This is a genomic window from Neoaquamicrobium sediminum (genome assembly GCF_013240295.1).
GTDB classification, from domain to species: domain Bacteria; phylum Pseudomonadota; class Alphaproteobacteria; order Rhizobiales; family Rhizobiaceae; genus Aerobium; species Aerobium sediminum.
The window spans coordinates 1,360,277-1,474,122 of record NZ_JABETK010000002.1; the positions used below are offsets into that span (position 1 = coordinate 1,360,277).

At 64.0% G+C, this 113,846-nt stretch carries 97 protein-coding genes, 1 other RNA gene and 17 pseudogenes (2 of these 115 running past the window's edge); 34 read left to right on the forward strand and 81 right to left on the reverse strand.

The window, feature by feature from the left end:
* The 4 genes from HK436_RS18580 to HK436_RS18595 form a co-directional block, all read left to right on the forward strand.
* Positions 1-353: the 3' portion of a TetR/AcrR family transcriptional regulator gene (locus HK436_RS18580; RefSeq protein ID WP_173192130.1), read on the forward strand. The gene continues 295 nt to the left of window position 1, outside the view; only the last 353 of its 648 coding nucleotides appear in the window; its start codon lies beyond the left edge, outside the window; the stop codon is at positions 351-353.
* 111 nt (positions 354-464) lie between these two features.
* On the forward strand, positions 465-1,022 hold the full coding sequence (locus HK436_RS18585; RefSeq protein WP_173192132.1) for an SspB family protein: 558 nt from the start codon (positions 465-467) through the stop codon (positions 1,020-1,022).
* 6 nt (positions 1,023-1,028) lie between these two features.
* Positions 1,029-1,226, forward strand: a complete 198-nt coding sequence (locus tag HK436_RS18590; RefSeq protein ID WP_173192133.1) for a DUF4169 family protein — start codon at positions 1,029-1,031, stop codon at positions 1,224-1,226.
* Positions 1,223-1,441, forward strand: a complete 219-nt coding sequence (locus HK436_RS18595; RefSeq protein WP_173192135.1) for a ribbon-helix-helix domain-containing protein — start codon at positions 1,223-1,225, stop codon at positions 1,439-1,441. Before HK436_RS18590 ends, HK436_RS18595 begins: the two co-directional genes overlap by 4 nt.
* 26 nt (positions 1,442-1,467) lie before the next feature.
* On the opposite strand, the gene HK436_RS18600 is transcribed toward HK436_RS18595, so the two are convergent.
* The 3 genes and pseudogenes from HK436_RS18600 to HK436_RS18610 all read right to left on the reverse strand — a co-directional run bounded on the left by HK436_RS18600 (position 1,468) and on the right by HK436_RS18610 (position 6,934).
* A complete protein-coding gene (locus HK436_RS18600) occupies positions 1,468-2,130 on the reverse strand; it encodes a hypothetical protein (RefSeq protein ID WP_173192137.1) in 663 nt (220 codons plus the stop codon).
* A gap of 14 nt (positions 2,131-2,144) precedes the next feature.
* Positions 2,145-5,408: an AsmA family protein gene (locus tag HK436_RS18605; RefSeq protein ID WP_173192139.1), complete on the reverse strand. Its 3,264-nt coding sequence runs from the start codon at positions 5,406-5,408 to the stop codon at positions 2,145-2,147.
* A gap of 111 nt (positions 5,409-5,519) precedes the next feature.
* A pseudogene (locus HK436_RS18610) lies at positions 5,520-6,934 on the reverse strand (FAD-binding oxidoreductase).
* Positions 6,935-7,072: 138 nt separating this feature from the next.
* Between HK436_RS18610 and HK436_RS18615 the strand changes: the two are divergent.
* Both HK436_RS18615 and HK436_RS18620 read left to right on the forward strand, forming a co-directional pair.
* Positions 7,073-7,558, forward strand: coding sequence for a thioesterase family protein (locus HK436_RS18615; RefSeq protein WP_173192141.1), 486 nt, complete (start codon positions 7,073-7,075; stop codon positions 7,556-7,558).
* Positions 7,559-7,728: 170 nt separating this feature from the next.
* Positions 7,729-7,959, forward strand: coding sequence for a hypothetical protein (locus tag HK436_RS18620; RefSeq protein ID WP_244649042.1), 231 nt, complete (start codon positions 7,729-7,731; stop codon positions 7,957-7,959).
* A gap of 41 nt (positions 7,960-8,000) precedes the next feature.
* On the opposite strand, the pseudogene HK436_RS18625 reads toward HK436_RS18620, so the two are convergent.
* Positions 8,001-8,551: pseudogene (locus tag HK436_RS18625) on the reverse strand (glyoxalase superfamily protein).
* 256 nt (positions 8,552-8,807) lie between these two features.
* On the opposite strand from HK436_RS18625, the pseudogene HK436_RS34025 reads away from it, so the two are divergent.
* Both HK436_RS34025 and HK436_RS18640 read left to right on the forward strand, forming a co-directional pair.
* A pseudogene (locus HK436_RS34025) lies at positions 8,808-11,461 on the forward strand (ATP-dependent helicase).
* A 193-nt stretch (positions 11,462-11,654) separates the two neighbouring features.
* Positions 11,655-12,830, forward strand: a complete 1,176-nt coding sequence (locus HK436_RS18640) for a hypothetical protein (protein WP_173192143.1) — start codon at positions 11,655-11,657, stop codon at positions 12,828-12,830.
* Positions 12,831-12,891: 61 nt separating this feature from the next.
* Here the strand turns inward: HK436_RS18640 and HK436_RS18645 are convergent, their stop codons facing one another.
* Together HK436_RS18645 and HK436_RS18650 are read right to left on the reverse strand one after the other, a co-directional pair.
* A complete protein-coding gene (locus HK436_RS18645; protein ID WP_173192144.1) occupies positions 12,892-13,188 on the reverse strand; it encodes a hypothetical protein in 297 nt (98 codons plus the stop codon).
* Between the two features lie 198 nt (positions 13,189-13,386).
* Positions 13,387-14,010 carry a DapH/DapD/GlmU-related protein gene (locus HK436_RS18650; protein WP_173192146.1) on the reverse strand — a complete coding sequence of 208 codons (624 nt, stop codon included), beginning with the start codon at positions 14,008-14,010 and terminating at the stop codon, positions 13,387-13,389.
* Between the two features lie 341 nt (positions 14,011-14,351).
* On the opposite strand from HK436_RS18650, the gene HK436_RS18655 reads away from it, so the two are divergent.
* Both HK436_RS18655 and HK436_RS18660 read left to right on the forward strand, forming a co-directional pair.
* On the forward strand, positions 14,352-14,927 hold the full coding sequence (locus tag HK436_RS18655; protein ID WP_173192148.1) for an SCO family protein: 576 nt from the start codon (positions 14,352-14,354) through the stop codon (positions 14,925-14,927).
* Positions 14,928-14,938: 11 nt separating this feature from the next.
* Positions 14,939-15,814, forward strand: coding sequence for a 50S ribosomal protein L11 methyltransferase (locus tag HK436_RS18660; RefSeq protein ID WP_173192150.1), 876 nt, complete (start codon positions 14,939-14,941; stop codon positions 15,812-15,814).
* 71 nt (positions 15,815-15,885) lie between these two features.
* Here HK436_RS18660 and HK436_RS18665 read toward each other — a convergent pair whose 3' ends face one another.
* On the reverse strand, positions 15,886-16,023 hold the full coding sequence (locus HK436_RS18665; RefSeq protein ID WP_173192152.1) for a hypothetical protein: 138 nt from the start codon (positions 16,021-16,023) through the stop codon (positions 15,886-15,888).
* A gap of 275 nt (positions 16,024-16,298) precedes the next feature.
* Between HK436_RS18665 and HK436_RS18670 the strand changes: the two genes are divergently transcribed.
* Positions 16,299-18,125 (forward strand): aminopeptidase P family protein, encoded by a 1,827-nt coding sequence (locus tag HK436_RS18670; protein ID WP_173192154.1) that lies wholly within the window; start codon positions 16,299-16,301, stop codon positions 18,123-18,125.
* On the opposite strand, the gene HK436_RS18675 is transcribed toward HK436_RS18670, so the two are convergent.
* The 22 genes and pseudogenes from HK436_RS18675 to mraZ form a co-directional block, all read right to left on the reverse strand.
* Positions 18,120-18,413 (reverse strand): branched-chain amino acid transport AzlD family protein, encoded by a 294-nt coding sequence (locus HK436_RS18675; RefSeq protein ID WP_173192156.1) that lies wholly within the window; start codon positions 18,411-18,413, stop codon positions 18,120-18,122. The two genes, HK436_RS18670 and HK436_RS18675, sit on opposite strands and share 6 nt — an antisense overlap.
* Positions 18,410-19,057, reverse strand: coding sequence for an AzlC family ABC transporter permease (locus HK436_RS18680; RefSeq protein WP_376769175.1), 648 nt, complete (start codon positions 19,055-19,057; stop codon positions 18,410-18,412). Before HK436_RS18680 ends, HK436_RS18675 begins: the two co-directional genes overlap by 4 nt.
* Positions 19,058-19,384: 327 nt before the next feature.
* Positions 19,385-21,538 carry an NAD-dependent DNA ligase LigA gene (gene ligA, locus HK436_RS18685; protein WP_173192158.1) on the reverse strand — a complete coding sequence of 718 codons (2,154 nt, stop codon included), beginning with the start codon at positions 21,536-21,538 and terminating at the stop codon, positions 19,385-19,387.
* Positions 21,539-21,606: 68 nt separating this feature from the next.
* Positions 21,607-23,280: a DNA repair protein RecN gene (recN, locus tag HK436_RS18690; RefSeq protein WP_173192160.1), complete on the reverse strand. Its 1,674-nt coding sequence runs from the start codon at positions 23,278-23,280 to the stop codon at positions 21,607-21,609.
* Positions 23,281-23,302: 22 nt separating this feature from the next.
* Positions 23,303-24,136: an outer membrane protein assembly factor BamD gene (locus HK436_RS18695; RefSeq protein ID WP_173192162.1), complete on the reverse strand. Its 834-nt coding sequence runs from the start codon at positions 24,134-24,136 to the stop codon at positions 23,303-23,305.
* Positions 24,137-24,395: 259 nt separating this feature from the next.
* Positions 24,396-25,346: a UDP-3-O-acyl-N-acetylglucosamine deacetylase gene (gene lpxC / locus HK436_RS18700; protein WP_173192164.1), complete on the reverse strand. Its 951-nt coding sequence runs from the start codon at positions 25,344-25,346 to the stop codon at positions 24,396-24,398.
* 316 nt (positions 25,347-25,662) lie between these two features.
* A complete protein-coding gene (ftsZ, locus tag HK436_RS18705; RefSeq protein ID WP_173192166.1) occupies positions 25,663-27,330 on the reverse strand; it encodes a cell division protein FtsZ in 1,668 nt (555 codons plus the stop codon).
* Positions 27,331-27,395: 65 nt separating this feature from the next.
* A pseudogene (gene ftsA, locus HK436_RS18710) lies at positions 27,396-28,708 on the reverse strand (cell division protein FtsA).
* Positions 28,705-29,639 (reverse strand): annotated as a pseudogene (locus tag HK436_RS18715) (cell division protein FtsQ/DivIB). The pseudogenes ftsA and HK436_RS18715 overlap by 4 nt, the downstream one beginning before the upstream one ends.
* Positions 29,627-30,552 (reverse strand): annotated as a pseudogene (locus tag HK436_RS18720) (D-alanine--D-alanine ligase). The pseudogenes HK436_RS18715 and HK436_RS18720 overlap by 13 nt, the downstream one beginning before the upstream one ends.
* A 224-nt stretch (positions 30,553-30,776) precedes the next feature.
* A complete protein-coding gene (gene murB, locus HK436_RS18725) occupies positions 30,777-31,742 on the reverse strand; it encodes a UDP-N-acetylmuramate dehydrogenase (RefSeq protein WP_173192168.1) in 966 nt (321 codons plus the stop codon).
* Entirely contained in the window at positions 31,739-33,142 is a 1,404-nt protein-coding gene (gene murC, locus HK436_RS18730) for a UDP-N-acetylmuramate--L-alanine ligase (RefSeq protein WP_173192170.1), read from the reverse strand. The genes murB and murC overlap by 4 nt, the downstream gene beginning before the upstream one ends.
* A complete protein-coding gene (gene murG / locus HK436_RS18735) occupies positions 33,139-34,263 on the reverse strand; it encodes an undecaprenyldiphospho-muramoylpentapeptide beta-N-acetylglucosaminyltransferase (protein WP_173192172.1) in 1,125 nt (374 codons plus the stop codon). Before murG ends, murC begins: the two co-directional genes overlap by 4 nt.
* Positions 34,264-35,418: a putative lipid II flippase FtsW gene (ftsW, locus tag HK436_RS18740; protein WP_173192174.1), complete on the reverse strand. Its 1,155-nt coding sequence runs from the start codon at positions 35,416-35,418 to the stop codon at positions 34,264-34,266. It lies immediately after the preceding gene.
* Positions 35,418-36,817: pseudogene (gene murD / locus HK436_RS18745) on the reverse strand (UDP-N-acetylmuramoyl-L-alanine--D-glutamate ligase). The gene ftsW and the pseudogene murD overlap by 1 nt, the downstream one beginning before the upstream one ends.
* A gap of 3 nt (positions 36,818-36,820) precedes the next feature.
* Positions 36,821-37,903, reverse strand: coding sequence for a phospho-N-acetylmuramoyl-pentapeptide-transferase (gene mraY, locus HK436_RS18750; protein ID WP_173192176.1), 1,083 nt, complete (start codon positions 37,901-37,903; stop codon positions 36,821-36,823).
* A gap of 22 nt (positions 37,904-37,925) precedes the next feature.
* Positions 37,926-39,370 (reverse strand): annotated as a pseudogene (locus tag HK436_RS18755) (UDP-N-acetylmuramoylalanyl-D-glutamyl-2,6-diaminopimelate--D-alanyl-D-alanine ligase).
* A complete protein-coding gene (locus HK436_RS18760; protein ID WP_173192178.1) occupies positions 39,367-40,818 on the reverse strand; it encodes a UDP-N-acetylmuramoyl-L-alanyl-D-glutamate--2,6-diaminopimelate ligase in 1,452 nt (483 codons plus the stop codon). The pseudogene HK436_RS18755 and the gene HK436_RS18760 overlap by 4 nt, the downstream one beginning before the upstream one ends.
* Positions 40,819-40,866: 48 nt before the next feature.
* Entirely contained in the window at positions 40,867-42,585 is a 1,719-nt protein-coding gene (locus tag HK436_RS18765) for a peptidoglycan D,D-transpeptidase FtsI family protein (RefSeq protein ID WP_173192179.1), read from the reverse strand.
* Entirely contained in the window at positions 42,582-42,956 is a 375-nt protein-coding gene (ftsL, locus tag HK436_RS18770; protein ID WP_173192181.1) for a cell division protein FtsL, read from the reverse strand. Before ftsL ends, HK436_RS18765 begins: the two co-directional genes overlap by 4 nt.
* Before the next feature lie 5 nt (positions 42,957-42,961).
* Entirely contained in the window at positions 42,962-43,975 is a 1,014-nt protein-coding gene (gene rsmH / locus HK436_RS18775) for a 16S rRNA (cytosine(1402)-N(4))-methyltransferase RsmH (RefSeq protein WP_194248547.1), read from the reverse strand.
* A pseudogene (gene mraZ, locus HK436_RS18780) lies at positions 43,975-44,447 on the reverse strand (division/cell wall cluster transcriptional repressor MraZ). Before mraZ ends, rsmH begins: the two are co-directional and overlap by 1 nt.
* A 399-nt stretch (positions 44,448-44,846) precedes the next feature.
* Between mraZ and HK436_RS18785 the strand changes: the two are divergent.
* Positions 44,847-45,953 (forward strand): cystathionine gamma-lyase, encoded by a 1,107-nt coding sequence (locus HK436_RS18785; protein WP_173192185.1) that lies wholly within the window; start codon positions 44,847-44,849, stop codon positions 45,951-45,953.
* A gap of 54 nt (positions 45,954-46,007) precedes the next feature.
* Here the strand turns inward: HK436_RS18785 and rnpB are convergent.
* The 11 genes and pseudogenes from rnpB to HK436_RS18835 form a co-directional block, all read right to left on the reverse strand.
* An RNA gene (rnpB, locus tag HK436_RS18790) (RNase P RNA component class A) lies at positions 46,008-46,403 on the reverse strand.
* 58 nt (positions 46,404-46,461) lie between these two features.
* A complete protein-coding gene (locus HK436_RS18795) occupies positions 46,462-47,040 on the reverse strand; it encodes a lytic transglycosylase domain-containing protein (protein WP_173192187.1) in 579 nt (192 codons plus the stop codon).
* 183 nt (positions 47,041-47,223) lie between these two features.
* Positions 47,224-47,364 (reverse strand): peptidoglycan-binding domain-containing protein, encoded by a 141-nt coding sequence (locus HK436_RS34110; protein WP_512770956.1) that lies wholly within the window; start codon positions 47,362-47,364, stop codon positions 47,224-47,226.
* Positions 47,298-47,987 (reverse strand): N-acetylmuramoyl-L-alanine amidase, encoded by a 690-nt coding sequence (locus HK436_RS18800; protein WP_512770957.1) that lies wholly within the window; start codon positions 47,985-47,987, stop codon positions 47,298-47,300. The genes HK436_RS34110 and HK436_RS18800 overlap by 67 nt, the downstream gene beginning before the upstream one ends.
* Positions 47,984-48,694, reverse strand: coding sequence for a J domain-containing protein (locus tag HK436_RS18805; RefSeq protein WP_173192189.1), 711 nt, complete (start codon positions 48,692-48,694; stop codon positions 47,984-47,986). The genes HK436_RS18800 and HK436_RS18805 overlap by 4 nt, the downstream gene beginning before the upstream one ends.
* Positions 48,695-48,814: 120 nt before the next feature.
* Positions 48,815-48,985 (reverse strand): hypothetical protein, encoded by a 171-nt coding sequence (locus HK436_RS18810; protein ID WP_173192191.1) that lies wholly within the window; start codon positions 48,983-48,985, stop codon positions 48,815-48,817.
* A gap of 114 nt (positions 48,986-49,099) precedes the next feature.
* Positions 49,100-50,023 carry a hypothetical protein gene (locus tag HK436_RS18815; RefSeq protein WP_173192193.1) on the reverse strand — a complete coding sequence of 308 codons (924 nt, stop codon included), beginning with the start codon at positions 50,021-50,023 and terminating at the stop codon, positions 49,100-49,102.
* Positions 50,024-50,036: 13 nt separating this feature from the next.
* Entirely contained in the window at positions 50,037-50,555 is a 519-nt protein-coding gene (locus HK436_RS18820; protein ID WP_173192195.1) for a winged helix DNA-binding protein, read from the reverse strand.
* Positions 50,556-50,577: 22 nt separating this feature from the next.
* Positions 50,578-51,883: pseudogene (locus tag HK436_RS18825) on the reverse strand (TRAP transporter large permease).
* Positions 51,884-51,886: 3 nt separating this feature from the next.
* Entirely contained in the window at positions 51,887-52,420 is a 534-nt protein-coding gene (locus HK436_RS18830; RefSeq protein WP_173192197.1) for a TRAP transporter small permease, read from the reverse strand.
* Positions 52,421-52,495: 75 nt separating this feature from the next.
* A complete protein-coding gene (locus tag HK436_RS18835) occupies positions 52,496-53,476 on the reverse strand; it encodes a TRAP transporter substrate-binding protein (protein ID WP_173192199.1) in 981 nt (326 codons plus the stop codon).
* 158 nt (positions 53,477-53,634) lie between these two features.
* Between HK436_RS18835 and HK436_RS18840 the strand changes: the two genes are divergently transcribed.
* On the forward strand, positions 53,635-57,330 hold the full coding sequence (locus HK436_RS18840; protein ID WP_173192201.1) for a hydantoinase B/oxoprolinase family protein: 3,696 nt from the start codon (positions 53,635-53,637) through the stop codon (positions 57,328-57,330).
* Positions 57,302-57,694, forward strand: coding sequence for a DUF6979 family protein (locus tag HK436_RS33620; protein ID WP_376769176.1), 393 nt, complete (start codon positions 57,302-57,304; stop codon positions 57,692-57,694). The genes HK436_RS18840 and HK436_RS33620 overlap by 29 nt, the downstream gene beginning before the upstream one ends.
* A gap of 71 nt (positions 57,695-57,765) precedes the next feature.
* On the opposite strand, the gene HK436_RS18845 is transcribed toward HK436_RS33620, so the two are convergent.
* The 4 genes from HK436_RS18845 to HK436_RS18860 all read right to left on the reverse strand — a co-directional run bounded on the left by HK436_RS18845 (position 57,766) and on the right by HK436_RS18860 (position 60,534).
* Complete coding sequence (locus HK436_RS18845) at positions 57,766-58,155, reverse strand: cupin domain-containing protein (RefSeq protein ID WP_173192203.1); 390 nt, start codon at positions 58,153-58,155, stop codon at positions 57,766-57,768.
* A 62-nt stretch (positions 58,156-58,217) separates the two neighbouring features.
* A complete protein-coding gene (locus HK436_RS18850) occupies positions 58,218-58,703 on the reverse strand; it encodes an SRPBCC domain-containing protein (RefSeq protein ID WP_173192205.1) in 486 nt (161 codons plus the stop codon).
* Positions 58,700-59,038 carry an ArsR/SmtB family transcription factor gene (locus HK436_RS18855; RefSeq protein ID WP_173192207.1) on the reverse strand — a complete coding sequence of 113 codons (339 nt, stop codon included), beginning with the start codon at positions 59,036-59,038 and terminating at the stop codon, positions 58,700-58,702. Before HK436_RS18855 ends, HK436_RS18850 begins: the two co-directional genes overlap by 4 nt.
* Before the next feature lie 122 nt (positions 59,039-59,160).
* A complete protein-coding gene (locus HK436_RS18860; RefSeq protein WP_173192209.1) occupies positions 59,161-60,534 on the reverse strand; it encodes a serine hydrolase domain-containing protein in 1,374 nt (457 codons plus the stop codon).
* A gap of 186 nt (positions 60,535-60,720) precedes the next feature.
* On the opposite strand from HK436_RS18860, the gene HK436_RS18865 reads away from it, so the two are divergent.
* Both HK436_RS18865 and HK436_RS18870 read left to right on the forward strand, forming a co-directional pair.
* The gene (locus HK436_RS18865) at positions 60,721-61,572 is read left to right on the forward strand and encodes a glycoside hydrolase family 25 protein (RefSeq protein WP_173193627.1); all 852 of its coding nucleotides are present in this window, start codon (positions 60,721-60,723) and stop codon (positions 61,570-61,572) included.
* Positions 61,573-61,643: 71 nt separating this feature from the next.
* A complete protein-coding gene (locus HK436_RS18870; RefSeq protein ID WP_173192211.1) occupies positions 61,644-62,816 on the forward strand; it encodes a lytic murein transglycosylase in 1,173 nt (390 codons plus the stop codon).
* Positions 62,817-62,853: 37 nt separating this feature from the next.
* Here HK436_RS18870 and HK436_RS18875 read toward each other — a convergent pair whose 3' ends face one another.
* The gene (locus tag HK436_RS18875) at positions 62,854-64,074 is read right to left on the reverse strand and encodes an alanine racemase (protein WP_173192213.1); all 1,221 of its coding nucleotides are present in this window, start codon (positions 64,072-64,074) and stop codon (positions 62,854-62,856) included.
* 172 nt (positions 64,075-64,246) lie between these two features.
* On the opposite strand from HK436_RS18875, the gene HK436_RS18880 reads away from it, so the two are divergent.
* Positions 64,247-65,167, forward strand: coding sequence for a DMT family transporter (locus tag HK436_RS18880; protein WP_173192215.1), 921 nt, complete (start codon positions 64,247-64,249; stop codon positions 65,165-65,167).
* 364 nt (positions 65,168-65,531) lie between these two features.
* Here the strand turns inward: HK436_RS18880 and metF are convergent, their stop codons facing one another.
* Positions 65,532-66,443: a methylenetetrahydrofolate reductase [NAD(P)H] gene (gene metF, locus HK436_RS18885; RefSeq protein WP_173192217.1), complete on the reverse strand. Its 912-nt coding sequence runs from the start codon at positions 66,441-66,443 to the stop codon at positions 65,532-65,534.
* Positions 66,443-67,462 (reverse strand): ArsR/SmtB family transcription factor, encoded by a 1,020-nt coding sequence (locus HK436_RS18890; protein WP_173192219.1) that lies wholly within the window; start codon positions 67,460-67,462, stop codon positions 66,443-66,445. Before HK436_RS18890 ends, metF begins: the two co-directional genes overlap by 1 nt.
* A 105-nt stretch (positions 67,463-67,567) precedes the next feature.
* Here HK436_RS18890 and tsaA point away from each other — a divergent pair, with 105 nt between their 5' ends.
* Positions 67,568-68,071: a tRNA (N6-threonylcarbamoyladenosine(37)-N6)-methyltransferase TrmO gene (gene tsaA / locus HK436_RS18895; RefSeq protein WP_244649044.1), complete on the forward strand. Its 504-nt coding sequence runs from the start codon at positions 67,568-67,570 to the stop codon at positions 68,069-68,071.
* Complete coding sequence (locus HK436_RS18900; protein ID WP_173192221.1) at positions 68,068-68,385, forward strand: DUF2293 domain-containing protein; 318 nt, start codon at positions 68,068-68,070, stop codon at positions 68,383-68,385. The genes tsaA and HK436_RS18900 overlap by 4 nt, the downstream gene beginning before the upstream one ends.
* A gap of 9 nt (positions 68,386-68,394) precedes the next feature.
* On the opposite strand, the gene HK436_RS18905 is transcribed toward HK436_RS18900, so the two are convergent.
* The 4 genes and pseudogenes from HK436_RS18905 to ettA form a co-directional block, all read right to left on the reverse strand.
* Positions 68,395-68,772, reverse strand: a complete 378-nt coding sequence (locus HK436_RS18905) for a nuclear transport factor 2 family protein (protein ID WP_173192223.1) — start codon at positions 68,770-68,772, stop codon at positions 68,395-68,397.
* Between the two features lie 31 nt (positions 68,773-68,803).
* A complete protein-coding gene (locus tag HK436_RS18910; protein ID WP_173192225.1) occupies positions 68,804-69,421 on the reverse strand; it encodes an MOSC domain-containing protein in 618 nt (205 codons plus the stop codon).
* A 93-nt stretch (positions 69,422-69,514) separates the two neighbouring features.
* Positions 69,515-70,636 carry a beta-ketoacyl-ACP synthase III gene (locus HK436_RS18915; protein ID WP_173192227.1) on the reverse strand — a complete coding sequence of 374 codons (1,122 nt, stop codon included), beginning with the start codon at positions 70,634-70,636 and terminating at the stop codon, positions 69,515-69,517.
* Between the two features lie 184 nt (positions 70,637-70,820).
* Positions 70,821-72,470: pseudogene (gene ettA / locus HK436_RS18920) on the reverse strand (energy-dependent translational throttle protein EttA).
* Between the two features lie 224 nt (positions 72,471-72,694).
* On the opposite strand from ettA, the gene HK436_RS18925 reads away from it, so the two are divergent.
* The 4 genes from HK436_RS18925 to zigA all read left to right on the forward strand — a co-directional run bounded on the left by HK436_RS18925 (position 72,695) and on the right by zigA (position 75,573).
* Positions 72,695-73,129: a curlin gene (locus tag HK436_RS18925; RefSeq protein WP_173192229.1), complete on the forward strand. Its 435-nt coding sequence runs from the start codon at positions 72,695-72,697 to the stop codon at positions 73,127-73,129.
* A 79-nt stretch (positions 73,130-73,208) separates the two neighbouring features.
* Positions 73,209-73,589 carry a curli-like amyloid fiber formation chaperone CsgH gene (gene csgH / locus HK436_RS18930; RefSeq protein WP_173192231.1) on the forward strand — a complete coding sequence of 127 codons (381 nt, stop codon included), beginning with the start codon at positions 73,209-73,211 and terminating at the stop codon, positions 73,587-73,589.
* A gap of 184 nt (positions 73,590-73,773) precedes the next feature.
* Positions 73,774-74,193 (forward strand): curlin, encoded by a 420-nt coding sequence (locus HK436_RS18935; protein ID WP_173192233.1) that lies wholly within the window; start codon positions 73,774-73,776, stop codon positions 74,191-74,193.
* A gap of 156 nt (positions 74,194-74,349) precedes the next feature.
* A complete protein-coding gene (zigA, locus tag HK436_RS18940; protein ID WP_173192235.1) occupies positions 74,350-75,573 on the forward strand; it encodes a zinc metallochaperone GTPase ZigA in 1,224 nt (407 codons plus the stop codon).
* A 24-nt stretch (positions 75,574-75,597) separates the two neighbouring features.
* Here zigA and HK436_RS18945 read toward each other — a convergent pair whose 3' ends face one another.
* From HK436_RS18945 to HK436_RS18955, 3 genes are all read right to left on the reverse strand, one after another.
* On the reverse strand, positions 75,598-76,380 hold the full coding sequence (locus HK436_RS18945) for an ABC transporter permease (RefSeq protein ID WP_173192236.1): 783 nt from the start codon (positions 76,378-76,380) through the stop codon (positions 75,598-75,600).
* Complete coding sequence (locus HK436_RS18950; RefSeq protein ID WP_173192238.1) at positions 76,377-77,168, reverse strand: ABC transporter ATP-binding protein; 792 nt, start codon at positions 77,166-77,168, stop codon at positions 76,377-76,379. The genes HK436_RS18945 and HK436_RS18950 overlap by 4 nt, the downstream gene beginning before the upstream one ends.
* A gap of 67 nt (positions 77,169-77,235) precedes the next feature.
* On the reverse strand, positions 77,236-78,270 hold the full coding sequence (locus HK436_RS18955) for an ABC transporter substrate-binding protein (RefSeq protein ID WP_173192240.1): 1,035 nt from the start codon (positions 78,268-78,270) through the stop codon (positions 77,236-77,238).
* A gap of 240 nt (positions 78,271-78,510) precedes the next feature.
* On the opposite strand from HK436_RS18955, the gene HK436_RS18960 reads away from it, so the two are divergent.
* The 3 genes from HK436_RS18960 (at position 78,511) to HK436_RS18970 (ending at position 82,412) form a co-directional block, all read left to right on the forward strand.
* On the forward strand, positions 78,511-79,455 hold the full coding sequence (locus HK436_RS18960) for an alpha/beta fold hydrolase (protein ID WP_173192242.1): 945 nt from the start codon (positions 78,511-78,513) through the stop codon (positions 79,453-79,455).
* A gap of 135 nt (positions 79,456-79,590) precedes the next feature.
* Complete coding sequence (locus tag HK436_RS18965) at positions 79,591-80,766, forward strand: CaiB/BaiF CoA transferase family protein (RefSeq protein ID WP_173192244.1); 1,176 nt, start codon at positions 79,591-79,593, stop codon at positions 80,764-80,766.
* A complete protein-coding gene (locus HK436_RS18970; protein ID WP_173192246.1) occupies positions 80,763-82,412 on the forward strand; it encodes a thiamine pyrophosphate-binding protein in 1,650 nt (549 codons plus the stop codon). The genes HK436_RS18965 and HK436_RS18970 overlap by 4 nt, the downstream gene beginning before the upstream one ends.
* Positions 82,413-82,640: 228 nt before the next feature.
* Here HK436_RS18970 and HK436_RS31545 read toward each other — a convergent pair whose 3' ends face one another.
* From HK436_RS31545 to paaA, 6 genes and pseudogenes are all read right to left on the reverse strand, one after another.
* Positions 82,641-83,060: a 2Fe-2S iron-sulfur cluster-binding protein gene (locus HK436_RS31545; RefSeq protein ID WP_244649045.1), complete on the reverse strand. Its 420-nt coding sequence runs from the start codon at positions 83,058-83,060 to the stop codon at positions 82,641-82,643.
* Entirely contained in the window at positions 83,057-83,719 is a 663-nt protein-coding gene (locus HK436_RS31550) for an FAD-binding oxidoreductase (protein ID WP_244649046.1), read from the reverse strand. Before HK436_RS31550 ends, HK436_RS31545 begins: the two co-directional genes overlap by 4 nt.
* An 8-nt stretch (positions 83,720-83,727) precedes the next feature.
* Positions 83,728-84,195: pseudogene (paaD, locus tag HK436_RS18980) on the reverse strand (1,2-phenylacetyl-CoA epoxidase subunit PaaD); the annotation flags it as partial.
* A 233-nt stretch (positions 84,196-84,428) separates the two neighbouring features.
* Positions 84,429-85,190 carry a 1,2-phenylacetyl-CoA epoxidase subunit PaaC gene (gene paaC, locus HK436_RS18985; RefSeq protein WP_173192251.1) on the reverse strand — a complete coding sequence of 254 codons (762 nt, stop codon included), beginning with the start codon at positions 85,188-85,190 and terminating at the stop codon, positions 84,429-84,431.
* Positions 85,190-85,477: a 1,2-phenylacetyl-CoA epoxidase subunit PaaB gene (gene paaB / locus HK436_RS18990; protein WP_173192253.1), complete on the reverse strand. Its 288-nt coding sequence runs from the start codon at positions 85,475-85,477 to the stop codon at positions 85,190-85,192. The genes paaC and paaB overlap by 1 nt, the downstream gene beginning before the upstream one ends.
* 5 nt (positions 85,478-85,482) lie before the next feature.
* The gene (paaA, locus tag HK436_RS18995) at positions 85,483-86,478 is read right to left on the reverse strand and encodes a 1,2-phenylacetyl-CoA epoxidase subunit PaaA (protein WP_173192256.1); all 996 of its coding nucleotides are present in this window, start codon (positions 86,476-86,478) and stop codon (positions 85,483-85,485) included.
* Between the two features lie 102 nt (positions 86,479-86,580).
* On the opposite strand from paaA, the gene HK436_RS19000 reads away from it, so the two are divergent.
* The gene (locus HK436_RS19000; protein ID WP_173192258.1) at positions 86,581-87,000 is read left to right on the forward strand and encodes a PaaI family thioesterase; all 420 of its coding nucleotides are present in this window, start codon (positions 86,581-86,583) and stop codon (positions 86,998-87,000) included.
* On the opposite strand, the gene HK436_RS19005 is transcribed toward HK436_RS19000, so the two are convergent.
* From HK436_RS19005 to paaI, 4 genes and pseudogenes are all read right to left on the reverse strand, one after another.
* Positions 86,985-87,878, reverse strand: a complete 894-nt coding sequence (locus HK436_RS19005) for a PaaX family transcriptional regulator (protein WP_173192260.1) — start codon at positions 87,876-87,878, stop codon at positions 86,985-86,987. The two genes, HK436_RS19000 and HK436_RS19005, sit on opposite strands and share 16 nt — an antisense overlap.
* Positions 87,879-87,917: 39 nt before the next feature.
* Positions 87,918-88,517 carry a TetR/AcrR family transcriptional regulator gene (locus HK436_RS19010; protein WP_173192262.1) on the reverse strand — a complete coding sequence of 200 codons (600 nt, stop codon included), beginning with the start codon at positions 88,515-88,517 and terminating at the stop codon, positions 87,918-87,920.
* Positions 88,517-89,825 (reverse strand): annotated as a pseudogene (gene paaK, locus HK436_RS19015) (phenylacetate--CoA ligase PaaK). The gene HK436_RS19010 and the pseudogene paaK overlap by 1 nt, the downstream one beginning before the upstream one ends.
* Positions 89,826-89,853: 28 nt before the next feature.
* Positions 89,854-90,285 carry a hydroxyphenylacetyl-CoA thioesterase PaaI gene (gene paaI, locus HK436_RS19020; RefSeq protein ID WP_173192264.1) on the reverse strand — a complete coding sequence of 144 codons (432 nt, stop codon included), beginning with the start codon at positions 90,283-90,285 and terminating at the stop codon, positions 89,854-89,856.
* A gap of 97 nt (positions 90,286-90,382) precedes the next feature.
* Between paaI and HK436_RS19025 the strand changes: the two genes are divergently transcribed.
* Positions 90,383-91,606, forward strand: coding sequence for a cytochrome P450 (locus HK436_RS19025; RefSeq protein WP_173192266.1), 1,224 nt, complete (start codon positions 90,383-90,385; stop codon positions 91,604-91,606).
* A 243-nt stretch (positions 91,607-91,849) separates the two neighbouring features.
* Positions 91,850-93,878 (forward strand): annotated as a pseudogene (gene paaZ / locus HK436_RS19030) (phenylacetic acid degradation bifunctional protein PaaZ).
* 77 nt (positions 93,879-93,955) lie between these two features.
* Here paaZ and HK436_RS19035 read toward each other — a convergent pair.
* From HK436_RS19035 to HK436_RS31555, 7 genes and pseudogenes are all read right to left on the reverse strand, one after another.
* A complete protein-coding gene (locus tag HK436_RS19035; protein WP_173192268.1) occupies positions 93,956-95,923 on the reverse strand; it encodes a methyl-accepting chemotaxis protein in 1,968 nt (655 codons plus the stop codon).
* Positions 95,924-96,159: 236 nt separating this feature from the next.
* Complete coding sequence (locus HK436_RS19040) at positions 96,160-97,230, reverse strand: 3-carboxy-cis,cis-muconate cycloisomerase (RefSeq protein WP_173192270.1); 1,071 nt, start codon at positions 97,228-97,230, stop codon at positions 96,160-96,162.
* A 212-nt stretch (positions 97,231-97,442) separates the two neighbouring features.
* Positions 97,443-98,057, reverse strand: coding sequence for a protocatechuate 3,4-dioxygenase subunit alpha (gene pcaG / locus HK436_RS19045; RefSeq protein WP_173192272.1), 615 nt, complete (start codon positions 98,055-98,057; stop codon positions 97,443-97,445).
* A gap of 2 nt (positions 98,058-98,059) precedes the next feature.
* Positions 98,060-98,802 (reverse strand): annotated as a pseudogene (gene pcaH / locus HK436_RS19050) (protocatechuate 3,4-dioxygenase subunit beta).
* 8 nt (positions 98,803-98,810) lie between these two features.
* Positions 98,811-99,206, reverse strand: a complete 396-nt coding sequence (gene pcaC / locus HK436_RS19055) for a 4-carboxymuconolactone decarboxylase (protein WP_173192274.1) — start codon at positions 99,204-99,206, stop codon at positions 98,811-98,813.
* Between the two features lie 10 nt (positions 99,207-99,216).
* Positions 99,217-100,386: a 4-hydroxybenzoate 3-monooxygenase gene (gene pobA / locus HK436_RS19060; protein ID WP_173192276.1), complete on the reverse strand. Its 1,170-nt coding sequence runs from the start codon at positions 100,384-100,386 to the stop codon at positions 99,217-99,219.
* Between the two features lie 165 nt (positions 100,387-100,551).
* Positions 100,552-100,713 carry a hypothetical protein gene (locus tag HK436_RS31555; protein WP_244649048.1) on the reverse strand — a complete coding sequence of 54 codons (162 nt, stop codon included), beginning with the start codon at positions 100,711-100,713 and terminating at the stop codon, positions 100,552-100,554.
* Between the two features lie 38 nt (positions 100,714-100,751).
* On the opposite strand from HK436_RS31555, the gene HK436_RS33080 reads away from it, so the two are divergent.
* Together HK436_RS33080 and HK436_RS19070 are read left to right on the forward strand one after the other, a co-directional pair.
* Positions 100,752-101,399, forward strand: coding sequence for a helix-turn-helix domain-containing protein (locus HK436_RS33080; protein ID WP_312860637.1), 648 nt, complete (start codon positions 100,752-100,754; stop codon positions 101,397-101,399).
* A 103-nt stretch (positions 101,400-101,502) separates the two neighbouring features.
* Positions 101,503-102,156: a glutathione S-transferase family protein gene (locus HK436_RS19070; protein ID WP_173192278.1), complete on the forward strand. Its 654-nt coding sequence runs from the start codon at positions 101,503-101,505 to the stop codon at positions 102,154-102,156.
* Between the two features lie 36 nt (positions 102,157-102,192).
* On the opposite strand, the gene HK436_RS19075 is transcribed toward HK436_RS19070, so the two are convergent.
* The 9 genes and pseudogenes from HK436_RS19075 to aptA form a co-directional block, all read right to left on the reverse strand.
* Entirely contained in the window at positions 102,193-103,215 is a 1,023-nt protein-coding gene (locus tag HK436_RS19075) for an LLM class flavin-dependent oxidoreductase (RefSeq protein WP_173192280.1), read from the reverse strand.
* Positions 103,216-103,464: 249 nt separating this feature from the next.
* On the reverse strand, positions 103,465-104,430 hold the full coding sequence (locus tag HK436_RS19080) for an ABC transporter substrate-binding protein (protein WP_173192282.1): 966 nt from the start codon (positions 104,428-104,430) through the stop codon (positions 103,465-103,467).
* A gap of 22 nt (positions 104,431-104,452) precedes the next feature.
* Positions 104,453-105,607 carry an ABC transporter permease gene (locus HK436_RS19085; protein ID WP_244649050.1) on the reverse strand — a complete coding sequence of 385 codons (1,155 nt, stop codon included), beginning with the start codon at positions 105,605-105,607 and terminating at the stop codon, positions 104,453-104,455.
* Entirely contained in the window at positions 105,604-106,482 is an 879-nt protein-coding gene (locus HK436_RS19090) for an ABC transporter permease (RefSeq protein ID WP_173192283.1), read from the reverse strand. The genes HK436_RS19085 and HK436_RS19090 overlap by 4 nt, the downstream gene beginning before the upstream one ends.
* Positions 106,483-106,657: 175 nt before the next feature.
* Positions 106,658-107,482: an ABC transporter ATP-binding protein gene (locus HK436_RS19095; protein ID WP_173192285.1), complete on the reverse strand. Its 825-nt coding sequence runs from the start codon at positions 107,480-107,482 to the stop codon at positions 106,658-106,660.
* Positions 107,483-107,496: 14 nt separating this feature from the next.
* A complete protein-coding gene (gene hydA, locus HK436_RS19100; protein WP_173192287.1) occupies positions 107,497-108,948 on the reverse strand; it encodes a dihydropyrimidinase in 1,452 nt (483 codons plus the stop codon).
* 48 nt (positions 108,949-108,996) lie between these two features.
* Complete coding sequence (locus HK436_RS19105; protein ID WP_312860687.1) at positions 108,997-109,371, reverse strand: contact-dependent growth inhibition system immunity protein; 375 nt, start codon at positions 109,369-109,371, stop codon at positions 108,997-108,999.
* Positions 109,372-109,412: 41 nt separating this feature from the next.
* Positions 109,413-110,662 (reverse strand): annotated as a pseudogene (locus HK436_RS19110) (Zn-dependent hydrolase).
* A gap of 78 nt (positions 110,663-110,740) precedes the next feature.
* Positions 110,741-112,068: pseudogene (gene aptA / locus HK436_RS19115) on the reverse strand (omega-aminotransferase AptA).
* Between the two features lie 241 nt (positions 112,069-112,309).
* On the opposite strand from aptA, the gene HK436_RS19120 reads away from it, so the two are divergent.
* The 3 genes from HK436_RS19120 to HK436_RS19130 all read left to right on the forward strand — a co-directional run bounded on the left by HK436_RS19120 (position 112,310) and on the right by HK436_RS19130 (position 113,616).
* Positions 112,310-112,942: a TetR family transcriptional regulator C-terminal domain-containing protein gene (locus tag HK436_RS19120; protein WP_173192291.1), complete on the forward strand. Its 633-nt coding sequence runs from the start codon at positions 112,310-112,312 to the stop codon at positions 112,940-112,942.
* An 84-nt stretch (positions 112,943-113,026) separates the two neighbouring features.
* A complete protein-coding gene (locus tag HK436_RS19125; RefSeq protein WP_173192293.1) occupies positions 113,027-113,239 on the forward strand; it encodes an AbrB/MazE/SpoVT family DNA-binding domain-containing protein in 213 nt (70 codons plus the stop codon).
* Positions 113,239-113,616 carry a type II toxin-antitoxin system VapC family toxin gene (locus HK436_RS19130; protein ID WP_173192295.1) on the forward strand — a complete coding sequence of 126 codons (378 nt, stop codon included), beginning with the start codon at positions 113,239-113,241 and terminating at the stop codon, positions 113,614-113,616. The genes HK436_RS19125 and HK436_RS19130 overlap by 1 nt, the downstream gene beginning before the upstream one ends.
* A gap of 24 nt (positions 113,617-113,640) precedes the next feature.
* Here the strand turns inward: HK436_RS19130 and HK436_RS19135 are convergent, their stop codons facing one another.
* A protein-coding gene (locus tag HK436_RS19135; protein WP_173192296.1) for a hypothetical protein crosses the window boundary here: on the reverse strand, positions 113,641-113,846 show its 3' portion. The gene runs 31 nt beyond the window's last position; only the last 206 of its 237 coding nucleotides appear in the window; its start codon lies off the right edge, out of view; it ends in the stop codon at positions 113,641-113,643.

The window sequence follows — 113,846 nt, forward strand, 5'->3', positions numbered from 1 at the left end:
CCGCATTCGCCGTTCGCCTCAACCGCAACTGTCTTTGCGACCGCGACGGCCGCTTCCTGCGGCGGCTCCTGCAGAACGAGGGCGAGCGCTATCCGGAGCTTTTCTCCGACTGGCGCGAGAATGGCCCTGCCCGCGTGTGGGACGCGCTCGCCGCCCGTTTCGCGCGCCTCGCCCATGCCGGCTGGCTGGAGATCGACGATCCGGACGCCGCCGCCCGGCAGTTTCTGGCACTGACCAGCTCTGACCTGCAACTGCCCCTGATCTTCGGAGACAGGCTTTCGGAGGACGATCTGGAACAGGCTTCGGCCCGCGCGGTACGCATGTTCCTGAGGGCCTACGCCCGCCGAAACTGAACCCTTTCCGAGTTTCCCACTCGCCCGGACGCTGCGTTACGCTATATGCGGTTTACGCGCGCCCCAAGCTTGATTACACCTTTGCCGTTCGATTCAGGGAAACCCGGCCCCATGGCTGACGACCACATCCGTTATGACATCCTCACCCAGGAGGCGCTGCGCGGCGTTATGCGTAAGGTGCTGGGCGAGGTGGCGCGGACTGGCCTGCCGGGCAACCACCATTTCTTCATAACCTTCCTGACTGGTGCGCCGGGTGTCCGGGTTTCCAGCCGGTTGCGTGAACGGTATCCCGAACAGATGACAATCGTGCTTCAGTTCCAGTACTGGGACCTGAAAGTCACCGATTCCGGTTTCGAGGTCGGCCTGTCGTTCTCCGACGTGCCCGAAAAGCTCGAAATCCCCTATTCCGCCGTGCGCGGCTTCTACGATCCTTCGGTCAATTTCGAGCTCGAATTCTACGTCGAGCAGCCGGCCGAAGACGAAGCCGGTGCAGAGGAAGCGCCGGCCTCCGAGGCAGCCGAACCGCCTGTCGCGGTGATCGGCGGCAAGAAGGCGGAGAAAAAGCGCAAGGAGCCCGAGCCTGTAGCGGGCGACGAAGGCGCGGAGGAAGACAAGGAACCGGCGAAATCGGCCGATGTCGTTTCTCTGGACGCATTCCGCAAGAAATAAATCCCGATGGCCGAGATCGTCAGCCTCCGCATGGCCCGCAAACAAAAGGCGCGCCGCGAGAAGGAACGAGCAGCCGAGGAAAACCGCATCCGTCACGGCAGAACGAAGGCGGAGCGTCAAGCGAACGAGGCGATCGGCCAGCGGGAAGAGGCCGCACACGAAGCGCATCGTCGTGAACCGCCCAGGCCGGACGGCGAGCGGTGACTTCGGTCGTCAAACGCTCGGTGTCGATCAGAGGTCATCGCACCAGCTTCTCGATCGAACAGCCGTTTTACGACGAACTGCACAGCATCGCCGACAAGCGCGGCTTGCCGCTTGCGCGCCTCGTCGGCGAGATAGACGAAGCGAGACCGCGCAGCACCAACCTCTCATCTGCATTGCGGCTGTTCGTGCTCGAAGCCGTCAGGGCGCGAGCCTGAACCGCAATTGAATCGGGTTGTCAGCGCTACTCGTCGAACAGCCGCATCAGCCCGTCGACCGAGAGATTTCCTTCCGAAAACACGCCCGGCGTTGCGCTTGGTTGCTCGGGCTGTGCGCGCGGCGCCGGTCGGGGCGTGACATCGACAACCGGCGGCGGCTGAAGCGGCTGCCGTTCGATGCTATCGGGATCGGCCGGCGCGGGCGCCGTCTCGCGCGCGTCCAGCAAGGCCTCGACCTCGCTGCGCAACCGCTCGTCTTCCGCACGCCGGCGTTCTTCCGCCTCGCTTCGCGATTGCTCTTCCAGGCGCCGACGTTCGGCTTCCTCTTCCTGCCGCCTTGCTTCCTCGTCAGCGCGACGCTGCGCTTCGGCTTCTTCTGCGGCACGACGTTGTTCCTCGGCGGCCCGCTCCAGCTCTTGCGCCCGCAGCGCTTCTTCTTCCGCTGCCCGCTTGTCAGCTTCCTCGTCGAGTAGCCGCAGCTCGCGGGCTCGCCGCTCGGCTTCCTCGGCATCGCGCCGGGCTTCTTCGGCGGCGCGGTCGCGCTCTTGCGAAAGCGCCGCGTAGTAACGCACCTCGCGGCGGTGGCGCTGCTTTTCGAGCAACGCCGCCTGCATCGCCTCAACCCGCTGCTGCTCCCGCTCCAGCGCGCGCTGGGTCAGAAATTGCGCCAGCGGCTCGGTGTCGACCATAACGCCTATATCGCCTAGCGGTCCGGCGGCAACGAAACGCACCGCGGGTCAGATCCGACCAGCGCCTCGACGCCCGGCTTGAAGGTGAGCGTCGCCTCCGCGCCAACCGTTTGTGCGCCGATGTCGGCGCGGACTTCTCCTGCAAGCGTGGCTTCGTCCGTCTCCAGCCTGAGCGGCGGGGCGCGCACCGCGCCGCTGGCGACGGTGAAGGCGAGCTCGGCGCGGGGCGCACGGAACGTTCCCTGCCGCACCATATCCGTCGCGAAACCGGCAACCGCAGCCGCATCGATCTCCGGTCCGATCCTGTCGGCCTGCTCCAGCAGCGCTGCGAACACCTGCGGCGCGACCCCTTCGATGGCGACATCGTTCACGGTCACCGTCCCTGAACCTGCCAGAGCGGAAATGACCGCATCCACCGACTTGCCGCTGGCTGTCAGCGTTGCCGTCAGGTCCGCGGTGCCCTCGAGCCCGGTATCGCCGAGAATGTTGGCGATCTCGGCACCTTCCAGCTTCAACTGACCGGAAAGAAGACCTGTTCCGCCATCATTCTTGAAATCGAGCAGTCCGGAAAATGGTGGTCCCATAAAAACACGCGCCCGCGCATCCGACAGCGCAACGCCGTCCGTGCCGATCCGGAGTGTCATTCGCGCATCGTCCGCCTGTGCGAGCCAGCCGGCATGCAGGCGCTCGACCGCGAGTTCGAGTTCGGCCGTCAGCGGGGTCGCCACACGCTGTGCGAACGGCGCGGACGGCCAGCTTTCGCCATCACCCTCAAGTGCTGCAGCCCCCGTTGCCAGTTCCGCGACGGAGGCAAGATCGAACGACTGCAGCGCTAGCGAGCCCGTCAGGTGGGGCAGCCCGTCACGCTTCTGCGCGTTGACGTCGCCGCTCACCTTGGAGCCGGCAATATCGCCCCCGATACCCGAAAGGACGAAGACCCCGCCATCAACATCCAACTTAGACGACATGTCCACCGGCAGGCCCATCGCGCCACCGGGCAGAACGATGCCGCCCGTGACAAGCCAGGGCTCCGCATCCTCCGCAGTCACCGTCAGGTCGCCGGATGCCGAAAGTCCCTTTTCGCCAGCGCCCGACTGTCCCTCGAAGACCAGCTCCAACCCGTCGCCGGTAAAGGCAAGGCGGGTGGGACCGCCCTCCTCCGGAACGCCGTTGAAACGCAACGATACCTCACCGGCACCGACCAGGCCCAAAGGCAGCACCGGCAGTCCGACATGAGCGTAGAGCGCCTGCGCGTCGTCGTTGCGCGCAGTCAGTTCGAGCGCCATCGGCATGCGCTCCAGCGCTTGCCGCAGGTCGCGCGCCGATGCCGTCAGCGAAAACTCCGTCCCGCCCGCTTCCCCTGTGGCGCTCAATGCCAGGCCGTTGGTGCCATCGCCGCTTGCGGCCGAACTTGTGACGATGCGGATCGACGCGTCCTCCAGCAGGCCGGGGAACGACGCCGCGCGCCGAGCCATCTCCGAGGCAATTCGGCTTTCCGGAAAGCGCTCGGCCAGCGCCGCAGCCAGCGGCTCAAGGTCTGCGGCAATCACCGTCGCATCGAGATTGCCGGCCGGATCTGTCTCAAAATCCTTGATCGAGCCGGTCGCGCTGATATTGGCGCCCGCAAGTCCGCCGACCGACAGCCGGTCAATCTCCAGTCGGCCGTCCCTGAGCCGCAACGCGGTATCCAGCGTTTCGGCCGTCATGCCCGCGGCCGTCACAGGCCCGGCCTCGATCTCGAAGGTTAGATCGCGGTCGGCAAGGCGCGTGCGACCGCCATCGCTGACGAAGAGCGAGGCGAACGCGGTCATGCCTTCCACATCCAGCCTGTCGCCATCGAGCCGCAGCGTCATTGACGGCTTCTGCCCGACGGGCGTCAGGCTATCGATCTCGCCGCGGAACTTGGCGTCGCCAAGCACCAGTTCGAGGTCGCGAAAGAGCTGCCGTTCGCGGTTGAGCTTCACCTGTGCGCTGAAGCCGGCAGCCGGCAGCCGGCGGATGGCTTCGTCGACGTCCCGTGCGAGCCAGGCCGCGAAACCGGAGGGCTGGCCGACAGCAAGGAGCAGCGAGCCCTCGAAATCCAGCTCGTCACCGACGACGAGGTCGCCGCTGGCCTCCAGAGTCGCACGGCCCGGCAAAGTCGCGCCCAGTGAACCGACCGCCCAGCCGGCCTCCGAAGGCTCGGCGGAAAGATGCACGTCGCGGATCGTCGTGTCGCCCGCAACGATTGCCGGCAGCTTGACGGCGATCCGGCCGGGGATCTGAGGCCGGGGCATATCGAGCAGGAACTCGTGCAGCGCTGTCAGCCGTTGCTCGAGGTCGATGCCGGCCGCGCTTTCCGCGCCCGCTGCATCCTCGAACCTGATCTGAGCACCATCGGCGGTGATGTCGAAGCGCGGTTCGGCGCCGAGCGCGAACCGGGCAGAACCCTCCGCCGTGTAAGGGTCCTCCAACGGTCCGGTCGCGAACCGGAACGTCTCGATGTCGAGCGCTTCGTGATCGAAGTCGAAGTCGCCGGTGACGCGATAGGCCGGTGGCGGCGGCGCGCCTGCGTCGCTTTGCTCGGCAATCTGCCCGGCGGCGTTGAGCTTGAACTCGCCCGCGTAGTGCAAACCGCTGTCGGCGATGCGCACGCTGCCATCGGCCTCGAGAGAAAGCGGGTAGCGCTCCGGATTGGCGACGAGCCTCATCCGCATGCGACCGTCTGCATCGACTGAGCCTGTCGAGGCTGAAAGCGCCGTGCGCATCCCGTCTAGCCGCATGGAGCCTTCCATGCGCCAGGGGCCCGTCAGCGCGCGCGCCGACACGTCGGCGTTGATCTCGGTCAGGCTGTGCGTGCGGCCGCTTGCGGCGTGGCGCACATCCACCCTGCCCTCCGTGATCGTCAGCTTTTCAAGGGAGATGTTGCTCGCATCGACAGGCGACGACGGGCGCACCGACCAGTCGACCGTTCCGTCCTCGGCGACCGCGATCGTCGCCGAGGGCCTCACCAGCCTCATGTCGAAGATGTGAAGCTCGCCGCGCATGAACGGCGCCAGTTCGGCATCCATCGAGAAAGTCTCGACCGTCATTGCCTCTTCGCCGGGTTCGACACCTGCGACGACGACATCGGCGAAGGTGACGGACGGGAACGGCAGCAGCCGCGCGCTGACGCTTCCCTCCACCTTGACCTCGCGCCCGAGGATACGGCTTGCTTCACGTTCGAAATCGGCGCGGTAACTGGTCCAGTCGACGAAATAGGGCAACACCAGCGCCGCAGTCAGCACCAGTACGATCAACCCTCCTATGGCGACGAATAATCGGGCCAGTCTCTTTCTCCCGCCGGATTCCCTAAGCCGCAGTGCAGTTTAGCTGCATTACGGTGTCGATAAAGTGGCGACCTGCCGATGCTAGGCGCGCAACGGCAGCACCTTGCCCGGATTCATGATGTTGTCCGGGTCGAGCGCCTGCTTGATCGAACGCATGAAATCGACGCCCGCACCTAGTTCGTGCGGCAGGAAGGCGATCTTGCCCTGTCCCACCCCGTGCTCGCCGGTGCAGGTGCCGTCCATCGCGATCGCGCGCATGTTGAGACGTGCCACGAAGGCTTCCGTCGCTTCGATCTGCTTCGGGTCGTCGCGGTCCATCAGCACCATTACGTGGAAGTTGCCGTCTCCGACATGCCCTACGATGGGTGCAATCAGTCCAGAACGCGCTATGTCTTCCTCGGTCTCGTTGATGCATTCGGCAAGTCGCGAGATCGGCACGCAAACATCCGTAGACAGGAGGTCGCGCCGGGCTTCAGCGAAAGGCCGGCCCAGTAAGCGTCGTGCCGCGCCTTCCAGAGTTTCGTCCGCTCCTCGGCTACGTTGGTCCACTGGAACGAACCGCCGCCGAACTCCGCCGCGATCTCGCCGAACGTCTCCGCCTGCTCGCGGACACCTGCGTCCGTGCCATGGAATTCCAGGAAGAGGCAGGGCGTCTCGGGATAATCGAGCTTGGCGTAGCCGTTCAGCGCCCGCATGCACAGCGCGTTGACAAGCTCGATGCGCGCCACCGGCACGCCCATCTGGATTGTGGTGATGACGGCGTTGCAGGCCGCATCGACGGACGGGAACGGGCAGACCCCGCCCGAGATCGCCTGCGGGATACCGTAGAGCTTCAGCGTCAGCCCGGTGATGACGCCGAGCGTGCCTTCGGAGCCGACGAGAAGCCGGGTGAGGTCGTAGCCGGCCGACGACTTGCGCGCCCGCTTAGCCGTCGTGATCGCCCGCCCGTCGGCCATCACGGCGGTCAGCGAAAGCACGTTCTCCCGCATCGTGCCATAGCGCACCGCGTTGGTGCCCGATGCGCGCGTGGAGGCCATACCGCCGAGGCTGGCATTGGCGCCGGGGTCGATCGGGAAAAACAGGCCGGTGTCACGCAGATAGGTGTTGAGCTCCTCGCGCGTGACGCCGGGCTCGATGGTACAGTCGAGATCTTCGGCATGCACGGCCAGCACCTTGTTCATCTGCATCATGTCGATGCAGATGCCGCCGCCGGGCGCGTTGACGTGGCCTTCGAGCGACGTACCGGTCCCGAACGGGATGACCGGCACGCGATGCTCACCGCAGACCCGCACGATCTCCTGCACTTCCTCGGTCGAATGCGGAAACACCACGCCGTCGGGAAGCTGAGAGGGAATGTAGGTGGTGGAGTGCGCATGCTGGCCGCGAATCGCCTGGCCGGTCTGGAAACGCTCGCCGAAGCGCTGCTTGAGGATGCCGACAACGGCTGCGCTGCCGGCATCGTTGCGCGCAACGGGTTGCAGATCGGCAAGAGCCATGAACTTTCCTCCGTGGATGGGCGACCGTCGACCTTGTCTCCGTACGCCCTTTGGTCTTCTCTGTCGGCAGCATGCAAATGGCGTGGCCTTTGTCCAGCGATCCGGACGCGGCCCCGCCCCAAAAGACAGGAATCAGCAATGGCCAATCCCGCCCCTTTCGTCTCGCGCGTTCTCGAGGTCGAGAAGGACTGGATCGATTATAACGGCCACATGAACATGGCCTACTACAACGTCCTGTTCGACCGTTGCGCCGACGAGGCCTTCGAGCTGCTGGGCATGGGGCCGAAATATGCAGGCGAGCGGCGGCTGACAACCTACACCGCAGAGATCCACGTCTGCTACGTCCGCGAGTTGCATCTCAGCGACAAGGTCACCTCCACCTTCCAGATGCTCGACCACGACGAGAAGCGCTTTCACGTCTTCCAGGAACTGCATCACGCCGACGGTTGGCTCGCCGCGACATCGGAAGTGCTTACGCTGCATATCGACATGAGCGGCCCCAAGGTCTGCCCCTTCCCGCCAGATGTTCTTGCCAACATCGAGGCGATGCGAGCCGCACATGCTAACCTGCCGGTCCCGGAGCGCGCGGGCCGCTCGATCGGCATCCGCCGCAAGGCCGGCTGACGCCACCGGAACACGCCGAGACGCCGTTAGGCAACGATTAACCCTGACGGCCTTTGCACAGCTTCATCCCCTCACCCGCCTTGATCGTGCGCCGGACACTTCCACAATCGCAGGCAGGGGCGACTCACCACGGCGCGAGTCCGACGGGGAATGGTCGGAGAAGAGAAATCATGCACGACGGTATCACCGGCGACGTCGCCCACTTTGCTTGCGCGGTGGCGCTGGATGAAGCCTACACCGATCACGATCTGCGGCGTGCCCAGAGATTGGTCGAGCAAGAACTCCAGGACATCCGGCGACTGCGCCAGCCGATCCCTATAGACGTCATCTATGCCCGTCGCATTCTGATGGCGGCCAGGCATCTGCGCGCCATACGCGACGAGCCCGACACCGCATACTGACGAGCGCCGGGCAGCCGGCACCCGTCAATGTCGATTTCCGGTCAGCCTGACTGACGTTCAATGAACCGCATGCGGTTGTTGAAGGGGTCGATGACCGTCACCTCGAGGCCCCACTCCTGCTTCTCGAGCCCCGGCCGCATGTAGCGGTAGTCCTTGGCGAGGAGTTCGGCATGGAAGGCGCGGATACCTTCCATGTAGATGACCATGTTGCCGCCCGGTGTCGCGTCACCGGCATGTTCCGAAGATGCAGTTTCAGATCGCCGCGCGATACCTGCGTGTAGAGCGGAAAATTCTCCCCGAACCGGTGTTCCCAGTCCACCGAGAAGCCGAGGAAGTCGAGATAGAACTCGTGCGCCTTGGTCACGTCGAAGATACGCACGATCGGAATTGCCTGTTCGTAGGCGATCGCATCCGGCTTTGTCGCCGTCCCTTCGCCTTCGGCAATTTTGGCAGATAGAATATTCCACGTATCGAGCCCGAACTGACGGGCCACGATTTCCAGTGCCTCGCTGTGCCGTATATCCAGCTTCCGCTCGGCAAGCGCCTCGCGCATGGCTTTCGCCATGGCCTTGGCATCGCGGTAGGTGCGCATGATTTCCGGTCCTTTTCAGCCGGCGATTGGCTTCATCAGTGTCCGCATTGCCGATGCCTTCGCCGGATGGAAAACCGGATTGGAAGGTTTTTAGAGATGTTCGCCAGACCCTTGCGGGCGCGGACTGCGGGCCATCTCCAGCCCGCGACAACGATAGCGCGACCCGGCATTCCCGCCAAGGGTTCGAAAGCCTCATCTTGCATGAACGTTACGGGAACGCTGGTCTTTCACCCCCGAATCACTACATTCGGGTGAGATGTCCGGATTTCCCGACGATATTCCTTTCTTCGACGAGGACGATACGCCGCGCTCGAAGGGTCAGCCTGCCGCGCAACCTGCCGGCGGCGGCATCGCTGCGCGTGCCATGGCCGCGCGCTCGGCCCATCGCGCGCCCGACTATCTGACCGGGCTGAACCCAGAGCAGCGTCTTGCGGTCGAGACCACGGAAGGCCCGGTCCTCGTGCTGGCAGGTGCCGGCACCGGCAAGACCCGCGTGCTCACCACCCGCATCGCGCATATCCTCGCCACCGGCCGCGCCTGGCCGAGCCAGATCCTCGCCGTCACCTTTACCAACAAGGCCGCGCGCGAGATGAAGCAGCGCATCGGCGTGCTGGTCGGTGAAGCGGTGGAAGGCATGCCGTGGCTGGGTACGTTCCACTCCATCGGCGTCAAGCTCCTGCGCCGTCATGCCGAACTGGCGGGGCTGCGCTCGGACTTCACGATCCTCGACACCGACGACGTAATCCGCCTGATCAAGCAGTTGATCCAGGCCGAGGGGCTGGACGACAAGCGCTGGCCGGCGCGCCAGTTCGCGCAGATGATCGATGGCTGGAAGAACAAGGGCCTCGGGCCCGAGGAAATTGCCGAAGGCGACGCCCGAGCCTTCGCAAATGGCAAGGGCCGCGAACTCTATCGCGCCTATCAGGACCGGCTCCACACGCTGAACGCCTGCGATTTCGGCGACCTGCTTTGCCACCCGATCCGCATTTTCCGCCAGCATCCCGACGTGCTGCGCGAATATCACGCCAAGTTCAAATACATCCTCGTCGACGAGTATCAGGACACCAACACCGCCCAGTATATGTGGCTGCGGCTGCTCGCCCAGCGGCCTGAGACAAAACGCGGTGCAGCGGTACCGGCCGAAGGCCGAAGGAAGACCGTCCGTCCGAGCCGATGCAAGGCCCCCGCGGAGGGCCAGCGCCGTCAGGCGCGGAACGGCCCGTGAGCGAGAACAGACCGACACAGCAGATCAATATCTGTTGTGTCGGCGACGACGATCAGTCGATCTACGGCTGGCGCGGCGCCGAGGTCGACAACATCCTGCGCTTCGAAAAGGACTTTCCGGGCGCGGCCGTCATCCGGCTTGAACGCAACTACCGCTCCACAGCGCATATCCTCGGCGCGGCGTCCCACCTGATCGCCCACAATGAGGGACGGCTGGGCAAGACGCTGTTCACCGAAAAGGCAGATGCCGACGACGCCAAGGTGATGGTTCACGCGGCGTGGGATTCGGAAGAAGAAGCCCGCGCGGTCGGCGAGGAAATCGAAGCGCTACAGAGTCGGCAGCATAATCTCAACGACATGGCGATCCTGGTCCGCGCATCCTTCCAGATGCGCGAATTTGAGGACCGCTTCGTCACGCTCGGCCTGAACTACCGCGTCATCGGCGGTCCGCGCTTCTACGAACGGGCCGAAATCCGCGACGCGATGGCCTATTTCCGCGTCGTGGCACAAGGTGCCGACGACCTCGCCTTCGAGCGCATCGTCAACGTGCCCAAGCGCGGGCTGGGCGAAGCCGCCATCCGCCAGGTTCACGACACTTCCCGGGCCTTGCGCGTGCCGATGCTGGAGGCCGCCGCCAAGCTCGCCGAAAGCGACGAGATGAAGCCCAAGCCTCGCGCGGCGCTCCGCGAGGTCGCGGCCAACTTCGCGCGCTGGCAGGGACTGCTCGACAACACACCGCATACCGAACTCGCCGAAACCATCCTCGAAGAGTCCGGCTACACGGAAATGTGGAAGAACGACCGCTCGGCAGAAGCGCCGGGTCGACTGGAAAACCTCAAGGAGCTGATCCGCTCCATGGAGGAATATGAATCGTTGCGCGGGTTCCTGGAGCATGTCGCTCTGGTCATGGATGCCGAGCAGAACGAGGAGATGGATGCCGTCAACATCATGACGCTGCATTCGGCCAAGGGGCTCGAATTCGACACCGTCTTTCTGCCGGGCTGGGAGGAAGGCCTGTTTCCGCACCAGCGCGCGCTGGATGAAGGCGGGCGCTCGGGGTTGGAGGAAGAGCGGCGCCTCGCCTATGTCGGCCTCACCCGCGCCAAGAAGAACCTGCACCTCTGGTTCACCTCCAACAGGCGTATTCACGGCCTTTGGCAGTCGACCATCCCTTCGCGGTTCCTCGACGAACTGCCGGAAGCCCATGTCGAGGTGGCTGAGACCGGCTCGTCTTATGGCGGCTACGCCACAGGCAGCTTCGGCGAGCGGCAGGCGGGGCGACAGAACCCCTATGGCGCATCGCGCTTCGACAATGTCGGCCAGAGCGGCTCCTTCTCCAATACCTATGCAACGCCGGGCTGGCAGCGCGCGCAGCAGAACCGCACCGAGGCGACCGACCGCAACTGGGGTTCGCGCTCGGGCCACTCGGTCGAGCGGATCGGCTATGGCGAGGTGGATTCCGGCTACGGAGCCGGCCGCACCAGCGTGAAGGGCCGCACCATCGAAGGCGAACTCTTCGCCAAGTCGGTCTCGGACTCCCCTTCCGCGTTCAAAGTGGGCGACCGCGTGTTCCACCAGAAGTTCGGAAACGGCAACATCGCAGCTATCGAAGGCAACAAGCTGACCATCGACTTCGACAAGGCCGGCCAGAAGCGTGTGCTGGACGGCTTCGTAACCGCGGCCTGACCTGGGTTACGAGCACAACCACATACACTCAAAAAGTGCAGAAGATTTTTCTTAAACTTTTGCGAGCATCGACGTAATCTCCGTCTTGCAGGCAATGGTGCCTGTACCTTCCGCTTCCGGGCGGTTTACCTCCGGGCCCCTTCCGTCACACCCACCCCCGCGGCGGAAGGGGCGCCTTCGCGCTCGGGAGGTTATGGTGCGTCTCATCCGGTCGATCACGATTGCGTCTGCCGCATTGGGGCTCATGACGGTGGACGCCAGCGCGGGCGAGAACGCGGCTTCCCCGAAGCTCACGTTCACGCTCGCGCGCCACCACACGACGAATGCACTCGATGGGCCGCTGGCGGTCGCCGACTGGTACACGGAGCTGCGCGGCGCGCTGGAACACACGGTCGACCACGATCTTGGATCCACCAAACTCACGGCCGATATGGAGCTCCGTCGCTTCGATACTTACGATTTCGAAGACGACGCGACCTTCGGCATCGGCGCCGAGACAACCGCAAGGGTATCCGACACGCTCGAACTTCGAGGCAGCCTGTCGGTAAGAATGTTTTCTGACGGCGACGATTTCGCGGTCGAGGATTTCATCCTTGGCACGCGCACGCGAAAGACTGTGCTGGCCGGCGCAGTTCAGGCTGGTCAGCTCGTCGCTCCCGCTACCGTGCTTGTGCTTGAAGCCGCCGCTGCACGGGAATTCGCGGGCAGAACGCATTTTCAGGATGACCTGTTGCTTCCGGCGGCGCTCGACCCGGACCGCGACCGGCTGCGTCTCGGCGCGACGCTGACCCGGACAGCGGGTTCAATCAGCTACGGCGGGTCGGTGACGACGGGGCTTCGCCGGACCCATGCGCTGGAGCCGCTTTCCGAATTGCTTTTGCTGGAGCATGGCGTGAAGCTTCACGCCACACATACGTTCGAAAACAAGGCCAGCATGTCGGCAGCCCTGGGTTTCGAAATGCTGCAACTGCCTGATAATGGTTTCAGCGAGATCCGACCTGCGCTCGAAGTCACCGGTGCGACCCCTCTGCCGGCCGGTTTTTCGCTGCGCGGCAAGCTGCGTGCCGGCTATGACACGACGTCGACTGACGATCCCGTTGCGGTATGGGTGCGTCGCGCAGAGGTGGAGCTGGGCTATCAGACCACGCCGACGCTACTGCTCTCGTCAGGCATATTCGACGAGCGCCGCGACAATCTCGCCATCGGCAACCGCGAGATGCTGCGCGGGATCTACGGTGAAGCCGCCTGGCAGGCCAACGAAAACCTGAATCTGGTGCTCCGCGTCGATCTTAAGCGCCACCGGATAACGCTCTACGACATTGAGAAGCGCACGGTCGACGTGCAGCTCGCCGCAACCAGGAAGCTATAGCGGCCTTCATATCGCAAAAGAGGAGGCAGGAGACGATCCCCTGCCCCCAAAAAGGCGCGGCCTAGCGCCGATGTCCGCGGCGATTGCGCTCGGGCGCCGTAATTACATTGTTGAGCAGGCCGGTGCCGTTGCCGAGGATGCCCAGTCCGAGATTGTTGCCGGACAGGATCGGCGAGTTGTTGAGGATGCCGATGCCCCTCAGCACGTTGAGGTCACCGGTGCGAACCGTCGGCGAAACGTTGATGAGCCCGCTCGACTGATTGTTGCCCCGGCTCCCGCCCCAACCGCCGGCCTCAGCCGAGACGGAGGCGAACGAGCAAACGAGTGCAACGGTGGCAAATGCGGTGAACTTCTTCATGACACTTCTCCCTTGTCTTGAAGTCCCTCCGCTTCCTTCGGCCTATCTCCGAAAACAAGAAAGCCACTTATGCGCGAGAAATACAACCAGTAAGTGCATCAATTCTTTAACGACGCCTACAAATGATCTGTTATCGATAACCGGTATGGTTACTACGTAAAATACAAATCAAATTTTATCTTGATGGGCGAAAGAATATCAGCCGCCCCACCGAGCAAGGAAAGCTTCGGCATCCATTGCCTGCATATCCGGCACAGCCTCGGCCAGCTTCTCGGCGGGCCAGTCCCACCACGCCAGAGCCTGTAGCCGCTTGGCGATCTCCGGTTCGAAACGCATCCTGATCCGCTTCGCCGGCACCCCGGCAACGATCTCGTACGCGGACACGTCCCGGGTAACCACCGCGTTGGCGCCAATGACGGCCCCGTCGCCGATGGTGACGCCCGGCATGACGACCGCGCCGTGGCCGATCCAGACGTCATTGCCGATCGTCACCGGCCGCGCACGCCTGCGCTCGCGAAAATCCTGATCGACGCCGAGATAGTTGAAATACTCGTTGGGTCGGTACGTGACCTTGTGCGTTGTGATCCGTTCCAGCGGATGTTCGAGCGCGTTGAGGCGCACATTGGCCGCAATCGAGCAGAACTTGCCGATCGTCGTGTAGATCGCCTCACCGTGGCGCTCGAAATAGGAATAGTCGCCCACGGAGACCTCCCGCAGGATCACGCGTTCGGCGACTGCAACATAACGGCCAAGCCGACACCCTTTCAGCTCTGCCGTGGTGTGAATGCGCGGGTCGGAATCCTTGGGAAGACTTAGAGGCATGACAAAGCCATTAGCGCGCGCCCTCGCGCGGCTCAATCCTTCACACGCAGCCTTACCGCTTCAGATCATAGTTCCGTGAGCCATCCGTTCGCGGCAAGTTGACATCTTTCGCGCACCGGGCGGAGGGAGTATCACACGCACATGTCTGGTTTCAGTCATCCCTTCGTGCGCCCGCGGCGCTCGCGCTGGCTGCTGTCGCACTCGCGGCGGCGATGGGCCTTGCTTTCGCAGGCTGGCTGGAGCACGCCCCGGCAATCTTCATGGCATTGGTCGAATCGGGCCTTGCCTGGTGTTTCTGACCCGGCGCACGGCCAGACCAACTCTCAGGGACTTCAATCATCATGATGCGATCGATCCTCGTCGGCATACTCCTGATCATGGTGGCCGGCGTCGGCTGGCTGACCTTCGACTGGTATCGCGGCCAGAATGCCGGTGAGGCCTACGGCGCCCCCTTCACCCTCGTCGACCAGGACGGCGCAGAGATCACCGAAGCAGCGTTCCGCGGCACGCCGAGTGCCGTCTTCTTCGGCTTCACCCACTGCCCGGAAGTCTGCCCGACGACGCTTTTTGAGCTCGACGGCTGGCTGAAGCAGCTCGGCGACGAAGGGAAGGACATCAACGCCTTCTTCGTGACGGTCGACCCGGAGCGCGACACGCCTGAAGTGATCGGTTCCTACGTCACGAACGTCTCGGACCGCATCACCGGCATCTCCGGAGAGCCCGAGAAGGTGCTGGCGATGGTGAAGTCATTCGGCATCTACTGGAAGAAGGTCGACTTGGAGAACGGTGACTACACGATGGATCACACGGCGTCCGTGATGCTGCTCGATCGCGCCGGCGACTTTGCCGGAACCATTGCCTATGGCGAGAACCCTGAGAACGCGGTCGCGAAACTCAAGCGCCTGGCTGCGGGCTGAGATCTATCGCCGTGCCACAGACACGCCTGCATTTCATCGCCACTCGACCGGAGTCGACCACGCTTTTCAGCTTGCTGGAACGCGAATTCGAGGATGACGGCCTCGCCCTCGCAGTCTTCGAGATCGACGAAGCGGAGGGGACGGAGGAAATCTCCGTTTATACGGACGCCGCCAACGCGAGCGACATCGAAAAGCGCATCCGCAGCGCCGCCGGCGCGCCGGGTGCATCGCTCGAGATCGTCCACGAAGAACTGCCCGACATCGACTGGGTCACCAAGTCGCTGGAAGGCCTGAAGCCGGTGCGTGCCGGCCGGTTCCTCATCCACGGCGCCCATGATCGCGAAAAACGCCGCATCGGCGATCTGGGCATCGAAATCGAGGCTGGTCTCGCCTTCGGTACCGGCCACCACGGCACCACCGCCGGCTGCCTTGAAATGCTTCATCGCGTGGCGCGTCGTGAAGCGCCGCGCAATGCACTGGACCTTGGAACGGGCAGCGCCGTGCTGGCGATCGCACTGGCGAAGCTGTCTCGTATTCCCGTGCTCGCGACCGACATAGACGCGGTCGCCACCAAAGTGGCCGCGCAGAACGTACGGCTGAACGGCGTTTCAACCTATGTCGAAACCGTAACTGCCGCCGGCTTTCAGGACCCCATCTTCGCCGCGCGCGGTCCTTTCGATCTAATCGTGGCAAACATTCTGGCGCGACCGCTGATGCGGCTTGCACCGCAGATGGCGACCTTTGTCACGCCCGGCGGCTCGCTGGTCCTGTCCGGCATTCTGGACCGCCAGCGCGACGCGGTGGTCGCAGTCTATGCCGGCCAGCGCTTCCGCCATGTGCGCACCACGCACCGCGAAGGTTGGGTGACGATCCATCTCAAGCGATAATCCGCTCAAAGAAAAAGGCGGCCCGTTGGGACCGCCTTTTTCATGTTCCGTGCGGCGTCGCCCCACGCTGCTCAGAACAGATAAGAAACTCCGCCGGTACGCTTGAGTTCGGCGCGGCTGTAGCCGCTTGCCTTCAGCGTGTCGTCGTCCATGGCCAGCAGTGCATTGGCAACATAGCGCTTGGCCTGCTGCTCACGGGCAGCCACCATTGCGTCGAGTGCACTACGGAAAAACCACGCTTTGCAGGGTTGTGTCCCATTTTCACGTCTCCTGTCAGTTACGTTGTTCCTCCACGCTTTGAAAGGTAAGGATTGCTGACCTAAACCACCAGAGACGTTTCCGCATGGGAACCATGCGTTTTTGCAAGTGCGAAGAGATTTGCTGCATCGCACACATGCCAGGCGCCGTCAGCCTCCCTAACGCGTTGCAACCGCTCTGCCACGCGGATAGACCTTTGCAGCGGCACAGCTCAGCGAGGAAAGCCATGTTCCAGTCATTCGATCCGCGCACTGATCCGAGCCAGGGCATAGCCCGGGTCGCACAATTGCGGGAAAAGCTCACCAGCGCGGGGCTAGATGGTTTTCTCGTCCCGCGCGCAGACGAGCATCAGGGCGAGTATGTCGCCGCATCCTCCGAGCGTCTGCAGTGGTTGACGGGCTTTACCGGCTCCGCCGGCGCCGCGCTTGTGCTCGCCTCACGCGCGATCCTGTTTGTCGACGGACGCTACACGCTTCAGGCGCGCGCGCAGGTCGACGCCGCTACCTTCGACATCGAGAGCCTGGTCGAGAACCCGCCGGCCAAATGGCTGGAGGCGAATGCCCGCACCGGCATGAAGATCGGGTTCGATCCGTGGCTTCACACGGTGGCTGAAGCTGCCGCGTTGCGCAAGGCGCTGGACCGGGCCGGTGCGACGCTCGTGCCTGTGCAAGGCAACCTCGTCGATGCGATCTGGTCGGACCGACCGGCGCCGCCTGCCGAAAAGGTCGAGATCCAGCCGATCGGCTTTGCCGGCGAACTGGCGAAGGACAAGATCGACCGCCTCGCCGAAACCCTGCGCAAGGACGGCACGAGCCACGCCGTGCTGACGGACCCGTCCTCGCTTGCCTGGACCTTCAACATCCGCGGGCGCGATGTGCCGCACACCCCGCTGGCGCTGGGCTTTGCCATCCTTGCAGCCAAGGGTCTGCCGAAGCTCTTTCTCGCACGTGAAAAGCTGACCATCGAGACCGAGGCCTATCTGACCCAGCTCGCCGACATTCTGGACCCGCAAATGCTGGAAGGCGAACTCACCCGGATCGCGGCGGCGGGCGGCAAGGTCGCGCTCGACCCGGCGCTCGCCGCGGAGCGCCTGCGCCTCATCGTCGAAGAAAACGGCGGCACGGTTCTTTCCCTGCCCGATCCGGCGCGGCTGCCGCGCGCGATCAAGAATGCGGCCGAGCTGCACGGCAGCCGCGCCGCCCACCGGCGCGACGGTGCGGCCATGGCGAAATTCCTGTGCTGGCTTCATACGCAGAAGACCGGTTCTGTCGACGAAATCCAGGCAGTCCAGGCACTGGAAGGATTCCGCGCAACCACCGGCGCGGACGTGCAGATGCCGCTGCGCGACATCTCATTCGACACAATCTCGGGCGCGGGGCCGAACGGCGCCATTATCCACTATCGCGTGACGACGAAGACCAACCGCACACTTGGCGACGGCGAACTCTATCTCGTCGATTCCGGCGGCCAGTATCAGGACGGCACCACCGACATCACCCGCACGATCGCAATCGGCGCTCCGACCGACGAGATGCGCGAACGCTATACGATCGTGCTGAAAGGCCTGATCGCCCTGTCGATGCTGCGCTTCCCGCCCGGCACCCGCGGCATGGATGTCGACCCAATCGCGCGTCAGGCACACTGGAATGCCGGCATCGACTACGCCCACGGCACCGGCCACGGCGTCGGCGCGTTCCTCTCCGTGCACGAGGGGCCGCAGCGCATCGCCAAGACCGGCGCGCAAAAGCTGCATGCCGGAATGATCCTTTCCAACGAGCCCGGCTATTACAAGGAAGGCGGCTACGGCATCAGGCTCGAGAACCTGATCGTTGTCACGGAACCGGAGCCGATCCCCGGCGGCGACATCGCGATGCACAGCTTCGAGACGCTGACGCTGGCACCCTTCGACCGCCGGCTGATCGCAACCGACACGCTCTCGCCTGCCGAGCGCAGCTGGCTCGACGCCTATCATAGGCGCGTGTTGAAGGAGATCGGCCCCATGGTGGATGGCGAGGTGCTTGCGTGGCTGGAGGCTGCTACGGCTGCCCTATAGCGTGTTGCGCAGCACGATCAGCACGACCGCGCCTGCGACGAACATCGCCGACAGACTGCCGCGCAACGCAACCACCCCGGCAACCACGAGGGCGGCCCATTCCGCCGGACCGCCGGTGGTGGCGACCGGCGCAACCAGTGTCGTCAGCACCGCAGCCGGCACCGCGTTCAATCCAGCCTCGACACGCGGGTGAACGCGATCGAACCGCGACAGCACCAGATGGCCGCCAATGCGCGATATGTAGGTTGCGAGCGCGCCGGCCAGGATGATCCAGATCGTGGTGCTCATGCGCCCGTGCCCTCCCCGTTCGGCGGCATCATGGCCGCAAGTGCGATGCCGGCAGCGGCACCGATCGACACATGCCAGGGCGAGCCGACGAAATAGTAGGCGGCAATGGAGGCTGCGGCACTGACGCTGACCACGGGCAGCCAGAGCGGCCGCTTGCGAAAGTCCATCACCAGACCGAGGAAATAGATCGGCAGCAGAAAATCGAGGCCGAGCGCATGTGGATTGGGTATCAGGCTGCCGAACGCCGCGCCGAGCCCGGCTTCGATCACCCAGCAGACATAGATCGGTGTGGCCATGCCCATATACCAGGCGAACGAGAGCCGACCCCTCAGGCTCTGTTTCTCGCCCTCGGCATATTGCGGATCGACGAGGAAGAAGAAGCCGAACGCGCGTTGCGCCGACGTCCAGTGGGTTACCTTGCGGCCAAGGGCCGCCGAATAGAGCACGTGCCGGAAATTGACCGCGAAGATCGACAGCACGATGAGCCACGGCGCGATCGTCTGCCCGAACAGTTCGAGCCCGACCATCTGGCTGGCGCCGGCATAGACGGTAGCGCTCATCAGCACCGCTTCGCCGAGTGTCATCCCGTTCTGGATGGCAAGCGCGCCGAACAGCAGGCCGAAAGGCGCAGAGGCGAGCACCACCGGCAGCCCCGGCGGGCGCCGTCGAGAAAATCGCTTCTGGGGCTGAATTTCTGCCCGGTCGTTTCGGCAATGGACATGTAGCCTCGCTCAGGTGACGCGTATTTAGGTCAGCACCGCTGGCCTGTCACATGAATTCGCTTGAACCAATCAGCCACAAAAACGAAGCTTCCGCGAATACCGGCGAACGCACCGCTTAGGGTTTCCGGATCGCGTTCGCGATGCGGACTTTCCAAAAGGGTTCATCTGGCGGATGACGCTTCAACGAAGCTGGCCAATCGGGCGAAACTTTTTCGCATTACCGGTCCCTGTCTCGCGCGCTGAAACAGCCTACTGCCCGACACGCTCGAACCAGGCGTCCTCGTCGATCACTTCGATGCCGAGCTCGGTCGCCTGCTTCAGCTTGGAGCCCGCGCCCGGCCCGGCGACGACAAGATCGGTCTTCTTGGAGACCGAACCGGCAACCTTGGCGCCGAGCCGTTCGGCCATGGCCTTGGCTTCGTCGCGCGACATCCGCTCGAGCGCGCCGGTAAAGACGACGGTCTTGCCAGCCACCGGAGACGATATATCGCCCACGGGTTCCTCGTCCAATGGCGTCACCTCGGCAAGCAGTGCATCCACGGCTTCGTTGTTGTGCGCCTCGGCAAAGAACTCCACCAGCGCCTCGGCCACGACGGAGCCGATGCCGTTGATCCCGACCAGTTCCTGCCAGGCGGCGTTGCCGGGATCTCCCTTGCCTTCAGGCAAAACCGCCTCGCTAGCGCCTGCGCGCAGGGCCTCAAACGACAGATAGTGCCGCGCCAGCCGCTTGGCATTCGTCTCGCCGATATGGCGCACGCCGAGCGCGAACAGGAACCGCGACAGCGCGACCTGCCGCCGCTCGTCGATGGCTGCGTAGAGCTTGCGTACGGACACGGCGCCGAAACCTTCGACATTCTCCAGCTTGGTCAGCGAGCCTTCCTGCCGCGCCTTCAGCGTGAAGATGTCGGCCGGCGTGCGGATACGCAGTGACGGATCTTCATGATTGAAGAAGAACTCGATCTGTTTCTCGCCCAGCCCTTCGATGTCGAACGCGTTGCGCGATACGAAATGCCGGATCCGCTCCACGGCCTGCGCCGGACAGACGAGCCCTCCCGTGCAGCGGCGCACCGCCTCCCCTTCCTCGCGAACCGCGTGGCTGTCGCATGCCGGGCAACGGTCGGGAAACACATAAGGCTGCGCATCGGACGGGCGCTTCTCGGGCACGATGTCGAGGATTTGCGGGATGACGTCGCCGGCCCTCTGCACCAGCACGGTGTCGCCGACGCGAACGTCCCTGCCCTCGCGGATCGGCTGCCCGTCATTGCCGACGCCGCGAATGTAGTCCTCGTTGTGCAGGGTCGCGTTGGTCACCACGACGCCGCCGACCGTCACCGGCTCGAGCCGCGCCACGGGCGTCAGCGCACCCGTGCGGCCGACCTGTATCTCGATCGCGCGCAGCACCGTCGTCGCCTTCTCGGCGGGGAACTTGTGCGCGGTCGCCCAGCGCGGGCTGCGCGAGCGGAAACCGAGCCGTTCCTGAAGGTCGAGCCGGTCGACCTTGTAGACGACGCCATCGATGTCATAGGGCAGGCTCGCCCGCTCGGCCTCGATTGTGCGATAGCGCGCCAGCATCTCCTCGACCGACCGGCAGATGCCCATATGGTCGTTGATCCGGAACCCCCACGAGCCCAGCCGCTTCACGGCTTCGAACTGCGTTTCCGCCAGCGGCGCACTCGTCTCGCCCCAGGCATAGGCGAAGAACCTCAGCGGCCGCTTGCGGGTGTTCTCCGGGTCCTTCTGGCGAAGGCTGCCAGCGGCGAAATTGCGAGGATTGGCGAAGACGCGGCCGGTCTCTTCCGCCATGCGTTCGTTGAGCGCCAGAAAGTCGTCGCGGCGCATATAGACCTCGCCGCGCACCTCCACCACATCCGGCGCGTCATCCGGCAACCGTTGCGGCACCTCGTCGAGCGTGCGGATATTGGCGGTGACGTTCTCGCCGGTCGAGCCGTCGCCACGCGTGGCCGCCGTCACCAGCTCGCGATTCTCGTAGCGAAGCGACATCGACAGGCCGTCGATTTTCGGCTCGGCCGTGAACGTCAGCTCGCCCTCCGCCGGCAGAGCCAGGAACCGGCGCACGGAAGCAACGAAGTCGCGCACGTCCTCATCGGAAAAGACGTTGTCCAGCGACAGCATCGGCTTTGCGTGGACGACCTGCCCGAACGCACCGGAGGGTGCTGCGCCAACGGCAGCGGATGGCGAATCCTCTCGCATCAGCTCGGGAAAGGCAGCCTCTATCTCCGCATTGCGCAAGCGCAGGGCGTCGTACTCGGCATCCGAGATCGTCGGCGCGTCCTCGCCATGATAGCGCCTGTCATGTTCGGCAATCTCGGCGGCAAGTGCTGCCAGTTCCTCCGCTGCCTCCTCGGCGGAAAGGTCTTCGACGGGCTTTGGGGAACGGGGCATGACGAGAATCCGGGCTGCGGCAGGTGCGATACACTAGCGTGGCCGACGCGGCGCTCAAGAGCCCCGTGTCAGGAGACCACGGCGTTTTCACGCAGAAGTCGCTCGGCGGCAGCCCGTGCTTCATCGGTGATGGTCGCGCCGGCAAGCATGCGCGCGATCTCTTCCTGCCTGTCGGGCCGCCCGAGCGCCGCGACGCCGGTCGCGACCTTGTCGGCCCCGCCCGACTTGGAGATCAGGTAGTGCGTGCCCGCGCGGGCTGCGACCTGCGGCGCATGGGTGACGGAAAGCACCTGGATGTGGCTTGCAAGCCGGGCGAGCCGCTGTCCGATTGCGTCGGCAACCGCACCGCCCACGCCGGTATCGATCTCGTCGAAGACGAGCGTGGGTGCCGAACCGCGATCGGCCAGCGCGACCTTCAGCGCCAGCAGGAACCGTGAAAGCTCACCGCCGGAAGCGACCTTCATGATCGGCCCCGCACGCGTGCCGGGATTGGTGCGCACCCAGAACTCGATCTGGTCTATGCCGGCTTCCGTACGGTCCTCCAGCTCCGAATTGATTTCGACGATAAATTCCGCGCGCTCCAGTTTGAGCGCGGGTAGTTCCTTCATCACCGAGCGCGCCAGCGCTTCAGCCGTTCCCTTGCGCAGTTCGGACAGGTGCGCCGCTGCCTCGTCGTACGCCGCGCGGGCCGCAACCGCGTCCTTCTCCAGCCCGGCAAGTCGCTCCTCGCCGGCATCGAGATCGGCGAGATCGGCAGCCATGGCGTCGCGCAGTGCCGCCAGATCGTCGACAGCAACAGAATGCTTGCGGGCGACAGCCCGCAGCGCGAACAGCCGCTCCTCGGCATCTTCCAGCGCCTTGGGATCGAACTCGGCTGCCCTCAGCGCGGCATCAACCGCCTCCTGCGTGGCATCGAGCGAAATCAGCGCTTCGTCCAGCGTCCTGATGATCTCGTCCAGCAGGCCAGGCGCGGCCTCGGCCTTGCGCTGCAGCCGTCGCAGCAGGCTTGCCAGTTGCGGAACCGAGGAATTCGGCCCCGACAGCACGTCCTGAGCGTCCGAAATGTCGGAGGCGATCTTCTCCGCGTGCATCATGGCCGCGCGGCGCTCAGCGAGCTCGGTCTCCTCGCCGGGCTGCGGCTCGAGACGCGAAAGCTCTTCGACCGACGCGCGCAGATAGTCCGCCTCGCGCGCGGCAGCCTCGACCTTTGCGCGATGGCTGACAAGCGCTTGCTCCGCTGCACGCCATGTGCGCCACGCTCGGGCGACCGACTGGGCCGCGCCGACATGCCCGCCGAACGCGTCCAGCAGGTCGCGATGCGCCGCGGCATCCACCAGCGCGCGGTCGTCATGCTGGCCATGGATCTCCACCAGAGCGCGGCCGATCTGGCGCAGCAGCGTGACGCTTGTGGGTTGATCGTTGACGAAGACCCGGCTGCGACCGTCCGCCGACTGGCTGCGCCGCAGGATCAGATCGCCGTCGTCATCGAGCCCGTTCTCGCGCAGGAGTTCACGCGCCGGATGGTTTTGGGGAACATCGAAGATCGCGATGACATTGCCCTGCCCCGCCCCGTTGCGGACCAGCGAGGCATCGCCGCGCGCACCAAGCGCGAGCGACAGCGCATCGAGCAGGATCGACTTGCCGGCGCCGGTCTCGCCGGTCAGCACCGAGAGGCCGGTCGAAAAATCAATGTCGAGCCGTTCGATCAGTACGATATCGCGGATCGACAGGTGGGCGAGCATCTAGCCTCTGGCGAAGTCTGGATCAGCTTCTGGCGTTCCCGCCGAGCAGCGAGCCGGCCCGGCTGAGCCAGGACTCCTGATTCTCGCGCGGCGAGAGGCCACCCGATTGCAGAAGCGCGTAGGAATCCTTGTACCACTGGCTCTCGGGATAGTTGTGGCCGAGAACGGCGGCAGCCGTCTGCGCCTCGGAAGCGAGGCCCATGGCGTAATAGGTCTCCGTCAGACGTGCCAGCGACTCCTCGACGTGGCGGGTATCGGAATAGACCTCGACGACATTGCGGAACCGCTTGACGGCGGCGATGTACTCACGACGCTCAAGGTAGTAACGGCCGATCTGCATTTCCTTGCCGGCGAGCTGGTCGCGGGCAAACCGGATCTTGGCCTTGGCGTCCTCGACATATTCGGACTCCGGCCACCGGTCGATCACCTCCTGCATCGCTTCAAGCGCGCGGCGCGATTCCTTCTGGTCGCGGGTGACGTCGCGAATCTGCCGGAAATAGGACAGGCCCACGATGTACTGCGCGTACGCCGCATCGTCGGTGGTGGGATAAAGCGAAACGTAGCGCTGACCGGCGGTCACGGCCTCTTCGTAGTTGCCCTGGCGGTACTGGGCGAAGGCATTCATGACCATCGCCTTGCGGGCCTGCTCCGAATAGGGGTGCTGGCGGTCCACCGCCTCGAACTTCTTTCCGGCTTCGCTCAGCCGACCGGCCTCGAGGTTCGCAAGACCCTGGTTGTAAAGGGTATCGGCCGGTTCAACACTCTCGACATATGCCGCGAGGTCGACGTCGCGATCGCTGGCGCAGGCCGAGACAAGCAGCGGCAGCGCAATGGCAGACACGACCAGCCCGACCATACGGGGGCGCCTGTCGCAAGCGGCTCTCCGGAAATCATTCATACGGGTGTTCGCCCCTCTGGCGTTCAGTAACCTGGCAACGCATCGACGCTCTGCGAAAATTGCAATCGTCTCGCGGCCCGATGCTCGAATGTCGCGGCAGTCATAATTCAACTACCGTCCCTCGGCAACGTTCTTGCCCTGCAATGGCACTTTTTGTGGCGATCAGATGTTACCGTCGCTGCAATGCACAGCAGGATAACTGCCCGTCGGTAAGCCGTCAGATAGCCCAGGGAGCGTAAACCGGCGCGTTGACGGCAATCATCTCCGCCTTGCGGCCGCTTTCCCGGCGACCTGTCTCGACGATCTCGAATGCCGAGCGATCCGAAAGCAGCCGCCGCAGTGCGGTCGCATTCAGCCGGTGCCCGCCACGATAGGACCGGAAGCAGCCGATGAAACGCGCGCCCGCAAGCGCTAGGTCGCCCATCGCATCCAGCATCTTGTGGCGCACGAATTCGTTGGAATAGCGCAGGCCTTCCATGTTGATGACGCGATCGTCGTCGCCGATCACCACGGAATTCTCGAGCGACGAGCCCAGCGCGTAGCCGGCGGCCCAAAGACGCTCGACATCCTTCATGAAGCCGAAGGTGCGCGCCCGCGCAATGTCCTTGCGGAACAGGTCCGGCGTGACGTTCGCCGCATAGAACTGCCGGCCGATGGCCGGGCTGTCGAAATCGATCTCGATCTCGAAGCGGGTTCCGTCGTGAGGGCGAAACTCTGCCCAGGACGCGCCGCTCTCGATGCGAACAGGCTTCACGATGCGGATATAGCGGCGCTTGACCGCCTGCTGCTTGATCCCGACCTGATCGAACGCCTCCACGAACGGACCGGCGCTGCCGTCGAGCACTGGAACCTCGTTCCCATCGATCTCGATGGCCAGATTGTCGATACGCAGGGAAGACAGCGCGGCCAGCAGATGCTCGACAGTCGCGACATGAACACCGGCAGGATCGCCGAGGATCGTGCTCAGGTCCGTACCGCCCACTTCCGCCACCAGTGCCCGCATCTCCACTGTCTCGCCATTGCCGAGAACGCGCGTGAATACGATGCCGGTGTCAGGGTCTGCCGGGCTGAAGTGAATGGAAACGGTTTTTCCGCTGTGTACACCCGTGCCGGATAACGACACGCGCGAATTGAGCGTGGTCTGGTAGTCGTGCAAGTCGATCCCCATAGGCCCGTCCCGGTTACGCCCGCTATATCGGCATTCCGATTGCGGCTCTTCTCACCGGTCGGCGGATTCTCATCCCCACGAATCCCCTGACCGTAACGCTTGGTCGAGAAGATAAAGTTCCGGACCGGAGAGTCCAAATCACGGTTTCTTACCTTCTGTTACGCCAGACCGCGATTTCACTCTGAGCGTTAACCCTTTGTTATCATTCCGCCTTTGACGGCAAAAGGCGAGTGCGTCAGCACTCGCCTGTAACATTGCGTTACCGCAATGAAAAAGCCTTGAAGGTGGCCGGGCGGCGAACCGCCCGGAACCTTTTCTAGTTGGCCTGCCGGCGCAGGAATGCCGGAATTTCGAGCTGGTCGTCATCCTGCGGTCCACGCGGCTGAACCGAGAGCCGGCCCTGATCGTCGAGCTGGCCACGGCGCGGCGCATAGGCCTGCGTGTCGCTCATCTGCGGACGGCGCTGCTCCGGCTGCCGCAGGCGCGGCTCGCGCGGCTGTGCCGGCTGAAGGCGTGCAGGCTCGTCTTCGCGGCGACCTGCCGAGAGCCCCTGGGTCAGGCGCTTCAGCAAGCCCATCGGACCGCGCTCTTCGCCGTCATGTGCATGCGGAGCTTCCAGTTCCGCCCGCACGACCGGCGGAAAATCCTCGACGCGCGGCATGCGCGGCTGGGCGGGTGCAGCCATCTGCGGCGCGGGGGCATGCTCAGCCACCGGTGCCGGACGCATCTGTACGGGCTGCTGCACCACCTGCGGAGCGGCAGCTTCGGGAGCCGGCTGCGCGAACAGCTTGCTCTGCGGGCGGAACTCCTGCTCGGCGGCGGCACGGGGAGCCGTTGCAGCCATTTCGGCGTTCATTTCCGCGATGCGGATCGCTTCGGCGACGGGATCGGCAGCACGCGGCGCTTCGGACTGGACCGGCGCTGGCTGCGCCGGACGAACCTCGACCGGACGCTGTTGCTGCTGGACCGGCTTCTGCGGCTGGCGCACGGCAATCGGCGGCATGTTGATGTCCGCAGCCGACTTGTCGATGCCCGTGGCGACGACCGAGACGCGGATGACGCCTTCCAGTTCCTCGTCGAACGTGGCGCCGAGGATGATGTTGGCATCCTGGTCCACTTCCTCGCGGATGCGGGTTGCTGCTTCGTCAACCTCGAACAGCGTCAGGTCACGACCACCAGTGATGGAGATCAGCAGGCCCTTCGCGCCCTTCATCGACGTTTCGTCGAGCAGCGGGTTGGCGATCGCCGCTTCGGCGGCTGCCATTGCGCGGCCTTCGCCGGACGCTTCGCCGGTGCCCATCATCGCCTTGCCCATCTCGCGCATCACCGAGCGAACATCGGCGAAGTCGAGGTTGATCAGGCCTTCCTTGACCATCAGGTCGGTGATGCAGGCAACGCCCGAATAGAGCACCTGGTCGGCCATCGCGAAGGCGTCGGCGAAGGTGGTCTTGTCGTTGGCGATGCGGAAGAGGTTCTGGTTGGGAATGACGATGAGCGTATCGACGCTCTTCTGCAATTCCTCGATGCCCATATCCGCCGTCTTCATGCGGCGCTGGCCTTCGAAGTGGAACGGCTTGGTCACGACGCCAACCGTCAGGATGCCCTTCTCGCGGGCAGCGCGTGCGACGACCGGGGCTGCACCCGTACCCGTGCCGCCGCCCATGCCGGCAGTGACGAAGCACATATGCGTGTTGGAGAGGTGGTCGACGATCTCGTCGATGCACTCTTCAGCGGCTGCACGCCCCACTTCCGGCTGCGAGCCGGCGCCCAGACCCTCGGTCACGTGCGCGCCGAGCTGGATCAGCCGGTCTGCCTTCGACTGGGTGAGCGCCTGTGCATCAGTGTTGGCAACGACAAAGTCGACGCCACGCAGACCGGCGGTGATCATGTTGTTGACGGCATTGCCGCCACCACCACCAACACCGAACACGGTGATACGCGGCTTGAGTTCGGTAATGTCCGGCTTCTGCAGATTGATGCTCATTTTCCTCGTCCTTTTCGCCTTTCCCGCCGCTTCGCCGCCGCGGCTGCGTGGGGCTATCCCCGCTGTTAGAAACTATCTTTGAACCACTGACTGACACGATGGAGCCTGCCACCGGTACCGGTGCCCTTGAAACGCAGGACACCCCCCTTTCCGTACCGGCTCTCGGCTTCCGCGACCTGCGGATAAATCAGCAGGCCTACCGTCGTCGCGAATGCCGGCCCCTTGGCCGCTTCCGGCAGACCGGTGACGCCCAGCGGGCGCCCCAGCCTCACGTTGCGCGCGAGAATGCGCCGCGCCGCTTCCGGCAGACCCGAAAGCTGACTGGCACCGCCTGTAAGCACCACGCGTTTGCCGACCACGCCGCCGAACCGGACTTGTTCAGCCGGTCCCGCACGATCTCGAGAGTCTCCTCGATCCGCGCGCGGATGATCTTGTTCATCACGGAGCGCGGCGCATGCTGCGGCATGTCGCCATCGTCCGGGCCGATCGGCTGGATCGTCACCATGTCGCGGTCGTCGTCGACCGCTGGCAGGGCCGAACCGTGCATCACCTTCAGCCGCTCGGCATGTTCGCGACCCGTCGAAAGCCCGCGCGCCAGGTCCATGGTGACGTGCCCGCCACCGATCGGTAGCACTTCGGCATGAACGAACTTGCCCTCGGCGAAAATCGAGATGGTTGTCGTGCCGCCGCCCATGTCGATGCAGGCGGCACCCATTTCGGCCTCGTCGTCGACCAGCGCCGACAGGCCGCTTGCATAAGGCGTGGCAACCATGCGCTCGACCGACAGGTGCGAGCGATTGACGCAAAGCTCGAGATTGCGCAGTGGCGCGGAGTCGGCGGTCAGCACATGCATGTCGACGCCCAGCACGTCACCGATCATGCCACGCGGATCGCGAATCCCGCGCTCGGCATCGAGCGAGAAGCCGACGGGCAGCGAATGCACGACCTCGCGCTCCGCCCGCAGCGCTTGCTTGGCGCCTGCGGTCAGGACACGCCGGATGTCGCCCTCGCCCGCTTCATGGCCGCCAAGATTGACCGAGGACGAGAAGATCGTGCTCTTCATCCGCCCGGCAGACATGTTCACGAACAGCGACTCGACCGTCAGCCCGGCCATGCGCTCGGCCGCATCCACCGCCAGCCGGATCGACTGCTCAGCGCGGTCCAAGTCGATGATCGTGCCGGACTTCACACCCTGCGATTTCTGGTGGCCGATGCCGATGACCTTCACCTTGTGGGTGCGACCGGGCAGGCGCTCACTTTCTTCGCAAGGCTTAAGCCGACCGATGACGCAGCACACCTTCGTGGAGCCGACATCCAATACGGTGACGATGCCGGAGCGGCCGGCCGTCGAATCCTTTTGTCCGCCGAGCCAGCTCATATGCGTCGCTCCGTAGGACGGTAGTTTTTGCCGAGGCGTTCCTTGAGCGCCGCTTCCCGCGCTGTCGCCGCATCCGGCGTCAGCTTGACCACGAGCCGGTCCGCAAAGCGCATGTCGACAGTTTCGATGTCCCGCGACAGCAGACCATAGCGATGGTCGAGTGCCAGCAGATCGCGCAGCGCATCGTCCTCGCCGCGCTCCGGAAGCTTGACGGTCATGCCGTTTTCGAGGCGCAGATCCCAGCGCCGCTCCGAAACACGCACATAGCCACGCACACGCGCCGCGAGATCGGGATAGGCCGCCACCTTGGCGACGAAACCGGCCGCAGGCTCCTCGGCGCCGACACCGACAACCAGCGGCAACGCGCGATAGCGCGCACCCGAAAGCGGCGCGATCGTCCGGCCGTCGCTTTCAATCAGCGAAAGGCGGCTGCCCTGCTGCCAGATCGCGAACGGCTCGCGCTCAACGATCTTCACCTCAAGCGTCGACGGATAAATCTTGCGAACCGACGCCTCCTCGACCCACGGCAGGCTGGCGATCCGATCCCGCGCGTCCTGCACATCGAACCCGACCAGCGAGGTCCAGCCATCCAGTCCGACGCGGTCGAAGATATCGATTTCGGAGGTCTCGCGATTTCCGCTCACGCGATCTCGTCGATCGCAAAGCCGGTACGCGCGGTAACCGCTTGGATAACGCTCGGCATGTGACCGCCGAGCACAGCACCGTAGAGTGAAAACGAGCCGACGACGGCGGCTGCAAGCATGGTCATGGTGTAGGGTGGCGCCTCGATCTCGCCGGAGATGAAACGCGAGAACGCGCGCGCAGGCTTGCGCAGCCAGCGCGGAAGGACATACCCGCCGGATGCAGGCGCAAGCCGCCCGCGCACTCCAGCGATGGCCGTCCTACCGTGTCCTGACGTCAACGCAAACAAGAAGCGTCCTCCACCATCCAACTCAGAAGCTCACCAAACCCATGACCCGCCTCAGCGGCAATTTCAGGCACCAGCGACGTCGGCGTCATTCCCGGCTGCGTGTTCACTTCCAGCCAGATCAGCTCGCCATTTTCCGAATGACGATCGTCGTAACGGAAGTCCGATCGAGAGACGCCACGGCAGCCAATCGCTTGATGTGCCTTCAACGCCAGTGTCTGTATTTTTGGTAAATAATTGGTGAAACTTTTGCGGGGCATTCGTGTTTTGAGCCGCCGGCGACATATTTTGCGTCGTAATCGTAGAAGGTGTGGCCGACGGGTATGATCTCGGTGACGCCGAGCGCCACATCACCCATCACCGCGCAGGTCAGCTCGCGTCCGTGGATGTATCGCTCGACCATCACCGTATCGCCGTAACGCCAGTCCGAAGAGCCGATCACCTGCGGCGGATGCGACTGATCCTCCTGGACGATGACCACACCGAAGCTGGACCCCTCCTTGACCGGCTTGACGACATAGGGCGGCTTCATCGGATGCTTGTTGCCGATGTCGAAGCGGTTCATGACCCTGGCCTCTGCCACCGGGATGCCCGCCGCCTTGGCAACCCGCTTCGCCCGCTCCTTGTCCATGGCAAGAGCAGACGCGAGCACGCCGGAATGGGTGTAGGGAATTTCGAGATATTCGAGGATGCCCTGGATGGTGCCGTCCTCACCAAAAGGACCATGAAGCGCATTGAAGACCACGTCTGGCCGAAGTTCAGCCAGAACGCTGGAAACGTCCCGCGTCACGTCGATGCGGGTAACCTTGTACCCCTCACCCTCAAGCGCATCTGCGCACGCATTGCCTGAAGAGAGCGAAACCGGCCGCTCGGCCGAAAACCCGCCTAACAGAACGGCCACATGCTTCTTTGCCATGCCCGCAGATCCCCTCTTGAGCCGGGCCGCATTCGTGTTTCGCCAAGTTTGAGTCCGAGTCTTCCGGCGACAAGGGTTCGCCAGCGTCCGCACGCTCGACTCAAATCAGGAAACGATTCTGACCCCAAGGAATCAGAGGATTGATTCCGTGACAAGCCCTTGAGATTCGAAGCGATTCACTTTTTGAAACAGAACCGCTTCTACGGGGTCGAAAATAGTGCGCGCTAAAGCAGCTGACCGAGGTAAGGCTGCACTTCGCGACCGGGTTTGAAATCGCCGATACGCTTGATTTCCCATTCGAGGCGGATGCCTGAATTTTCGAGCACACGGGCACGCACGGTCTCGCCGAGGAACTCCAGGTCGTAGCCCGTCGCAGAACCTGTGTTGATCATGAAATTGCAGTGCATCGGCGACATCTGTGCCCCGCCGATCATCAGCCCGCGGCATCCAGCCTTGTCGACTTCCTTCCAGGCCGAGGTGCCTTCGGGGTTCTTGAAGGTGGAACCGCCGGTCTTCTCGCGAATCGGCTGCACCGTCTCGCGATGGGTCTGCACCGCATCCATCGCCGCCTTGACCGCCTCGCGATCCTCCGGGTAGCCCTCGAACTCTGCTCCGACGAAAATCAGGTCCGGTGCCGCAGACGAATGCCGATAGGCGTAGCCCATATCCGCATTGCTGAACTCATGCGCATTGCCCTGCCGGTCGAGCGCGCGCACGGATACAACGCGCTCGCGGGTCTCGACGCCGTTGGCGCCGGCATTCATCCGCAGCGCACCGCCGATCGCGCCAGGTATGCCGTGATAGAAATGAAAGCCGCCGAGCCCCGCCTCCAGTGCTGCAGCCGCCACACGTTTGTCGGGCGTCGCTGCGCCGGCACGAAGCCGATTCGCGCCGATCGCCTCGACACTGCCGAATCCCTTTGCGGAAAGGCGAACCACGACCCCGCGAATCCCGCCTTCGCGGACGAGCAGGTTGGAGCCGATTCCAACCACGGTAACGGGAACGTCCAGCGGGAGCCCCTTCAGAAAGGCCGACAGGTCCTCCTCGTCGGCCGGCTGGAACAGCAGGTCCGCAGCACCACCGGCGCGAAACCAAGTGATGGCGTCCATCGGCGCATCCGGCGTCAGCCGGCCGCGCACGGTGCCGGCCAGATCGCCAAGCCGCTCGAGAAGAGCTGCGCCGGTCGTCATGACGCCCCTTCCAGTTCCTTCGGAAGCGCGTATGCCCACTGCGTGATGTTGCCGGCTCCCAGGAGCACGACGAAATCGCCTTCGCGCGCCAGCTCACGCACCAGTGGCGCGATCGCCTCAGGGCCGTCGATATGACGGGCATCGCGATGACCGCCGGCACGAATGCGCGAAACCAGCGCCTCCGAGCTGACACCCTCTATGGCATCTTCGCCCGCTGCATAGACCGGCGCGAGGAGGACCGTGTCAGCATCGTTGAAGCAGGCTGCGAAATCGTCGAAAAGGTCGCGCAGCCGGGTGAACCGGTGCGGCTGGGCCACCGCGATCACACGCCCCTTGCACGCCTCGCGGGCCGCCCTCAGCACCGCCTTGATCTCGACCGGATGGTGCCCGTAGTCGTCGAATATCTCGACGCCATTCCACGACCCGGTATGCGTGAAGCGTCGCTTGACGCCGCCGAAGGATGACAGGCCGCGCCGGATGTCATCCGCCGAAAGTCCGAGCTCGTGGGCGACAGCAATCGCGGCCGTGGCATTGGAAACGTTGTGACGGCCAGGCATCGGCAGCCGCAGGCCGGTGATGTCCTCAACACCGCCCGTCTTGCGGTCGCGGATGGTCACGTCGAACACGGATGTCGCGCCGTCCATGTGCATGTTGGAAAAACGAATGTCGGCCTGCTTGTTCTCGCCATAGGTCACGACACGGCGGTCCTCGATGCGGCTCACCAGCGCCTGCACCTCGGGATGGTCGATGCACATGACGCCGAAGCCGTAGAACGGCACGTTCTCGACGAAGCTGGCGAACGCCTCGCGCACCTTGTCGAACGAGCCGTAGTGGTCGAGATGCTCTGGATCGATGTTTGTGACAACCGCGATGTCGGCAGGCAGCTTGAGGAACGTGCCGTCGCTCTCGTCGGCTTCCACCACCATCCAATCGCCCGCACCCATGCGGGCATTGGTGCCGTAGGCATTGATGATGCCGCCATTGACGACGGTCGGATCGAGCCCGCCGGCATCGAGCAGCGTTGCCACCATGGATGTCGTCGTCGTCTTGCCATGGGTGCCGCCGATGGCGATCGCATTGCGGAAGCGCATCAGTTCGGCAAGCATCTCCGCGCGCCGCACGATCGGCAGCAGTTTTTCGCGAGCGGCGACGAGTTCGGGATTGTTCTTCTTCACCGCGGTGGAGACGACCACGACCTCGGCCGCGCCGAGATTTTCCGCCGCATGGCCGACGAAGCAGGCGATTCCCTTGTCGCGCAGGCGCTGCACATTGGCGCTGTCTGCCTGGTCGGAGCCCTGCACAGAGTAGCCGAGATTGTGCAGCACCTCGGCTATGCCGCTCATGCCGATACCGCCGATGCCAATGAAATGCACGACGCCGATTGTCTGCGGCATCTTCATGCCTGCATCCTTCCCTTGAACGCTTCGACGGATTCGCCCGAGGCAATAGCCTCTGCAAGGTCCGCAAGCAACCGCGTGGCGTCCGTTCGGCCCACCGACCCCGCGTCTGCAGCCATCTTCGAAAGCTTTCCCGGATCGTTGAGCAGCCCGGCCATGTCGCTTGCCAAGCTTGCCGCGTCGATCTCGTTCTGGCGCCGCATCAGCGCACCGCCGGCCTCGACCAGTATGCGCGCATTATGGCCCTGGTCGTCGTCCAGGGCGTGCGGCAGCGGCACGAGAATGGAAGGCCGCCCGAGAACCGAAAGTTCCAGCACGGTCGAGGCCCCGCCGCGCGCGACCACCAGATGGGCAGCGGCCATATGGGCCGGCAGATCGGCGAAGAACGGCGACACCTCGGCCTGCACGCCGAGCTCTGCATAGGCGTCGCGGACCCGCACCTCGTCCTCCGGCCGCGCCTGCTGGACGATGCGCAATCGGGCACGTAGCGCCTCGGGCAATTTGGCCACTGCTTCGGGAACCGTATCGGAAAAGAAGCGCGCGCCCTGGCTACCGCCAAAGACGAGCAACCGGATGGGCTCGTCTCCCGCTGGCGCCGCGAAAGGCATGCGCGCCGCCTCCAGCACCGCGGAGCGGACAGGGTTGCCCACAGGCACGATCTTGCCCGCATAAGCCCCTTCGGGCTTCAGGAAGCCGCCGGCGATAGCCGTCACGCGACCAGCCAGCGCCTTGTTCGCCCTGCCCATCACAGCGTTCTGCTCGTGGACGATAGTCAGTAGTCCCCGCCGCGTGGCCGCCCACAGCGGTGGCAGCGTCGGATAGCCGCCAAAGCCGATCACCGCCTTGGGCGAAATGCGCGCCATGATCCGTCCGGCCTCGCGCGCACCCTGCCAGATGGTCCAGAACGCCCTGGCGAGCGCAACAGGGTTTCTGGAGCCGATCGTCGCCGACGGGATGGTGTGGATTTCCGTAGCCGGAAACGAACCGGCATAGCGTTCGGCGCGACCGTCGGTTGCCAGATGCACCGCCCAGCCGCGCGCGATCAGCTCATGCGCCAGCGCTTCGGCCGGAAACAGGTGTCCGCCCGTGCCGCCGGCCGACAGCAGAATAACGCCCTTCGCCATCTATTCCGCCGGCTGCACGGTGCGGATCAATGTGTGCGAGCCGATACGCATCCGTTTCTGCGGGTCCTTCCGGGTGAGCGCGAGCACCATGCCCATCGAAATCGCCACCGCGACGAGCGACGAGCCGCCGTAGGAGATGAACGGCAGCGTCATGCCCTTGGCCGGAAGAAGCTGCAGGTTGACGCCCATGTTGATGATCGACTGGAGCCCGAACAGCACGACGAGGCCCGAAACCGCGTAGCGCGAGAACTCGTCACTCTCCTTCATCGAGTGCGACAGGCCGCGCAGGACCACGAACGCAAAAAGCATGGCAATCAGCAAACAGACGATCAGCCCAAACTCCTCACCTGCGACCGAGAAGACGAAGTCGGTGTGGCTATCCGGCAGGATGCGCTTGACGCTGCCTTCGCCCGGCCCCTGCCCGAGCCAGCCGCCACGCACCAGTGCCTCGCGTCCCATATCGACCTGGAACGTGTCGCCCTCGCCGGTGACGAAACGGTCGATACGCGCAGCCACGTGCGGAAAGGTCGTGTAGGCCGCGACGCCGATACCCATCGCCGCACCGCCCAAAACAGCGATCCAGAACCATGGCATGCCCGCCATGAAGAACATGACACCCCACGTCGCCAGCACCAGCAGTGATTGCCCGAGATCGGGTTGCGCCACCAGCAGCGCCAGCACGAGGCCGAGAAGTATTATGGCGAAGAGATTGCCCGGAACGTCGGGCCGCCTTGCATGCTCGGAAAAGAGCCATGCGCAGATGATGACAAAGCCCGGTTTCATGTATTCGGAGGGCTGCACCGAGATGCCCAGGATGTGAATCCAGCGTCGCGATCCCTTGATCTCGATGCCGAAGTAGAGCGCAGCAACCATCAGCACCAGCGAGCCGGTCAGCATGACAAGCGCCAGCCGTCGCACCTGTCGTGCGTTGAGGAACGAGACGCCGATCATGATCACGACGGCCGGCAGCATGAACATCATCTGTCGCGTCACGAAGTGATAGCTGTCGAGACCGATCCGCTCGGCCACCGCAGGGCTGGCCGCGAAGGACAGGACGATACCGAGCCCCATAAGGGTCAGGAACGCGGCGAAGAACCATCGGTCGACCGTCCACCACCAGTTCGCGACGGGACCTCTGTCGATACGACTGACCATCAGCGTTTCCCTCCAAAAGGCACGATTCCATCAAGCGCGAGCACCGCGTCGCGGAAGGCATCGCCCCTGATTTCAAAGTTGCGGTATTGATCGAAGCTGGCGCAGGCAGGCGAAAGCAGCACCACCGCCTCGGCGGCCTCGTCACGCGCCGCATCCTCGGCGGCATGCTGAAGCGCGGCGTCGAGCGTGCCGGATATTTCATAGGGCGCCGCATCACCGAGCGTTGCCGAAAACTGCGGCGCGGCCTCGCCGATCAGGTAGGCCTTCGCGACACGCGGGAAGAAGGAGCGCAGGCTGTCTATGCCGCCCTCCTTGGGCAGGCCGCCGGCAATCCAGTAGATGCGCTGGAAACTCGAAAGCGCCGGGGCCGCCGCATCGGCATTGGTCGCCTTGGAGTCGTTTACGAAGATGACGCGGCGCGGCGGCCGACCTGCTCCATGCGGTGCGCCAGCCCGGGGAAGCTTTCGAGCCCCGACTGTATTTCCCCGAGGTCGAGCCCGACCTTAAGGCAGGCAGCGACCGCCGCCAGCGCGTTCTGCGCATTGTGCAGGCCACGCAGCGAGCCGATGCCTTCGAGGAAGCCAATGCGGCTGTATTGCCCGCGCACGGCCTCCATCAGATCGGTCCCGTCGGCGAAATAGCCGTCCGTCAGCGGCAGGCGCTTGGAGATCCGGATCACCTCCTTGCCCACCCGCTCGAGGCGGTCGGCGATCTGCGCGCAATATGAATCGTCCACACCGATTATGGCGGTGTCGCTCCCCGCGACCAACCGCTCCTTGATCTCGGCATAGCGCTGCATCGTGCCGTGCCGGTCGAGATGGTCGGGCGTCAGGTTGAGCAGGATACCCGCGCTGGGGTTCAGCGATGGCGCGAGTTCGATCTGGTAGGAGGAGCACTCGACGACGTGAAACCGGTCGCGCGCAGGCGGGTCGAGCGTCATCACCGCGCGACCGATATTGCCACCCATCTGGGCGTCACGGCCAGCGGCGGCGAGAATGTGGGCGATCAGCGCGGTGGTCGTCGACTTGCCGTTGGTGCCGGTGACGGCGATGAAGGGCGCATCGGGGCAGCGCGCGGCACGCTCGCGTGAAAACAGTTCGATGTCTCCGATGATCTCGACACTCGCCCCACGCGCAAGCTCGACGGTCCAGTGCGGCTTGGGATGAGTCAGCGGCACGCCGGGTGACAGCACGAACGATGCAAATTCCGACCAGTCGACCTCGCGCAGATTGGCGACGGTGATGCCTTCGCGCTCGGCACGCGCCACGCTTTCGGGGTTGTCGTCCCACGCGGTGACGGCAGCGCCACCCTCGGCGAGGGCGCGCGCGGTCGCGATCCCCGATCCGCCAAGACCGAAAAGGGCGACCTTGCGTCCGCTGAGTGTGGTGACCGGAATCATCGACTACCTCAGCTTGAGCGTCGAAAGGCCGATGAGGGCCAGGATGACGGCGATGATCCAGAACCGGATAACCACCTGGCTCTCCGTCCAGCCAAGCTTCTCGAAATGATGGTGGATCGGCGCCATCAGGAAGACCCGCTTGCCGGTCAGCTTGAACCAGGCGACCTGAATGATCACCGACATGATCTCGACCACGAAGAGGCCGCCGATGATAGCCAGAACGATCTCGTGCTTCGCGGCCACGGCGACCGCGCCGATGAGCCCGCCCAGCGCTAGCGAGCCGGTATCGCCCATGAAGATCGCAGCGGGTGGCGCATTGAACCACAGGAAGCCGAGGCCGGCGCCGATGACGGCGCCAAGCACGACTGAAAGCTCGCCGGTGCCGGGCGTGAAGTGGATCTGCAGATAATCAGCAAAGACCGCGTTACCGGCGAGATATGCGATCACGCCGAAAGAGGCGGCCGCGACCATCACCGGCACGATTGCGAGGCCGTCCAGCCCGTCGGTCATGTTCACCGCGTTGCCGGCACCTACCATCACGAAGGCAGCGAAAGGCACGAAGAAGATGCCGAGGTGGAGGACAAAGTCTTTGACGAAGGGAAAGGTCAGCGAAGATGAGAACGGCTCGGTCCCGGTCCGCATGATGACGTATGCGGCGATGCCGGCGACGATGAACTCGATCAGCAAGCGGATTTTGCCGGAGAAGCCCAGATGCGACTGCTTCGTGACCTTCAGATAGTCGTCATAGAAGCCGATCGCGCCGAAGCCCAGTGTCACCAGCATCACGACCCAGACCAGCGGGCTTGACAGATTGCCCCACAGCAGCACCGAACCGATGATGCCGGTGAGCATCATGAGACCGCCCATCGTGGGCGTTCCGGCCTTCTTGAAATGCGTCTGCGGGCCATCGGCGCGGATCGGCTGGCCCCTGCCTTGGCGGATGCGCAGGGAGTTGATGATCGCAGGCCCGAACATGAAAACGATCAGCGCTGACGTGATCAACGCCCCGCCGGTGCGGAAGGTGATGTATCGAAAAACGTTGAAGGCCGAGAAATGGTCGGCAAGTCCAACGAGCAGCAACAGCATTGGCGGCGTCCCCCGACGTCTCTCAGGCTTCTCTGGCAATGCGGCCGGCCGAAGCCGCCGCGGGAAATTTCTCTAGCAGTGCCTCCACGAGCTTTGAGAACCCGGCGCTCTTGGAAGACTTGACCATGATCACGTCGCCGGGCCGAACCGTCTCCATCAGCAGCGGCTTCAACTCGTCGGCGCTGGGCCGATGCTGCGCGGCGGCCTCATCGGGCAACGAAGCGGCGAGCGCCCCAATCTCGGAGCCGCCCAGCAGGATGATATCGGCTCCGGACTTTGCGATCGGTCCCGCAAGCGCCTCATGCAGCTTTCTCGAATGCACGCCGAGCTCCAGCATGTCGCCCAGAACCGCTATCCGGCGGCCCCGGGCGGCACGGATGCAGTGCCCAGCAGGTCGAGCGCCGCCTTCATGGACACGGGATTGGCGTTGTAGCTTTCGTCGATGACGACGATCTCGCCGCCGGCAGGATGCCCGAGCGCATAACGCCGGCCACGGCCGCGTTCGGCCTCGAACTGCGCCAGCGCCGGTGCTGCCTTTGTGACATCGGCACCAGCCAGATAGGCGGCCCCGAGCACGGCAAGCACGTTCTGAACCATATGACGGCCCGGCGCGCCAACCGTCAGCGACAGTTCCTGTCCGGCCATCTTCACGACGATGCGCGAGCTTTCGCCGCCGAGTTGGCAACCCGCAAGCCGGAAGGTCGCGCGGGCATGCTCGCCGAAGCTCCAGATATGCTCGACGCCGAGATCGCGCGCGGCCTTGTCGAGCAGCTTCCATTGGCGATCGTCACGATTGATGAGCGCGTGGCCGCCGGGCTCCAGACCCTCGAAAATCTCGGCCTTGGCCCGCGCGATGTCCTCGATGCTCTTGAACGCCCCGAGATGGGCCGGCGCGATGGCGGTTATCAGGGCGATGTGCGGCCGCACATATTTCACGAGCTGGCGGATTTCGCCCGGATTGCTCATGCCGATCTCGAAGACGGCATAGTCGCAATCTTCCGGCATTCTCGCCAGCGTCAGCGGCACACCCCAATGGTTGTTGAAGGATTGGGGCGACGCGTGGACCGAGCCGACCGCCCCCAGCGCGCAGCGCAGCGCTTCCTTCGTCGTCGTCTTGCCGACCGAACCGGTGACGCCGATGATTTTTGCCTTGGCGCGCGCGCGCGCCGCCACTCCGACGGCCTCGAGTGCCACCATGACATCCGGCACCACGATCATTGGGGCAGTGATGCGGCCCAGCGCCGGCAGCCTGCTTTCGGCAACAACGAGCAACCCTGCCCCGGCCTTGAGCGCGGCGGTCGCGAAGTCGTGCCCGTCGAACCGGTCACCCTTGATCGCGAAAAAGGCGTCGCCCGGCTTCAACGTGCGCGTGTCGATCGAGATGCCGGTCACACCTTCGGGCATCGCGCCCACGGGCCTGCCGTTCATCGCCCCTGCAAGTGCCTGGCTGCGCCACAGGAGGCTCATGCGGCGCGCTCCGTAAGGGCGGCCCGCACCTCGGCGTGATCCGAGAACGGAAGCGTCACGTCGCCGACGGTCTGGCCTTCCTCGTGCCCCTTGCCGGCCACGACGAGCGTGTCGCCCGCATGCAGCATCGCGATCGCCTCGCGGATCGCATGACGGCGATCGCCGATCTCGATGGCGCCGGGTGCCGCCTCCATGATCGCCGCACGGATCGCCGCCGGCTCCTCGGAGCGCGGATTGTCGTCGGTGACGATGGAGATGTCCGCCAGCCGCGTTGCGATCTCGCCCATGATCGGGCGCTTGCCCCTGTCACGATCGCCGCCGCAACCGAAGACGACCAGAACACGCCCGGTCGTGAAAGGCCTCACCGCCTTCAGCACGTTCTCAAGCGCATCCGGTTTGTGGGCGTAGTCGACATAGACCGGCGCGCCTTCCGGCGTTGTGCCGACGTGTTCCAGCCTGCCCGACGCGCCTTTCAATCCTTCCAGAGCCATCAGCGCCTTGCCCGCCTCAAGCCCGGTCGAGATGGCGAGCCCCGCTGCCACCAATGCGTTGGCGATCTGGAAATCCCCGGCCAACGGCAGATCGATTTCGTAAATCTCACCACCTGTGGCGATCTCCGCCCGCTGGCGGAACCGTTCGTGTTCAACCCGCTTGAGCTGCAGGAAATCGCCCTTGCGGCCAACGGTCAGCACCTCTAGGCCGGCACCGCGCGCGGCGTCGATCGTCGGCCGTGACCATGCATCGTCGGCAAAGACGACTGCCGGCGCGCCTTTTGGCAGCAACTCGGTAAAGAGCCGCATCTTGGCGGCATGATATTCCTCGACCGTCGGATGATAATCCATGTGGTCGCGACCGAGATTGGTGAACCCGCCGGCGGCCAGGCGCACCCCGTCCAGCCGTCGCTGGTCGAGGCCGTGGCTCGATGCTTCCATCGCGGCATGGGTGACGCCGGCGCTTGCCAGTTCGGCCAGCAGCAGGTGGAGCGTTACCGGGTCTGGTGTGGTCAGGGAGCCGTATTCCTCGCGGCCCGGCGCAACGACGCCGGTCGTGCCGATGGACGCGGCCGCCAAACCGGCATGTTCCCATATCTGCCGGGTGAAGGACGCCACGGAGGTCTTGCCGCTGGTACCCGTCACGGCCACCATCGTTTCCGGCTGCACGCCGTGGAAAATGGCAGCGGCAAGCGCCAGCGCCTGGCGCGGATCATCGATCGCAATCACCGGCACGCCGGGATCGGTGGTCAGCGAGCCGCGCGCCGCAATGACAGCGGCTGCGCCGCGCTTCACTGCGTCGGCCACGAAGGATGCGCCGTCCGCACGCGTCCCTTGCAGGGCGGCGAACAGAAAGCCGGGTTCAACCCGGCGCGAATCCGACGATATCCCCGCAACCTCGATTTCGCCCAAGGCGCCGGGGACGGGCAGGAAACCGGAAAACTGGCTGAGCTTCATCAAATTCCATTGGTCCGAATACGTGGACGCCCCCGCAATCCCCGAGAATCACTGTGAGGACACCAAAAGGGCGCTACTTTCATGGCCGAAATCGGGCTTTACGCCAAGCATGGCGGCAGAGCGGCGGATGATGTTCGACGCGAGCGGCGCGGCGGTAACACCGGCGGTCGCAGAGCGCGTCGAGTTCTCTCGCTTCGGCTCGTCAATGACGGTCAGCACGATGTATTGCGGATTGTCCATCGGGAAAACGGCCACGAAAGCGTTGAAATTCTTTTCGTTGGAATAGCGGCCGTTGACCACCTTCTCGGCGGTCCCGGTCTTCCCACCGACCCGGTAACCGGGAACGGTGCCGCGCTTGCCGGAGCCCTTCTCGGCATTCAGATTATATAGGTAGCGCATCCCGTCGACCGTATAATCACTAACAACCTTGGTAGCCGACGCCATCGCCTGGTCCTGATTGCGTATCAGAAATGTCGGCGGCATCAGATAGCCGCCATTGACCAGCGCGGAAACACCGACCGCCGTTTGCAACGGCGTGGTCGAGAAGCCGTGCCCGAAGGCTGCGGTGATGGAGTGTACCTTCTTCCAAACCTTCGGTTCCGTTGGCCGGGCGACCTCGGGCAACTCGGTATCCATGCGGCTGAGCAGACCGAGGCGATAGAGAAATTCGCGATGCCCTTCGATGCCGACAACGTCGGCTTCCTTGGCCGAACCGATATTGGAAGAGTAGATAAACACCTCCGGAACCGTCAGCACGCGGCCCTTGCCGTGGAAATCGCGAATCCTGCGTCCGCCGACTACGATCGGCCTGGTGGCGTCGAATCTGCTCTCCATCGTCACTTTGCCGGAATCCAGCGCCATGGCGGTCGTGAAGCTCTTGATCGTCGAACCCATCTCGTAGACGCCGGCGGACATGCGATTGAGCCTGTCCTTGTCATGCGCATTGTATGGATTGTTTGGATCGAAATCCGGCACCGACGCCATCGCAAGGACTTCGCCAGTACGCACATCCATGACGACGGCTCCGGCCGAAAGAGCGCGGTAACTTTCCATCGCCCGCACGATTTCATCGCGCACGACATGCTGGACGCGCAGGTCGATGGACAGCCGGACCGGCTCAAGGTCCTTGGCAACGGCCAGGCCTGTCGCCTGCAAATCCGCGAGCCCCTGGTCGTCGATATATTTCTCCATGCCCGCGATCCCCTTGTTATCGACATTCACGAGGCCGACGATGTGGGATGCGGTGGCGCCACCGGGATAGAAGCGGCGCTTCTCGGTCCGGAACCCGATGCCCGGTATGCCAAGCTGCATGATCGCCTGCTGCTGGCGGGGCGAAAGCTGGCGGCGCAGCCAGATGAACCCGGCGTCGCTCTGCAGACGGTTGTAGGTCTGCTCGATGTTAAGGTCGGGAAGCACGGTCAGCAGCTTCTCGAGCGCCTCGTCTGCGTCGACGATGCGGCGCGGCTCGGCGTAGAGCGATGCAGTGTTGATGTCGGTCGCCAGGACCTCGCCATTGCGGTCGACAATGTCCGGGCGCGATGCCGTGACGCGTGACGGGCCGGGACCACCCTCTTCCAGATCCTGGAACCCGAGATAGGTGAGACGGCCGGCAATCACGCCGTAGACGGCGAAGAAGACCGCCATGGTGATCAGAATACGGGTCCGGGCCCGCCCGCCCGTCGACTTGCCGATACCGTCGACAACGATCCGACCCGAGCCGCTATCCTGCTCTTCGGCTTCCTTTTTTGCGCGCCAGCGGCCGATCATTGCACGACCCCGCCGGTGGTGGTTGCATCGATGCCGCTATCGGCCATGCCGCCAAGGTTTTCGTTGATGAAGTCCTCGATCTCGACCGGCCGTATCGGCAGGTCGTCGATATCGGCAATCTGGTAAGGCTCGACAGGCACGAGCTCCAGCTCCGATTGATAGGTCTCGGCAAGTCTCTGCAGGCGAGACGGCTGCGTCAGCAGGCTCCAGTCGGCCTTGAGCACGTCGATCGTTTCCTCCTCGAAGCGGATCGCCGCCTCGAGCTTGCGCAGCTTGGAAAGCTCGGCTTCGGCTGCGTGCTTGGTCGTGTAGGTGAACGCCGCGGCTGAGACCATCACCGCGATCAGCACTAGGTCGGTGGTTCTGAACATGGCGATTACCTTTCCACGACGGGAGAGAGTGCGGGCAGCGCAGGCAGCCCGAAAAGCGACAGATCTGCGGCGCGGGCCGGCGCATCGGTGCGCACGGCGGCCCGAAGTTTGGCGGAACGGGCACGTGGATTTTCGCGCGCCTCGGCATCGCTGGCGGCAACCACCTTGCCTGCCTTGTCGAACGTCGCCGCCTTGATTTCGACGGCCGGCATGTGTCGCGACCCTGCCGCCTGACCGGCACGGTCGGTGATGAACTTCTTCACGATCCGGTCTTCAAGAGAATGAAAGGTGACAACGACCAGCCGCCCGCCGGGCTTGAGTGCGCGCTCGGCTGCAAAGAGCGCACGGGCGAGTTCGCCCAGTTCGTCGTTTACGAAGATGCGCAGGCCCTGGAACGTGCGCGTCGCAGGGTGGATCTTGTCCTTCGGATTGTTGCCGAGCGCGCCCTCGATCGCATCCGCGAGGTCGCGGGTGCGCTCGAAGGGACGAACGGCGCGACGCTTTTCGATCATCCGCGCGACACGGCCCGCGTGACGTTCCTCGCCGAGCATTCCGATGATGCGCGCCAGGTCGCCCACCTTGAAGCGATTGACCACGTCGGCGGCACTCGGCCCCTGCTGTGCCATGCGCATGTCGAGCGGCCCGTCACCCCGGAAGGAAAATCCCCGCTCGGCCTCGTCGAGCTGCATGGAGGAGACGCCGATGTCGAGCACCACGCCGTCGACCGGCTCGCCTGCCACAGCGTCGAGCTCCGAGAAGCGGTCATGCACAAGCCGCAGGCGGCCTGAAAACTCATCCACGAGCGCCTTGCCGGCCTTGATGGCATCGGGATCGCGATCGATCGCAATCACATCAGCGCCAGCCTGCAGGATCGCGCTGGTATAGCCGCCTGCGCCGAAAGTGCCGTCGACGAAGATTTCGCCGGAAACAGGCCGAAGCGCATCCAGCACTTCCGCAAGCATGACCGGAATGTGGCGGACCGGTCCGCCAACGGCAATCCCCTCGCCGTGGCCCGCCATCACTCCGGGCCCCCGCCCGTTGCGCCCGTCGTTCCCGCCTGGCGCAATTTCATCAGCCGCTCCCGCACCTGCGCGCCGTAGTCCGCAAGCTGCGACGGCTCCCACATCTGAAAAAAGGTCCCGCGCCCCACGAATGCCACCTCCGTGGTGATGCCCGTATGGTCGCGAATGAAATCGGTCACCGTAATGCGCCCATCCTGATCGAGCTTCAGGAAATCGCTGTCGCCATGCCATGCACGAAGTAGGACATGTCGTCCGCCGTCTGGAGAAACGGATCCTCCATCGCGATACGTTCCTCGTAGCGATCGAGCAGATCGAGCCCGCCCACATCCAGCGCCGGGCGATCCAGCGCCTTCAGCGCGTAGAGTTCCTGGTACCCGCGGCGCTGCACCACGGCGCGAAAATGCGCCGGCACCGATACCCGCCCCTTGGCGTCGATCCTGTTTACGGCACTGGAAAGAAAACGGTCCATGACCCGAAACTACCGTCCCTGCCGCGCCCGCCTGCGTATCCTCGCGCATGCGCTGAATTGCTTTCCCTGACCCCATCCCGCCGCCAATTCCGGGCAATGCCGAACCACCCCGGCGGGCCGCACTGGCTGCCGGTTTGGGGGACACTTCACCCGGAACTGAACCGAAGTCGTGATTATGCTTAAGGGATACCATGGGCCAATATGGGCGTCAACGGGAACAGCCTGCACAAACCACCTTTCGGGCATGTACCGGCAGTCATGCAGATGCGACCTGCCATTTATGCTCTGTTAGGCTTAACGAACGGTTAGGAGCCTTTTTGCCGCCGGCTTTCGGTGGCTTGCGTCATGCATCGCGCGTCTCTAGCGTGGTCGCCTATCTCGCCGCTGGAAACCTTTGACATGACCGACAGCTCCTCCGCGCGCGCCGCGCAGCTCGCCCACCTTCGCCGTGCCGAACTGGCAAAGGGCGATCCCGTCGCACTTCCATTGACCATGGCGAGCATGTTTCACCTGCCGGGCGATCCGGCCGGCTTCGCGCAGTACGGCCGCTTCTCCAACCCGACGTGGGATGCGGTCGAAAAAATGCTGTCTCATCTGGAAGACGCGCCCGCGCTGGGCTTTCCCTCCGGCATGGCGGCCAACGCAGCAGTCTTCTTCGCGCTCCTGCAAAGCGGCGATCGGATCCTTCTGCCTTCCGACGGCTACTACACGACGCGCGTTCTGACCGAGCGTTTCCTGACACGGCTCGGCGTCAGCTACGACACACGACCCACCGCGACATTCCTCGATGGCGGGTTCGAGGGCTACCGGCTGGTGTTCGTGGAAACGCCCGCCAATCCCAGCCTCGACATCTGCGACATCGCCGCCGTTGCCAAAGCCGCTCATGCAGCCGGCGCGCTGGTCGTGGCGGACAACACCACGATGACGCCCTATGGCCAGCGCCCGCTGGACCTCGGCGCAGATATAATCGTGGCCGCCGACACAAAGGCCCCCAATGGCCATTCGGACGTGCTGTTCGGCCATGTGGCGAGCCGCGATGCCGATATCATGGCGGCCATTTCCGACTGGAGAAAACTTGCTGGAGGCATACCCGGCCCGTTCGAGGCCTGGCTGGTGCATCGCGGCCTGGAAACGCTGCATGTGCGTTTCGAGCGCATGTGCAACACTGCGGAGGCGGTCGCCTCCCGGCTTTTGGAGCACAAGGCCGTAAAGGCTGTCCGCTTCCCCGGCCTTGCCGACGACCCCGCGCACAATCTGGCCCGTGCGCAGATGGAGCGTTTCGGTTTCCTGATCGGGCTGACGCTGGGATCCCAGGAGCAGGCGGAACGCTTTATCGACGGATGCGCCCTGATCCAGCCCGCGACCTCGTTCGGCGGCGTCCACACATCTGCCGAACGCCGTGCGCGCTGGGGCGATGCGGTCGAGCCGGGCTTCGTCCGGTTGTCCATCGGCTGCGAGCCGATGGAAGATCTCTGGGCGGCGATCGATGCCGCGCTCGCCGAATAGCGACTACCTGAAGCAACCCGACGCCCCGCCCGGTAGGGCGAAGCGTCGAAGTGAAATGCCAGCCGGCCTGTAAGCCGGGTTCTGTATGGCCGCGCCGCCCGAGGGCGCCGCGACGTGGCGACCATTCGTCTTGGGCGGACGTTGCCGCCCGCCTCATGCAACCTACCCGGACGACTGGGCCGGAAACTGCCCGAAGGTTGCCCTTCGCGTCGCCCCTATTCGGTCTTGCTCCCGGTGGGGTTTACCGTGCCGCTTCTGTTGCCAGTCGCGCGGTGGGCTCTTACCCCACCCTTTCACCCTTACCCCGCGAGCGGGGCGGTTTGCTTTCTGTGGCACTTTCCCTGGGGTCGCCCCCGCCGGCCATTAGCCGGCACCGTGTTTCCCTGGAGCCCGGACTTTCCTCACCTGCGACCTTTCGGTCCCTGCCGGTGCGGCCGCCCGGCCGGCTGGCAGAGCGTATAAAGGTGCCGCCGCCCAAAACGCAAGCCGAAAGGTGTGGCCGGTTCGATTACGCGCCGCCGAGTTGCCGCTTGACCTTGGCGCAATAGGCTGCGGAAACCTTGTTCATGCGCTTGGCGCCATGGCCGGCATTGTAGCGCAGGATGGTGCCGCAGGTGTCGCCGCCACCGAGCTGATGGGCTTTTGCTAGATACTTCATGCCGTAGCGGATGTTGGTCTCGGGATCGTAGAGACCCTTGGCGCTGCCCGAATAGCCCATCATGCGGGCCGTCGCCGGCTTGATCTGCATCAGGCCGATTTCGCCAGCGCGACCGCGGGCGTTCGGGCGATAGTTGCTCTCGATGCGGACCACCGCATTGGCAAGCGCCACCGGCACGCCATGCTGTGACGCATATTTCGAGATGATCGCTGAATAGCTGCCACCCTTCCCGGCTTTCGCCGCCACCGTGGCCTTGGTGCTGCGCGGGGCCTTGTCCGCGGGGATCGAAGCAGTCGTTGTCTTGTCGACGTTGCGGATCGCCTGCTCGCGCTTCATGATTTCCTGATATGTGTCGCGGTTTTCCGCATGCGCGGCAATAGTCGTCAGGCCGGCTGCAAGCGCAGCCGCCGCAAAGATCATCTTCTTCATACGTTCCAGTTCTTCCGAAATGCCGCTTCTGGGCGCTCGCGGCTGTTTACAATCAACGGCCGGGATCGAGCGCCACCGGCCGCGGGGAGAGCCGGGGATTTGCAGGCCAACTTCGAGTCAAAAATGGCCGCGCGATTCACTTTGCGTGACAGTATGTTACAGCAAAGTCTTAATTACCCTGCGTCAGATCGGGCTGGCCGGTAGCGCCTTCAGTAGCCTGTGCAGCGTCTCGATGGTCGACTGATCTGCGACGCCGTCTACCCGCGCGGGACGGAAGTGGCGCTGAAACGCTTCAACGGCAAGTCGCGTCTGCTCGTCGAACAAACCGTTGATTTCAAGCCATAACCGTAGAGCGACAGCATCGACTGGAAGGCCTCGACCGGCTCTCCGGAATCGCCCATCGCCAGAAATCGCCCGCCGCGCACCGGCGCAGGCTGGACGTAGTGGCCGATGCCTTCTTCGGCGAGCCACGCCCAGGGGAACCGCTCGCCGGGGTCGATCTTGCGGCCCGGCGCAATGTCCGAATGTGCCAGAATTCGTTCGGGCGGAACCGACCATCGCGCGCAAATGTCGCGGGCGAGAGCCGCAACCGCCTCCATCTGCGGATCCGGAAACGGCGGAAACCCCTCCAGCGGACCTGGATTGACGATCTCGATCCCGATGGAAAACGAGTTCACATCGGACACGCCGCGCCAGGAGCCCTTGCCGGCATGCCAGGCGCGGTCCGCCTCCCGCACCATCTGCACGACGCGCCCGTCTTCGTGGACGAGATAGTGAGACGAAACCTCGCTTTCCGGTGCGCAAAGCCATGCCTCTGCCGCCGGTCCCGTCTCCATGCCGGTATAGTGCATGATGATGCAGTCCGGCTTGCGCCCTTCAGCACGCGGCCCGAAATTGGGCGAAACCCGCACCTCGGAACCGGCATGGTCAGGCGCGAAGCCGCTCATGTGCGCTGCATGCTCCGCTCGATCGTCTCGTAGGCGCCGTTGATCGCGGCAAGCCGGCTGTTGGCGATCGCCAGGAATTCCTCAGGAACCCCGCGCGCGATCAGCCTGTCGGGATGGTTATCCGCCACCATGCGCCGATATCTGGCGCGCACCTCCTCGAAGGGCGCCCCATGCTCCAGCCCCAGCACGAGCCACGGATCCTTTTCGCCGAGGATCGCGTGCCGCGACAGGATGCGCTCGAAATGTTGCTCGTCGATCTCGAAAATTTCCGCCACGCGCTGAAGAAACGCCACCTCGCGCTCATGGACGAACCCATCAGCCTTGGCGATGTGGAAGAGGCCATCGAGTATGTCTTCGAGCATGGCGCAATTGGGCTGGCCGGATCCGCACAGGCGCGCCATCCGCTCCGCATAGAGTTCGAAGCCGGCCACATCCTGCTTGGCGAGATCGAAGAGCCGCGCCACGTTGCGCGCCTGTTCCCGCGGCACTTCGAAAATCTGCTGGAAGGCACGGACTTCGGCCTGCGTGACAACGCCATCGGCCTTCGCCATCTTCGCCGAAAGCGCGATCATCGCGATCGAAAAGGCCACACGCCGGCGCAGTTCGGGATCGCCCTCGAAGACGGTCCGCACGGCCTCGATCAGGTTCGACAGCGCATTCGCCGGAACGGTCGAGAGAAATTCGCTTATCCTGGCCCAGATCGACATCCGGGCCTTCTTAAGGTGAATCGCCGTCGTTGACGAGATGGCAGGTAGTCGAAGTTGGACCGGTTGGACAAGAAAAAGGCCGGTCTGAAACCGGCCTTCTTCGAGACTGCGCGCTTCGACTTATTCGGTCGGAGCCGGCGCGGGAGCCGGTTCGGTCGGCTCGGGCTGCGCCATCGGCGCCTGCTGCTCCTGATCGGGCAGGCCCTGCGTGGTGGTGTTGTCCGTGTCGCTGCAGGCAGCAAGACCCATCAGAGCGATGGCGGAAGCGGAAGCGAGGATCAGCTTTTTCATTTCAAATCTCCTTCTTCATCGAGCGCTCGCCCCTCTCAATTCAGACCGGGCACTCGACACAAAAATGCGTGAGCCGCCGTCCGGTTTCGTAACGTTGTGTGACTCTCTGTAAGGCTATTGGCGGCGGTAGAAGCGGCCAAGAATTGCGGGCGTGAGATACATCGGTATCTGGTAGCAGCCGATGAAGAGCAGGATCGGATCGATTGTCTCCTGCGGCAGCACCGTCAGAAAAAGTGCGACGTTGCGGTTGCCCGCCACGATTCCGATGGCCGCTGCGCGACTTGCGAAGCCCGCGCGACGCGCCAGGGTGGCCGCAATAACCTGCAGCAGAAAGTTCACCGCACACACCAGCGCCAGGACGCCCGCGAAGGTCAGCGGTGTCTGGCGGATCGCTGGCCCGACCGCCGACATCAGACCGATAACCACCACAGCCATCGCGATGGCCGACAGTCCGTCGATGGACTGTATGGTTCTCTCACTTGGGTTGCGCAGCCAGAACGCGCGAAGCAGGAACGCTGCGCCGGTGGCTGCGATGATCAGAGCCATCAGGCCGCCTGCAGCCGTCAGCACGGCGCGCGCCTCGCCGAAGGCCGGTGACAGCCAGAAGACTGGAAGCACGGTGAGCGGCAGAAGCGCGGTACCCACCACGATCTGGCGCAGGGCGGGCGCCGGATCATTTCCGGTCATGATCGCGAGGTTCGGACTGCCGGTCACCGGCGCAGCCGCCAGCATCAGAACGAAAAATGTAGCCAGCGCAGCGCCCGACAGGCCAAGAACTGCAAAAAGCAGGATTGCCGAGATGGGCAATACCACCTGAAGCACGGTTGCAAGTCCGACCGAGGCACCGAGATCGCCCAGCGCCCCGACCGCCTGCCGATGCCCGACACGCAGCGCCGCCAGAAACAGCAGGCTGGCAATCATGCCGGCGATCCATGGCCGCATGGCAAGCGCAAGGTCGGGCAAGGCAATGCCGGCTGCCAGACCCAGCACCAGCACCAGCCGGCCGTGACGCGCCGCGGCGGCAAGAAATGCGTGCACGGCCGCTACACTCTCAAAGCGATGCGGCGGTACGCGCCGCCTGATCGTAGTGGCCCGAAAGAGCGCGCAGCGTGGCGGCCACATTCGAGATCGCCCTGGGATCGAGGCCCAGGCCCTTGACGGATTCGACCAGCAACGCCTCCCGCACGGAGCGATAGCGAATGCAGGCTTCCACGCCCTTGGCCGTGGCGCCGACAAGCTTTTCCTTGCCCGAGCGCGTGCTTTTGACCAGTCCGCGTTTTTCCAGCTTCTTGATGGCGTAGATGACGACGTGCGTGTCTTCGATGCCGAGCATGATGCAGAGGTCGGAGAGCCGCTTCGGCCGGCCGCGATGGTTGGCCGAATGCAGCACCTGAACGTCTATCGAGGTCAGGCCCGGCTCGCCCGCCGCCGTCATACAGCGCACCATCCAGCGCTCGAAGGCGTTGCCCGCCAGCGTCATGCCGAATTCGAGTTCGGAGAGCGCCGGCAGCGCCCCATCGGCGAGATGTGCCGACGAGACGATCGGTCCGAAATCGGTTTTCTCCGTCATGGCTCTCCTCCAACCATTATGATCAGCCTGCGAACATGGTCCTTGGCAACCACAGCGCCACGTCCGGGAAGATGGCGAGAATGATCACCATGATCGCCATCAGCAGAAAGAACGGCAGCGTCGCCCGGGCTATCTCGAACAGGTCCCTGCCCGTCAGCCCCTGTATCACGAACAGATTGAAGCCGACCGGCGGGGTGATCTGCGCCATCTCGACGACGATGACGAGGTAGATGCCGAACCACACAAGGTCGAAGCCTGCCGCCGAAACCAGCGGCATGATGACGGCGGTGGTCAGCACAACCATGGAGATGCCGTCGAGGAAACAGCCAAGCATGATGAACAGCAGCGTCAGCGCGGCCAGCAGCATCATCGGCGAAAGGCCGAGTTCGCCGATCCAGGTCGCAAGCTGTCGCGGCAGGCCGGTAAAGCCCATCGCGGTCGTCAGGATGTCGGCGCCAGCCAGAATGAACGCGATCATGCAGGAGGTGACGGTCGCCGCCATCAGGCCTTCCTTGAAGCGCGTCCAGTCGAGCGCGCCCTGCGCGCGCGCCAGCACCAGGCTCAGCGCTACGCCGACAACCGCAGCCTCGGTCGGCGATGCGATCCCGCCATAGATGGAGCCGATCACTCCAAGGATGAGCATCGCCACGGGCAGCAGCTCGCGCACCGCCGAAAGCTTGTGCCACCACGAGGTCCGCTCGTCCGGCGGCGGCATCTTGCTAGGGTTGAGAAGCGCCCACAGAGCGACATAGCCCATGAACAGCGTTGCCAGCACCAGGCCCGGTATGACGCCGGCGACGAACAGCCGTGCAATCGATTCCTCGACTGCCGCGCCATAGACGATCAGGATGATCGACGGCGGGATCAGCAGCCCCAGCGTACCGGAGCCGGCAAGACTGCCGATGGCCAGACGGTCGTCGTAACCCCGCTTCTGCAGCTCCGGCAGCGAAATCTTGCCGACCGTGGCCGTGGTCGCCGCCGAAGAGCCCGATACGGCCGCGAACACCGCGCAGCCAAGCACGTTGACGTGGGCGAGCCTGCCGGGAATGCGGCGCACGAAGGGTGAAATGCCGGCGAACATGTTCTCCGAGAGGCGCGAGCGGAACAATATTTCGCCCATCCAGATGAACATCGGCAGCGCCGTCAGGTCCCCAGGATATGGACGAACTCCACAAGGAGGTCGCCATTACCTGCGCTGCCGGGATGGCAGGCTTTGAGGCCAGCGCCACCAGGGCTACGAGCGACAGTGAAAACGCGATCCACAGACCGAGCGCCAGCGCCGCGAACATCACGACGATGAGCAGCAGCGACAGTTCGAAAACGCCCATCGCTCAGGCCTCCGTCCGGCTCTGGATGTAGACCCTGCGGGTCCATGCCTGCACCGTCACATCGACGAGCGCAATCGTGAGCACGGCAAGGCCAACCGTCATCAGGCCCTGCGGCAACGCCAGCGGCACCGGCACTATGCCGTAGGACACGTCGTTGAAGTTCCAGCTTCTGATCGTCAGCCGTGCCAGCGCCACAGTCGCGTAGAGCGACAACGCTGCCCCCGCCATGCCGAGCAAGGTTTCGACCACGTGGCGGGCAACGCCGCCCAGCCGGTTGACCAGCACGCCGACGCGGATATGACCTCCGGTCACGAGCGTGTGGGCGAGCGCCAGAAAGCTCGCAGTGCCGAGCAGGAAGCCACAGATTTCCGCAATGGACGGGACCCTGATCCCCAGCGGCTGCAGGTCCACAAGTCGCAAGCCGACATCAAGCAGTCGCGCGGATACCTGGATGGCCACCAGGGCGAAGATCATGAAGATCGCAATCGCGGCCGCCCAGCCGGCGACGCGATAGAGTGCGTCGAGAAAACGCCGCATGGGACTTTCCCTTGAGAGAGGCGGGTATCCGGGCGGCGATCCTCGCCACCCGAACGGCTGTCCGCATTGCAGCGCTTAGTTGCCGCGGTAGGTCTGCAACAGAGCTTCGCCGTCGGCGCCAGCCCGCTCTTTCCACTCCTCGGTGATGGTCTCGCCAATCTTGGCGAAATCGGCCTTCAGCTCGTCGGAGGGATTGACGACGGTGACGCCGTTGTCGGCGAGCGCCTTCGTCTTGTCCTGCGTCTCCGTCTGCGACATCTCCCAGCCGCGTGTCTCGGCTTCCGCTGCCGCCTCGAGCACCGCGCTCTTGACGTCGTCACCCAGGGCGTCGAAGGCCGCCTTGTTGACGATCACCATGTTGCGCGGCAGCCAAGCCTGCGTGTCGTGGTAGTGGGTCAGGAAGTCCCAGGCCTTGGAATCGACGCCCGTTGACGGCGACGTGATCATCGCCTCGACGCGGCCGGTGGCGAACGCCGTCGGAATGTCGGAGGCCTCGATCTGCGTCGGCACCATGCCGGCGAGTTCGGCGACGCGCTCGGTGCCGAGATTGTAGGCGCGGAACTTCAGGCCCTCGAGTTCGGAGAGCGCGGTCACTTCCTTCTTGGCAAAGATGCCCTGCGGCGGCCACGGCACCGAGAACAGGAGCTGCAGGCCCTGCTCGCCGAGCAGCTTTTCGAGGTATGGCCGCTGCGCGTCATAGAGCTTCTTCGACAGTTCGTAGCTCGACGCGAGGAACGGTACGGAGTCGACGCCGAAGATCGGGCTTTCGTTTTCAAGGCGCGATACCAGCAGTTCACCGGCAGGCACGATGCCGTCGCGAACTGAGGTCTTGATCTCCGGATGGGCGATCAGTGACTGGTTCGAATGAACGGTGATCTTGAGTTCGCCGCCGGTCTTTTCGCCAACGTCTTCTGCAAACTGCATGACGTTGCGGGTGTGGAAATTGCCGTCAGGATAGGGCGTCGGCAGATCCCAGGCGGTCTGCGCGAAGGCTGCGCTGGTGACGAAGAGGCCGCCGGCGAGAAGGCCAGCCGCGAGCGGTGCACGGTATTTCATGTCGTTCCCCTTTTCATCTTAATGCTTCGACTTCTGTGTCCGGAGCATGCCGCGTTTCTCCGGCAGATGCCAACGTTGACAGTTTATCGAGAAATCGTCAATAAGTTTTGACGTTGGGGTATCCGGACGTCGGACCCCGCCAGAGGGAGACAAGAAAAATGGCCGGCAAATGGGACTTCTGGATCGACCGCGGCGGCACCTTCACCGACATCATCGGCAGGGACCCCGAAGGCGAGCTCCATCCGCTTAAACTCCTCTCGGAAAACCCCGAAGCCTACAAGGACGCCGCAATCGCCGGCATCCGGAGGCTGCTTGGTGTCGCAGCCGATGCGCCGGTTCCCTCCGATGCGATCGGCGACATCAAGATGGGCACGACGGTTGCCACCAACGCGCTCCTGGAGCGCAAGGGCGATCGTGTGCTGCTCCTGATCACGAAGGGGTTCCGCGATGCGCTGCGCATCGCCTACCAGGCCCGCCCGGACATCTTCGCCAAGGAAATCGTCCTCCCCGAACAGCTCTACGAGCGCGTGGTGGAGGTCGACGAGCGCGTGCGCGCCGACGGCACTGTCGAAATGGCGTTCGACGCCGAGCATATCCGCGACGCGGTGAGCCAAGCCAAGGCCGACGGCATTGATGCGGTTGCCATCGTCTTCATGCATGCATGGAAATATCCACAGCATGAGGAAATGGCGGCAAGCCTTTGCGAAGAATCCGGATTCTCTCAGATCTCGGTCTCCAACCGCGTCTCGCCGCTGGTCAAGCTGGTCGGCCGTGGCGACACCGCCGTAGTCGACGCCTACCTCTCGCCAATCCTGTCGCGCTACGTCCGTCAGGTCGCGGGCGAACTGGGCATCTCCCGCAACAAAACCGGCACAGCCTCCCCTCGCCTGATGTTCATGATGTCGTCTGGCGGCCTTACCGCCGCAGACATGTTTCAGGGCAAGGATGCGCTGCTGTCGGGACCGGCCGGCGGCGTTGTCGGCATGGTTGAAACCGCGCGGCTTGCCGGTTTCGGCAAGGTCATCGGCTTCGACATGGGCGGTACCTCGACCGACGTTGCCCACTATGATGGCGAATATGAACGCGCATTCGACACTGAGGTGGCCGGCGTGCGCGTCCGCGCGCCGATGATGCGCATCCACACCGTGGCCGCCGGCGGCGGCTCGGTCCTGCACTACGAGGCGGGTCGCTTCCAGACGGGTCCGGATTCGGCAGGCGCCAATCCCGGACCGGCATGCTACCGGCGCGGCGGCCCGCTGGCTGTCACCGACGCCAACGTCATGCTTGGCAAGCTCCAGCCCGATTTCTTCCCGGCTATCTTCGGCCCCGAACAGGACCAGCCACTGGACACCGAGACCGTGCGCGCGAAATTCGCGGCGATGGCAGGAGACATAGGCGATGGCCGCGCGCCGGAAGCAGTTGCCGAGGGCTTCGTGACGATCGCCGTCGAGAACATGGCCAACGCCATCAAGAAAATCTCTGTCCAGCGCGGCTACGACGTCACCGAATATCTGCTCAACTGCTTCGGCGGCGCGGGCGGCCAGCATGCCTGCCTCGTCGCCGACGCACTCGGCATGGAAGCCGTGCTGATCCACCCGTTCTCCGGCCTGCTCTCGGCCTATGGCATCGGTCTCTCGGCTATCTTTGCCTCGCGCCAGCAGGGCTTGCTGGCGCCGCTGGCAGACAGTTCACTTACAGAGATCGAGGCGACCATCGCCCATCTGCGCGATGCGGTAGCCGAGGAGCTTTCTGTCCAGGGTGTTCCGACTGAAAAGATCGGCTGGAAGCCGGTGCTTCAGGTGCGCTACGATGGCACCGACACCGCCCTGCCCGTCACCTTCGACACGGGCTCGATCGTCGATGCCCGCGCGGCATTCGAGGCCGCCCACAAGGCCCAGTTCGGCTTCATCTACGACGACAAGCCGGCGGTCGTGGAATCTGTCAGCCTTGAAGGCGTGGACACGCGAGGCGCCGGCCGCGACGAGCGCGACGCCGAAACCCGCGACATCGACCTGAAAGCCGGCGATACGCGCAAGGTCTTCTTCGAGGGCGAATGGCACGACACCGCCATCCACCGGCGGGAAAACCTCAAGCCGGGCAACCGCCTCACCGGCCCCGCTTTGCTGATCGAAAGTCACCAGACCATCGTGATCGAACCGGGCTGGCAGGCGGAAGTGACGGCCAAGAACCATGTGCTGCTGCGCCGTGTCGAAAAGAAGCGCCGTTCGGCAGCCCTTGGCACGGCCGCCGATCCGGTGATGCTCGAGGTGTTCAACAACCTGTTCATGTCGATCGCCGAGCAGATGGGCGTGACGCTGCAGAACACCGCCTATTCGGTGAACATCAAGGAACGGCTGGATTTCTCCTGCGCCGTCTTCGACCGCACCGGCGCACTGGTCGCCAACGCCCCGCACATGCCTGTGCATCTGGGCTCCATGGACCGGTCGGTGGAAACGATCATCCGCCTCAACGAGGGCGACATCCATCCGGGCGACGTCTTCGCGCTGAACGCGCCCTACAATGGTGGCACGCACCTGCCCGACATCACCGTGGTCACGCCCGTCTTCGACGACGCGGGCAAGGAAATCCTGTTCTATGCTGCATCGCGCGGCCACCACGCCGACGTGGGCGGCACCGCGCCCGGCTCGATGACGCCGCTCGCGACCACCGTGGACGAGGAAGGCGTGCTGTTCGACAATTTCCGCCTTGTCGAGCGCGGACGCTTCCGCGAGGCGGAGCTCCACACGCTTCTGACCGACCACCCCTACCCCGCCCGCAACCCGCACCAGAACATCGCCGACCTGAAGGCGCAGATCGCCGCCAACGAGAAGGGCGTGGCGGAGTTGCGCAAGATGGTCACGCATTTCGGCCTGGAAACGGTGCAGGCCTATATGGGCCATGTGCAGGACAACGCCGCCGAAAGCGTGCGCCGGGTGCTGGAGCGGCTGCCGGACAGCTCGGAATACGAATACCCGACCGACACCGGGCAGGTCATCAAGGTGAAGATCACGGTCGACCGCACAAAGCGCGAGGCCACCGTCGACTTCACCGGCACGTCTCCAGTGCAGAAGAACAATTTCAATGCGCCTGAGCCGGTCGCGCGCGCGGCGGTGCTCTACGCGTTCCGGGTGATGGTCGAAAACAACATCCCGATGAATGCCGGCTGCCTACGGCCGATCAATATCGTTATTCCAGAGGGCTGCATGCTGCGGCCGTCCTATCCGGCCGCCGTGGTGGCCGGCAATGTCGAGACCTCGCAGCATGTCACCAACGCGATCTTCGGCGCGATGGGTGCTATCGCCAACTCGCAAGGCACGATGAACAACCTCACCTTCGGCAACCAGACGTACCAGTATTACGAGACGATCTGCTCCGGCTCCCCGGCCGGCCAGACCAATGACGGCAAGGGGTTCGCGGGAACGTCGGGCGTCCACGTCCACATGACCAACTCAAGGCTGACCGATCCGGAAATCCTGGAACTGCGCTTCCCCGTACTTCTCGAGGATTTCCAGATCCGGGAAGGATCGGGTGGTAAGGGCAAGTGGAATGCGGGCGACGGCACCAGGCGGACGATCCGCTTCCTGGAGCGGATGGAATGCGCGATCCTGTCGTCCCACCGACAGCATCCGCCGCGCGGTGTCGCGGGCGGCGGCGACGGCGAGACCGGTTCGACCGAGGTGCGCCGGCTCGACGGAAAGGTCGAACTGCTCAAGGCCTGCGACCAGACGATGCTGGAGGCCGGTGAGGCCGTCATCCTCACCACGCCGACTGCCGGGGGTTCGGGCGCGGTTAACTCGAATAGAACTACATCGGGGGCGACGGAAAATGGGAAGTTATGGAAATGTAGCGGTTAGAGCAGCGAGATCACTCGAGACGGGTGCGCATCTTTCTCCAAGCGATGCATGGAAAGACGCCGCCATCTGTGAGTACCCCACGCAAGCGGCATCAAGGAAAAAGGCTTGCCCTCGCGGAGCATTCATCGGCCTCTGTGAGGCAGATCTTATTCGCGGCGCTACGAGCACTAAGTTACACAGTCCATCGAGAAATGGGGAGTACGCCGTAGCGGCGGCGAATGTCCTTCGCGACAATCCCCACCTAGCCACTGACAAGAAGGCACTTTGGCTCATCGCTTGCCCCGACCAGCCGAAGAGACCTAACAACCAGATGGATGTCGTGATTGCGCTTTACAATGCTGGTTTGCTCCAATTGGAAAGATAACACCGCCTAGAAGCGCCACGGATTTCACCGAAATACCCACGACCTCGGCAAATGAACCCCCATTGAATATCTTATTCCAGATTGGTCTGGATCCAGCGCGGCGACAGGTGGATGTCGAGCGTCTGGAGGCGTCCGGGACCGAGGTTGATGAACCTGTGCGGCACCGCGGCGGGGGCCATCACCGTGTCGCCCGCCTCGGCGTCGATCGTCTGGTCGCCCACAAAGAAGCGCGCGCGGCCTGTCTGGACGACGAACACCTCGTCGTAAGGATGGATATGCAGCACCGGCCCGACCCCCGGCTCGTCGTTGCCGTAGGTCAGCACCGTAATCTGCGTTGCAAGGGTCTCGCCGTTGATCGAGCCACGGTACGGCCCGTCAATCGTGGCATCGAAAAGCCGCGCCTTGGCGGGTGGGCGACCGTCGGGTGTGACGGTCGCCGGGTCGAAGTCGCGTCGTGTCATGTGGCCTCCTCTAATGGAAGGCGGAGGATGATCGACGCGACGCCGGGAGGCAAGATGGGGCCTCAGGCCGCGAGCTTGCCCGCCGCGATAAGCTCTTCCATCCGCGCGTAGCTCGCCTCCATGCCCTGGTCCATGCCGGTGGCAAGCATCGCCTCGCGCGTCGCGCTATCGGGCAGCGTCATGCGCATGGTCATCAGCGTGCCGTCGCCGTCCGGCGCGAAACGCGTCTCGATATGATTGTCCGGCGTGGGGTCGGGCAGGTGCATGCGCTCGACATGCTCGATACGGCTGAACGGCTCCAGCGCAATATATTCACCGGTGAGGTGGAACCCGTTGCCGTTGCCGTCCGACCATGCGTAGCGGACGTTACCGCCCGGCTTCGCCTCGTTGATGCACTCGGTCATTGTCCAGCCGTCCGGGCCCAGCATCCACTTGCGGATCAGCTCCGACTCGGTATGCGCACGATAGACCGTCTCGGGGCGCGCGGCGAAATGACGGGTGACGACGACATGAGTATCGCCCTCGGTGACGAGCTTCAGTTTGCTCATTGGTCTTCCTTTCCTTCGTTCTGTTCAAGTTCTGCCAGGACTGCGTCGAGCCGGTCGTAATTGGCCTCCATCGCCTTCCTCAGCCAGTCGAGCCAGCGGTCGATCTCTTTGATCGCCTGTGGCGCCAGACGGCATGGCCGTTTCGCGCCCTCCACCCTCCGCGTGATCAGCCCCGCCCCTTCCAGCACCTTGAGATGCCGGGAGATTGCGGGCTGCGACATCGCGAACGGCTCCGCCAGTTCCATCACCGTCGCCTCGCCGGTTGCGAGCCTTGAAAGGATCGCGCGCCGGGTCGGGTCCGACAAAGCCGCAAACGCGGCATCGAGAGTGCTCATCTCCAATCACTCCTATAACTTCAATGTTATATAACACATAAGTTATGTCAATGGGAAAAATCCGTTTGCATGCGCCGACCGCCCGGGCGCATCAGTGTCGTCAGAAAATCGGAAGCCTGCGCCTAGTCGTTTTCGCCAGGCAGCAACGCTGCGAGCGCGGCGACAAGCGGTTCCGGTCGATGACCGAGCTTCGAAGGCGTCAGACCGAGCCTGACCACCACCAACCTTTGCGACGGCACGACGGCCACGGTCTGTCCGTCATGCCCCCGCAGCCAGAACGTATCTTCGGGAAGCCCCGGCGCTGCGGCCCCGGCGTCCGAGCCCTCCAGCCAGACTTGCCCGCGCCCGTATTTGCCGTCGGAGGCCGGCGCCTCTTCGCGCATCCACGACACAAACCCTTCCGGAAGAACCTGCTGCCCTCGCCACTCGCCTTCATCGAGCAGGAACTGCCCGAACCGGGCCCAATCGCGTCCGGTCGCATAGAGATAGGATGAGCCGACGAAGGTGCCGCTTGCATCGGGCTCCAGCACCGCGCTGGTCATGCCGATGGGCGCAAAGAGCGCTTCGCGCGGAAAGGCGAACGCTTCGGCCGGATCCTCGAAGGCATTCTGCCAGATGCGCGAAAGGAGAACGGTCGTGCCGCTGGAATAGCTGAAGGTCTCGCCGATCGCTCCCGCCAGCGGCTTGTCGGCCGCGAATGCCGCCATGTCCGGCTGCAGGTAGAGCATGCGGGTCACATCGGTGACGTCGCCATAGTCCTCGTTGAATTCCAGCCCGCTCGACATCGCCATAAGGTCGGCGATGGTGATCGTTCCGCGCTCGTCGACGTCCCATTCCTCGAACAGCCCGTCCTGGTCGAGCGACAGCCTGCCCTCGCCGACCAGCGCGCCGATGATGGCAGCGGTCAAGCTCTTGGTCATCGACCAGCCCAGCAGCGGCGTCTCCGGCCCTGAGCCGTCGCCATAGCGTTCGCCGACAATGCGCCCATTGTGAACCACGACGACGGCGCGCATGCCAGGACCGGTCAACGCCGCATCGTCCAGCACGGCGGCAAGCGCGGGGTCCTGCGATGCCTCGACACGCTCGCCGAACGGCCACAGTGCATTCGGGTTCGGCGTCCCGGCTGCCGGAATCGGCCCCAACGCCGCAAGTTCCGCGCCGGCCGGCAGGGTCGCACAGCCCGCACCCTCGCGGTAAACGGCGCGTCCCTCTCCGAACAGCCTGAGAAGCTTGGCCGAAACGCTGCCGGCCGCCTCGTCCACGTCAACGTAGATGTATTTCAGCAGCGGGTGCCCAGGCGCCTGCACGTCGAGCGCCAGCACGGCCTGTGCATCGCGTCCGGCCAGGAAATGATTGGAACACACGATCTTGGCCGAATAGGCGGTTCCCACCCGGATCAGCGCAGGCGGCGCGAAGTAGAGCCAGCCCGCGGCTCCCACCACCACGAGCACGACGAGAAGCAGCAGCCCCTTGAGTATCTTGCCGACGATTCGCATCTTTCCCCGCTCACCCCATGACTTTGTCGTGAACTCTTGGCAGGAAGCGACGGAAAATCAATGCTTTCGGTGATGAGGCAGCAGCGCGCGCCGGCGGCGCGGATGACGGACCGGCAGGCATCGATTATTGCTGACCTTGGTGCGCAGGCGATTCGAACGCTGCCGCAATGGACCTCGGGGGATTTGATGCTGCGGATCGCGGCCCTTGTATTGACCGCTTTTGTCGCCGCCTGCACCAGCGTCAGCTACGATTTCGGAGATATTTCACCCGAATCGTCATCTCCGACCCGTGCGTCTGCACCGCTCGCTTCCGGTGCCCGCAATACGTCCGCATTTCGTGTGGCCGTGCGCAATCCGCGTTTCGGAGACCGCAAGCCGCATCCCTGGGCGGATCGCGCGCCTTGGACCTATGCCGTCCACGGCACCGACGCGTCCAAATATCAGGGCCCGGTCGATTGGAAAGCCGCGAGAGCCGCTGGCATCTCCTTCGCCTTCATCAAGGCGACCGAGGGTGGCGACCGGCTCGACGACTATTTTCACGAGCACTGGCGAGGAACGAAGGCCGCCGGCATTCCCCGCTCAGCCTACCACTTCTACTATTTCTGCCGGCCGGCGCGTGAGCAGGCTGCCTGGTTCATCCGCAACGTACCGCGTGAGGCGGGCACGCTGCCCCATGTGCTGGACATGGAATGGAACCACCTTTCGCCGACCTGCCGCCTGCGCCCGCCCGCAGCCACCGTGCAGCGCGAGATGCGTGTCTTCCTTGATATGCTGGAACGGCACTACGGCAAGCGCCCCATCATCTACACCTCGATCGATTTCTACCACGACAACAAGCTCGAGGATTTCGGTGGCTATGATTTCTGGCTGCGCTCCGTGTCCGCGCATCCGGACGAGCGCTACAACCGCGAGCGCTTCCTGTTCTGGCAATATACCGGCACCGGCGAAGTTCCGGGCATGAGCGGCGACGCCGACATCAACGTCTTCAACGGCAGCGAGGCGCAATGGTATGCCTGGTTGCAGAAAAATGCCCGGTAACGCCGAATTTACGCCGTGTTCGGGCGTTTGAAGGCTAGGACTCGAAGCCCCTGCCTCCCGGAGACCTACAGATGAAAACGACGCTGGCCGCCCTTACCCTGACGCTCGCGACAGCCGGGCCAGCGCTGGCGCAGCAATGCGGCGGCGACCTTTCCGCCTGGCGCGCCGGCGTCGCGCAGGAGGCTCAGGCGGCAGGGGTCGGCCAGCGGGGGCTCGCAGCGCTCGACAATGCGCGCATCGACGAGCGCGTGCTCAGCCGCGACAGGGCCCAGGGCGTTTTCACGCAGACCTTCACCGAGTTCGCCGGCCGCATGATCAACAGCTATCGCCTGGAACAGGGCGGAAGCCTGCTGCGGCGCCACGCGGACCTATTCGCCAAGGCGGAGCGCGACTACGGGGTGCCAGGGCCGGTAATTGCCGCCTTCTGGGCACTTGAAACTGACTTCGGCGCGGTACAGGGCGATTTCAACACGCTGAACGCGCTGGTCACGCTGGCCCACGACTGCCGTCGCCCGGAACTGTTCCGCCCGCAGCTCGTGCCGATGCTGACGTTGATCGACAATGGCACGCTGCCCGCCGACAGCCAGGGCGCCTGGGCCGGCGAGATCGGCCAGACCCAGATGCTGCCGTCCGACATCCTCAAGCTCGGCGTCGACGGTGATGGCGACGGCGTGGTCGACATGCGCAAAAGCGTACCCGACGTGATCCTCACCACCGGCCGCAAGATCCAGTCGCGCGGCTGGCGCGCCGGCGAGCCGTGGATGCTGGAGGTGCAGGTTCCCGATGAACTGCCGTGGGAGGAAACCGGGCGCGTCAATCGCCTGCCCATTTCGCAGTGGACGGAATGGGGCGTTACAAAGCGCGACGGCAGCCCGCTAGACGCAGGCGCCCCGGACGCAGGCCTCGCTTTGCCGATGGGCCACAAGGGCCCCGCCTTTCTCGTCTACCCGAACTTCGACGTCTACCTCGAGTGGAACCAGTCGTTCACTTACACGCTGACCGCCGCCAATCTGGCGACCCGGCTGGCCGGCGCGCCGCGTTTCGACGCGCGCAGCCCCGAGCAGGGCCTTACCGGCGACGCCATGAAGCTCCTGCAGCAGAAACTGCTCGATCGTGGCCACGACGTGGGCGGTATTGATGGCATTCTCGGAGCGATGACCCGCGAGGCGGTGCGCGTCGAGCAGCAGCGCCTCGGCCTGCCGGTCGACGGCTGGCCAACGCCGGCACTGCTGACGAACCTGTGAGGGTGAAGGAAGTAAGGCACCCTGCTGCCCTACTCCCTTAATCCGCCATCGTTTCCAGGCTGGCAAAGCCTTCCGGCGCCGCGCCGGCATCGAACGGCGTCGCGATCTCGACGAAGGTGTCGGGATAGAAGCCGTTGAAGCGCGTGCGCAGCGATAGCGAATAGGCTCCGATATGGCCGATCTCTATCCAGTCGCCCGTGTCGACAGTTTCCGGCAGCCAGAACGGCCGCGAAAGAATGTCTACGGAATCGCAAGTCGCCCCGCAAACCCGGAACGGCACGACCTTCTGCTTGTCGCCGTTGCGATGCCGGATCGCGGGGTCCGGAATGAAGCGGGCCGGCAGCGTGATCTTGCCGGTCCATGAATCCGACAGCGACGCCCAGATGCCGTCATTGATGTAGAGCCGCCTGCCCTTTCGCAGCAGCACTCGCACGATCAGCGAGAAGGCGCGCGCGACGATCACCCGGCCGGGCTCGGCGACCAGCGGTGTCTCGCCGAAACCCCATTCCGTGATATCACCGCGCAGCCGCGACATGATCTGCCCGAGAGAGGGCATCTCCGGCTTCTTGCGGTTCGGGTCATGGCCATATTCGGCCGGGAATCCACCTCCGACATCCAGCGCGACAATGTCGGCCTCGGCGCGGTTGCGCACCCAGTCGGCGGAAGCGAGCGCCCGTTCGTACGTGTCCGGATCCTCGATCTGGCTGCCGACGTGAAAGCACAAACCGACCTTGAAGCCGCCGCGCGCCAGCCGGTCGGCGAGCTCGACGGCGGTCGCCGGCCCTGCCCCGAACTTTTTCGAAAGCTCGTAGGCGGCGCTGCCCTTGGTCTGGATGCGCACAAAAACGGTGACCTTCGCCGGGTCAATGTCGAGCGCCTTGACGACACGCGTCAGCTTGACGATCTCGTCCTCGTGGTCGATCGCGATCACGCGGATGCCGTATTCCTCCAGCGCGAGCCGGATGTGCGACTGCGCCTTGATCGGGTGCATGTAGAGCATCTCGGCCTGCGGCGCGATCGCGCGCACGTCTGCGATTTCCTGCGGCGAGGCGACGTCGAACGCCGTCACCCCTGCCTCGGCAAGCGCCTTGAGCACCATCTTCTCGCCATTGGTCTTGACCGCATAGGCCGTCTTGCCGGGAAACATCGACATGAATTCCCGACAATCCTGCTTCAGCACCTCGGGGCGAAAGCAATAGACCGGATCGTCGGGACGAAGCGCGAGCGCTGCTTCGCGGGCATTCTCGAATCGCTGCAAGGGCGGCCTCCTCGATATTTGGGGCGAGCCTAACAGGCTGCGATGCCGCAAAAAAGACGATGTCTATCGATGCCGGCCACCTCGCGCCAACATATGGACCAAATCACGAAACGGGTGGTGAAACGCTCTGCGCAAGCCCTATTGTCCGCCGAACACCGAGGAGCCTGCCGATATGAGTGAAGCCGCCGTGTCCCCACCTGCACGCCGCGCAATGAGCGCGCGGGACTGGGGTATGCTCGTATTGCTCGGCGCGATCTGGGGCGGCTCGTTCTTTTTCGCGCGCGTCGCGGTCACCGAGATCCCGCCGCTCACCCTGGTGCTGTTTCGCGTCGGCATCGCCGCTCTGGCGCTTCACCTCTACCTCGCCGTTGCCGGACCGTCTTTCCGGCTCGCTTTCCCGATGGCCGCCAGCTTCTTTCTGCTGGCGATCCTCAACAATATCATCCCCTTCACGCTGATGTTCGCCGGCCAGACGGAACTCGGCGCGGGTGCGGCCTCCATCCTCAACGCGACCACGCCGTTCTGGACGATGATCCTCGCCAACATGCTCACCGATGACGAGAAACTGTCCTGGAACAAGAGTATTGGCATCGGCTTCGGCATGGCAGGCACCGCGGTGATGATTGGCCCGGGCGTCATCACAGACGCCGGCGCGCCGGTCTGGGCCAAGCTTGCACTCGTGGGCATGGCGCTCTCCTACGCGCTGGCCGTCATCTATGCGCGCCGGTTCCGCGCCCTGCCGCCGCAGGTGGTCGCAACCGGGCAGTTGACCGCCTCCACCATCATCATGATCCCTGTGGTTCTGCTGTGGCACGGCCCTGAAGGTCTTTTTGCAGCAAGCCCACCCGTCTGGGCCGCCGTTCTAGGGCTCGCTGTGCTGGCAACCTCCTTCGCCTACATCCTCTATTTCAGCCTCATCCGCTCCGCGGGCGCCACCAACGCCTCGCTTGTAACGCTGCTGGTGCCTGTCAGCGCCATACTGCTTGGCGCGCTCTTCCTCGGCGAGCGACTGGAGATATTCGAGATGGCCGGCATGGGTCTGATCGCGCTGGGCCTGCTCACCATCGACGGGCGCGTTTTCGGCCGCGGATAGATGTCGCTTCGTCACAATTTTTCAACAGCGGGACGCGAGTTCGTTTTGCCAGCGAAAACAAGAAACTGCGCGCGACAGTTCTAACGGATGCCGGACTGGCTTCGCAGCGCAGCATAAAATGCGCTTGCCTGCCGTGCAAAGCTGCCTAGAATCTCCACCATAGTCGTAGAGGAGACTATGCCATGGGACTTGCACGACCACTCAACACGTTGATCATTTGTGCTGCGTTTGCCTTCGTAGGCGCCCTCATAATGGGTATATTGGCATAAAGGCGGGGCCGTCACTTCCCTGAAGCGACACATGAACACGACGAAAAGGCCGGACAACCCTCCGGCCTTTTTGTTGTCTGGACCTGCGAAAGCGCCTAGGCGGCTGCGGCGGCAGTGCGGACCTGCGGCCTGATCCCGATCAGGTGACAGATCGCGAAGGCCAGATCGGCACGGTTCATCGTGTAGAAGTGGAATTCGCCGATGCCCCGCTCGACAAGGTCCAGCACCTGCTCGGCCGCGATCGCGGCGGCAACGAGAGCATGGGTCTGCGGGTCGTTCTCGAGCCCCTCGAAGCGCTCCGCCAGCCATGCGGGCACATGGGTGCCGCAGCGGGCCGAGAAATTCGCCACCTGCTTGAAGTTGTGGATGGGCAGCACGCCCGGCACGATCGGGATGTAGATGCCTGCCCTGCGCACGCGCTCGACATAACGCTCGTAGAGATCATTATCGAAGAAGAACTGGGTGATCGCGCGCGTCGCGCCATTGTCGACTTTGCGCTTTAGCATGTCGATGTCGGTGGCGAAATCGGCGCTTTCCGGGTGCTTTTCCGGATATGCCGAGACCGAGACCTCGAAATCGCCGATCCTGCGGATGGCGCCGACCAGCTCCGCACCGTTCGAATAGCCCTGAGGATGCGGCCTGTAGGCCTCGCCCACGCCCGCCGCCGGGTCGCCGCGCAGCGCAACGAAACGGGTCACGCCAAGGCTTGCGAAGTCGCGCACCACCGCGTCGACGTCCTCGCGCGTGGCATCGACGCAGGTCATGTGCGCGGCGGGTTTCAGGCTGCTGCCGGTCAGAATGCGCCCGACCGTGCGGGCGGTACGCTCACGGGTCGATCCGCCCGCGCCGTAGGTGACGGAGACGTATTGCGGCGCCAGCGGCTCGAGCCGCGTGATCGTCTCCCACAGGCGGCTTTCCATCTCGTCCGACTTCGGCGGAAAGAACTCGAACGAGACCTTGATCCGGTCGCCAATATCGGTGCGGCGGGACAGGCGGGGATCGGCCATCAAACGGTCTCCTTGGGGGCAGTCTGTATTGCTTGGGAAGAATCGGCGATCAGCAGGCGGCGGTCGCGCGCCACCCACAACTTCACGGTCAGGCCGGATGCGCCCGCAGTCGGCGCAAAAGCGCGCTCCGCTTCCAGTTCGAGCCCGGCCTCCTCCAGCCAGTCGGCGATCTGGCGGTCGGAAAAACCGAGCCGGACATGGGCATGCTCGTCGCGCAGGAACTCATGTGTGTGCGGGGCGAAATCGACAATCACCAGCCGCCCGGCCGGCCGAAGCAGCCGCGACGCCTCGCGGATCGCAAGACCGGGGTCTTCAAGGTAATGCAGCACCTGATGCATCGTCACGAGGTCGAAGGCATCGCGTTCGACCGGCGGCGCGTAGAGATCGCCCTGGCGCACCTGCGCATGGGCGACATCGGCCTGGTCGAGGTTGGCGCGGGCGACCGATAGCATCTCCCGCGACAGGTCGATGCCAACGCCGCGCCGGTAGAGCGGCGCGAACAGCTCCAGCAGCCGCCCCGTGCCGGTGCCGAGGTCGAGCATCGCCTGGAACGGGCGCTCACCGATCAGTTCCGTCAAAGCGGCTTCGACGGCCCCATCGGGCACATGCAGGGACCTGATCTGGTCCCAGCTCGCCGCATTGGCGCTGAAGTAATCGGCTGCCTTCTCCTGCCGGCGGCGCTTGACCGACGACAGCCGTTCAAGGTCCCGCTCCACAATGGCGTCGGCAGCGTCCACACGACCGATCACGCCGCTCAGGAAGTCCCGCGCCGCCTCGCCGTCCGATAGTCGGAAATAGGCCCACGAGCCTTCCTGATAGCGTTCGATGAGCTGTGCATCCATCAGAAGCTTGAGGTGGCGCGACACGCGCGGCTGCGACTGGTTGAGGATTTCGGTGAGGTCGGTCACGGTCAGGTCGCCCCGCGACAGGAGCAGCAAAATCCGCAGGCGGCTGGATTCGGCAGCCGCCTTCAGCGTATCAACCATCATGTTCAGGCCGGTCGAGGAGCGCGTCAGCATCCCAATCTCCAGAAAGACATAAAGATATATTTATATCGATCAGGAGCCGCTGGCAAGCACCATGTCGCGATCCGGCCAAGAAATGACGCTGCCATGGAAAGCAGGATGACCACCAAAGACAAGCGTGACGGCGAGACCGAACTGGATTTCGACCCGGCCGAAATGGCCACGGATGCGGGCATGGTCTTCATAGGCCGCGTGCGCTCGCCCTGGACCCGCAGGGAGGAATGCCCAAAGAACATGGCCGCCGCACGCGAGCGCGGGATGCCCGCTTCTGTGGAGGTCGATGCGACGTGGCGAGCCGGATTGGCAGGGCTGGAGCGCGTCAGCCATATCGCCTTGCTCACATGGCTTGACCGCGCGCCGCGCAACCTCATCGTCCAGAAGCCGCGCCATGCCTCGCAGCTGCGCGGCGTCTTCGCGCTGCGCTCGCCCGCGCGGCCCAACCCGATCGGCCTGCATGTCGTGCGGCTTGTCGATCTTGATCCCGAAGCTGGTATTCTGATGCTGGAGGCGATCGACGTGCTCGACGGCACACCCGTCATCGACATCAAGCCCTACTACGCGTCGACCGATGCCGTTCCGGACGCCGTGGTCGGCCAGCCATGAACCCCTCGACCAACCGGCAGCGCGCCATCGCCAAGGCGCTGACCACACTGCTGCCGATGGCGCCCTACGCCGATATCGAGAAGATCAGGGAGATGGCGAGCGTGCGCAAGATGCGCGACCTGCCGGCCTCCATCGCCGTCTGGATCGCCACCGTGACCTACGTACGCCACGAGCATTCGAGCTACGACACGCTGCTCGCCGAAGGCTACGACCGCGACGCGGCGCGCTTCTTCGTCGTCGACGAGATGAACGAGACACTGACGAGATGGCGCGCGACGCGGCTCCTCGACCCGGACGATTCCGAGGCGGACTGATCCGCCCCGTCAGCTCTCGTCGATGATCCTCGAGATCAAGCCATCGGAAAGCTCAAAATATGACGCGCCGCGGAAGGCGAGTTCCTGCCCCGCTTTCCAGCCGTTCGGCAGGTCGGCCGCCACGGTCGCCGTGTAGTCGATCTCGACAATGGTGTTCCCGGCGACGGTGATCGCGTGGGTGACGGTCTGCCGCCGTGCAGCGAATGCGGCAGCGCCAGCCCGTGCCAGCGTCGCAAATTCCGGCTTGCCACGGGTTTCGGCGTTTACTGTACCTTCCGCGATGTTCTGGAAATGCACGTCCTCCGTCAGGCGGACGAGCATCGCATCGACATCGATCGCATTATACGCGGCGATATAGCTTTCGATCGGCGTGGGCAGCTCAGCCATCGGTGTTCCTTCACTCAGCTTTTTCCGAAAATCAGGTCGGATAAATCCATTGTTCGGGAATACGCACGGAAATCTCCTCGCCCGCTTCGACGCGGCCGGGCTTTTCCACCCACGCAACAAGGCCGCGCAGCCGCCGCGCCACTTTCGGGAACAGCAGCGAGCCCGCCTCGTGATCGGCCATGCCGGCATTTGCAGCAACCGAACGACCGGCGACCCGACACGGCACGTTCTGCCCGTCCACCTTCAGCGTTACGCCATTCTTGAAAAACAGCATCGTGCCAGACGGCAGCATCGAAAGCTGCGGCACGCCGTCGATCAGCAGATTGGCGCCGATCCACTCCGGCTTGACCTCTTCGATCCCCATGCGTGTGGCGATCCCCGCCAGTTCGTCAGGCGCGACGATCGACAGATGGCGTTCGTTGCGCATCTCGGTTCCGCGCGGATACCAAGGCTCGCGACCGCCCGAGCGCCGAGTGTTTCCGGCATGGTAATCGCCGGCAATGCCCTCGAACGTGATGTCGAGCGCGTCGACCGGTCGCGTCTCGAAATGATTGGCGGGCGCCAGGAAAACGCCCGTGGCCCTGCCGAGCAGCTTCTTCGCCGGCCGGATCACGATTTCACCGCTGTCTGCGTCAAACAGGTCGAGCATCTTCGTCGCCTCCGTTTCGAGCGCGCGAAGTTGCCCGTGGCAGGCACCGTAGTCCAGACAAAAACCGTGATGAACCTATTCGCGAGCGTGATGCTACATCATGCGCAGCAGCGCGCCGCCGATCGAATAGCCGGCCCCGTAGGTGCACAGGAGCCCGTAGTCGCCGGCCTGCATGTCCTTATGATTCTCCTGAAGGGCCACCACCGCGCCGGCAGCCGCAGTGTTGCCGAGCCGGTCGAGCACCATCGGCGCGCGGTCGTGCCCGACCTCCTTGCCGAAGGCGAGCTTCAGGATCATCTGGTTCATGCGCGCATTGGCCTGATGCAGCCAGAAGCGCCGCACCGTATCCGGCGTGCGGCCATGCTCCGCGAGAAAATCGACGATGAAGCGATGGCTGGCGATGGTGACATCCTTGAAGACCTTGTTGCCCTGCTGCTTGATGAGGTTGCCCTCCATCTGCACGACGCTTGTCTCTTCCTGCGCAGCGCGGTTCAGATAGCTGAAATTGGTACGGATGTTGTTCGAGAACTGCGTCCAGTTGCGTGTCTCGACCACCTCGAAACGGCCCGGCACGACATCGTCAGGGCCGGCAGCCTCCACAAGAATCGCGGTGGCCGCATCGCCGAAGATGAAATGCGTCTGCCGGTCGCGGAAGTTGAGATGTGCCGTGATCAGCTCCGGCGTCACCACCAGCGCCCGGCGATGGGCACCCGTACGCACCAAGTTGAATGCGACATGCAGGCCGGCCGCCGCCGACGAGCAGCCGAGGCTCAGATCGAAGGCGGCGCCGCCAGCTCCGATCTCCTTCTGGATTTCGATGCCGATCGACGGGTAGAGGCGCTGAAGATGCGAGGAGGCACAGATAATCAGGTCGACATCGGCCGCCTCGACCCCGGCATCGGCAAGCGCGTTGCGCGCGGCGGCGGCGCCGAACTCGGCCAGCACCGACAGGTCGTCGTCGTCGCGCGCCGGAATGCGCGGCGCCATGCGCGAAGTGTCCAGAATGCCGTCGCGGGTGTGCACATGCCGGTTGAGAATGCCGGAGGCATGCGCGATGAACCCGGCGCTCGATTTCTGCAGCGGTTCCAGTCCGTCGGCCGCTCGCCGCACGTTCTCCAGGTCGACCCAGCCGTTGAAGCTCTCGACCAGTTCTTCGTTGGAGATGGAGGCTTTCGGTATTTCGACGCCGAGGCCGCTGATGATGACACGCTGCATTCTACTTGTCCCGGACATGCGGCCGCACGGCCACATCGCGGCCATTTCAGGTCACGTTATCAGATAGCCCAATCTACAGACGATTGCGTTTAAGCCAACTTAACTTAGCGGCACGGCCAGCAAGCTGCCAATCCAACCCGGTGCAAGCAATGAGGGCAGCCTGTGTGGCTGCCCTCGGTAAGCGTCAGCGCGTCAGCCGCTTATACGTCACCCGCTTCGGATTGACCGAGTCGGGACCGAGGCGGCGGATCTTGTCCTGCTCGTAGTCCTCGAAATTGCCTTCGAACCACTCGACATGGCTGTCCCCCTCGAAGGAGAGGATATGCGTCGCGAGGCGATCGAGGAACATGCGATCGTGCGAGATGATGACGGCGCAGCCGGCGAAATTCTCCAGCGCGTCCTCGAGGGCCGCCAGCGTCTCTGTATCGAGATCGTTGGTGGGCTCGTCGAGCAGGATGACGTTGCCGCCCGACTTCAGCATCTTGGCCAGATGCACGCGGTTGCGCTGGCCGCCGGACAGATTGCCCACCTTCTGCTGCTGGTCGCCGCCCTTGAAGTTGAACGACGAGCAATAGGCGCGGCTGTTCACCTCGTGCTTGCCGAGCTTGATGATGTCGTTGCCGCCGGAGATTTCTTCCCAGACCGTCTTGTTGGGATCGAGATGGTCGCGGCTCTGGTCGACATAGCCGAGATGCACAGTCTCGCCGACGCGGATGTCGCCCGCATCCGGCTTCTCCGCGCCGGTGATCATCTTGAACAGCGTCGACTTGCCCGCGCCGTTCGGTCCGATCACGCCGACGATGCCGCCGGGCGGCAGCTTGAATTCCAGGTCGTCGATCAGCAGCCGGTCGCCGAAACCCTTGGAAAGGCCGTCGGCTTCGATGACGACCTGACCCAGCCGCTCGCCCACCGGAATGACGATCTGTGCGTCGCCGGGGCGGCGATCGTTGGCTGCGTCGACTAGCTCGTCATAGGCCCTGATACGTGCCTTCGACTTGGCCTGCCGCGCCTTCGGAGAAGACGAAATCCACTCGCGCTCGCGCGCCAGCGCCTTCTGGCGGGCGCCCTCCTCGCGCTCTTCCTGCGCCATGCGCTTGGCCTTGGCTTCCAGATAGGCCGAATAATTGCCCTCATAGGGAATGCCACGGCCACGGTCGAGTTCGAGAATCCAGCCGGTGACATTGTCGAGGAAGTAGCGATCGTGGGTGATGATCAGCACGGAGCCCGGATATTCGCGCAGGTGCTTTTCCAGCCACGCGGTGGTCTCGGCGTCGAGATGGTTGGTCGGCTCGTCGAGGAGCAGCAGGTCTGGCTGCTGCAGAAGCAGCTTGCAGAGCGCTACGCGGCGGCGCTCGCCGCCCGACAGCTTGGTCACGTCGGCATCGCCCGGAGGGCAGCGCAGCGCTTCCATCGCCATCTCGACCTGGCTGTCGAGGTCCCAAAGGTTCTGGCTGTCGATGACGTCCTGCAAGCTTGGCCGCCTCGTCGGCGGTCTCGTCACTGTAGTCCATCATCAATTCGTTATAGCGGTCGAGGATCGCCTTCTTCTTCGCAACCCCTCCATGACGTTGCCCATCACGTCCTTGGATTCGTCGAGCTGCGGCTCCTGTGGCAGGTACCCGCAGGTCGCGCCGTCGGCCAACCAAGCCTCGCCGGTGAACTCCTTGTCGAGCCCGGCCATGATCTTGAGAATGGTCGACTTGCCTGCCCCGTTGGGGCCGAGAATGCCGATCTTGGCGTCGGGATAGAAGGAAAGGTGGATGTTCTCCAGCACCTTCTTGGGGCCGTAGGCCTTGGTGAGGCCCGACATGTGATAGATGAACTGGCGTGCCATGGCGCGCGAAGACTCCGTTGTGCCTGTGCGGGAAGAAATGGTCGGCGCGTATGTAGGCGAAACGGCGCGCAAGGGCAATGACGCAGGCCCGCCCGACGCATTCCCCGCTCCCCATTTTTCGGTGAACGCCGGCTGAACGCCCGGTTCAGAACCGGTTCTGACTGCCTCGGCGATAGTGGCATCGTTCTCGAAACGAACACCACACAAGACCCGGAGCAAACACCATGAACACGAAACTCTTCATCACCGCCACCGTCGCAGCCGTCATCGGTTTCACCTCGGCTCCCGCAATGGCCAACAGCGTCTGGCTCGACCAGTTCGGTCATCGCAACGAAGCAGGCGGCCGCCAGACCGGCTACAACAACGCGATCGGCATCCACCAGGACGGCTCGCGCAACAGCGCCATCGGCAACCAGCGCGGCGGCCGCAACACCATCGCCATCGGCCAGAACGGCTGGCGGAACACCGTTCGCGCAGAACAGCGCGGCCGCTTCAACGAGGCTGGTGCGGCCCAGTTCGGCACCAACCACAATTCGATCATCATCCAGGACGGACGCGGCAACATCGCTGCAGGCGTTCAGGTGGGTAACGGCTGCGATGCGGAAGTCAGGCAGAACGGCAGCGGCAACGTCGCAGCCTTCGTGCAGACCTGCCGCTGAAGCCGATGACCGCCACCGCATGGCCGGGAGGTGCGACGGACGCCCTCCCGGCATTCCTCTCGAAACAAGGAGCACGACCATGACCATCGGACGCAAGCATCTGCCTATCCTCGCCCTCGGCGTGGCGGCAACCATCGGTGCGGGCTTCGCGGCGGCCGGCAACGGCCAGGCCAGCGGCCCCCTTTCCTGCGAGATCGTCGCCACCCCCTCCGGCGGCATGACAGCCATCGAAGGCGTGGCGCACAGCAACTCGGCACTGACCGGCAACTACCGGCTGCGCGTGAGCGGCCCCGGCACCAATATCAGCCAGGGCGGACCGTTCGATGCCGCCGCGGGCCGCCCCGCCACGCTGGGTTCCGTCATGCTTGGCGGTTCCGGCGGCAGCTACGACGTGCGGCTGGAAGTCGAGGCCGGCGGTGCCACCGTTTCCTGCTCGGAACGCATCGGTAGCTGGCTCTGAACGACCATGCCACAGTCGACTGACGAAGCCCCGGCCCGCCGGGGCTTTTTTTTTCTTTGTCGGCCATGCCGGCGCGACTGCCGAGCTGTTAACGCCACATGAACGCGCGGTTCCGAACCGGTTCAGGCGCGCCCCCTCATGATCGCTCCATAGAATTCAACGCAGCTTCAAGAGGAGAACGACCATGATCCGCACCACCCGCAAGACGCTCGCCGCAACCCTCGCCGCAGCAACCATCGCGACCGCAGCGCTGAGCGCTGTCCCCGCCCATGCCGGCGGCTCGCTCAGTGTCCATCTTCAGCCCCGCAACGCCCAGGAAGAACAGGCAATGCGCGCAGGCTTGGCCATCTACTCCATCGCCAACGCGGTGAAGGGCGGCGCTAGCATCAGGCAGCTCGGCAACGGCAATGCCGGCGGCATCGCCCAGAACGGTTGGGGCAATCAGGGCATCGTCCACCAGGAAGGCAACGGCCACAACGGCACGATCACCCAGAACGGCAACGGCAACGCCTACGGCCTGTTTCAGTTCGGACGCAACACCAATGGCCATGTCGCGCAGAACGGCAATGGCGGCACTGGCGCGACCTTCCAGTTCGGTTGGTAAGCTCGCACTTTCATCCTCGGTTTCAGCAGGCCCGCCAGGCGCGGGCCTGTCGCTTTTTGAGGACAGCTCCGCCACCCCGCGCAAGCGCGCTTGCCTCAGCCGAGCTATTAATGTAATAACATTACATTCCTTACTCACATAGCGCGAAAGCATCTTATGTCCGCCCAAATCAGCCCGCAGCCACGCCTTCCCGTCACCGTCCTCTCCGGTTTCCTGGGCGCAGGCAAGACCACGCTTCTCAACCACGTGCTCAACAATCGCGAGGGCCGCCGCGTCGCCGTCATCGTCAACGACATGAGCGAAGTGAACATTGATGCGGCACTGGTGCGAGAAGGCGGCGCGAACCTTTCCCGGACGGACGAGCAACTGGTCGAGATGACCAATGGCTGCATCTGCTGCACGCTCCGCGATGACCTGCTCCAAGAGGTTCGCCGGCTTTCACGCGAAGGGCGCTTCGACTACCTGCTCATCGAGGGCACCGGCATCGCCGAGCCCCTGCCCGTGGCGACCACGTTCGATTTTCGCGACGAGAATGGCGAAAGCCTCTCGGACGTGGCGCGACTCGATACCATGGTCACCGTGGTCGACGCGGCAAACCTGTTGAAGGACTACGCCTCCTCGGACTTCCTGAGAGATCGCGGCGAGACCGCGGGTGATGACGACGACCGCGCGCTGGTAGACTTGCTCGTCGAACAGATCGAGTTCGCCGACGTGATCGTGCTCAACAAGATCTCCGACACCTCCGCGCACGAATTGGACCTTGCCCGCAAGATCGTTCGCGCGCTCAATCCCGAAGCCCAACTGATCGAAACGGATTTCGCCCGCGTGCCGCTAGACCGCGTGCTCGATACTGGCTTGTTCGACTTTGAAAAGGCGCAGAGCAACCCGCTGTGGTTCAAGGAGCTGAACGGCTTCCAGGACCACGTTCCCGAGACCGAGGAATACGGCATCCGCTCCTTCGTCTACCGCGAGAGGCGGCCCTTCGACCCGCAGAAGCTCCAAGCCTTCGTCAACCGCTCGTGGCCCGGCGTGGTGCGCGCCAAGGGGTTCTTCTGGCTGGCGACGAGACCGCATCACGTCGGCGAACTCAGCCAGGCCGGCGCACTCGTGCGTACCGGCAAGCGTGGCCTGTGGTGGGCATCTGTTCCCAAACACCAGTGGCCGGATCACCCGGAATGGCGCGCTGCGATGCGACCCTATCTAGACCCGATCTGGGGTGACCGCCGTCAGGAACTCGTCTTCATCGGCTGCGACCCCATGGACGAAGACAGGATCCGCGCCGAACTCGACGCATGCCTCGTGCCGGAACGCGATTTCATGCCCGGCCGCTGGCGCGATCTCGCCGACCCCTTCCCCAGCTGGGATCGGCAAGCCGCTTGACGCAACGCGCGCTCGGTCGACGGGTTACACCTGAGCCATCTGGCTGCGATGCGCCCAGCCGGTCATCCGCATCTCCACCCAGGCCATCACCGCGTACATGATGATGCCCTCGATGGCGAGCATGATGAGGCCGGCCCATACCAGGGGCACGTTGAACTGGCTCTGCGCCGCCAGCATCATGTGACCGAGACCGGAATTTGCGGCGACGGTCTCGGCAATCACCGAGCCGACGAATGCAAGCGTGATCGCGATCTTCAGCGAGCCGAAGAAATAGGGCATCGAGCGTGGAATGCCGACCTTCAGCATGATGTCCATCTTCTTCGCGCCGAGCGCGCGCAGCACATCCTCCATCTCCGGCTCGATCGTCGCGAGCCCGGTGGCGACGTTCACGACGATCGGGAAGAACGCGATCAGAAAGGCCGTCAGTATCGCGGGGATCGTGCCGATACCGAACCAGATGACGAGGATAGGCACCACCGCAACCTTGGGAATGGCGTTGAAGCCGACCATCAGGGGGTAAAGGCCGGCATAGATGAACCGCGACCAGCCGACGAGGATGCCGAGCGCCAGCCCGCCGACGACAGCCAGTATAAAGCCGACCGTGGTCGTGTAGAGCGTCTGCAGCGAGTTCTTCCAAATTGCCGGCCAGTACTGCCAGATCGCCCCGGCAATGTTGGTTGGCGCCGGCAGCAGATAAGGCGGCAGGTTGAAGACCCGCACCGCCAGCTCCCACACGATGAACAACCCGCCCGTATAGAGCCACGGCGCGGCCTTCACCCAGTCGAACCCCTTCGATTGCACGCTCATGCCGCTTTCCTCGCATCTGCGATGTCGCCGCGCAGTTCGTGCACGATGTCGTTGAAATCGGACTGGTAGAGAATTTCCAGGTCGCGCGGGCGCGCGAACGGAACGGTCTGGTTCTTGATGATGCGGCCCGGCCTCGCGCTCATGACGAAGATGCGGTCGGCAAGGAAAACCGCTTCGCGCAGGTCATGCGTGACGAGAACGATCGTCACGCCCTGGGCTGCATGCAGGTCGCGGATCACGCACCAGAGTTCCTCGCGGGTGAAGGAATCGAGCGCACCGAACGGCTCGTCGAGCATCAGCAGGTCGGGTTCGTGGATCAGCGCACGGCAGAGATTGGCGCGCTGCTGCATGCCGCCGGAAAGCTGCCAGGGATATTTCTGGCCGAAGCCCTTCAGGCCGACGGTCTCCAGCAGCCTCTCGGCCTTTTCGACATATTCGGCCTTGTGACGACGCAGCCGATGGCGATGACGGTCGACCACCTCCAGCGGCAGCAGGATATTGTCGAGCGTCGTCCGCCAAGGCAGCATCGTCGGGTTCTGGAAGGCCATGCCGACGATGTTGACCGGTTTCGTCACCCGCGCGCCGGCAACGGTCACCGCCCCCTCTTGCGGGATGTAGAGCCCGGTGACGAGTTTCATCAATGTCGACTTGCCGCAGCCGGACGGTCCGACGACGGCGGCGAACTCGCCGGTTGCGACTTCAAGTGAAAGGCCCTCGACCGCCAGCAGCCCCTGCGGGCCGCCATAACGCATATCGACGTCCTGAATGGTGACGAGTGCTTCGCTCATCTGCCCTCTGCTGCCCTTGAGATAAACATGCGGGAGCCCAGGGCTCCCGCATCAGCGCCTGATCTGGTCAGGGCAGCATCCGCTCTTCCTTCGGCGGCAGGTACGACGCATCGAACACGTCGCCGGGACCGACGGCACCCTTCAGCCCCATCGAGACCTTCAGATACTCGATCGATTGGGTGAGCTTGGCCTCATCGATGCCGCCGAAGCCGTTCTCGACCACGTAGGGCGTCTTGATGTTGAGCGCATTGGCCATGTCGAGGCGTTCGCGCTCGATGTCCGCGTTCAGCACCTCGTTGCGCTTCATCACGGCCGCAACACCCGCGTCCGGATCGGCAACCGCGTCGGCGAAACCCTTGGCTAGCGCCTTGAGGAAGCCCTTGACCGCGTCGGGGTTGGCCTCGGCGAAGTCGGTGTTGATGAGGATCGAATTTCCGTAGAGGTCGAGGCCGTTCTCCGCCATCAGGATCATCGAGATGTCGTCGGCCGGCACGCCCTGCGCCTTGAGGTTGAGCACCGAGGAGAACGCAAAGCCGAAGATGCCATCGACCTGGCCCTGCGCTAGCATTGGTTCGCGCACCGGGAAGCCGACGCTCTCGATCGTCACCTTGGATTCATCGATGCCGGCGGCCTGGACGAAGGCCGGCCACTGCGCAAACGCTCCATCCGGCGGGGGCGCCCCCAGCTTCTTTCCTTCCACGGACTTCGGATCCTCGGTGACCCCGAGCGACTTGCGGCCGATGATGGAGAAAGGCGGACGCTCGTAGACCACCATCGCGGCGCGGATCTTCTGCGACGGATCCTCGTCGAGGAACTTGATCAGCGAATTGATGTCGCCGAAGCCCATCTGGTAGGCGCCCGTAGCGACACGCGGAATGGCCTCGACCGACCCGTTGCCGGAATCGATCGTGACGTTGAGGCCCTCGGCCTCGAAATGCCCGTTGTCGATGGCCAGGAAGAAGCCGGCCGCCGGTCCCTCGAACTTCCAGTCGAGCGTGAACTTTATGTCGGTCTGCGCGGCGGCCGGCGCGGCCATCGCGCCCATTGCGATACCGCCGGCCAACAAGGTCGCGGCCAGCGAAAACGATCTGCGTGTGAACATTGGAACCCCATCCGGATAGACGTTTATTTTTATGCCGGCATGAAACAGCCTGCCGACATGCTTGGCAAGCCCTTCGCCTAACCGTTAAGCACCAACAGGCGATGCCCATTTCTCGCGCATTTCTGAGCGAAGGATCATAATTTCCGCCGATTTGCCGGCTTCGTCGGTGCGCAGGGATAGCCTGACGATAGACTTCGCGCTACGGCTTGAAAGTCTTTCGCACAAAATACGAATACCGCTATGACCTTCGACACGCAGAAAACCGTGGAATCGCTGACAGGCGCAACGCTCAATCTCTACACCGCCGCCCCAAAGGCGCCGCGCGCAGTGGTGCAGCTCAACCACGGCCTTTCCGAGCATGCCGCCCGCTATGCGCGTTTCGCGGCGTTCCTCAAGGCTCGTGGCGTCGCGCTCTACGCGCACGATCATCGCGGTCATGGCCATACGAAGGCTCCCGATGCGCCCCTCGGCCACTTCGGTACGGAACCCGCCGCCCATAAGGTGGTCGCCGACGTCGCCGCCGTGCATGACGCCATCGCCCGCGACCATCCTGGCGTTCCGGTCATCGTCTTCGGCCATTCGATGGGCTCGCTGATCGCCATGAACTTCATGCTGAAACATTCGGACCGCGCAGCCGGAGCAGCCATCTGGAATGGCAATTTCTCAGCAGGCGTTCTCGGCAGGCTCGCGCAACTCTTGCTTGCCTGGGAAACCTTCCGACTGGGTTCGGACGTGCCCTCGCGCATCCTCCCGAAACTGACGTTCGGGGCATGGGCGAAAGAGGCCAGCGACGGCCGCACGCCGTTCGACTGGCTGTCGCGCGATCAGGCGGAAGTCGACCTTTATATCGCCGATCCCCTGTGCGGGTGGGATCCGTCCGTCGGCATGTGGAAGGCCGTATTCGACTTCGTATTCGCCGGCGCGGACGACCGCAATTTCGCGGACATCCCGAGGAACATGCCGTTTCACCTGATTGGCGGTAGCGGTGACCCCGAATCCCGCTTCGGCAAGACCGTCACGCATCTCGCCGACCGCATGCGGCGGATGGGCTTTTCGAATCTCGTTTCAACGATTTACCCGGAAACCCGCCACGAATCTCTCAACGAGTTGAATCGCGATGTCATCATGGCCGACTTCGGCAGGTGGATCGACGATGCCGTGCTGGGCGAAGCCGCAAAACGCTAGCCGCCCTTGGAATGGAGGCTCCAGCGGCGCCACGCGGATAATGCATAAACGGCATTATCCTATTCGGAGTTTTCGGTTAACCGATCCCGGCCGATCTGCTAGGCACGCGGGACTGCAAAGGGAGCCTGCAAAGCCATGGCCGAACCGCCGCTCAAGGGCGTACGCGTGATCGAACTCGCCCGCATCCTCGCCGGACCCTGGGCGGGTCAGGTGCTGGCCGACCTCGGCGCGGACGTCATCAAGGTGGAAAATCCCGACGGCGGCGATGACACGCGCAAGTGGGGCCCGCCCTTCGTCATGAGCCACGACGGCGAGAACCTGTCGGCCGCCTATTACCACTCAACAAATCGCGGCAAGCGCTCCATAGCTATCGATTTCTCCACGCCCGAGGGCGCCGAAACCATCCGCAAGCTTGTCGAGACGGCGGATGTGCTGATCGAGAACTTCAAGCTGGCCGGGCTCAGGAAATACGGGCTCGACTACGACAGCCTCAAGGCGATCAACCCGCGCCTCGTCTACTGCTCGATCACCGGCTTTGGACAGGACGGCCCCTATGCGCCGCGCGCGGGCTACGATTTCATCATCCAGGGCATCGGTGGCCTGATGTCGATCACCGGCGAGCCGGGCCGCGAGCCGCAGAAGGTCGGCGTCGCCGTCTCCGATATTTTCACCGGCCTCTATTCGGTGATCGCGATCCAGGCCGCTCTGCGCCATGTGGAGGCCACCGGCGAAGGGCAATATATCGACATGGCGCTGCTCGACACGCAGGTATCGGTGCTGGGCAACCAGAACCTCAACTATCTCGTCTCCGGTAATGCGCCGGTTCAGATGGGCAATGCCCATATGAACATCTCGCCATACGAAGTGCTGCCGGTGAAGGACGGCTTCTTCATTCTCGCCGTCGGCAATGACGGCCAGTTCCAGCGCTTCTGCAAGGTGGTCGGCCTCGACCATCTGACGACCGACCCGGACTTCGCCACCAACCCAGCGCGGGTAGCCAATCGTGTCCGGCTGCGCGAGCAATTGATCGCCACGCTGGCAGACTGGGAGCGCGAGGCGCTGCTGCCTCTGCTGGACAAGGCGGCGGTGCCGGCAAGCCCCATCAACAACATCGCCGAGATGTTCGCCGACCCGCAGGTGATCGCGCGCGGCATGCGCGTGGACCTCGACGACGGCCAGGGCAACACCCTGCCCTCGGTACGCGCCCCCATGGTAATGAGCGGCACGCCTCTGAAATACGAGCGCCCCTCGCCACGGCTCGGGCAGCACACGCACGAAATCCTCGCAGAACTGGAGAAACGCGGAAAATGAGAACCGGCGGACAACTCATCGTCGACACGCTCGAGGCCAATGGCGTCGAACGCATCTATTCCGTGCCGGGCGAAAGCTATCTCGCGGTTCTCGACGCGCTGCACGATTCCAGTATCGAAAACATCGTCTGCCGCCAGGAAGGTGGTGCGGCGATGATGGCCGATTGCGAGGGGCGGCTGACGGGCAGGCCCGGCATCTGCTTCGTCACCCGCGGCCCCGGCGCTACCAACGCATCGGCAGGCATCCACATCGCCCAGCAGGATTCCAACCCGCTGATCATCTTCGTCGGTCAGATCGCGCGCGGCATCAAGGAGCGCGAGGCCTTCCAGGAGGTCGACTACAAGGCCTTCTACGGTTCGATGGCGAAATGGGTGGTGGAGATCGACGACGCCCGCCGCGTTCCCGAACTCGTCACCCGCGCCTTCGCGGTCGCGACCTCCGGCAGGCCCGGTCCGGTGGTGGTATCGCTGCCGGAGGACATGCTGCGCGACGAGGTCGAGGCGCCCGCGCCCCTGCCCTTCGTGCCGGTGGAAACCCGTCCCGGCGAACCTGAAATGAACCGCCTCGTCGAGCTGCTCAGCGCCGCGGAGCGTCCGTTCATGGTGCTCGGCGGCACGCGCTGGACCGAGGAGGCCGTAAAACAGGTGTGCGCCGGCATCAGCAGGTGGAAGCTGCCGGTGGGCTGTTCCTTTCGGCGCCAGACGCTGTGCGACCAGCTTCACGACTGCTACGCCGGCGACATCGGCATCGGCGCCAATCCGAAGCTTTCGCAATACATCAAGGATGCCGATCTCGTTCTGCTGGTCGGTTGCCGCTTCGGCGAGATGCCGTCGGCGGACTACACGCTGCTGAAAAGCCCCTACCCCGATCAGAAGCTTGTGCATGTGTTCCCCGAACCGGAGGAACTGGGCCGCGTCTACCGGCCCGAACTGCCGATCAACGCGTCCAACACCGCTTTTGCCGAGGCGTTCGCGCGGACCGCGCCTGAGACCACGCCGCGCTGGGCAAACCGGACCGAGGAGCTGCACCAGAGCTATCTCGAATGGTCGACGCCGCCGCAGGATGGCACCGGTGACGTCAAGATGGGCCGCGTGATGGCGTGGCTGGAAGAAAACCTGCCGGAAGACGTCATCGTCACAAACGGCGCCGGCAACTTCGCAACCTGGATGCACCGCTTCCACCGCTACCGCCGCTTCAACGGGCAGGCTGCCCCCACGTCGGGGTCGATGGGCTACGGCGTGCCGGCCGGCGTTGCTGCCAAGGGCATCTTCCCGGACCGCGAAGTGGTGATCTGGGCTGGCGACGGCGATTTCATGATGCATGGGCAGGAGTTCGCGACCGCCGTTCAATATGGCCGGAACGTCATCGTCGTGATCCTCAACAACGGCATCTACGGCACGATCCGCATGCATCAGGAGCGCGACTATCCCGGCCGCGTTTCGGGCACGACGCTCAAGAACCCGGACTTCGCAGCCTATGCCCGCGCCTTCGGCGGCCATGGCGAGACGGTGGCGACGACGGAGGAGTTCGCACCGGCCTTCGAGCGGGCGCGGGCCAGCGGCATGCCCGCGATCATCGAGGTTAAGCTGGACCCGGAAGCGATCACCCCGACACGGACGCTGACGCAAATCCGCGAAGGCAGCTAAAAACCAGGCCCGGCCGCAGCATGAAGCAACGAACCGGCATGCGGCGCGTTGACCTCATGCTTCGGGCCGCGTCAACCGGGCGTGGCGGTAAGGCGAACGAAGGGATTTTCCCGGTTTCTTCCTTCGGCCAACGAAACGGCAGACGAGCGCCTGTCCCGCCCGGCCCGAAGTCAAATACCGCGAATGCGCGTGTCGCCGCAGGCAACGCTGATCGAAGCCGGGCAGCGCTCACGCCGCGTCGAAATCGAGCACCAGTCTTTTCGAGGTGGGGCGCGTCTGGCAGGCGAGCGTGAAGCCGGCCTCGATTTCCCATGGCTGCAGCGAATAGTTGACGGCCATTTCGGCCTCACCCTCGGCAACCCGGCAGCGGCAGGTGCAACACATGCCGCCGGCGCAGGAATAAGGGATTTCCAGCCCCGCCCGGTGCGCCGCGTCGAGCACGGTTGCATCCGTCTCGGCCATCGGAAACGCGCGGCGTACGCCATCAAGCACGACCTCGATCTCGACGCCGGCTTCCGCGGCCTCCTGTGCCCGCGCCGAGCGGGCACGCGGCGCCGGCGCATCGCCCGACGGCGTGAACCGTTCGAAGCGGATGCGGTCCTCCTCGACACCCAGTCCCTTCAGCGCGGTCGAGACCTCGTCGATCATCTCGCCCGGCCCGCACAGGAAGATGCCGTCGGCCGCGCCACGTCGATCAGGCCGCGATTTGCCAGTTCGGTGATGCGGGCGCCGTCGATGCGGCCATTGAAAAGCTCGACATCCTGCGCCTCGCGCGAAAGCAGATGCACGACCGAGAAACGGTGCATGTGCCGGTCCTTCAGATCCTCCAGTTCCTCGCGGAACATGATCGTGTCGGTCGAGCGGTTGCCGTAGATCAGCGTGATCGTGCTGTCCGGTTCATGGCTGAGAACCGTCTTGGCGATCGACAGCATCGGCGTGATGCCCGAGCCGGCCGCGATCAGAACGTAATCGTGCCGCTCGCCGGCCAGCGAGGTGAACCGGCCCTCCGGCGGCATTACCCGGATCGTGTCGCCGACGGAAAGGCGCTCGTTGACGAAACTGGAGAAGCGGCCATCTGCCACCCGCTTGACGCCGACGCGCAGGGTCGGCTCGCCGGGCGCGGAGCAGATCGAGTAGGAACGCCGCGCTTCCTGCCCGTCGATGTCGGTAGCAAGCGTGAGGTACTGGCCTGGGCGGAAGGCGAAGGTTTCCCTCAGCGCATCCGGTATCTCGAAGGCGACGGCAACCGCCTCGGGCGTCTCGCGCGCAATCGCAGCAACTTTGAGATCGTGAAATCTGGGTGCCATGACGGGTCCTAGATGCACTTGAAATAGTCGAACGGTTCCCGGCACGCCGTGCAGCGATAAAGCGCCTTGCAGGCCGTGGAGCCGAATTCGGAGACACGCTCGGTCTGCCACGAGCCGCATTGCGGGCAATCCACCTGCGTCTCGCCGAAAAGCGCACGGATCGAGTTGGAAGCCTTCGCCGGCGGCGCAATGCCGTATGCGCGCAGCTTCTGGCGGCCGTCCTCGGTGATCCAGTCGGTTGTCCAGGCGGGCGATATGACGCGCTCGACGCGCGCGTCGAAGCCTGCCTCGCGTAGCGCCGTCTCGACAGCCAGCTCAATGGCCAGCACCGCCGGACAACCCGAATAGGTCGGCGTCACCCGGGCGACCGCGACGCCGCCAAGGATTTCAACCGAGCGCAGAATACCGAGATCGGCCACCGTGACGCAGGGCACCTCCGGGTCGGGCACGGAAGCGGCGGCGGCATAGGCGCGGCGATAGGCATCGCCACAAACGCCGTCGGCGTGGAGTTCTACGTCGCCCCCTCTGGCCTGCCGGCCATCTCCCCCACGAGGGGGGAGATCGGCAGCTTCACCGAATTCTTTCGCCTTTCAACGTTCGACTTTGGCGAAGGTAGATATGACGGCTGATCTCCCCCTCGTGGGGGAGATGGCCGGCAGGCCAGAGGGGGCGCTGTCCCGCCACCCCTGCCTATGTCCGGCTACGTGCCTCACCACACCGCCCCCGGATAGGTACGCTGGATGTGCTGCAATTCGGCAAGCAGGTAGCCCATCGCCTCGCCGTGGCGACCCTGCCGTCCGCCGGTCTGCGGCCAGGCGGTCTCCGGCATGTCAAGAAAGGCTTCGGCGAACACGCGCTGGACCGTAGAGTCGAAGCTCGACCGCAAGGAGGCTGGCGCCGGCGCGATGCCTGCCTTTGAAACGGCTTCGCTTACCGCGTCCGTCTCGAACAACTCGTCGACATAGGGCGCCAGCGCCTCGACGGCCGCCTTCATGCGGGCGGCACTTTCCTCCGTCCCGTCGCCCAGCCGGATAACCCATTCGCCGCAATGGCGGACGTGGTAGGAGACCTCCTTGACCGCCTTGGCGGCGATGCCGGCCAGCGTCTCGTCGGTGGACGCGGATGCCTTCTCCCAGAATGGATGCATGAAAGCCGAGAAATAGAACTGGCGCAACATGGTGTGGGCGAAATCGCCGTTTGGCCGCTCGACCATCAGGCAGTTGAGGTACTCGCGCTCGCGGCGCAGATACGCCAGGTCATCCTCGCTGCGCCCCTTGCCCTCCACTTCGCCGGCATATTGATAAAGCGCCCGAGCCTGCCCGATCAGGTCGAGCGCTATATTTGGCATGGCAAGGTCTTCTTCCAGCATCGGTGCATGGCCGCACCATTCCGACAGCCGATGGCCGAGGATCAGGTGATCGTCGGCGAGCCTGAGCAGAAAGGTGACGAGATGGTCGCGCGAAACCTCCATCACATATGCCCCACATCGTCGGGGATCTTGTAGAAAGTCGGGTGCCGGTAAACTTTCGACAGCGCCGGCTCGAAATTCTCGTCCTTGTGCTCGGGATCGGAGGCGACGATCGCGGCCGAAGGCACCACCCAGATCGAAACGCCCTCGCCGCGCCGCGTGTAGACATCGCGCGCCGCCTGCAGCGCCATCACCTCATCGGCAGCGTGCACCGAGCCGCAATGCTTGTGTGCAAGCCCGTTGCGCGGCCGGATGAAGACTTCCCACAGCGGGATTTCGTTCTTTGCCATCTCTCTTACTCCGCCGCCATTTTCGCCGCTTCGGCGCGGGCTTTGCGCTTCTCCGCGTGGGCAAGAGCCGCCTCGCGCACCCATGCGCCCTCGTCCCAGGCCTTCTGCCGGGCAGCCAGGCGCTCCTTGTTCATCGGACCGCCGCCCTTCACGACGCGCCAGAACTCGTCCCAGTCGATCTCGCCGAAATCGTAGTGGCCCCGCTCCTCGTTCCATTTCAGGTTTGGATCGGGGAAGGTCAGGCCGAGGAATTCGCCCTGCGGCACCGTGGAATCCACGAATTGCTGGCGCAGCTCGTCATTGGTGAAGCGCTTGATCTTCCAGCGCATCGACTGGTCTCCGTGCTGGCTGTCGGAATCGTGCGGGCCGAACATCATCAGCGACGGCCACCACCAGCGGTTCAGCGCGTCCTGCGCCATCTCTTTCTGTTCCGGCGTGCCGTTCGCAAGCGTCATCATGATCTCGTAGCCCTGGCGCTGGTGGAAGCTCTCTTCCTTGCACACCCGGATCATGGCGCGGGCGTAAGGCCCGTAGGAGCAGCGGCAGAGCGGGATCTGGTTCATGATCGCCGCCCCGTCGACCAGCCAGCCGATCGCGCCGATGTCGGCCCAGGTGAGCGTCGGATAGTTGAAGATCGAAGAGTACTTCGCCTTGCCGGCCAGCAGCTCCTCGGTCATCTCCTCGCGCGAAACGCCCAGCGTCTCGGCAGCAGAATAGAGGTAGAGCCCGTGGCCGCCTTCGTCCTGCACCTTGGCCAGAAGAGCCGCTTTGCGGCGCAGCGAAGGCGCGCGCGTGATCCAATTGCCCTCCGGCAGCATGCCGACGATCTCGGAATGGGCGTGCTGACCGATCTGGCGGACCAGCGTGCGGCGATAGCCCTCCGGCATGGGGTCGTTCGGTTCGATCTTTTCTTCGGCGTCGATGCGCTTCTGGAAAGCGTCGAGAAAGGCCTGGTCCTCAGCCGAATCCGTCTTCGCGCCGATCAATCCCTGACTATACATGGCAGTTCCTCCATGGTCGGATGATAGCATATCCGTCCGCCATCCATATGTAACGAAATTTTCGATAGATTGCAACAATTCGTAACACGTTAGAGGGGCAGCATGCCGCAATTCGGAATGGAGCAGGCGCAGAAGACACTGGAGACCGTGTTCGCGCCGTGGATCGTCGAGCTTGGATTGAGGCCGGTTTCCTTCGATGAGAACGGCGGCAGTTTCGTCCTGCCGCACAACGACCGGCTGGTCCATGTCGGCGGTGTGGTCTGCGGTCAGGCGACCGCGTCGGCGGCGGATACGGCCTGCGTGGTGACGCTGGCAGCGCTGAACGGGCGCTTCCGCATCTGCACGACCGTGGACCTGACCACCCATTTCATCCGGCCGCTGAAGCCGGGAGACATCGAAATCCGCGTCGAGGTGCTGTCGAACGGCAAGCGTATGGCCTACGCGCGCGTCGAGATGAGGGCCAAGGGCGACACGCGCGTCGCCGTCACGGCAACGTCGGCATTCGCCTATCTGGAGGACTGACGCGGGTCTCGCCAGCGCCGCGCCAACGCCGATGGATCGGCGGGCTCCGGGAGACCGGCCATATCGAGCCACGCCTCGCTAGTCTCTGCCAACACTTCATGGATGTCGCGCGCGATCGAACGCGCCTGCGCCCCCGGCCATGATGGCGGAAGCAGCGCACCCGGCAGGCCGGGATCGCGCAGAACGATCCGCCGCCATTCGTGGACGAGAAGCGTGCGCGCGGCGATCGCGTCGATCGGCACAAGCACGGAGCCGTTCCGCAATGCCTCGTGAAGCGGGCGGAACGCCGCGATGAAGGCATGATAGGCGTCGGCTATCTCCTGCGAGGGCCATAGATCACGGAACGCCTCGGGGTGCTCCGCGCTTTCGCCATGGATCACGAGCATGCCGGCAAGCGCCTCGGTTGCATCGGGTGCGTCGTCGGTTTCCGGCCGCATATGGACCCCGCCATTGATCCGCACGAAACCGAGTGCCGGCAGTTCGCTGCCTTGCGCGTTCACGCCCGGCGCAGCTACGGCAACAGTCCATTTGCCCGCCCATCCCGGCGGGCCGGTCGCATAGATGCGCCGTGTGGCGAGATCGAAGGCGTGGCGACCGTGTTCGTCCAGGCTGAAGAACGAATGCCGCCCGCGCCGCTCACGCGTTACCCACTTGTCCCCGGCCAGCCGCGACAGCGCGGTGCGCAGCGCACCCGGCTCGATCCGCAGCCGCGCCATGATGTCCTGCAGCACGGTGAGCGGCACGCGCCCGCCGCGAGGCACCACAGCATCGCCGAAAACCGTGATGACCAGCGACCAGACGCGTGGACGCCCGCGTTCATGCAGGTTCGCAATCAGGGTTTCGAGGGCGGCAACGGCCGGATCGGCGGACTTTGGCATAAGGCCATCAGATGGCACGACGGCGCGCGTGGTGGCAAGTCAGGAGCGCAGCGCCCTCACCCCACCCACCAGCAGGCGCGCCGCGAGCCGCGCATAGTCCTGCCGCCCGACAGGCCCGCCGTCCCGGAACCACATATACGCCCAGTTGACCATTCCGAAGAGGCTCATGGTCACCGGTTTGAGCAGCGGCGTCCCGTCGAACGTCGCCGGGTCGAGCGCATGGACGGCCCGGGCCACGATCTCCACGAGCCGCCGCTCCAGCGCCTTCAACTGATCCTGCTCCGGGTCGGGCAGCAGACGCAGGGCGTCGACCTGCACCTTGTGCTCGGCATCGGCGTCGCGATAGGCCTCCAGCAGCGCGCCGACCAGCGCCTCAAGCCGTGCCTCGGGCGGCAGCGCGGGATCGTCCGCCTCCTCCACCGCTTCAACCAGCGCGCTCAAGTGATTCTGCAATATGTCGAAAAGCAGCGCCTCCTTCGAGGCATAGTAGTGATAGAGCAGCGCCTTGGAGACCCCGCACTCGCTGGCCAACCGCGCCATCGAGGCACGGTCGTAGCCGTCGCGCGCGAAAACGATCGCCGCGCGGTGCAGGATCGCGCCACGCTTCTCGTCATGGTCCTTAGCGCGGCTGCGCGCCATCAGCTCTTCGGCCGATTGTCAACGATCCGCACCGCCTTGCCCTGGCTGCGCGCCACCTTGTCGGGCTCGGTGACGTTGACCTTCACCGATACGCCGACAACATCCTTGATGCGCATGACAAGGTCGGCGGCGCAGGCCGAACGCGCCTCGCCGGCCGCATGGCTGGCAATCGCCTCCACATGCACGACCATCTCGTCCATCCGCCCCTCGCGCAGGAGCTCGATCTGGAAGTGCGGTGCGAGGCCCGTCACCTTCAGGATCTGCTCCTCGATCTGCGTGGGAAACACGTTGACCCCGCGCAGGATCATCATGTCATCGGAACGGCCGGTGATTTTCTCCATGCGCCGCATGGTGCGCGCCGTGCCTGGAAGCAGCCGCGTGAGGTCGCGCGTCCGGTAACGGATGATCGGGAACGCTTCCTTGCTGAGCGAGGTGAAGACCAGCTCGCCCTTTTCGCCATCCGGCAGCACCTCGCCGGTCTGCGGATCGATCACCTCCGGATAGAAGTGATCCTCCCAGATGTGCAGCCCGTCCTTGGTCTCCACACATTCGTTGGCGACGCCCGGCCCCATCACCTCGGACAGGCCATAGATGTCCACGGCATGCATGTCGAACGCATCCTCGATCTCGGCGCGCATGGCGTTTGTCCACGGCTCGGCACCGAAGATGCCCACCTGCAAGGCTCTTGCGCGGGTCGAGCCCTTGGGCACGATATTCGTCGAGGATGGAGAGCATGTAGGACGGCGTGACCATGATGGTCGAAGCCTGGAAGTCCTCGATCAGCGTGACCTGCCGCTGTGTCATCCCGCCCGAGACCGGCACCACCGTGCAACCGAGCTTCTCCGCGCCGTAATGCGCGCCGAGACCGCCGGTGAACAGGCCATAGCCATAGGCTATATGAACGATGTCGCCCGGCCGCGTGCCCGAAGCCCGCATCGAACGGGCAACGCATTCTGCCCATACGTCGATGTCGTTCTTCGTGTATCCCACCACCGTCGGCTTGCCCGTCGTACCCGATGAGGCGTGAATGCGCGCTACCTTCTCGCGCGGAACGGCAAACATGCCGAACGGGTAGTTGGCCCGCAGATCGGCCTTAACGGTGAACGGAAACTTGCCCAGGTCAGACAGCGTCCTGAGGTCGTCGGGGTGAACGCCGGCCTCGTCGAAGCTTTTCCGGTAATGCGGAACGTTATCGTAGGCATGGCGCAGCGACCACTTCAGCCGATGAAGCTGCAGGGCTGCGATTTCGTCGCGCGAAGAAATCTCGATCGGGTCGAGATCTTCCTTTCGTGGCGTCAAATCCTTCATGGTCTCCTCCCGAAACGCTCGCCGAGCGCTACTCCTCGAAATGCCTGCCGTCGATCACGCGCGAGGCGCCGCGAAACTCGGCGATCACCTTGCCGGCCGCATCGCTCACCGTCACATCATAAAGCCCCGAGCGCCCTGCGCGCGTCACTTCACGGGCCACGGCGGTCAGCCGTTCGCTAAGCTTGCCTGGCCGCAGGAAACTGATCGTGTTGTGCTGCGCAACCGCAAGCTGGTTGTAGGAGTTGCAGGCGAATGCAAAGGCGCTGTCGGCCAGCGTGAAGATGTAGCCGCCGTGGCAAATGTCGTGGCCGTTGGTATGGTGCTTCTCGACGGTGAACGAGGTGGTCGCCGTGCCGGGCCCCACAGCATCAAGGCTCATGCCAAGCCATTTCGACGCGTCGTCCCGCGCCCACATGGCTTGCGCGCTGCGTTGCGCGATTTCCTCTGCCGAAAGCCCCATGCGATCCTCCCTTCGCGGACTGGTGAGGAGACTTGCATAAACCGACCGGCCGGTCAATAATACTTGGAATTGCATCGCGGAGGAGAATTCGGTGCAGATGGACGCAGCAACATCCGACGCCGCGCTGGCGGCGCGTTTCGACATCAATGCCTTGCCGCAAGGCTTCGCGAACGACCCCTTCCCCACCTATCGCGCGCTGCTCGAGCACGCGCCGGTGAAACGCTTTGCCGACGGCTCGGTGATGCTGTCACGCTACGCCGATCTCGACCGCGTCTATCGCGACACCAAGGCGTTCTCGTCCGACAAGAAGGTCGAGTTCCTGCCGAAATTCGGCCAGACGCCGCTCTATGAGCACCATACCACCAGCCTGGTCTTCAACGACCCGCCGCTGCACACGCGCGTGCGCAAGATCATGATGGGCGCGCTGACGCCGCGCGCCATCTCGGCGATGGAGCCGGGCCTGATCGCGCTGGTCGACGGCCTGCTAGACCGCATGGCCAGGAAGGACAACGTCGACCTTATCGAGGACTTTGCCGCAGCCATTCCGATCGAGGTGATCGGCAATCTGTTCGTGATGCCGCACGAGGAGCGTGGGCCTCTGCGCGACTGGTCGCTGGCGATCCTGGGCGCGCTTGAACCCACCTTGACGCCGCAGCAGCAGGAAGTGGGCAATCGCGCCGTCACCGACTTCAAGGCCTATCTGGCCGACCTTGCCGCACGCCGCCGGGAGGAGCCCGGCGATCCGGCGACCGATGTGCTGACCAGGCTCATCAACGGCAATGAAGGCGAGCAGCTCTCCGATGTCGAGCTTCTTCAGAACTGCATCTTCATCCTCAATGCCGGCCACGAAACGACCACGAACCTGATCGGCAACGCTCTGTTCGAGCTGTTGGAATGGCCGGACGAAAGGCGCCGGCTCGAGGCCGATCCCGGCCTGATCGACACCGCCGTGGACGAGTTCCTGCGCTTCCAGTCGCCGAACCAGCTCGGCAACCGGATGACCACGGAGCCCGTCGAGTTCCACGGCGAGGAGGTTGCGGCCGGCACCCGCATCCATCTGTGCATCGGTGCTGCCAATCGCGACCCACGCCAGTATGACGAGCCGGACCGCCTCGACCTGACCCGCAAGCCGAACCGGCACCTCGCCTTCGCACAGGGTCCGCATCTGTGCGCCGGCTTCTCGCTAGCGCGGATGGAGGGCCGCATCGCAATCGCGCGCTTCCTGCAACGGTTCCCGAACTACCGGCTGGCCGGCACCCCACAGCGCACCGGCCGCGTACGGTTCAGAGGCTTTTCGCACCTGCCAGCGCGGGTCGGGTAGGAGGATCATCGAAGATGGAGTCGCCCTACGTTGCCCCCTCTGTCCTGCCGGACATCTCCCCCACAAGGGGGAGATCAGTCGGCCGCTTTGCTTTCGCCAATCGGTAGCGTGGTAGAAGGAGTGCCGGCGGCGAAGCTGCCGATCTCCCTCCTCGTGGGGAGATGTCCGGCAGGACAGAGGGGGCGCGACGGAACACCCACCGCAAAGGACAACGGCACGTCTCGCTGCCCCGGAGATTAATCCATGACTATCCTCCCCCTCCACAGCTACGCGGCCGGCCGCTGGATCGCCCCGTCGGGTAACATCACCACGCTGAAGAGCGCCGTAACGGGCGAGCCGGTAGCCGAGATAGGTAGCGGCGGGCTCGACTATGCCGGCATGGCCGAACATGCCCGGCGGACAGGCGGCCCCGCCCTACGGACCATGACCTTCCACCAGCGCGCAGCGATGCTGAAGGCGCTCGCGCAATATCTGAACGAGCACCGCGACCCGCTTTACGAGCTTTCCTACGAGACGGGCTCGACCAAGGCGGACTCGATGATCGACATCGACGGCGGCATCGGCACGCTGTTCGTCTACGCCTCCAAGGGCAAGCGCGAACTGCCGGACGACACGATCTATGTCGATGGCGCGCTTGAGCAGCTTTCGCGCGGCGGCAACTTCCTCGGCCAGCATGTCGCAACCTCGCTGCAGGGCGTCGCCGTCCACATCAACGCCTTCAACTTCCCGGTATGGGGGATGCTGGAGAAGCTGGCGCCGACGCTGCTTGCGGGCGTGCCGGCCATCGTCAAGCCGGCCTCGGCCACGGCGTGGCTCACCGAGGCAGCGTTCCGCATGATGATCGAATCCGGCCTGCTGCCGGAAGGTGCCGTGCAACTCATTGCCGGCCCGACCGGCGACCTGCTCGACCGGCTCGGCTGCCAGGACGTGGTGTCCTTCACCGGCTCGGCGGCAACAGCCGGTATGCTGCGCGCCAATCCTAGGCTGATCGCGAATTCCGTGCGCTTTATCGCCGAGCAGGATTCACTGAACGCCTCGATCCTTGGGCCCGATGCGTCCCCCGGCACACCGGAATTCGACGCCTTCGTCAAGGAAGTGCATCGTGAGATGACGGCCAAGGCCGGCCAGAAATGCACGGCCATGCGCCGGCTTATCGTGCCGGACGCGCACCGCGACGCAGTCATCGAGGCGGTCGCCGACAGGCTGGCGAAGACCGTGATCGGCAACCCGCGCGACGAGGCAACGCGCATGGGCGCATTGGCAAGCCTCGCCCAGCGCGCCGATGTCCGCGAAAAGGTCGAAGCAATCGCCCGCGAGGCGCGCCTCGTGCATGGCGATCCGCAAAGGTCGACGTCAGCGGAGCCGACGCCGAGAAGGGCGCTTTCATCTCGCCGTTGCTGTTTGCCTGCGACGACCCGGACGGTGCCGAGGGCATCCATGCCGTTGAGGCGTTCGGCCCGGTCTCGACCGTGATGGGCTATCGCGACATCGCTCACGCGGCAGCACTTGCCAATCGCGGCGGCGGCTCGCTTGTGGCCTCGGTGTTCACGCGCGATCCAGCGGTCGCGCGACAGGTCGTTGAAGTCGCCGGGGCGTTCCACGGCCGGCTCTATTTCGCAAACCGCGACACCGGCAAGGAGGCGACCGGCCACGGCTCCCCCTGCCCCACATGGTGCATGGCGGGCCGGGACGCGCGGGCGGCGGCGAGGAGATGGGCGGCATTCGCGGCGTCATGCACTACATGCAGCGCACCGCGATCCAGGCGAGTCCTGACCTGATGACCGGCATTACCGGGGGCTGGGTGGCAGGCGCACAGACGCTGGAGAAGGATCGCCATCCGTTCCGGATGCGCTTTGCGGAACTGGAAATCGGCCACACGCTGTGGACAAAGAGCCGGCAGGTCACGCTTGAGGACATCGAGCATTTTGCCGAGTTCACCGGCGACACCTTCTACGCCCATATGGACGAGGAAGCGGCGAAGGCCAATCCGTTCTTCCCCGGCCGCGTCGCGCACGGCTACCTGATCCTGTCCTTCGCCGCGGGGCTGTTCGTCGATCCCGCGCCCGGACCTGTGTTGGCCAACTACGGCCTGGACAATTTGCGCTTCATGAAGCCGGTTTCGCCCGGCGACAGCCTCAAGGTACGGCTAACAGCGAAGACGAAAACGCGGCGCAACGATGAATATGGCGAAGTGCGCTGGGACGTTGCGGTGGTCAATCAGGACGGCGAGCAGGTCGCCGGCTACGAACTCCTGACCATGAACGCGATGTAGTCGTACCGCGACGAGCAACCTCAATGAAAAAAGGGCGGCCCTGGAGCCGCCCTGATTCTTCCCGTCGTACGTGACCGCTATTCCGCAGCCACCACGCCGCCGAACGCGCCCGCGACGCGCTGGCCGAGCACTCTGGCAGGCGAAGGGACGGAAGCGCTGTAATCGTCCGCCTCGCGCACGCTGGCCCCACCTTCGACCTTGAAGTGCGAAATGAGCTGGGTGAGGCTGGCGGACTCGCTCGACAGGCGATGCGTCGCCGCCGTCGTCTCCTCCACCATCGCCGCGTTGCGCTGGGTGACCTGATCCATCTGGTTCATGGCGGTGTTGATCTCGGAGAGCCCCGTCGACTGCTCGCCGGCGGCGCTCGCGATCGAATGGACATGCTCGTTGATGTGCACGACATGCGCCTGGATCGTGTCGAGCGCCTCGCCGGTCGCCGTGACAAGACGCACCCCGGTGGAGACTTCCTCGCCGGACTTGGTGATGAGGTCCTTGATGTCCTTGGCGGCCGTTGCCGAACGCTGCGCAAGCTCGCGCACTTCCTGCGCCACAACGGCAAAGCCCCTGCCGGCCTCGCCGGCCCGCGCCGCCTCGACACCCGCATTGAGCGCCAGGAGATTGGTCTGGAAGGCAATCTCATCGATCAGGCTGATGATCTGGCCGATCTCGCCCGATGCCTGCTCGATGCGGCTCATGGCGCTGACGGCCTCGGCCACCACCTTCGTGGACTGCTCGGTTGAGCGACGGGCCTCGTCGACCATCCGGCTTGCCTCCTGCGCGCGATCGGTCGACTCGCGCACCGTCGCGGTGATCTCGTCGAGCGCGGCGGAGGTCTCCTCCAGGGAAGCCGCCTGCTGTTCGGTGCGCCGCGACAGGTCGTCCGCAGCCGAGCGCAGCTCGACGGTATTGGAACCGATCGTGTCCGAGGTGATCCGAACGTCGCGCAGCACACTACGCAGCGTCTGCATGGTGGAATTGACGTTGTGCTGCAATTCCTCGAACGCGCCCTGGAAATTGCCGTTCATGCTCTGGGTCAGGTCGCCCTCGGCAAGGCTGGCCACCACGCGGCGAACCTCGGCGATGCCGGTGTCGACGCTGGTCACCAGCTCGTTGACGCTGGCCGCGAAACGGTTGAGGTCGGCGTCCTGATAGTCCTTCGTGATGCGACGGTCGAAATTGCCCTGCACGGCGCTGGCGACCACTTCGGCGATGCTGGTCTGCAGGTCGGCGCTCTTCGCCTGAAGGGCTGCTTCCTGTGCGTTCAGCTCGCGCACCTTGAGGGCGTTCTGCTTGAACACCTCGACGGCCTTGGCCATCTCGCCGATCTCGTCCTTGCGACCGGCAAACGGAATATCCGCTTCGAGATTGCCTTCGGCGAGCATTTTCATGGTTCCCGTCAGGCCGCGGATCGGGCGGCTGAGCTGTGCGGTGCCGATATAGGCCGCAGCACCCGCGCCGGCGGCAAGCCCAACCAGAACAACGGACCCGATGAGGATCGCCATGCGCGTCTGGAACGAAGCCAGGTCGACCTTCATGTCCGCCAGGATCTGCTGGTCGCGATTGACGACCGCGTCGATTTCGGCCTGAAACGCCTTGCGGTTCGCCCGGTTCTGCTCGTTGTTGCCCTGAATGTTGGCTTCCGCCGGGCTCACCTCGGTGCCAAGGCGTGCGGTTTCGGCCCGGAAGGCGCGAAACTCGGCTGAGCGGTCCACGACTGCGTTGAAATCCGCAAGCCCTTCGGCGTCGACCAGCGGCCGCCACTGCTCCAGCAGGGCGTCCATCCGGTCGAGCGACCGATAAATGCCCTCGCCGAATTGTTCGGCCTGTTCCGTGGATGACGATGCGTAGATGCCGCGCGCATCCATCACCACGGCGGTGACATAGCGGTTGAGGCGTTCGCCAAGATAGGCGCGCTCCGACGCGTTTTCCAGCGCCGCCAGCCGCGCATTGTATTCGTTGAGCGTGTAGACGGCCATGCCGCCGATCGCCACCGCGACCAGGCCCATCAGGCCGACGATCGCATAAATCTTGCTACCAATCTTCATGGCAGAACCCCCAATTTGCGGGTCCGTACGGACCCTGTCGCCCTACCCCGCCTCTCGACAGGGAGACACGCATGCCCGAGGCCGCGCCGTCGGCAACAAAGTATGCCGGCGGCGAGCCGATTTGCCCGTCCGCGCACCACTAATGAGCGCTTTGGTTAAGCTTGATTTAAATTGGAGGAGCTACGCGTGGATTATGCCGCAAAAGCCTGATGACGCTACGGAATCCCTTGCAGGGTCTAGCCTCGGGCGCCGGTTTCGCGGAACGCCATCGACATGGCCAGCGCTTCCGCCTTGCGGAGCGCAGAAGCGGTCGCCACCACCATTTGCGGCAGCGTCAGCCACTCCAGCGTCCAGGCCGCACCAGAGCGCTCGTTTTCATGCACCATCGCATGGTGCATGCCGGCAACCAGCGTTGCATTGAACCGGGCGAGCGCCACAAGCGTCTCTGCATCGACAGGATTGACCTTGTGCGGCATGGCGGATGAGCCGCCGCCGGAGGAAAGCTTCACCTCGCCCACCTCCGATTGCGCCAGCAGCGCCACATCCTGTCCCATCTTGCCGAGGCTTCCGGTCACGAGCGAAAGCCAGGAGGCAAATGCAACGATCCCGTCGCGTTCACTGTGGCGCGCGCGGGACAGTGCCCGCAGCCCGAGCTTTTCGGCCAGCCGTCGGATGACGGCTGGTGCCGCGTCGCCAAGCTTCTCCAATGTCCCCGCCGCGCCACCGAAATGCAGGACGCAGACATCGTCGCGAACCCCCGCGAGCCTTTCGCGATGCCGCTCCAGCGGCTCGTGCCAGCTTGCGATCTTGCGCGAGGCGGGCACGGGAATGGCCGACTGCATGCGGGTATGCGCCATCGTCTCGACGGCACCGTCCCGCGCTTCCAGCCGCTTGAGCTCATCGACCACCGACGCCAGCCGCGCCTCGATGACGCCCATGGCATCCTTGAGCCTTATGGCTAGGCTGGTGTCGATAACGTCCTGGCTCGTCGCCCCAAAGTGAACACGGCTGGCATGGGGCTCACCCACCGCCGCGCGAAGCTGGCGCACCAGTTCCGGCACCACCACGCCGTCGCGCGCCGTCCCCGCCCGCAGCTCGTCCATATCGGGTTCGAATGTGTCGAGCGCCGTGGCGATTGCAACCGCCGCGTCGCTGTCTATCAGCCCTTCCTCGGCCTCGACTGCAGCAAGTGCTGTCTCGAAGGAGAGCATTGCGGCAATGTCCGCTTGCGCGGAAAAACACGAACCGACCTCCTCGTCACCGAGCAGCCCTGAAAGGAATAGATGGTCGAAAGGCGAAACGGTCACGGGTTCATACCAGCAGCAATGAGACGAATGGGAATGATGGTGCGTCCTTCGAGGCTCGCTTCGCTCGCACCTCAGGATGAGGGAGGTGGGTTGATCGAATCCGCTCGCGGTGGGCTCGATGCACAACAGTCCTCATCCTGAGGTGCGAGCGAAGCGAGCCTCGAAGGACGCACATTGCCACGGCGGGTGTCAACCAACAGCGCTCAAAGCCATCAGATGTCGAAGAAGACGGTTTCCTTCTCGCCCTGCAGATGGATGTCGAAGCGATAGCCGTCTTCGACAGGCTCGGCCACCAGCGTCGGCACCCGAACGCGGTGCTCGATGCGTGCGAGGACCGGGTCCTCGGCATTGGCCGCCTCCTCGTCACCGAAATACATGCGCGTGTGCAGGCCGATATTGATGCCCCGCGCGACGATCCAGAAGGTGACGTGCGGCGCCATCAGCCTGCCATCGGTGAAGGGCACGCGGCCGGGCTTGACCGTCTCGAAACGGAATTCGCCCGAAACCATATCCGTCGCGCAACGCCCCCAGCCGGTGAAATTGGGGTCCGCCGCACCGCGCATCTCCGAGGGCGAGTTGTAGAGACCGTCGGCGTCAGCCTGCCAGATCTCGACCAGCGCATCCCTCAGCGGGGTCCCGGTGCCGTCGAGCACGCGCCCGGTGATGGCAATGCGTTTCCCGCGCGTCTTGTCGTTCACCATGCTGGAGCCGAGATCGTGCGGATAAACACCGCTGATTTCGGAGAAGTTCGGCGTCAGCCCGATATGGACGTAGGGACCGGCGGTCTGCGACGCGCTTTCCTTGAAGCGATTGAGCGGCTGGGCCATGGTCAGTTCCCCTCCAGGCGATTTTCGAAGAGCGTGGAGCGGCGACCGCGCAGGACGATGTCGAACTTGTAGGCGCGGCTGTCCATAGGCGTCGTCGCGCTCATGTCGAGCGCTGCCGTCAGATCGGAGATCGCCGCGGATCGTTGATCGTCTTGACGATGGGGCACAGCGGAATCATCGGATCGCCTTCGAAATACATCTGGGTGATGAGCCGCTGCGCGAACCCATGCCCAAAGATCGAGAAGTGGATATGCGCCGGGCGCCAGTCGTTGGGACCATTCGGCCAGGGATATGGCCCTGGCTGCACGGTTCGGAGGACATAACCGCCGTCTTCGTCGGTGATGGTGCGTCCGCAGCCGCCGAAATTCGGATCGAGCGGTGCGATATAGCCTTCCTTCTTGTGGCGATAGCGCCCGCCGGCATTGGCCTGCCAGAATTCCAGCAACGCACCGGGCACACCCTTGCCACGCTCGTCGAGGACCCGCCCATAGACGATGATGCGCGGACCGATGGCGCTCTCACCGGGCTTCGCGAAATTGTGGATCAGGTCGTTGTCGAGCGCGCCGAGAATATTGTGGCCGAAGACCGGACCCGTGATTTCCGACAGCGTGTTGTCGAGCGACAGCAGCGCCTTCTGCGGCGAACGCAGCACGGAGGTCTTGTACCAGGGCGTATAGGCTTGCGGATGCCACTCGCGGTCGCGCTGGAAGAATGCGCCCGTTTCCGGCTTGCGGTTCGAGAGCATGCCCTCGCTCATTTGCCCTTCTCCTTGTCCATCTCGTCCAGTACGTGCTTGACGACCTTGATCGCGTGGTTGGCGCGCGGCACGCCGGCATAGATCGCAACGTGCAGCATGACTTCCAGGATGTCGTCGCGCGTGGCGCCGGTGTTGGCCGTGGCGCGCGTGTGCAACGCCAGTTCCTCGAAATTGCCGAGGCCGGCCAGAAGCGCCAGCGTCATCATCGAGCGCTCACGCCGGGTGATCGTGTCACGCGACCACACATGCCCCCAGGCGGCCTCGGTGATGAGTTCCTGGAACGGTGCATCAAATGCGGTCTTTGCGGCCTCGGCGCGGTCCACATGGGCATTGCCAAGCACCGCCCGGCGTGTCGCCATGCCCTGTTCGTGCCGTTTCGGTTTTTCGTTCATCGGTTGATCCTCAATAAGGCAGGCCGACATAGTTCTCGGCGAGCGAGGTGGACGCCGCACGCGAACCTGTCAGATACTCCAGTTCGGCCTCCTGTATGCGCTGCCCGAACGTCCCCGTATCTGGAAAGCGATGCAGCGTGTTTGTCATCCACCACGAAAAACGCTCCGCTTTCCAGACCCGCGCCAGCGCCCGGGCCGAATATCCGTCGATCCCGGCAGCGGACTGCTCTGCATAATACTCCTGCAATGCGTCGAACAGGTAGCGCACATCGCTTGCGGCTAGGTTGAGCCCCTTGGCCCCCGTCGGCGGCACGATATGCCCGGCATCGCCCACCAGGAACAGGCGCCCGAACCGCAGCGGCTCAGCCACGAAGGAGCGCAGCGGCGCGATGGATTTCTCGATCGAAGGGCCGGTCGTCATCGCTTCGGCCGTCTCCGCCGGCAGCCGCGAACGGATTTCGTCCCAGAAGCGGTCGTCGGACCAAGCCTCGACCCTGTCGTCCAGCCCACACTGGACGTAATAGCGGCTGCGCGTGGCCGAGCGCATCGAGCACAGCGCGAAGCCACGCCGGTGGTTGGAATAGATCAACTCGTGGCTGACGGGCGGCACATCGGCAACGATGCCCAGCCAACCGAATGGATAGACGCGCTCGAACGTCTCCAGCCCCTTGCCTTCAACCGCCTTGCGCGAGGGGCCGTGATAGCCGTCACAGCCCGCGATGAAATCGCAGTCGAGCCGGTGCTCGACGCCGTCCTTGCTGTACGTGACATAGGGCCGTTCGCCATCGAAATCGTTCGGCTGCACATCGGCCGCCTCGTAGATGCTGATGCCTCCGGTGGCGGCGCGCCTGTCCATCAGGTTGCGCGTTACCTCGGTCTGGCCATAGACGATGACGTGCTTGCCGGTCAGACCGTGCAGGTCGATCCTGTGGTGCTTTCCGGAAAATGTGAGATCGAACCCGTCATGCGGCAGACCTTCGCGACGCATCCGCTCACCCGCGCCTGCCTCGTCGAGCAAGCCGGCCATGCCTTCTTCCAGCACGCCGGCCCGGATACGGCCGAGAACGTAGTCCTGACTCACCCGCTCCAGAATGACGTTGTCGATACCTGCATTGGTGAGAAGCTGGCCGAGCAGCAGCCCGGCCGGCCCGGAGCCGATGATGACAACCTGCGTGCGCATGCTGGCGTTCCTCCCCGGCTGGCTCCGCTTGCAGCCTGTATACTGCCCGACTGCCGGACCTCCCAACAATGGACAATTCGGGCAATCGATTGCACTATCAGAACATCACTGCCGGAGCGAGATATGGCCAACGCGGTCCCCTCATATCGCCTTTATCGTGAGAAATCAGGAGAATCCGGAGACTTCTGGATTCACAGCGAAACGATCCCTGAGCGTACGCACCTGCACAATTGGGAGATTTCCCGGCATCGGCACGACTCCTTCTTCCAGATATTCCTGCTGACGGCCGGCAGCGGCGAGATCGTGGGTGCAAATGACCTGCGGCATTTCGAGGCTCCCTGCGTTTTGTTCATCCCGCGGGGGCGGTGCACGGTTTCCGCTTTTCCCGCGAGATCGACGGGCTGGTCCTGACCGCGCTCGGCGACCGGCTCGCCTCCCTTGCCGCGGCGGACCGGCGGATCGCGGCGTTCGCGGCGACGACCCAGGTGGTTTCGCTGCGACCTAAGGACGACAACGCCGGCCTGCTGATCGAGAGCGTGCGCCGGCTTCACGCCGAGCTTCACGGACGCGCAGCCGGACGGCTCCTGCTTCTCGAGCCGCTCATGACGGCAGCGATCGTCGCGCTGGTTCGCGCCGGTACGCTATCGACGGCACAGGGTGACGCTTCCGCGACCGAAGACCGGATCGAGAAGCTGACAACGCTGATCGCGGCGCACTGCCGCGAGCACCGGCCTGTGACGTTCTATGCGCAATCGATCGGCGTCTCGGCAGCCCATCTCAACCGGCTTGCGCGCGCCGCCACCGGGCTTTCGGTGCAGGAACTGGCCGCTCGCCAGTTGATGGAAGCGGCCCGGCGCGACCTGATCTTCACGCCGACCCCGGTGCAGGCGATCGCCTATTCGCTCGGCTTCGCCGACCCCGCCTACTTCAACCGCTTCTTTCGGCGTCACACAGGCGAGACACCGGGAACGTTTCGCGAGGTGGAGAGACGGAAACTCGTGGTCTCGGCCTGATCGCCGACGACCTGGAATGTGGATGGAAAAATCGCCGACGATGTCGGATGACGAACCTCGTCTGCGTCCTTCGGTCTCAAGATGCAAAGAGCTGGAGATTTCGATGAAGCCCATCATCACTGCATTCGAGCGGTCGCCAGATCGCGGCAAGGGTCTGGCGCGCGACATGCGCGTTCGCTGGGCGCTCGAAGAGGTTGGACAGCCCTATGACGTCCGCCTCGTGTCGTTCGAGGAGATGAAGCAACCCGCGCATCTCGCGCTTCATCCTTTCGGGCAGATTCCAACCTATCAGCAAGGCAACCTTGCCCTGTTCGAGTCGGGAGCGATCGTATTCCATATAGCGGAGCAACACGCTGGTCTGCTGCCGAGAGACCCCGACGCCCGGGCGCGCGTGGTTACCTGGATGTTCGCCGCGCTCAATACGGTGGAACCACCGATCTTCGACCGCAGTCTGGTAAAGATCCTCGAGCGCGAAGAACCTTGGTACGAGCAGCGCCTGCGCTCTCTGGACAGCAGCATCCGCAAGCGTTTGGACGGGCTTTCCGCACGCCTTGGCGATGCCGACTGGCTCGACGGCGCTTTCAGTGCGGGCGACCTGCTGATGGTGACGGTGCTGCTGAGGCTGAAGGCATCGTCGGATATGCTGGACGACTATCCCAACCTTGCCGCCTATGTGGCGCGGGGCGAGGCGAGGCCCGCCTACAAACGCGCTTTCGCCGACCAGCTTGCCGTCTTCACCGCCGCGTCGGCCGGCTGATCGTAATCCGGCCGGCGACGCGACGGATCGCTTGCATTAGCGCCAGCCGAGGCCCGGCGCGACATGCTTGACAATCGCTTCGATCACATGCGCGTTGTAGTCGACGCCGAGCTGGTTCGGCACCGTCAGCAGCAGCGTGTCAGCCTCGGCGATCGCCTCGTCCTCGCGCAACTGCTCGACCAGCACGTCGGGCTCTGCCGCATAGGTGCGCCCGAAAACGGCGCGCTTCTCCGGCTCGATGTAGCCGAAATGATCGGTGCTCTCACCGCCACGGCCGAAATAGGCGCGGTCCATGTCGTTCACCAGCGCGAAGATCGAGCGGCTGACGGAAACGCGCGGCGTGCGCTCGTGTCCCGCCGCCTTCCATGCCTCGCGATAGGCGCGGATCTGCTTGGCCTGCTGCACATGAAGCGGCTCACCGGTCTCGTCGAACTTGAGCGTCGAGCTTTGCAGGTTCATGCCGAGCTTGGCCGCCCATACCGCCGTGGCGTCGGTCGCCGCGCCCCACCAGACGCGGTCACACAAGCCTTCCGAATGCGGCTCGAGCCGCAAGAGGCCGGGCGGGTTCGGAAACATCGGCGACGGGTTCGGCTGGGCGAAACCCTTGCCTTTCAACAGCTCGAAGAACATCTCCGCATTGGCGCGCGCCATATCCGTATCGGTCTCGCCATCGCGCGGGGCGTAGCCGAAATAGCGCCAGCCGTCGATCACCTGCTCGGGCGAGCCGCGGCTGATGCCGAGCTGAAGCCGTCCGCCTGCAATCAGGTCGGCCGCGCCCGCATCCTCCGCCATGTAGAGCGGGTTCTCGTAGCGCATGTCGATGACGGCGGTGCCGATCTCGATCCGGCTGGTCTTTGCTCCGACTGCGGCCAGAAGCGGGAACGGCGAGCCGAGCTGACGCGCGAAATGATGCACGCGGAAATAGGCGCCATCCGCGCCCAGTTCCTCCGCGGCCACCGCGAGGTCGATTGATTGAAGCAACGCATCCGAAGCGCTCCGCGTGCCGGATTGCGGCGACGGCGACCAGTGGCCGAACGAGAGAAAGCCGATGTTTTTCATGGGAGCATCCCGAAAGCTGGAAGGATTGAGTTGCCGCACAGGTAGGTCCTTTGCGACGGGCGCTCAAGCCGCCCGGCGGGGCGTGTGATGCACACAATGTCTTCGCAGCGGCGACAATGGCGGAAGGGCTGGCCTCCACCGGAGCGAGCCTCGACGGACGCACAATCGGAAGAACAACGGCCCGTGCACCCGCCACAACGAAAAAGGGGCGGTCGCCCGCCCCTTCCCATGTTTCATGTCCCGTCCCGATCACATCGCGTCGGTGATGTCCGTCGTGTAGGCGCCTTCCGGCTCCTTCTCGATGATCTTCTGGTCGAGCAGCGCCTTGGCGGTGCGCTCGTAGGCTTCCGGGATCAGCTTCGCGTCCGGCGTGTCGATCAACTTGGCGACCTCGCTCATCATCCGCACCTGATGGTTCTCGTCCTGCCCGCCATTGTCCATGACGATGCCGCCAGCCTCTTCCGGATTGGCGATCGCGTATTCCCAGCCCTTCATCGAGGCGCGTACGAAGCGGACCATCTTGTCCTTGAACGCCTCGTCGGCGAGCTTGTCCTCAAGCACGTAGAGCCCGTCCTCGAGCAGGTCGTTGCCCATCTCGGTATAGTTGAAGACGGTCAGGTCCTCGGGCTTGTAGCCGGCGTCGATGAGCTGCCAGTACTCGTTGTAGGTCATCACCGAGATGCAGTCGGCCTGCTTCTGGATCAGCGGCTGCACATCGAAGGACTGCTTGAGCACGGTGACGCCACCTTCACCGCCTTCGGTCGAATAGCCGAGCTTGTTCATCCAGGCATAGAACGGATATTCGTTGCCGAAGAACCAGACGCCGAGCGTATGGCCGGGGAAGTCGGCTTCCGTCTTGATCGGGCCGTCGGCCGGGCAGACGAGCTGCATGCCCGCCTTCTTGTAGGGCTGGGCGATGTTGACCAGCGGCACGCCCTTCTCGCGGGCTGAAAGTGCAGCCGCCATCCACGTGACGATCACGTCGGCGCCGCCGCCGGCGATCACCTGCTCGGGCGCGATGTCCGGCCCGCCCGGCTTGATTGTGACGTCGAGGTCTTCTTCTTCGTAGAAGCCCTTGTCCAGCGCCACGAAATAGCCGGCGAACTGGGCCTGCGCGACCCACTTGAGCTGCAGTGTCACCGCGTCTGCAGCCCAGGCCTGCGCGGCTGCCAGCGACATCGCGCCGGCCATCATCGATACGAGATATTTCTTCATCTTTTTTACCCTCTGGATTGGCCTACCCACCACGGATAGACGGATGCCAAAACGTGACGGCTCTTTCTGCGAGAGCGATCACGCCATAAAAGACGGAACCCGCGAGCGCCGCAACCGCGATTTCCGCCCAGACCATGTCGACATTCATGCGGCCCACCTCGGTCGAAATGCGGAACCCCATGCCCACGACAGGCGTGCCGAAGAACTCGGCAACGATGGCGCCGATCAGCGCCAGCGTCGAATTGATCTTGAGAGCGTTGAAAATGAATGGCATGGCCGCAGGCAGCCGCAGCTTGAACAGCGTCTGCCAGTAGCTCGACGCGTAGGTGCGCATCAGGTCGCGCTCCATGTGGCCGGCGGCCGTGAGCCCTGCAACCGTGTTCACCAGCATCGGGAAGAACGTCATCACCACGACGACGGCGGCCTTCGACTGCCAGTCGAAGCCGAACCACATCACCATGATCGGCGCGATGCCGATGATCGGCAGCGCCGAGACCATGTTGCCGATGGGCAGCAGGCCGCGCCGCAGGAACAGGAAGCGGTCCGCCAGGATCGCGACGACGAAGCCCGCAGCACAGCCCATCGCATAGCCCGCGAAAACCGCCTTGAAGATCGTCTGGTTGACGTCCGCAGCAAGCACCGGCAGCGAATTGGCGATGCGCACGCCAATGGCCGATGGCGGCGGCAGGAGCACGAACGGGACGTTGAAGGCGCGCACCAGCACTTCCCAGAGGAAGAGCAGCGTTAGGCTGAAAATTGCCGGAACGGCAAATTTTGCAAACGTTCCCCGCCAGCCGGTCCGATATTTTGGACCTGATAGCAGGTCATTCAAGAGCCAGGCTGCCAACGCGCAAGCGGCAACTGTAGTCCAATAGTTTCTAGGTGCCTCTTCACCGTCAAAGCCTCGAAGAGAGCTAAGGCAGATCGGCACGTACGCGAGCAAAAAGAGGCCGACCCCCATCTCAACCGGCGGCAATGCCGTCCCCCGGTATCGCTGGACTAATACGAGGATAATGTAAGCCAGTAACGGCAAAATAAGTACCGATTGCCAGCCCGGCCCGGAAAGGTATGGAGGCTCCAACAGGGGATAAAAGAGCAGGGTTAATATTATGATCAGAAAGAGCAAAACCCGCTGGAAGGCGGTGTCCACAAGATTCATCTTGCGTGGAGTGCTCATGACGGCCGAGCTCCCATCGCACGCTCTACGCTCCGTCCAACTACATCCACGGTCATGACAAGCATGATTGCGACGAGCGATCCCGCAAGCAGTGCAGAAAACATGTCGATCGTCTGGCTGTAATAGGAGCCGTTGAGCAGCTTGGCGCCGATGCCGGCGACCGCGCCGGTAGGCAGTTCGCCGACAATGGCGCCGACGAGGCTGGCCGCGACCGCGACCTTCATGGAGGCGAAGAGATAGGGCACCGAGGCTGGCAGCCTCAATTTCATCAAGCTCTGGAAACCGGACGCATTATAGGTGCGCATCAGGTCGAGATGCAGCATGTCGGGCGAGCGCAGGCCCTTCACCATGCCCACGGCCACGGGGAAGAACGACAGATAGGTCGAGATCAGCGCCTTGGGGATCAGCCCTGTAACACCGATCGCCGCGAGCACCACGATGATCATCGGCGCCAGCGCCAGGATCGGGATCGTCTGCGAAGCGATGATCCAGGGCATCAACGAACGGTCGAGCGTCGCCACATGCACGATGCCGACGGCGATCGCGATGCCCAGCGCCGTGCCGAGCGCGAAACCCGCCAGCGTCGACGATAGCGTCACCCATGCATGGTAGACGAGGCTGCGCGCCGACGTGACCTTGCGCAGGAACGTGTTCTCGAAAAAGTTGACCGCTACCTGGTGCGGCGCCGGCAGTGTCGGCTTCGGCTGGGTCATCGTCTTGGCGACGAATTCCGAAAACGTCGGCGTCTCGCCTGCCCGCCGGTCCAGATCCCGCTGGAACGGCGCGTTCATGAGATACGCCCCGACATACCAGATCGCCACGATACCAAGCAGGATCGCGGTGACGGGAACGATCTTGTCGCGCAGGCGGTCCATTCAGATGCCCCCGGCACAAGCGCCCTTCCTCGCCCCCATGGAATGGGGAGAGGTGGCTTGCGAAGCAAGCCGGAGAGGGGGAGCAACGGAAAACGGAGCCCCCTCTCCGCCTCGCGTTGCTCGGCACCTCTCCCCCACTTCGCGGGGGCGAGGAACCAGGGCGGCAATGCCTCGCCTAATCCTCATAGGAATGCCCTGCCCTCAGCCCGTCGCGCACGCGGGCGGCGATTGCCAGGAATTCCGGCGTCTCGCGGATGTCGAGCGGGCGCTCTTTCGGCAGCGTCGAGTCGATCACGTCGGTTACGCGGCCCGGCCGCGGCGACATCACCACGATCTTGGTCGACAGATAGACCGCCTCGGGAATCGAATGAGTGACGAAGCAGATCGTCTTGTTCGTGCGGTCCCACAACTGCAGGAGCTGCTCGTTGAGATGGTCGCGCACGATCTCGTCGAGCGCACCGAAGGGTTCGTCCATCAAAAGCAGATCGGCATCGAAGGCCAGCGCGCGGGCGATCGAGGCGCGCTGCTGCATGCCGCCGGAAAGCTGCCACGGAAACTTCTTCTCGAAGCCGGTTAGATTGACGAGATCGAGCGTGCGCGCGATGCGTTGCGCGACCTCGGCCTTTGAGTAGCCCATGATCTCCAGAGGCAACGCCACGTTGCGCTCGATGGTGCGCCAGGGAAAAAGGCCGGCAGCCTGGAAGACATAGCCGTAGGCGCGCTGCCGCCGCGCCTCCTCCGGGCTCATGCCGTTGACGGTGATCCGCCCCGCTGTCGGCTGTTCGAGATCGGCAATCACGCGCAAGAACGTTGTCTTGCCGCAGCCCGACGGCCCGATAAAGGACACGAACTCGCCCTTGCCGATGGCGAGATCGACATTGGACAGGGCATGGACCGGCCCGTCGCCGGTTTCGAAAGTTAGCCCCAGGCCGGTCGCCTCGATAACGGGGGCAGTTACGGTTGCGGTGGCTGGCTGTGTCGGGCTGGCGAGTGCGTTCATCGGCGATTGCGCTCTCACACCCCGGTCGCGGGAATGCCCGTCCGCTCGATCCTGCGGGGCGCAACGACTTCCTTCCACATCGACAGCGCCTTGTTGACCGCCATATGCGGCTCGCGGGCGACGAACTTCCCATGGCCGGGCTTGGCCTCGACCTTGCCATCGTTCACGGCAAGCTCGCCGCGCGTGAAGACGAAGCGCGGCAGACCCTTCACCTCGATGCCCTCGAATACGTTGTAGTCGATCACCGACTGCTGGGATTTAGCCGAGATTGTCTTGGTCTTCTCCGGGTCCCACACGATGATGTCGGCGTCCGCCCCTTCAAGGATCGCACCCTTCCGCGGGTACATGTTGAGGATCTTCGCGATATTTGTCGAAGTCACCGCAACGAACTCGTTGGGCGTAAGCCGGCCGGTGTTGACACCCTTGGTCCACAGCACCGGCAGCCGGTCCTCGAGCCCGCCGGTACCGTTGGGGATCTTGGTGAAATCGCCGACGCCGAAGCGCTTCTGGTCGCTGGTAAACGCGCAATGGTCGGTCGCCACCACCTGCAGCGAACCGGCAGAAAGCCCCGCCCACAGCGAATCCTGATGCTGCTTGTTGCGGAAAGGCGGGCTCATCACGCGGCGCGCGGCATGGTCCCAGTCCTTGTCGAAATACTCCGTCTCGTCGAGCACGAGATGCTGGATCAGCGGCTCGCCGAAGACGCGCATGCCTTTCTGGCGTGCGCGGCGGATGGCCTCGTGGCTCTGCTCGCAGGAGGTGTGCACGACATAGAGCGGCACGCCGGCCATATCGGCGATCATGATGGCGCGGTTGGTGGCCTCGCCCTCGACCTCGGGCGGGCGCGAATAGGCGTGGCCTTCAGGCCCGTTATTGCCCTCGGCCAGCAGCTTCTGCGAAAGCTGGGCCACCACGTCGCCGTTCTCGGCGTGGACGAGCGGCAGCGCGCCGAGCTCGGCGCAACGCTGGAACGACGAGAACATCTCGTCGTCGTCGACCATCAGCGCGCCCTTGTAGGCCATGAAGTGCTTGAACGACGTGATGCCGCGCTTCACCACCTCCGGCATCTCGTTGAAGACCTGCTCGCCCCACCAGGTGATCGCCATGTGGAAAGAATAGTCGCAGGCAGCGCGCGTCGACTTGTTGTCCCACATCTGGATCGCTTCGAGCAGCGACTGGTCGGGCGACGGCAGGCAGAAATCCACCACCATTGTGGTGCCGCCCGAAAGCGCCGCGCGCGTGCCGCTCTCGAAATCGTCGGCGGAGTAAGTGCCCATGAAGGGCATCTCGAGATGGGTGTGCGGATCGATGCCGCCCGGCATCACGTAGCAGCCGGTGGCGTCGAATTCATGGTCGCCATGCAGGTCGTTGCCGATAGCGACGATCTTGCCGTCTTTCACCAGCACATCGGCCTTCCAGGTCCGGTCGGCGGTGACGATGGTTCCGTTTCTGATGACTTTTGTCATTCTGTCGTTCCCCTATTCCTAGCGCCACGAATGGCGATATCTGTCAGTTCATAGCTTAGCACCGAACGGATTGTTTGCCATGAACCCGGCACGTTCCTTGTTCACCTGATCGACCTTTTGGTCGAAGTCGCGGAGGATCGAATCCAGCCGCACCCAGTGGTCAGGATGTTCTCTCCAATACGATGCGGACAGGCGCTGACACGATGCCAGCAGGTCTCCCTCATACAAATCCCCGCTAGCCAAGATATCCAGCTCAAGGATATCCAGTGCACGCGGTAACAGCATGTCTATGGCTATACCCTGTCCAAGCAAGAGCCTCATCGTCTCGACAGTCTGATCTTTAAGCGGAAGAGCCAACGCAGCTTCGCACCTTTCGATCAGCGGCGTTTTGAAAGGCGGCGCCGCATCGGTCCAACCTATCACCTGCTTCAAGGGACGTTCCCCTTCGAACGTCAAGCCTGCGCTCACTCCACGATCTCCGCCGTCTCGACCACCGCATGGAACAACACGTCGGCACCGGCCGCTGCCCATTCCTTGCTGATCGCCTCGGCCTCGTTGTGCGAAAGCCCGTCCACGCAGGGGCACATCACCATCGCCGTCGGCGCAACGCGGTTGATCCAGCAGGCGTCGTGGCCGGCGCCGGAGACGATGTCGCGATGGGAATAGCCGAGACGTTCGGCGGCATCGCGAATGGCTTTCACGCAGCCTTCATCGAAGGTGACGGGATCGAAGTGGCCGACGGCCTCGACCTCGAAGCCGATATCCAGCGCCTCGGCGATGGTAGCGATGCCGTCCTCGATGCGCGCACGCATCTCGTTCAGCACATTTTCGTTCGGCGAGCGGATGTCGATGGTGAACACCGTCTTGCCGGGTATCACATTGCGCGAATTGGGATAGACCTCGACGTGGCCGATCGCGCCGACGGCGTCCGGCTGGTAGTCCATCGCCACCTCGTGCACCAGTTCGGTGACGCGCGCCATGCCGAGCCCGGCATTGCGGCGCTTCGGCATAGGCGTCGAACCGGTGTGCGCGTCCTTGCCGGTCAGCGTCACCTGCAGCCACCAGAGCCCCTGCCCGTGGGTGACGACGCCGATGTCGATATCTTCATCCTCGAGGATCGGCCCCTGCTCGATATGCAGCTCGAAGAATGCCTTCATCGGGCGGCCGCCGACGTCTTCGTCACCCTTCCAGCCGATGCGCTCCAGCTCGTCGCCGAAGCGCAGGCCCTTGGCGTCCTTGCGGTCGTATGCCCATTCGAGGTCGTGCTCGCCGGCAAAGACGCCTGACGCCAGCATGGCCGGCGCGAAGCGCGTGCCCTCTTCGTTGGTCCAGTTGGTGACGACGATCGGGTGCCTCGTCTTGATGCCGAGATCGTTGAGCGTGCGGATCACTTCCAGCCCGCCGAGCACGCCCAGCACGCCGTCATACTTGCCGCCGGTGGGCTGGGTGTCGAGATGCGAGCCGACATAGACCGGCGGCAGGTCCGGATCCGTTCCCTCGCGGCGGGCGAACATGGTGCCCATCTTGTCGACGCCGGTCGTCAGGCCGGCAGCGTCGCACCACTTCTTGAAGAGATGGCGGCCTTCGCCGTCCTCGTCGGTCAGCGTCTGCCTGTTGTTGCCGCCGGCAACCCCGGCCCGATCTTCGCCATCTCCATCAGCGAATCCCACAGGCGGTCGGGGTTGATGCGCAGATTCTCGCCGGGTGCGGCCATCGGCAGTATTCCTCTCATTCGTCTTCATGTCACCGAGAGCCGGCGGTTCCCGTCGCCGGCCCTCGGATCTGGTCGCGGTCAGTCGACCATGGTCAGGACTTCGCGCACATGATCGATCAGCTCGTCGATCTGGCCCTTGGTGATGATAAGCGGCGGCGAAAGCGCGATGATGTCGCCGGTCGTGCGGATCAGCGCGCCGCGCTCGAAGGCCTTAACGAAGGCCTGGAAGGCGCGCTTGGTCGGCTGCCCGGCAATCGGCTGCAGCTCGATCGCGCCGACGAGACCGATATTGCGGATGTCGATGACATGCGGCGCATCCTTCAGCGAATGCAGCGCCTCCTCCCAATAGGGAGCGAGCTCCGCACCGCGCGTCAGCAGCCCCTCTTCCTTGTAGGTGTCGAGTGTCGCGATGGCCGCTGCCGAGGCGATCGGGTTTCCGGAATAGGTATAACCGTGGAAGAACTCGATCAGATGCTCCGGCCCGTTCATGAACGCGTCATGGATTTCCTTCTTCACAAACACCGCGCCCATCGGGATTACGCCGTTGGAAACACCCTTCGCCGTAGTGATGATGTCGGGGATGACGCCGAAATAGTCGGCCGCGAACGGCGTTCCGAGGCGCCCGAAGCCCGTGATGACCTCATCGAAGATCAAGAGGATGCCGTGCTTGGTGCAAATGTCGCGCAGGCGCTGGAGATAGCCCTTCGGCGGGATGAGCACACCGGTGGAGCCAGCGACCGGCTCGACGATGACGGCCGCGATGGTCGAGGCGTCGTGCAGCGTGACGATCCGCTCCAGCTCGTCGGCAAGGTCCGCGCCATGCTCCGGCTCGCCCTTGGTGAATGCGTTCTTGCCCGGCAGGTGGGTATGAGGCAGGTGGTCGACGCCCGTCAGCAGCGTGCCGAACATCTTGCGGTTGGTAACGATACCGCCGACAGAAATGCCGCCGAAATTGACGCCGTGATAGCCCCGCTCGCGGCCGATCAGGCGCGTTCGGCTGCCCTCGCCCTTCACCCGCTGGTAGGCCAGCGCGATCTTGAGCGCGGTATCGACGGATCGGAACCGGAATTGGTGAAGAAGACATGGTCCATGCCCTCGGGCGCGACGTCCACCAGCCGGTTGGCCAGTTCGAAGACGATCGGGTGCCCCATCTGGAAGGCTGGCGCATAGTCGAGCTCGGCTGCCTGGCGCTGGATCGCCTCGGTGATCTTCGGCCGGCAGTGGCCGGCGTTCACGCACCACAGACCGGCAGTGCCGTCGAGGATTTTGCGCCCGTCGGAGGCGGTATAGTGCATGTCCTTCGCCGACACCAACATGCGCGGCGACTGCTTGAATTGGCGATTTGCCGTAAACGGCATCCAGAATGCGCTGAGGTCGTTCGGCGCGACGTTGAGCCTGTTGGACATAACCAAGCCTTTCTTTCCTTTGAGCCCCTCGTTGTTCGGCCAACGCTTGGTTCTTCGGGCGCAGATATGCTACGCAAATTTTGACCGATTGGACAAACGTTAGCACCGCCACATAGGCGGTCAAGGGATTACTAGCGCAAAGGCCGGCGCTTCCGCGCGCTCCACAGCTTCGGCGCAAGCTGGTCCAGACGATTGGTCCAGAAATCTGGCGCACTGCGCGCCGCGAGGGGAACGAAGGGCCATGGAGGCGGTAAAGCCGAAACGCAGGACGCGCATCCAGACCGAGAAGCGCGAGATCATCCTGGAGGCAGCGCTGGAGGTATTTGCCCAGCACGGCTTCCGCGGCGCCACTATCGATCAGATCGCCGAAGCCGCCGGCATGTCGAAGCCGAACCTCCTCTACTATTTCCGCTCCAAGGAAGACATCCATGTGACGCTGATGCAGCGCCTGCTTCAAACCTGGCTGGCGCCGCTGCGGGAACTCGACGACATCGACGACCCGATCACCGAGTTGCGCAGCTACATTCGCCGCAAGCTGGAGATGGCACGCGACTACCCGCGCGAAAGCCGGCTGTTCGCCAATGAGATCCTGCAGGGCGCACCGCGCGTCATGCCGATGCTGGAAGGCGAATTGAAGGATTTGGTAGACGAGAAGGCCCAGATCATCCGCGGCTGGATGCGCGACGGCCGGATCGTGCGCACCGATCCGTGGCATCTGATATTCGCGATATGGGCGACCACGCAGCATTATGCTGATTTCGACGTCCAGGTGCGCGCCGTGCTCGGACCGGATCGCGGCGCCGAAGGCCGCTTCGAGGATGCCGCGCGCTTCCTGGAACAGCTCTTCATCGAGGGACTGAAGCCGAAAGGTTGAGGGCGCGACGACGCCTTCCCGATGGAGCGGAAATACACTATATTCTTACCTACCCATGATCGATGGCGATGAGGTAAGATGCAGATGAACGCAACGACGAAGCTTTCCGAGAAATTTCAGATCTCTATTCCCAAGGAGGTCCGCGAAAGGCAAGGCTGGAAGGCCGGCCAGGAATTCGCCTTCATCCCGCAGGGCAAAGGAGTGATGCTTGTTCCGGTGCCGAAGCTGGAGGATCTGCTGGGCAGCCTGCCCAATGCCGACCCAACCGGCTATCGCGACCGCAATGACCGCTACTGATGAGGGTCGTGGACACCTCGGCTTGGATCGAAGGGTTGATCAGAGGCGCCGCAGGCAACCGCCTCATCCAGGAAATACCTGCACAGTCGGATTGGATCGTACCAACGATCATTCAGCTTGAGCTTGCGAAATGGCTGTCCCGCAATGCAAGCGCGGAAGAGGCGGGTGGCATTATCGCCTTCACCACCCGCTGCGTTGTAATCGAACTCGATACCGCGATCGCGATCCGCGCTGCAGGACTTTGCCGCGCACATGGGCTCGCAACCGCAGATGCCATCATCTACGCCACAGCGCTTCAGGCGGAGGCTGATCTGCTTACCTGCGACGCCCATTTCGAAGGGCTGGAGAATGTCGTCTATCTGCCTAAGGGTGGTTGACGCCAAACCTTGGCAGGATTCAGGTCAGGTCGTATTGGCCCGCGGCTCCACCTCGACCTGGCGCAGTTCGAGGATGGCCGCCTGTGTCCCCGGCGCGATGGAGGCGCCGGGCAAGGTGCTGACCGAAGGCCTGCGCCGCCTGCGCGGCATCGCCGGCTGGATTTCCTCGGGCGCGACGTCGACCTCATCCGCCGAAAGATCGGCAGCCAGCCTGCGCAGCGCCTTTACAT

What these genes read in the sequence shown, in the direction of transcription:
- HK436_RS18585 (WP_173192132.1), top strand. Translation starts at nt 465, where the DNA reads ATGGCTGACGACCACATCCGTTATGACATCCTCACCCAGGAGGCGCTG.
- HK436_RS18590 (WP_173192133.1), top strand. Translation starts at nt 1,029, where the DNA reads ATGGCCGAGATCGTCAGCCTCCGCATGGCCCGCAAACAAAAGGCGCGC.
- HK436_RS18600 (WP_173192137.1), bottom strand. Translation starts at nt 2,130, where the DNA reads ATGGTCGACACCGAGCCGCTGGCGCAATTTCTGACCCAGCGCGCGCTG.
- HK436_RS18615 (WP_173192141.1), top strand. Translation starts at nt 7,073, where the DNA reads ATGGCCAATCCCGCCCCTTTCGTCTCGCGCGTTCTCGAGGTCGAGAAG.
- HK436_RS18620 (WP_244649042.1), top strand. Translation starts at nt 7,729, where the DNA reads ATGCACGACGGTATCACCGGCGACGTCGCCCACTTTGCTTGCGCGGTG.
- HK436_RS18640 (WP_173192143.1), top strand. Translation starts at nt 11,655, where the DNA reads ATGGTGCGTCTCATCCGGTCGATCACGATTGCGTCTGCCGCATTGGGG.
- HK436_RS18645 (WP_173192144.1), bottom strand. Translation starts at nt 13,188, where the DNA reads ATGAAGAAGTTCACCGCATTTGCCACCGTTGCACTCGTTTGCTCGTTC.
- HK436_RS18650 (WP_173192146.1), bottom strand. Translation starts at nt 14,010, where the DNA reads ATGCCTCTAAGTCTTCCCAAGGATTCCGACCCGCGCATTCACACCACG.
- HK436_RS18655 (WP_173192148.1), top strand. Translation starts at nt 14,352, where the DNA reads ATGATGCGATCGATCCTCGTCGGCATACTCCTGATCATGGTGGCCGGC.
- HK436_RS18665 (WP_173192152.1), bottom strand. Translation starts at nt 16,023, where the DNA reads ATGGTGGCTGCCCGTGAGCAGCAGGCCAAGCGCTATGTTGCCAATGCA.
- HK436_RS18670 (WP_173192154.1), top strand. Translation starts at nt 16,299, where the DNA reads ATGTTCCAGTCATTCGATCCGCGCACTGATCCGAGCCAGGGCATAGCC.
- HK436_RS18675 (WP_173192156.1), bottom strand. Translation starts at nt 18,413, where the DNA reads ATGAGCACCACGATCTGGATCATCCTGGCCGGCGCGCTCGCAACCTAC.
- ligA (WP_173192158.1), bottom strand. Translation starts at nt 21,538, where the DNA reads ATGCCCCGTTCCCCAAAGCCCGTCGAAGACCTTTCCGCCGAGGAGGCA.
- recN (WP_173192160.1), bottom strand. Translation starts at nt 23,280, where the DNA reads ATGCTCGCCCACCTGTCGATCCGCGATATCGTACTGATCGAACGGCTC.
- HK436_RS18695 (WP_173192162.1), bottom strand. Translation starts at nt 24,136, where the DNA reads ATGGTCGGGCTGGTCGTGTCTGCCATTGCGCTGCCGCTGCTTGTCTCG.
- lpxC (WP_173192164.1), bottom strand. Translation starts at nt 25,346, where the DNA reads ATGGGGATCGACTTGCACGACTACCAGACCACGCTCAATTCGCGCGTG.
- ftsZ (WP_173192166.1), bottom strand. Translation starts at nt 27,330, where the DNA reads ATGAGCATCAATCTGCAGAAGCCGGACATTACCGAACTCAAGCCGCGT.
- murB (WP_173192168.1), bottom strand. Translation starts at nt 31,742, where the DNA reads ATGACGACCGGCGCAGCTCTTCTCGAGCGGCTTGGCGATCTGGCCGGC.
- murC (WP_173192170.1), bottom strand. Translation starts at nt 33,142, where the DNA reads ATGAAGATGCCGCAGACAATCGGCGTCGTGCATTTCATTGGCATCGGC.
- murG (WP_173192172.1), bottom strand. Translation starts at nt 34,263, where the DNA reads ATGGCGAAGGGCGTTATTCTGCTGTCGGCCGGCGGCACGGGCGGACAC.
- ftsW (WP_173192174.1), bottom strand. Translation starts at nt 35,418, where the DNA reads ATGGTCAGTCGTATCGACAGAGGTCCCGTCGCGAACTGGTGGTGGACG.
- mraY (WP_173192176.1), bottom strand. Translation starts at nt 37,903, where the DNA reads ATGCTGTTGCTGCTCGTTGGACTTGCCGACCATTTCTCGGCCTTCAAC.
- HK436_RS18760 (WP_173192178.1), bottom strand. Translation starts at nt 40,818, where the DNA reads ATGAAGCTCAGCCAGTTTTCCGGTTTCCTGCCCGTCCCCGGCGCCTTG.
- HK436_RS18765 (WP_173192179.1), bottom strand. Translation starts at nt 42,585, where the DNA reads ATGATCGGCCGCTGGCGCGCAAAAAAGGAAGCCGAAGAGCAGGATAGC.
- ftsL (WP_173192181.1), bottom strand. Translation starts at nt 42,956, where the DNA reads ATGTTCAGAACCACCGACCTAGTGCTGATCGCGGTGATGGTCTCAGCC.
- rsmH (WP_194248547.1), bottom strand. Translation starts at nt 43,975, where the DNA reads ATGGCGGGCCACGGCGAGGGGATTGCCGTTGGCGGACCGGTCCGCCAC.
- HK436_RS18785 (WP_173192185.1), top strand. Translation starts at nt 44,847, where the DNA reads ATGACCGACAGCTCCTCCGCGCGCGCCGCGCAGCTCGCCCACCTTCGC.
- HK436_RS18795 (WP_173192187.1), bottom strand. Translation starts at nt 47,040, where the DNA reads ATGAAGAAGATGATCTTTGCGGCGGCTGCGCTTGCAGCCGGCCTGACG.
- HK436_RS18800 (WP_512770957.1), bottom strand. Translation starts at nt 47,987, where the DNA reads ATGAGCGGCTTCGCGCCTGACCATGCCGGTTCCGAGGTGCGGGTTTCG.
- HK436_RS18805 (WP_173192189.1), bottom strand. Translation starts at nt 48,694, where the DNA reads ATGTCGATCTGGGCCAGGATAAGCGAATTTCTCTCGACCGTTCCGGCG.
- HK436_RS18810 (WP_173192191.1), bottom strand. Translation starts at nt 48,985, where the DNA reads ATGAAAAAGCTGATCCTCGCTTCCGCTTCCGCCATCGCTCTGATGGGT.
- HK436_RS18820 (WP_173192195.1), bottom strand. Translation starts at nt 50,555, where the DNA reads ATGACGGAGAAAACCGATTTCGGACCGATCGTCTCGTCGGCACATCTC.
- HK436_RS18830 (WP_173192197.1), bottom strand. Translation starts at nt 52,420, where the DNA reads ATGCGGCGTTTTCTCGACGCACTCTATCGCGTCGCCGGCTGGGCGGCC.
- HK436_RS18835 (WP_173192199.1), bottom strand. Translation starts at nt 53,476, where the DNA reads ATGAAATACCGTGCACCGCTCGCGGCTGGCCTTCTCGCCGGCGGCCTC.
- HK436_RS18840 (WP_173192201.1), top strand. Translation starts at nt 53,635, where the DNA reads ATGGCCGGCAAATGGGACTTCTGGATCGACCGCGGCGGCACCTTCACC.
- HK436_RS33620 (WP_376769176.1), top strand. Translation starts at nt 57,302, where the DNA reads ATGGGAAGTTATGGAAATGTAGCGGTTAGAGCAGCGAGATCACTCGAG.
- HK436_RS18845 (WP_173192203.1), bottom strand. Translation starts at nt 58,155, where the DNA reads ATGACACGACGCGACTTCGACCCGGCGACCGTCACACCCGACGGTCGC.
- HK436_RS18850 (WP_173192205.1), bottom strand. Translation starts at nt 58,703, where the DNA reads ATGAGCAAACTGAAGCTCGTCACCGAGGGCGATACTCATGTCGTCGTC.
- HK436_RS18855 (WP_173192207.1), bottom strand. Translation starts at nt 59,038, where the DNA reads ATGAGCACTCTCGATGCCGCGTTTGCGGCTTTGTCGGACCCGACCCGG.
- HK436_RS18860 (WP_173192209.1), bottom strand. Translation starts at nt 60,534, where the DNA reads ATGCGAATCGTCGGCAAGATACTCAAGGGGCTGCTGCTTCTCGTCGTG.
- HK436_RS18865 (WP_173193627.1), top strand. Translation starts at nt 60,721, where the DNA reads ATGCTGCGGATCGCGGCCCTTGTATTGACCGCTTTTGTCGCCGCCTGC.
- HK436_RS18870 (WP_173192211.1), top strand. Translation starts at nt 61,644, where the DNA reads ATGAAAACGACGCTGGCCGCCCTTACCCTGACGCTCGCGACAGCCGGG.
- HK436_RS18880 (WP_173192215.1), top strand. Translation starts at nt 64,247, where the DNA reads ATGAGTGAAGCCGCCGTGTCCCCACCTGCACGCCGCGCAATGAGCGCG.
- metF (WP_173192217.1), bottom strand. Translation starts at nt 66,443, where the DNA reads ATGGCCGATCCCCGCCTGTCCCGCCGCACCGATATTGGCGACCGGATC.
- HK436_RS18890 (WP_173192219.1), bottom strand. Translation starts at nt 67,462, where the DNA reads ATGCTGACGCGCTCCTCGACCGGCCTGAACATGATGGTTGATACGCTG.
- tsaA (WP_244649044.1), top strand. Translation starts at nt 67,568, where the DNA reads ATGACCACCAAAGACAAGCGTGACGGCGAGACCGAACTGGATTTCGAC.
- HK436_RS18900 (WP_173192221.1), top strand. Translation starts at nt 68,068, where the DNA reads ATGAACCCCTCGACCAACCGGCAGCGCGCCATCGCCAAGGCGCTGACC.
- HK436_RS18905 (WP_173192223.1), bottom strand. Translation starts at nt 68,772, where the DNA reads ATGGCTGAGCTGCCCACGCCGATCGAAAGCTATATCGCCGCGTATAAT.
- HK436_RS18910 (WP_173192225.1), bottom strand. Translation starts at nt 69,421, where the DNA reads ATGCTCGACCTGTTTGACGCAGACAGCGGTGAAATCGTGATCCGGCCG.
- HK436_RS18915 (WP_173192227.1), bottom strand. Translation starts at nt 70,636, where the DNA reads ATGCAGCGTGTCATCATCAGCGGCCTCGGCGTCGAAATACCGAAAGCC.
- HK436_RS18925 (WP_173192229.1), top strand. Translation starts at nt 72,695, where the DNA reads ATGAACACGAAACTCTTCATCACCGCCACCGTCGCAGCCGTCATCGGT.
- csgH (WP_173192231.1), top strand. Translation starts at nt 73,209, where the DNA reads ATGACCATCGGACGCAAGCATCTGCCTATCCTCGCCCTCGGCGTGGCG.
- HK436_RS18935 (WP_173192233.1), top strand. Translation starts at nt 73,774, where the DNA reads ATGATCCGCACCACCCGCAAGACGCTCGCCGCAACCCTCGCCGCAGCA.
- zigA (WP_173192235.1), top strand. Translation starts at nt 74,350, where the DNA reads ATGTCCGCCCAAATCAGCCCGCAGCCACGCCTTCCCGTCACCGTCCTC.
- HK436_RS18945 (WP_173192236.1), bottom strand. Translation starts at nt 76,380, where the DNA reads ATGAGCGTGCAATCGAAGGGGTTCGACTGGGTGAAGGCCGCGCCGTGG.
- HK436_RS18950 (WP_173192238.1), bottom strand. Translation starts at nt 77,168, where the DNA reads ATGAGCGAAGCACTCGTCACCATTCAGGACGTCGATATGCGTTATGGC.
- HK436_RS18955 (WP_173192240.1), bottom strand. Translation starts at nt 78,270, where the DNA reads ATGTTCACACGCAGATCGTTTTCGCTGGCCGCGACCTTGTTGGCCGGC.
- HK436_RS18960 (WP_173192242.1), top strand. Translation starts at nt 78,511, where the DNA reads ATGACCTTCGACACGCAGAAAACCGTGGAATCGCTGACAGGCGCAACG.
- HK436_RS18965 (WP_173192244.1), top strand. Translation starts at nt 79,591, where the DNA reads ATGGCCGAACCGCCGCTCAAGGGCGTACGCGTGATCGAACTCGCCCGC.
- HK436_RS18970 (WP_173192246.1), top strand. Translation starts at nt 80,763, where the DNA reads ATGAGAACCGGCGGACAACTCATCGTCGACACGCTCGAGGCCAATGGC.
- HK436_RS31545 (WP_244649045.1), bottom strand. Translation starts at nt 83,060, where the DNA reads ATGATCGACGAGGTCTCGACCGCGCTGAAGGGACTGGGTGTCGAGGAG.
- HK436_RS31550 (WP_244649046.1), bottom strand. Translation starts at nt 83,719, where the DNA reads ATGGCACCCAGATTTCACGATCTCAAAGTTGCTGCGATTGCGCGCGAG.
- paaC (WP_173192251.1), bottom strand. Translation starts at nt 85,190, where the DNA reads ATGGAGGTTTCGCGCGACCATCTCGTCACCTTTCTGCTCAGGCTCGCC.
- paaB (WP_173192253.1), bottom strand. Translation starts at nt 85,477, where the DNA reads ATGGCAAAGAACGAAATCCCGCTGTGGGAAGTCTTCATCCGGCCGCGC.
- paaA (WP_173192256.1), bottom strand. Translation starts at nt 86,478, where the DNA reads ATGTATAGTCAGGGATTGATCGGCGCGAAGACGGATTCGGCTGAGGAC.
- HK436_RS19000 (WP_173192258.1), top strand. Translation starts at nt 86,581, where the DNA reads ATGCCGCAATTCGGAATGGAGCAGGCGCAGAAGACACTGGAGACCGTG.
- HK436_RS19005 (WP_173192260.1), bottom strand. Translation starts at nt 87,878, where the DNA reads ATGCCAAAGTCCGCCGATCCGGCCGTTGCCGCCCTCGAAACCCTGATT.
- HK436_RS19010 (WP_173192262.1), bottom strand. Translation starts at nt 88,517, where the DNA reads ATGGCGCGCAGCCGCGCTAAGGACCATGACGAGAAGCGTGGCGCGATC.
- paaI (WP_173192264.1), bottom strand. Translation starts at nt 90,285, where the DNA reads ATGGGGCTTTCGGCAGAGGAAATCGCGCAACGCAGCGCGCAAGCCATG.
- HK436_RS19025 (WP_173192266.1), top strand. Translation starts at nt 90,383, where the DNA reads ATGGACGCAGCAACATCCGACGCCGCGCTGGCGGCGCGTTTCGACATC.
- HK436_RS19035 (WP_173192268.1), bottom strand. Translation starts at nt 95,923, where the DNA reads ATGAAGATTGGTAGCAAGATTTATGCGATCGTCGGCCTGATGGGCCTG.
- pcaG (WP_173192272.1), bottom strand. Translation starts at nt 98,057, where the DNA reads ATGGCCCAGCCGCTCAATCGCTTCAAGGAAAGCGCGTCGCAGACCGCC.
- pcaC (WP_173192274.1), bottom strand. Translation starts at nt 99,206, where the DNA reads ATGAACGAAAAACCGAAACGGCACGAACAGGGCATGGCGACACGCCGG.
- pobA (WP_173192276.1), bottom strand. Translation starts at nt 100,386, where the DNA reads ATGCGCACGCAGGTTGTCATCATCGGCTCCGGGCCGGCCGGGCTGCTG.
- HK436_RS31555 (WP_244649048.1), bottom strand. Translation starts at nt 100,713, where the DNA reads ATGCCGCAGGTCATTTGCACCCACGATCTCGCCGCTGCCGGCCGTCAG.
- HK436_RS19070 (WP_173192278.1), top strand. Translation starts at nt 101,503, where the DNA reads ATGAAGCCCATCATCACTGCATTCGAGCGGTCGCCAGATCGCGGCAAG.
- HK436_RS19075 (WP_173192280.1), bottom strand. Translation starts at nt 103,215, where the DNA reads ATGAAAAACATCGGCTTTCTCTCGTTCGGCCACTGGTCGCCGTCGCCG.
- HK436_RS19080 (WP_173192282.1), bottom strand. Translation starts at nt 104,430, where the DNA reads ATGAAGAAATATCTCGTATCGATGATGGCCGGCGCGATGTCGCTGGCA.
- HK436_RS19085 (WP_244649050.1), bottom strand. Translation starts at nt 105,607, where the DNA reads ATGAGCACTCCACGCAAGATGAATCTTGTGGACACCGCCTTCCAGCGG.
- HK436_RS19090 (WP_173192283.1), bottom strand. Translation starts at nt 106,482, where the DNA reads ATGGACCGCCTGCGCGACAAGATCGTTCCCGTCACCGCGATCCTGCTT.
- HK436_RS19095 (WP_173192285.1), bottom strand. Translation starts at nt 107,482, where the DNA reads ATGAACGCACTCGCCAGCCCGACACAGCCAGCCACCGCAACCGTAACT.
- hydA (WP_173192287.1), bottom strand. Translation starts at nt 108,948, where the DNA reads ATGACAAAAGTCATCAGAAACGGAACCATCGTCACCGCCGACCGGACC.
- HK436_RS19120 (WP_173192291.1), top strand. Translation starts at nt 112,310, where the DNA reads ATGGAGGCGGTAAAGCCGAAACGCAGGACGCGCATCCAGACCGAGAAG.
- HK436_RS19125 (WP_173192293.1), top strand. Translation starts at nt 113,027, where the DNA reads ATGAACGCAACGACGAAGCTTTCCGAGAAATTTCAGATCTCTATTCCC.
- HK436_RS19130 (WP_173192295.1), top strand. Translation starts at nt 113,239, where the DNA reads ATGAGGGTCGTGGACACCTCGGCTTGGATCGAAGGGTTGATCAGAGGC.